This window comes from Kangiella sp. HZ709, assembly GCF_009674675.1.
Lineage (GTDB): Bacteria > Pseudomonadota > Gammaproteobacteria > Enterobacterales > Kangiellaceae > Kangiella.
Genome location: NZ_WKJC01000001.1, coordinates 866,373 through 981,715 on the forward strand (window position 1 = coordinate 866,373; position 115,343 = coordinate 981,715).

The 115,343-nt window shown below is 39.6% G+C and carries 104 protein-coding genes (2 of these 104 cut by a window edge); 33 read left to right on the forward strand and 71 right to left on the reverse strand.

Features of this window, described 5'->3' with window-relative positions; all coding sequences use genetic code 11:
• The 5 genes from GJS41_RS03910 to GJS41_RS03930 all read right to left on the reverse strand — a co-directional run.
• Positions 1-303, reverse strand: partial view of a tyrosine-type recombinase/integrase gene (locus GJS41_RS03910; RefSeq protein WP_154246003.1) — the start only. Its footprint begins 678 nt before the window's first position; the window shows 303 of its 981 coding nt (coding positions 1-303); it begins with the start codon at positions 301-303; its stop codon lies off the left edge, out of view.
• The gene (locus tag GJS41_RS03915; RefSeq protein ID WP_154246004.1) at positions 290-1,051 is read right to left on the reverse strand and encodes a hypothetical protein; all 762 of its coding nucleotides are present in this window, start codon (positions 1,049-1,051) and stop codon (positions 290-292) included. Before GJS41_RS03915 ends, GJS41_RS03910 begins: the two co-directional genes overlap by 14 nt.
• 17 nt (positions 1,052-1,068) lie before the next feature.
• Complete coding sequence (locus tag GJS41_RS03920) at positions 1,069-1,797, reverse strand: ATP-binding protein (protein ID WP_154246005.1); 729 nt, start codon at positions 1,795-1,797, stop codon at positions 1,069-1,071.
• Complete coding sequence (gene istA / locus GJS41_RS03925) at positions 1,794-3,335, reverse strand: IS21 family transposase (RefSeq protein WP_195758336.1); 1,542 nt, start codon at positions 3,333-3,335, stop codon at positions 1,794-1,796. The genes GJS41_RS03920 and istA overlap by 4 nt, the downstream gene beginning before the upstream one ends.
• A gap of 458 nt (positions 3,336-3,793) precedes the next feature.
• Entirely contained in the window at positions 3,794-4,063 is a 270-nt protein-coding gene (locus tag GJS41_RS03930) for a hypothetical protein (protein ID WP_154246007.1), read from the reverse strand.
• 96 nt (positions 4,064-4,159) lie between these two features.
• Here GJS41_RS03930 and GJS41_RS03935 point away from each other — a divergent pair, with 96 nt between their 5' ends.
• The 5 genes from GJS41_RS03935 to GJS41_RS03955 all read left to right on the forward strand — a co-directional run bounded on the left by GJS41_RS03935 (position 4,160) and on the right by GJS41_RS03955 (position 10,475).
• Entirely contained in the window at positions 4,160-4,996 is an 837-nt protein-coding gene (locus GJS41_RS03935; RefSeq protein ID WP_154246008.1) for a hypothetical protein, read from the forward strand.
• A 360-nt stretch (positions 4,997-5,356) separates the two neighbouring features.
• Positions 5,357-6,535 (forward strand): hypothetical protein, encoded by a 1,179-nt coding sequence (locus tag GJS41_RS03940; RefSeq protein ID WP_154246009.1) that lies wholly within the window; start codon positions 5,357-5,359, stop codon positions 6,533-6,535.
• On the forward strand, positions 6,511-8,742 hold the full coding sequence (locus GJS41_RS03945) for a ThiF family adenylyltransferase (RefSeq protein ID WP_154246010.1): 2,232 nt from the start codon (positions 6,511-6,513) through the stop codon (positions 8,740-8,742). Before GJS41_RS03940 ends, GJS41_RS03945 begins: the two co-directional genes overlap by 25 nt.
• Position 8,743: 1 nt before the next feature.
• Positions 8,744-9,817, forward strand: coding sequence for a patatin-like phospholipase family protein (locus GJS41_RS03950; protein ID WP_154246011.1), 1,074 nt, complete (start codon positions 8,744-8,746; stop codon positions 9,815-9,817).
• A gap of 313 nt (positions 9,818-10,130) precedes the next feature.
• Positions 10,131-10,475: a DUF6717 family protein gene (locus GJS41_RS03955; RefSeq protein WP_154246012.1), complete on the forward strand. Its 345-nt coding sequence runs from the start codon at positions 10,131-10,133 to the stop codon at positions 10,473-10,475.
• Here GJS41_RS03955 and GJS41_RS03960 read toward each other — a convergent pair whose 3' ends face one another.
• On the reverse strand, positions 10,476-10,913 hold the full coding sequence (locus GJS41_RS03960) for a hypothetical protein (RefSeq protein ID WP_154246013.1): 438 nt from the start codon (positions 10,911-10,913) through the stop codon (positions 10,476-10,478).
• The gene (locus GJS41_RS03965; RefSeq protein WP_154246014.1) at positions 10,910-18,727 is read right to left on the reverse strand and encodes an RHS repeat-associated core domain-containing protein; all 7,818 of its coding nucleotides are present in this window, start codon (positions 18,725-18,727) and stop codon (positions 10,910-10,912) included. Before GJS41_RS03965 ends, GJS41_RS03960 begins: the two co-directional genes overlap by 4 nt.
• A 230-nt stretch (positions 18,728-18,957) precedes the next feature.
• On the opposite strand from GJS41_RS03965, the gene GJS41_RS03970 reads away from it, so the two are divergent.
• Complete coding sequence (locus GJS41_RS03970; protein ID WP_154246015.1) at positions 18,958-19,287, forward strand: hypothetical protein; 330 nt, start codon at positions 18,958-18,960, stop codon at positions 19,285-19,287.
• Entirely contained in the window at positions 19,274-23,272 is a 3,999-nt protein-coding gene (locus GJS41_RS03975) for an ATP-binding protein (RefSeq protein WP_154246016.1), read from the forward strand. The genes GJS41_RS03970 and GJS41_RS03975 overlap by 14 nt, the downstream gene beginning before the upstream one ends.
• Positions 23,273-23,359: 87 nt before the next feature.
• On the opposite strand, the gene GJS41_RS03980 is transcribed toward GJS41_RS03975, so the two are convergent.
• On the reverse strand, positions 23,360-25,132 hold the full coding sequence (locus GJS41_RS03980; RefSeq protein WP_154246017.1) for a DUF885 family protein: 1,773 nt from the start codon (positions 25,130-25,132) through the stop codon (positions 23,360-23,362).
• Between the two features lie 183 nt (positions 25,133-25,315).
• Between GJS41_RS03980 and GJS41_RS03985 the strand changes: the two genes are divergently transcribed.
• Positions 25,316-25,795 (forward strand): RDD family protein, encoded by a 480-nt coding sequence (locus tag GJS41_RS03985; protein ID WP_154246018.1) that lies wholly within the window; start codon positions 25,316-25,318, stop codon positions 25,793-25,795.
• A gap of 10 nt (positions 25,796-25,805) precedes the next feature.
• Here GJS41_RS03985 and lptG read toward each other — a convergent pair whose 3' ends face one another.
• Both lptG and lptF read right to left on the reverse strand, forming a co-directional pair.
• A complete protein-coding gene (gene lptG / locus GJS41_RS03990) occupies positions 25,806-26,870 on the reverse strand; it encodes an LPS export ABC transporter permease LptG (RefSeq protein WP_154246019.1) in 1,065 nt (354 codons plus the stop codon).
• Positions 26,867-27,982: an LPS export ABC transporter permease LptF gene (lptF, locus tag GJS41_RS03995; protein WP_154246020.1), complete on the reverse strand. Its 1,116-nt coding sequence runs from the start codon at positions 27,980-27,982 to the stop codon at positions 26,867-26,869. Before lptF ends, lptG begins: the two co-directional genes overlap by 4 nt.
• 133 nt (positions 27,983-28,115) lie before the next feature.
• On the opposite strand from lptF, the gene GJS41_RS04000 reads away from it, so the two are divergent.
• From GJS41_RS04000 to GJS41_RS04020, 5 genes are all read left to right on the forward strand, one after another.
• Complete coding sequence (locus GJS41_RS04000; RefSeq protein WP_154246021.1) at positions 28,116-29,615, forward strand: leucyl aminopeptidase; 1,500 nt, start codon at positions 28,116-28,118, stop codon at positions 29,613-29,615.
• 5 nt (positions 29,616-29,620) lie between these two features.
• A complete protein-coding gene (locus tag GJS41_RS04005; RefSeq protein WP_154246022.1) occupies positions 29,621-30,049 on the forward strand; it encodes a DNA polymerase III subunit chi in 429 nt (142 codons plus the stop codon).
• 43 nt (positions 30,050-30,092) lie between these two features.
• Positions 30,093-30,632, forward strand: coding sequence for a class I SAM-dependent methyltransferase (locus tag GJS41_RS04010; protein ID WP_154246023.1), 540 nt, complete (start codon positions 30,093-30,095; stop codon positions 30,630-30,632).
• Between the two features lie 100 nt (positions 30,633-30,732).
• Positions 30,733-33,513, forward strand: a complete 2,781-nt coding sequence (locus tag GJS41_RS04015) for a valine--tRNA ligase (protein WP_154246024.1) — start codon at positions 30,733-30,735, stop codon at positions 33,511-33,513.
• Between the two features lie 15 nt (positions 33,514-33,528).
• Entirely contained in the window at positions 33,529-33,906 is a 378-nt protein-coding gene (locus tag GJS41_RS04020; protein WP_154246025.1) for a hypothetical protein, read from the forward strand.
• Positions 33,907-33,922: 16 nt separating this feature from the next.
• On the opposite strand, the gene GJS41_RS04025 is transcribed toward GJS41_RS04020, so the two are convergent.
• From GJS41_RS04025 to guaB, 5 genes are all read right to left on the reverse strand, one after another.
• Positions 33,923-36,481 (reverse strand): bifunctional aspartate kinase/diaminopimelate decarboxylase, encoded by a 2,559-nt coding sequence (locus tag GJS41_RS04025; protein ID WP_154246026.1) that lies wholly within the window; start codon positions 36,479-36,481, stop codon positions 33,923-33,925.
• A 262-nt stretch (positions 36,482-36,743) separates the two neighbouring features.
• Positions 36,744-37,283: a DUF805 domain-containing protein gene (locus GJS41_RS04030; RefSeq protein WP_154246027.1), complete on the reverse strand. Its 540-nt coding sequence runs from the start codon at positions 37,281-37,283 to the stop codon at positions 36,744-36,746.
• The gene (tadA, locus tag GJS41_RS04035; RefSeq protein WP_154246028.1) at positions 37,276-37,743 is read right to left on the reverse strand and encodes a tRNA adenosine(34) deaminase TadA; all 468 of its coding nucleotides are present in this window, start codon (positions 37,741-37,743) and stop codon (positions 37,276-37,278) included. The genes GJS41_RS04030 and tadA overlap by 8 nt, the downstream gene beginning before the upstream one ends.
• An 88-nt stretch (positions 37,744-37,831) precedes the next feature.
• Positions 37,832-39,403: a glutamine-hydrolyzing GMP synthase gene (guaA, locus tag GJS41_RS04040; protein ID WP_154246029.1), complete on the reverse strand. Its 1,572-nt coding sequence runs from the start codon at positions 39,401-39,403 to the stop codon at positions 37,832-37,834.
• A 228-nt stretch (positions 39,404-39,631) separates the two neighbouring features.
• Positions 39,632-41,092, reverse strand: a complete 1,461-nt coding sequence (gene guaB, locus GJS41_RS04045; RefSeq protein ID WP_154246031.1) for an IMP dehydrogenase — start codon at positions 41,090-41,092, stop codon at positions 39,632-39,634.
• Between the two features lie 178 nt (positions 41,093-41,270).
• On the opposite strand from guaB, the gene xseA reads away from it, so the two are divergent.
• The gene (gene xseA, locus GJS41_RS04050) at positions 41,271-42,632 is read left to right on the forward strand and encodes an exodeoxyribonuclease VII large subunit (protein WP_154246032.1); all 1,362 of its coding nucleotides are present in this window, start codon (positions 41,271-41,273) and stop codon (positions 42,630-42,632) included.
• Between the two features lie 88 nt (positions 42,633-42,720).
• Here xseA and der read toward each other — a convergent pair whose 3' ends face one another.
• From der to ndk, 10 genes are all read right to left on the reverse strand, one after another.
• On the reverse strand, positions 42,721-44,121 hold the full coding sequence (der, locus tag GJS41_RS04055; RefSeq protein WP_154246034.1) for a ribosome biogenesis GTPase Der: 1,401 nt from the start codon (positions 44,119-44,121) through the stop codon (positions 42,721-42,723).
• A gap of 41 nt (positions 44,122-44,162) precedes the next feature.
• On the reverse strand, positions 44,163-45,371 hold the full coding sequence (bamB, locus tag GJS41_RS04060; RefSeq protein WP_154246035.1) for an outer membrane protein assembly factor BamB: 1,209 nt from the start codon (positions 45,369-45,371) through the stop codon (positions 44,163-44,165).
• A gap of 32 nt (positions 45,372-45,403) precedes the next feature.
• Positions 45,404-46,030, reverse strand: a complete 627-nt coding sequence (locus GJS41_RS04065) for a tetratricopeptide repeat protein (RefSeq protein ID WP_154246037.1) — start codon at positions 46,028-46,030, stop codon at positions 45,404-45,406.
• Positions 46,031-46,058: 28 nt separating this feature from the next.
• Positions 46,059-47,333 (reverse strand): histidine--tRNA ligase, encoded by a 1,275-nt coding sequence (gene hisS, locus GJS41_RS04070; protein WP_154246039.1) that lies wholly within the window; start codon positions 47,331-47,333, stop codon positions 46,059-46,061.
• A 120-nt stretch (positions 47,334-47,453) separates the two neighbouring features.
• Positions 47,454-47,885 (reverse strand): DUF3224 domain-containing protein, encoded by a 432-nt coding sequence (locus GJS41_RS04075; protein ID WP_227551241.1) that lies wholly within the window; start codon positions 47,883-47,885, stop codon positions 47,454-47,456.
• A gap of 25 nt (positions 47,886-47,910) precedes the next feature.
• Positions 47,911-49,047: a flavodoxin-dependent (E)-4-hydroxy-3-methylbut-2-enyl-diphosphate synthase gene (ispG, locus tag GJS41_RS04080; protein ID WP_154246040.1), complete on the reverse strand. Its 1,137-nt coding sequence runs from the start codon at positions 49,045-49,047 to the stop codon at positions 47,911-47,913.
• Between the two features lie 55 nt (positions 49,048-49,102).
• Positions 49,103-50,041, reverse strand: a complete 939-nt coding sequence (locus GJS41_RS04085; RefSeq protein WP_154246041.1) for a RodZ domain-containing protein — start codon at positions 50,039-50,041, stop codon at positions 49,103-49,105.
• A 10-nt stretch (positions 50,042-50,051) separates the two neighbouring features.
• Positions 50,052-50,846, reverse strand: coding sequence for a type IV pilus biogenesis/stability protein PilW (pilW, locus tag GJS41_RS04090; protein WP_154246042.1), 795 nt, complete (start codon positions 50,844-50,846; stop codon positions 50,052-50,054).
• 17 nt (positions 50,847-50,863) lie between these two features.
• Positions 50,864-52,030: a 23S rRNA (adenine(2503)-C(2))-methyltransferase RlmN gene (gene rlmN / locus GJS41_RS04095; protein ID WP_154246044.1), complete on the reverse strand. Its 1,167-nt coding sequence runs from the start codon at positions 52,028-52,030 to the stop codon at positions 50,864-50,866.
• A 273-nt stretch (positions 52,031-52,303) separates the two neighbouring features.
• Positions 52,304-52,735 (reverse strand): nucleoside-diphosphate kinase, encoded by a 432-nt coding sequence (ndk, locus tag GJS41_RS04100; RefSeq protein WP_154246046.1) that lies wholly within the window; start codon positions 52,733-52,735, stop codon positions 52,304-52,306.
• Between the two features lie 139 nt (positions 52,736-52,874).
• Here ndk and GJS41_RS04105 point away from each other — a divergent pair, with 139 nt between their 5' ends.
• A complete protein-coding gene (locus GJS41_RS04105) occupies positions 52,875-54,113 on the forward strand; it encodes a S41 family peptidase (RefSeq protein ID WP_154246047.1) in 1,239 nt (412 codons plus the stop codon).
• Here GJS41_RS04105 and queC read toward each other — a convergent pair.
• From queC to ruvB, 10 genes are all read right to left on the reverse strand, one after another.
• The gene (queC, locus tag GJS41_RS04110) at positions 54,097-54,783 is read right to left on the reverse strand and encodes a 7-cyano-7-deazaguanine synthase QueC (RefSeq protein ID WP_154246049.1); all 687 of its coding nucleotides are present in this window, start codon (positions 54,781-54,783) and stop codon (positions 54,097-54,099) included. The genes GJS41_RS04105 and queC overlap by 17 nt on opposite strands.
• A complete protein-coding gene (gene queE, locus GJS41_RS04115; RefSeq protein ID WP_154246051.1) occupies positions 54,773-55,414 on the reverse strand; it encodes a 7-carboxy-7-deazaguanine synthase QueE in 642 nt (213 codons plus the stop codon). Before queE ends, queC begins: the two co-directional genes overlap by 11 nt.
• Before the next feature lie 114 nt (positions 55,415-55,528).
• A complete protein-coding gene (ybgF, locus tag GJS41_RS04120) occupies positions 55,529-56,263 on the reverse strand; it encodes a tol-pal system protein YbgF (RefSeq protein ID WP_154246052.1) in 735 nt (244 codons plus the stop codon).
• 37 nt (positions 56,264-56,300) lie between these two features.
• Positions 56,301-56,825 carry a peptidoglycan-associated lipoprotein Pal gene (gene pal / locus GJS41_RS04125; RefSeq protein WP_154246054.1) on the reverse strand — a complete coding sequence of 175 codons (525 nt, stop codon included), beginning with the start codon at positions 56,823-56,825 and terminating at the stop codon, positions 56,301-56,303.
• Between the two features lie 41 nt (positions 56,826-56,866).
• Positions 56,867-58,219: a Tol-Pal system beta propeller repeat protein TolB gene (gene tolB / locus GJS41_RS04130; protein WP_154246055.1), complete on the reverse strand. Its 1,353-nt coding sequence runs from the start codon at positions 58,217-58,219 to the stop codon at positions 56,867-56,869.
• Positions 58,220-58,231: 12 nt separating this feature from the next.
• On the reverse strand, positions 58,232-59,161 hold the full coding sequence (gene tolA / locus GJS41_RS04135; protein WP_227551242.1) for a cell envelope integrity protein TolA: 930 nt from the start codon (positions 59,159-59,161) through the stop codon (positions 58,232-58,234).
• 33 nt (positions 59,162-59,194) lie between these two features.
• Positions 59,195-59,617, reverse strand: a complete 423-nt coding sequence (locus tag GJS41_RS04140; RefSeq protein ID WP_227551243.1) for a biopolymer transporter ExbD — start codon at positions 59,615-59,617, stop codon at positions 59,195-59,197.
• 9 nt (positions 59,618-59,626) lie between these two features.
• Positions 59,627-60,298 (reverse strand): protein TolQ, encoded by a 672-nt coding sequence (gene tolQ / locus GJS41_RS04145; RefSeq protein ID WP_154246057.1) that lies wholly within the window; start codon positions 60,296-60,298, stop codon positions 59,627-59,629.
• Position 60,299: 1 nt separating this feature from the next.
• Entirely contained in the window at positions 60,300-60,734 is a 435-nt protein-coding gene (gene ybgC / locus GJS41_RS04150; RefSeq protein ID WP_154246059.1) for a tol-pal system-associated acyl-CoA thioesterase, read from the reverse strand.
• Between the two features lie 77 nt (positions 60,735-60,811).
• On the reverse strand, positions 60,812-61,831 hold the full coding sequence (gene ruvB / locus GJS41_RS04155; protein WP_154246061.1) for a Holliday junction branch migration DNA helicase RuvB: 1,020 nt from the start codon (positions 61,829-61,831) through the stop codon (positions 60,812-60,814).
• Positions 61,832-61,970: 139 nt separating this feature from the next.
• Here ruvB and GJS41_RS04160 point away from each other — a divergent pair, with 139 nt between their 5' ends.
• Both GJS41_RS04160 and GJS41_RS04165 read left to right on the forward strand, forming a co-directional pair.
• Positions 61,971-62,591: a hypothetical protein gene (locus GJS41_RS04160; protein WP_154246063.1), complete on the forward strand. Its 621-nt coding sequence runs from the start codon at positions 61,971-61,973 to the stop codon at positions 62,589-62,591.
• Between the two features lie 37 nt (positions 62,592-62,628).
• The gene (locus GJS41_RS04165; RefSeq protein ID WP_154246064.1) at positions 62,629-63,366 is read left to right on the forward strand and encodes an SGNH/GDSL hydrolase family protein; all 738 of its coding nucleotides are present in this window, start codon (positions 62,629-62,631) and stop codon (positions 63,364-63,366) included.
• Positions 63,367-63,379: 13 nt separating this feature from the next.
• Here the strand turns inward: GJS41_RS04165 and GJS41_RS04170 are convergent, their stop codons facing one another.
• The gene (locus GJS41_RS04170) at positions 63,380-65,299 is read right to left on the reverse strand and encodes an ATP-binding cassette domain-containing protein (RefSeq protein WP_154246065.1); all 1,920 of its coding nucleotides are present in this window, start codon (positions 65,297-65,299) and stop codon (positions 63,380-63,382) included.
• An 83-nt stretch (positions 65,300-65,382) separates the two neighbouring features.
• Between GJS41_RS04170 and GJS41_RS04175 the strand changes: the two genes are divergently transcribed.
• On the forward strand, positions 65,383-66,189 hold the full coding sequence (locus GJS41_RS04175; protein ID WP_154246066.1) for an MBL fold metallo-hydrolase: 807 nt from the start codon (positions 65,383-65,385) through the stop codon (positions 66,187-66,189).
• A 49-nt stretch (positions 66,190-66,238) separates the two neighbouring features.
• On the opposite strand, the gene GJS41_RS04180 is transcribed toward GJS41_RS04175, so the two are convergent.
• Positions 66,239-67,642, reverse strand: a complete 1,404-nt coding sequence (locus GJS41_RS04180) for a M20/M25/M40 family metallo-hydrolase (RefSeq protein ID WP_154246067.1) — start codon at positions 67,640-67,642, stop codon at positions 66,239-66,241.
• A 90-nt stretch (positions 67,643-67,732) separates the two neighbouring features.
• On the opposite strand from GJS41_RS04180, the gene GJS41_RS04185 reads away from it, so the two are divergent.
• Complete coding sequence (locus GJS41_RS04185) at positions 67,733-68,224, forward strand: glutathione peroxidase (RefSeq protein ID WP_154246068.1); 492 nt, start codon at positions 67,733-67,735, stop codon at positions 68,222-68,224.
• 4 nt (positions 68,225-68,228) lie between these two features.
• Positions 68,229-69,074, forward strand: coding sequence for an NAD(P)-dependent oxidoreductase (locus tag GJS41_RS04190; RefSeq protein ID WP_154246069.1), 846 nt, complete (start codon positions 68,229-68,231; stop codon positions 69,072-69,074).
• Positions 69,075-69,125: 51 nt separating this feature from the next.
• On the opposite strand, the gene acpS is transcribed toward GJS41_RS04190, so the two are convergent.
• The 12 genes from acpS to rpoE form a co-directional block, all read right to left on the reverse strand.
• Positions 69,126-69,518, reverse strand: coding sequence for a holo-ACP synthase (acpS, locus tag GJS41_RS04195; RefSeq protein ID WP_154246070.1), 393 nt, complete (start codon positions 69,516-69,518; stop codon positions 69,126-69,128).
• Between the two features lie 4 nt (positions 69,519-69,522).
• Positions 69,523-70,266 (reverse strand): pyridoxine 5'-phosphate synthase, encoded by a 744-nt coding sequence (gene pdxJ, locus GJS41_RS04200; RefSeq protein ID WP_370515672.1) that lies wholly within the window; start codon positions 70,264-70,266, stop codon positions 69,523-69,525.
• Between the two features lie 67 nt (positions 70,267-70,333).
• The gene (gene recO, locus GJS41_RS04205) at positions 70,334-71,050 is read right to left on the reverse strand and encodes a DNA repair protein RecO (RefSeq protein ID WP_154246072.1); all 717 of its coding nucleotides are present in this window, start codon (positions 71,048-71,050) and stop codon (positions 70,334-70,336) included.
• Between the two features lie 17 nt (positions 71,051-71,067).
• Positions 71,068-71,982: a GTPase Era gene (era, locus tag GJS41_RS04210; RefSeq protein ID WP_154246073.1), complete on the reverse strand. Its 915-nt coding sequence runs from the start codon at positions 71,980-71,982 to the stop codon at positions 71,068-71,070.
• A 10-nt stretch (positions 71,983-71,992) separates the two neighbouring features.
• The gene (rnc, locus tag GJS41_RS04215; protein WP_154246074.1) at positions 71,993-72,694 is read right to left on the reverse strand and encodes a ribonuclease III; all 702 of its coding nucleotides are present in this window, start codon (positions 72,692-72,694) and stop codon (positions 71,993-71,995) included.
• A gap of 24 nt (positions 72,695-72,718) precedes the next feature.
• A complete protein-coding gene (locus GJS41_RS04220; protein WP_154246075.1) occupies positions 72,719-73,090 on the reverse strand; it encodes a DUF4845 domain-containing protein in 372 nt (123 codons plus the stop codon).
• A gap of 36 nt (positions 73,091-73,126) precedes the next feature.
• Positions 73,127-74,050, reverse strand: coding sequence for a signal peptidase I (gene lepB / locus GJS41_RS04225; RefSeq protein ID WP_154246076.1), 924 nt, complete (start codon positions 74,048-74,050; stop codon positions 73,127-73,129).
• A 21-nt stretch (positions 74,051-74,071) separates the two neighbouring features.
• A complete protein-coding gene (lepA, locus tag GJS41_RS04230; RefSeq protein WP_154246077.1) occupies positions 74,072-75,877 on the reverse strand; it encodes a translation elongation factor 4 in 1,806 nt (601 codons plus the stop codon).
• Positions 75,878-76,067: 190 nt separating this feature from the next.
• Positions 76,068-77,357 (reverse strand): trypsin-like peptidase domain-containing protein, encoded by a 1,290-nt coding sequence (locus tag GJS41_RS04235; protein ID WP_195758337.1) that lies wholly within the window; start codon positions 77,355-77,357, stop codon positions 76,068-76,070.
• 99 nt (positions 77,358-77,456) lie between these two features.
• Positions 77,457-77,939, reverse strand: coding sequence for a SoxR reducing system RseC family protein (locus GJS41_RS04240; RefSeq protein WP_154246079.1), 483 nt, complete (start codon positions 77,937-77,939; stop codon positions 77,457-77,459).
• A gap of 186 nt (positions 77,940-78,125) precedes the next feature.
• The gene (locus tag GJS41_RS04245) at positions 78,126-78,803 is read right to left on the reverse strand and encodes a sigma-E factor negative regulatory protein (protein WP_154246080.1); all 678 of its coding nucleotides are present in this window, start codon (positions 78,801-78,803) and stop codon (positions 78,126-78,128) included.
• A 253-nt stretch (positions 78,804-79,056) separates the two neighbouring features.
• Positions 79,057-79,713, reverse strand: a complete 657-nt coding sequence (rpoE, locus tag GJS41_RS04250; protein WP_154246081.1) for an RNA polymerase sigma factor RpoE — start codon at positions 79,711-79,713, stop codon at positions 79,057-79,059.
• A gap of 211 nt (positions 79,714-79,924) precedes the next feature.
• On the opposite strand from rpoE, the gene nadB reads away from it, so the two are divergent.
• Positions 79,925-81,529 carry an L-aspartate oxidase gene (gene nadB, locus GJS41_RS04255; protein WP_154246082.1) on the forward strand — a complete coding sequence of 535 codons (1,605 nt, stop codon included), beginning with the start codon at positions 79,925-79,927 and terminating at the stop codon, positions 81,527-81,529.
• Positions 81,530-81,561: 32 nt separating this feature from the next.
• Here the strand turns inward: nadB and GJS41_RS04260 are convergent, their stop codons facing one another.
• Together GJS41_RS04260 and GJS41_RS04265 are read right to left on the reverse strand one after the other, a co-directional pair.
• Entirely contained in the window at positions 81,562-82,014 is a 453-nt protein-coding gene (locus GJS41_RS04260) for a protein YgfX (protein WP_154246083.1), read from the reverse strand.
• A gap of 32 nt (positions 82,015-82,046) precedes the next feature.
• Positions 82,047-82,310 (reverse strand): succinate dehydrogenase assembly factor 2, encoded by a 264-nt coding sequence (locus GJS41_RS04265; RefSeq protein WP_154246084.1) that lies wholly within the window; start codon positions 82,308-82,310, stop codon positions 82,047-82,049.
• Between the two features lie 145 nt (positions 82,311-82,455).
• Between GJS41_RS04265 and GJS41_RS04270 the strand changes: the two genes are divergently transcribed.
• Positions 82,456-83,340, forward strand: a complete 885-nt coding sequence (locus GJS41_RS04270) for a folate-binding protein YgfZ (RefSeq protein ID WP_154246085.1) — start codon at positions 82,456-82,458, stop codon at positions 83,338-83,340.
• A gap of 82 nt (positions 83,341-83,422) precedes the next feature.
• Here the strand turns inward: GJS41_RS04270 and GJS41_RS04275 are convergent, their stop codons facing one another.
• Positions 83,423-84,061 (reverse strand): peroxiredoxin-like family protein, encoded by a 639-nt coding sequence (locus GJS41_RS04275; protein WP_154246086.1) that lies wholly within the window; start codon positions 84,059-84,061, stop codon positions 83,423-83,425.
• A 204-nt stretch (positions 84,062-84,265) separates the two neighbouring features.
• On the opposite strand from GJS41_RS04275, the gene GJS41_RS04280 reads away from it, so the two are divergent.
• Positions 84,266-84,907 carry a TetR/AcrR family transcriptional regulator gene (locus GJS41_RS04280; RefSeq protein WP_154246087.1) on the forward strand — a complete coding sequence of 214 codons (642 nt, stop codon included), beginning with the start codon at positions 84,266-84,268 and terminating at the stop codon, positions 84,905-84,907.
• A gap of 42 nt (positions 84,908-84,949) precedes the next feature.
• Here the strand turns inward: GJS41_RS04280 and GJS41_RS04285 are convergent, their stop codons facing one another.
• On the reverse strand, positions 84,950-86,893 hold the full coding sequence (locus tag GJS41_RS04285) for a DUF885 family protein (protein WP_370515619.1): 1,944 nt from the start codon (positions 86,891-86,893) through the stop codon (positions 84,950-84,952).
• A gap of 196 nt (positions 86,894-87,089) precedes the next feature.
• On the opposite strand from GJS41_RS04285, the gene GJS41_RS04290 reads away from it, so the two are divergent.
• The 3 genes from GJS41_RS04290 (at position 87,090) to fabB (ending at position 89,921) form a co-directional block, all read left to right on the forward strand.
• Entirely contained in the window at positions 87,090-87,863 is a 774-nt protein-coding gene (locus tag GJS41_RS04290) for a DUF4097 family beta strand repeat protein (protein WP_154246088.1), read from the forward strand.
• A 235-nt stretch (positions 87,864-88,098) separates the two neighbouring features.
• Positions 88,099-88,638: a bifunctional 3-hydroxydecanoyl-ACP dehydratase/trans-2-decenoyl-ACP isomerase gene (gene fabA, locus GJS41_RS04295; protein WP_227551244.1), complete on the forward strand. Its 540-nt coding sequence runs from the start codon at positions 88,099-88,101 to the stop codon at positions 88,636-88,638.
• A gap of 65 nt (positions 88,639-88,703) precedes the next feature.
• Positions 88,704-89,921, forward strand: coding sequence for a beta-ketoacyl-ACP synthase I (gene fabB, locus GJS41_RS04300; protein WP_154246089.1), 1,218 nt, complete (start codon positions 88,704-88,706; stop codon positions 89,919-89,921).
• Between the two features lie 59 nt (positions 89,922-89,980).
• Here the strand turns inward: fabB and GJS41_RS04305 are convergent, their stop codons facing one another.
• From GJS41_RS04305 to prfB, 6 genes are all read right to left on the reverse strand, one after another.
• Positions 89,981-90,751, reverse strand: coding sequence for a class I SAM-dependent methyltransferase (locus GJS41_RS04305; protein ID WP_154246090.1), 771 nt, complete (start codon positions 90,749-90,751; stop codon positions 89,981-89,983).
• Between the two features lie 79 nt (positions 90,752-90,830).
• Positions 90,831-91,088 carry a DUF3081 family protein gene (locus GJS41_RS04310; protein ID WP_154246091.1) on the reverse strand — a complete coding sequence of 86 codons (258 nt, stop codon included), beginning with the start codon at positions 91,086-91,088 and terminating at the stop codon, positions 90,831-90,833.
• A gap of 137 nt (positions 91,089-91,225) precedes the next feature.
• Positions 91,226-91,648 carry a hypothetical protein gene (locus tag GJS41_RS04315; protein WP_154246092.1) on the reverse strand — a complete coding sequence of 141 codons (423 nt, stop codon included), beginning with the start codon at positions 91,646-91,648 and terminating at the stop codon, positions 91,226-91,228.
• Positions 91,645-92,088 (reverse strand): hypothetical protein, encoded by a 444-nt coding sequence (locus GJS41_RS04320; RefSeq protein WP_154246093.1) that lies wholly within the window; start codon positions 92,086-92,088, stop codon positions 91,645-91,647. Before GJS41_RS04320 ends, GJS41_RS04315 begins: the two co-directional genes overlap by 4 nt.
• 20 nt (positions 92,089-92,108) lie before the next feature.
• Positions 92,109-93,608, reverse strand: coding sequence for a lysine--tRNA ligase (lysS, locus tag GJS41_RS04325; RefSeq protein ID WP_154246094.1), 1,500 nt, complete (start codon positions 93,606-93,608; stop codon positions 92,109-92,111).
• Positions 93,609-93,802: 194 nt separating this feature from the next.
• Positions 93,803-94,901 (reverse strand): peptide chain release factor 2 gene (prfB, locus tag GJS41_RS04330; protein WP_154246095.1). Its coding sequence is split into 2 segments (ribosomal slippage): positions 93,803-94,825 and positions 94,827-94,901, totalling 1,098 coding nucleotides; the frame shifts between segments, so codons are not numbered across the junction.
• Between the two features lie 141 nt (positions 94,902-95,042).
• On the opposite strand from prfB, the gene GJS41_RS04335 reads away from it, so the two are divergent.
• The 4 genes from GJS41_RS04335 (at position 95,043) to GJS41_RS04350 (ending at position 97,463) form a co-directional block, all read left to right on the forward strand.
• Positions 95,043-95,678, forward strand: coding sequence for an FMN-binding negative transcriptional regulator (locus GJS41_RS04335; protein ID WP_154246096.1), 636 nt, complete (start codon positions 95,043-95,045; stop codon positions 95,676-95,678).
• A gap of 205 nt (positions 95,679-95,883) precedes the next feature.
• Positions 95,884-96,105, forward strand: a complete 222-nt coding sequence (locus GJS41_RS04340) for a hypothetical protein (RefSeq protein WP_227551245.1) — start codon at positions 95,884-95,886, stop codon at positions 96,103-96,105.
• Between the two features lie 3 nt (positions 96,106-96,108).
• Complete coding sequence (locus GJS41_RS04345) at positions 96,109-96,744, forward strand: hypothetical protein (RefSeq protein ID WP_195758338.1); 636 nt, start codon at positions 96,109-96,111, stop codon at positions 96,742-96,744.
• Between the two features lie 77 nt (positions 96,745-96,821).
• Positions 96,822-97,463, forward strand: coding sequence for a DUF4262 domain-containing protein (locus GJS41_RS04350; RefSeq protein ID WP_370515620.1), 642 nt, complete (start codon positions 96,822-96,824; stop codon positions 97,461-97,463).
• Positions 97,464-97,499: 36 nt separating this feature from the next.
• On the opposite strand, the gene GJS41_RS04355 is transcribed toward GJS41_RS04350, so the two are convergent.
• Positions 97,500-97,991 carry a DUF4442 domain-containing protein gene (locus GJS41_RS04355; RefSeq protein ID WP_154246098.1) on the reverse strand — a complete coding sequence of 164 codons (492 nt, stop codon included), beginning with the start codon at positions 97,989-97,991 and terminating at the stop codon, positions 97,500-97,502.
• Positions 97,992-98,175: 184 nt separating this feature from the next.
• On the opposite strand from GJS41_RS04355, the gene GJS41_RS04360 reads away from it, so the two are divergent.
• Both GJS41_RS04360 and GJS41_RS04365 read left to right on the forward strand, forming a co-directional pair.
• Positions 98,176-99,024, forward strand: coding sequence for a redoxin domain-containing protein (locus GJS41_RS04360; RefSeq protein WP_154246099.1), 849 nt, complete (start codon positions 98,176-98,178; stop codon positions 99,022-99,024).
• A gap of 94 nt (positions 99,025-99,118) precedes the next feature.
• Positions 99,119-100,996, forward strand: coding sequence for a DUF885 family protein (locus tag GJS41_RS04365; RefSeq protein ID WP_154246100.1), 1,878 nt, complete (start codon positions 99,119-99,121; stop codon positions 100,994-100,996).
• 99 nt (positions 100,997-101,095) lie between these two features.
• Here the strand turns inward: GJS41_RS04365 and GJS41_RS04370 are convergent, their stop codons facing one another.
• From GJS41_RS04370 to rlmM, 10 genes are all read right to left on the reverse strand, one after another.
• The gene (locus GJS41_RS04370; RefSeq protein WP_370515621.1) at positions 101,096-101,461 is read right to left on the reverse strand and encodes a cupin domain-containing protein; all 366 of its coding nucleotides are present in this window, start codon (positions 101,459-101,461) and stop codon (positions 101,096-101,098) included.
• Entirely contained in the window at positions 101,458-102,000 is a 543-nt protein-coding gene (locus GJS41_RS04375) for a GNAT family N-acetyltransferase (RefSeq protein ID WP_154246101.1), read from the reverse strand. Before GJS41_RS04375 ends, GJS41_RS04370 begins: the two co-directional genes overlap by 4 nt.
• On the reverse strand, positions 101,997-105,368 hold the full coding sequence (locus tag GJS41_RS04380) for an exodeoxyribonuclease V subunit beta (protein WP_195758339.1): 3,372 nt from the start codon (positions 105,366-105,368) through the stop codon (positions 101,997-101,999). Before GJS41_RS04380 ends, GJS41_RS04375 begins: the two co-directional genes overlap by 4 nt.
• Positions 105,361-108,060: a PD-(D/E)XK nuclease family protein gene (locus GJS41_RS04385; RefSeq protein WP_154246103.1), complete on the reverse strand. Its 2,700-nt coding sequence runs from the start codon at positions 108,058-108,060 to the stop codon at positions 105,361-105,363. Before GJS41_RS04385 ends, GJS41_RS04380 begins: the two co-directional genes overlap by 8 nt.
• Before the next feature lie 15 nt (positions 108,061-108,075).
• Positions 108,076-109,059, reverse strand: coding sequence for a YhdH/YhfP family quinone oxidoreductase (locus tag GJS41_RS04390; RefSeq protein ID WP_154246104.1), 984 nt, complete (start codon positions 109,057-109,059; stop codon positions 108,076-108,078).
• Positions 109,060-109,067: 8 nt separating this feature from the next.
• The gene (locus tag GJS41_RS04395) at positions 109,068-109,676 is read right to left on the reverse strand and encodes an alpha-ketoglutarate-dependent dioxygenase AlkB (protein WP_154246105.1); all 609 of its coding nucleotides are present in this window, start codon (positions 109,674-109,676) and stop codon (positions 109,068-109,070) included.
• Between the two features lie 81 nt (positions 109,677-109,757).
• Positions 109,758-111,266: a peptide MFS transporter gene (locus tag GJS41_RS04400; protein WP_154246106.1), complete on the reverse strand. Its 1,509-nt coding sequence runs from the start codon at positions 111,264-111,266 to the stop codon at positions 109,758-109,760.
• Between the two features lie 315 nt (positions 111,267-111,581).
• The gene (locus GJS41_RS04405) at positions 111,582-112,091 is read right to left on the reverse strand and encodes a nuclear transport factor 2 family protein (RefSeq protein WP_154246107.1); all 510 of its coding nucleotides are present in this window, start codon (positions 112,089-112,091) and stop codon (positions 111,582-111,584) included.
• A 101-nt stretch (positions 112,092-112,192) separates the two neighbouring features.
• Positions 112,193-113,014, reverse strand: a complete 822-nt coding sequence (gene queF, locus GJS41_RS04410; protein WP_154246108.1) for an NADPH-dependent 7-cyano-7-deazaguanine reductase QueF — start codon at positions 113,012-113,014, stop codon at positions 112,193-112,195.
• A gap of 50 nt (positions 113,015-113,064) precedes the next feature.
• Positions 113,065-114,162 (reverse strand): 23S rRNA (cytidine(2498)-2'-O)-methyltransferase RlmM, encoded by a 1,098-nt coding sequence (gene rlmM, locus GJS41_RS04415; RefSeq protein ID WP_154246109.1) that lies wholly within the window; start codon positions 114,160-114,162, stop codon positions 113,065-113,067.
• A 131-nt stretch (positions 114,163-114,293) separates the two neighbouring features.
• Between rlmM and GJS41_RS04420 the strand changes: the two genes are divergently transcribed.
• Entirely contained in the window at positions 114,294-114,890 is a 597-nt protein-coding gene (locus GJS41_RS04420) for a methyltransferase (RefSeq protein WP_154246110.1), read from the forward strand.
• A gap of 423 nt (positions 114,891-115,313) precedes the next feature.
• Here GJS41_RS04420 and GJS41_RS11615 read toward each other — a convergent pair whose 3' ends face one another.
• Positions 115,314-115,343 carry the final stretch of a nucleoside recognition domain-containing protein gene (locus GJS41_RS11615; RefSeq protein ID WP_154246111.1) on the reverse strand. 1,200 nt of this gene lie beyond the right edge of the window, so 30 of the gene's 1,230 nt are visible here — the last part of the coding sequence; its start codon lies beyond the right edge, outside the window; its stop codon occupies positions 115,314-115,316.

The following is a 115,343-nucleotide window of genomic DNA, read 5'->3' on the forward strand; positions in this document are numbered from 1 at the left end:
ATGATAGTAAAGCCTAGATACGAATATCTTTACCGCCGTGAGCTTATTGCGGAGCGTTCCTCTACTTAAAGGTTGTTTAGTATTAGGCTGCCTATAAGAACTTAAATAGCGCCGATACTTTTCTATCAGGTGGATATCCACATCATCTATATTTATTGCTCCTTCAGAAATACAGAACCTAATAAAACCACCTATATTTGATTCTTTACCTTCTACTGTGCGAGAAGACTCCCCGCGTGCGAGGCAGTCTTCTAAATAAAACTTCAAGCACGCAAGAAGTGATGTGATATCAATCTTCGTCATTCATATAGTCCTTGAATGAGATCCCTAATGATACACAGGCATATTCAAGCTGGCTCCTAAATAGCTCATCCTCATCTGAGCCATTAGAAATAACCGATACTTTCTTTGTCGGAAATTGATGTAACAAATCATAGTAGGTATCTTCAGTAGCACCATTGCTAACAATGGCTACCGTATTATCGTACCCAGCTTGAATCATCTTTAAAGCAGTTAATGCACAACTAGTAACGTTAATATGCTCATAGATATCGGCTGCTCGTTTATTAACCATAGCAATACCTTTCCTGCTCCATAAGATTGGGCGAGACCTTAATTTCTTAGTTTTATGATCAACCCAGTAGGTTACAACCCCATAAAAAAGAGAATTAATATCTAGCTCTACAGGGATAATAAATGCCTTTGAGAACGTAAACCGCCCTATGTCATTTAACAACCCCAGGCGCTGCATCGCACCACGTTCATATCCACCTTCAAATGAGTCTCGATGTGGCAAATGTTTCAGGTAAGAGCCATCGGTATATCCCATTGAGAATTGATCGACCAAATTAAAGTCATGGATCCCCAGCTCATCAAGTTTATCTATGGCATCCAAGCTTTCCCGGAGAGCTTGATGACTGAAACTGCAAAACCTTTGGCCGGAGCTCAAGTCCAAGCTATCAGGTTCGTATTGCTGTAGAAAAATATCCGTAGGGGGAAATTTCATTTGAGTTCGACGGATAGAACCATTAGCTTTTGAAATAATATTCATATCTTTACCTCCTAATATTAATCTGCGGTGCGGCGTGATTTACCTGAAAGTTTAACGATGTGAGCTCGACTTATAATGCGATCTACTAAGGCGTCACCTATAGTTTTATCGCCAATGTAATCACGCCATTTTTCGTGAGGTAGCTGGGAAGTAATAATCAAAGAACCTTTTTGAGAGCGGTCTTCAACTATTTCCAATAAGTCTTGTCGTGCACGAGCAGTAAGCGGTGTAAGACCGAAATCATCCAACACCAAGATGGGAATTTTAGATAAGTAGCTACGGTACTTAAGATGATTACCTTCGCTACGTTTGATTTCCAAAGTATCTAACAACTCAGGAACTCGCAGCCACAGTACTCGCTTTTTCATTTTAATAGCCAGAATTGCTAGTGCCGATGCTATCCAGCTCTTTCCAACACCTGTAGCCCCCTCTAAAATGATATGCTGTAAAAGTTCAATCCAGTTCCCTTGTGTGAGTAACTGCAACTGCTCCTTGTTCTCATATCTCTCTGCGTCAAAATGAATATCACTAATATCAGCTGTTATTTCTTTAATTTTTGAGCGGTTTATCGCGCTTTGAAATGCGACTTTTTCATTATGGGCTAGTTGGGCACTAAAGTAATAAATTAGCAGCTCTTCGAAGCTCATTTGATGCCTGTCCGTTCGCTTCATATCCTGTTGGTAGAGAGACTTGACTATATGTAGTTTTAACGCCTCTAATAGTTTGATTAGTTCGGAGCTATTCATAATTGTATTCCTCTGTTTGAGAAGTCAGAATCTGGACGAATGTTATGATGAGTTGGTAATTGATAATTCTCATCGATCTCGATAAGCCAAGGTTTGGTACGCATTAATGACTCAATATCCGTAGCAGAAATGCTTAATCGGCCTTGTGAAATAGCATAATTACAAGCTTTCAAAAATATTGGCTGCTCATTCGTATCATCAAAGAGCTTTCGGATATTGCTACACTTATCAGCTGCCACTTTATTGATAGGCTCTTTACCTACATAAGCCAACTCAACAATAGTGATAAGCGATGAAGAGATACCGGCTGCCCAATGTAAATAGTCGTTTTTGCACGCTCCCCAGCGCTTGTAGTTTTCTGGTAAATGACTATCAATATATGTAAAGCCTCCATCTTGATAACTGCGTTTATGTGTAATGAAAGCCTTTTCATCTTCGTTAATAAAGTATACGAAATCGCTGTTGTATTTAGTTTCGAGCTTCTTACCAAAAAAATCACGGGGAACAGAGTAATAATGCCCCTCAACTATTAAGTAACAATCTCGGCCAACAACTCTAGCCTTCATCCATTCAAAATATTGAAATGGTGTCTTTGGAAGCGGCTTTAATTTTGATTTATCATGCTGTTCAAATCGGATATTGCGTGAATCACCGCCTTTACTACTACGCTCATTGAGTTCGAAAACCTTTTGAGAAATGAAACTTTGCACTTCATCTAGACTAAAGAATTTCAACTTGCGCATATCAGTAAAAATTCGTTCGTTGAATATTCTTACCGCACGCTCCACGCGAGCTTTGTCTTGAGGCTTCCTGGGACGGGCATTCATGATGATACAACCGTAGTGTTTGGCCATTGCCTCATAAATGCGGTTGAGCTGTCGTCGCTTACCCGCTTTTATAACGGCAGCCTTAACATTGTCGCAAACGACTATCTCTGGAACGCCTCCATAGAAAATAAACATAGCCACATGAGCTTTAATCCACTCTCGCGTGGACTGATTACGGCACGCAAAGGCAAAGATTTTCCCACTATCATCTATAGTGGCAACAAAAATGGATAAGTGTACCTTTTCACCATTGGTGTCGATGTACCAAGGTTGAGAACCAGCAAAATCAACTTCAATAAGATAACCTGGATACCGACGTAGTTTAGAGGTCAAGTTACGTTTTAATCGCTCTTTCTTTACTAACTTAAAGAAACTAGAGCGTTTATAACCGTTTGGATAGATTTCTTGATACTTCTCAAATTCCTTTTGAATAGTGCCATATTTTTTCTCTGTTTCTTTTAGAATAAGATCCCAATCAGGTTCATATTCTTTCTTATATTGCTTAGTAGTTTCATAAAATATTTCTTTCCACTCTTCAGTTGTCTTTTTATCTAACTCAGCGACTGTTAATCCTGAGGATTTAAACTTATCGTAGTAATCGTACACTGTAGTAGGACTAACAGAGCAGAATTCAGCTATTTGATTACAACTAAAAGCCGATTTTTCAAAAAAATTAAACATCCTCAAGAGGATAGCCCGTTCTATTTTCATAGCACTTCCCTCCATTTCAAGTTGAACTAATTTGAATTTCTTTAGTGTCGCTAAAATCTCGTTTACGAACCTCATTTTTATACCTTTTGTAGAACTGAGATTTTGAGAAACCATTTGGATGTATTCGATGGTATTCACACCATATTTGGTAAAGGGTTACTTTTTTAGACTGCTGACCAAGCCTGTTAACACTTGGACAGCTAATGCTTTTAGTTGGATTTTCTAAATTGTTTGATTTCATTGGGCAATACCTCTTTTGTACTGTGTAAGACACAGTATTACTAAGCAAGACAACGCCTTACTTTGGTTACTAAAAAGAGGTGAGCGCGTGCTTGACAAGCCACGCATAGAACAGGAAAATGAATATGTCAGGGCTCTGAGCTATGACAAATTCGAAGGCCGCTTGATATTGCAGTATCAAAGCGGCTTTTCCTTTTCAGGACTCACCGTTAAAACATTTAAGATTCAAGATTTTCTTCGGCCTCAATTCTTTTCTTAGCAAGAAAATGAGCAACATCTTTTGTTAAAGCAAACTTCCCTTTTCTATGTTCTATAGAAAAAATATGAACAGGTAATTGTTTACGAGTCAATGCTTGATTAAGGGCATACATAGATTTATAGCCTATTGCTTTCATAAGTGCTTCGCCGCTTAGGAGCATTCCGTAGCGATCGAATAATTGTGATTCCAGCTCTTTTTCAAGCTCTACAAGTTTATTTTTCAAAGACATTAACCAAATCTAATTGAATCCACCGTTTAGTTTGTAACAGCTCGTCTTTGACATCAATAATTTGTCTGGTAAGTTTAATTAGACTTTTTCTACCCTATGAAAATTAAAATTGCTTTAAAAACAATGCCTTATCAAAGACTATGTTTTCAGTATAAAGATGAAACTAAGATTAGCCGAGTAAATGTACTCCAAAGTCGTACTTGGTCTGATCTTGTGATCCCAAAAGATCCTAAAGAAAGGAACAAATGGGACGCCATGTACATATCTCATAATGGCAAAACAACAGGAACAGCAAAACAGTGGAAAATCTATGCCCGAATTGCATCGAAAATGCTAGTAAACAGGATTAACAAAAGAAAACCTGGTACTGGAGACTTTTATTTTTTAATACTATTCCCGTTACTCAGAAACAAAGACTACTCACCTGGAGAAGTGCGAGGGTTAATAAGGCCTTTTCTATCAAGTGAGCCTACTTTGCATAATCATAAATATACTGCTTTCAGTTTCAAAAAATTTGAAAATGTCAAAAAACTTTGCTGTAGCGATAGATATATTTATATGTTCACCTGTAAGTTAGCAGAACTAAGAATGGCTGAAACTGATTGCTATTATAAATATCACTATCAACTAATGAATGAGATTTATTTTGAATATTGCTTCCTAGCCAGAACAAGATACTTTAAAAAACATTCAGCTTTACTCTATAAAATACTTAGGATTTTACAAAAAAGGCATACCACTACGCGCACCTACTTCGTACCCAATTTCAAAGTTATGCGAAAATATCTAAGAAAACAGCTCTATTATCCAAACTTCAATAATAACCTACCTCGCTTTAACCAATCGGAAGGACTTTGGATGCTTTCAAGGGATGCTGAGCGTGCATTGAGTTGTTCGCTAATACCTAGAGCAAATAATAAGTTCACAAGATAAAAGTTAAAGTGAAAGACTTAATTTCACTTGTCATTGGATTTTATCCATTACAAAATGGATTCAATATGTATTGAATGCTGGATTAGCAAATCAACTCAACTGGATTATACACTTGTAGAATCCACACTCTATCGAAAACCCGTCCACTTTGTACTGGATAATCAGTCCATTTATATAACAATAAAATCCACTCCAAAACTAAATAAATGGATGACATATTCCGTTATAGCCAATTATGCGATCACTACCTCCAATAAAACTTACAACGTTTTTATAAAGAAAAGACAAGACCTGTATTGAATAAAGAAAGATAGTCCCTATATAAATTAGAGAATTTTTATAAAAATTGAAGGAATAATGATGTCCACAAAACATATAGTTAAGTTTTATCCTGTTGGTAATGGCGATACAAGCCAAATCATCTTAGACAACGGCCGTAGAATTCTTATGGATTACCATCACCAAAAATCCAAAGAAGACGAGACATCTCCCGAAATAGACCTCAAAAAAAAGTTAAAACATGAATTAGATACTGCTGATAGAGATAACTTTGACGTTGTTGCTTTTACTCATGCGGACAAAGATCACATTTCTGGGAGCACTGACTTTTTTGAGCTCCAGCATGCAAAGAAGTATCAAGGTGGGGATAGAGTAAAGATTGACGAACTCTGGGTTCCAGCAGCTATGTTATTAGAAGAGGCTGACAACGATCATCAGTCAGACGAGTTTGTAATTTTACGCCAAGAGGCTAGACATAGATTACTTGAAGGTAAGGATATTTTAGTTTTTTCTAAGCCAAAAGCGTTAAAAGAGTGGCTAGAACCAATATTAGAAGAAAGAGGCGAGAGTATTGATTCTCGTGATCATCTTTTTGTTGATGCTGGAACTGTAGTCAACAGTTTTACTCTATCAAAAGATGGGGTTGAATTTTTCTGTCACTCCCCTTTCATTAAACATTGCGATGATGGTGATATTGTTCGAAACTCTGCGTCCTTAATATTCAATATAAGGTTTGATGCTGATGGAGAAAAGTATGATTACTTAGCTATTGGCGATACTGAATGGGAAGACTTAGAAGAAATCGTCACTATCACGAAAAGGCATAAAAATGAAGATAGGCTTGCTTGGAATCTATTTAATGTACCTCATCACTGCAGCTACTTAGCCCTCAGCGATGAAAAAGGAGAAAAAGAAACCATACCAAAGCCATTAATTCAAGAATTGTTACTAAAAGGGGCTAAAGATTCATACGAAGTTAGCTCAAGTCGCCCTATCGATGACTCAAAGGAAGGTCAAGAACAAACTCAACCACCACATATTCAAGCAAAAAAAGCTTATGAAAAATATTTAGAAGAAGTAAAAGGAAGAAGATTCTTAGTGACAATGGAAGAACCCAATGTAGATAAGCCTAAGCCTCTTGAGTTTGAGATTTCAAAAGGCGGAGTCATATGGAAAAGAAACACTAAAGCTGGAGCTGCAGCTATAGTTACCACTACACCTCCAAGGGCTGGCAAATGCAAAGCAAGTATTATGAATTAAAAAATGCAGTGCAGGTATCTGGAAGCCAAGGCCTTAAGATACCTTCAGCAAGAAATATTGCTACTGCCATACAATCTAATAGAGACTACCAAGTTATTGATTTATTAAGTCATTCAGAAGATGGCAGCTTAAAATATGAGTATATCGTGGTTGATGTCGAGTGTGATGAGGTTCTTCCAAATAACAGTCCAGGAATTGAATTTAAAGAGCGCTTAGCTTTACGTGTATCAAAAGATCCAAGAAAATTAGTAGAAGTTTTGGCTTTGCGCAAAGACTTCCCTATTTTAATGCATCAAAACCAAGTTCCTTATAACTCTCCTGCAAGCCTGTGTTTATATTTTGAACCTGCTGTTTCAGTTATGAGAACGTGGACACCTCATAAATTTCTACGAAGAATACAGTGGTGGTTGATAAATAGTGCTAATGAAGAGTTGCATGTAGCTGATCAACCTTTAGAGCAGTTATTTTTCCAGAGCATTTATGAATTAGTAATTCCCATTGATTTTAAAGACAAAAAAAGCAAAAACTTTATTGCGCATCGAAGTCATCAAAGATTAAACGGTGGCTTTAGTTTTATATTAACTGAGGATATGTCAACACAAAGCAATGTAAATCTGCTTTATATTGAGTTGCCAACAATTGTTCATGATCGTATTGAGGGTGAACCTCAAAATTTAGGTGAGTTACAACAAATATTAAGTAATAGACAAATTGACTTAATTGAACACATAAACTCGTCTGTTGCTCAATTAGTAGATGCGAATGGAATAGGAATAGACAAGGATAATAACCAAGCAATATTATTATTACGTATACCAATAAGCCGTGATCAAGATAATGGACCTGAACGAATAACATATCGAGCTTTTTTATTTCTCAAAGGAGTATATGAACTAGGATATAACACAGGTGCTCTGATACAACATGATGGAAAGTATTACCAGTATACGCCTATAGCTGATCAAGCTCCTTCAACTTTAGATTGGGAAAACTTACCATTACTACCGATGCAGGTTCTTTGGGAAAATAATCACGATTCAGCGAGACTACAATCAGGAATATCGGAAAAGGGGCCTAAATCAGCACTTATTGGAGTCGGGTCGTTAGGGAGTGCTTTGCTTAATCTGTGGCATAGAAGCGGCTGGGGACACTGGACTATCATTGATAATGATCATATCAAACCACATAACTTATCAAGACACACAGCATTCTTTTGTAACATAGGACAACCAAAAGTTGATGCTGTTTCAGAACTACAAGCTGCTTCAAGAAGAGACACAGAAGTTCAGCCTATATTAGCTGATGCAACTGACCTCGACACTACGATTTCTGAAAGACTCAGTGATCTTGACTTGGTTATTGATGCATCAACCACGTTAGAATACCCTCGAATTGCCAGTAATATAGATAAATATCCACGGCATGCATCTACATTTGTAACTCATAACGGATGCTCTTCAGTTCTTCTTTTTGAAGATGAGTCTAGAACAATTCGTCTTAGGACATTAGAAGCTCAATATTATAGAGCATTAATTCAAAATAAGTGGGGAAAAGATCATCTAGGAGGAGTAACCTCTACTTTTTGGAGTGGAGCAGGATGTCGTGATATTTCCTTAGTAATGCCTTACTCTAGTGTGCTTGTCCACGCAAGTAATTTGGCAGAACAGATCCAAATCAAAACTATCAATAAAGAAGCATCTATTTGCATTTGGGAACGCAATTCTAAAAGCGGAGAAATAGCTATTCATGATATTGAGCCCCATAAAGAGAACTGTATCCAGAAAGATGGATATAGTGTGTTTTATGACGACGGTATAGAGGAAACAATAAAGGAGTTGAGGCAACAACAACTGCCAGATGAAACTGGCGGTATACTCTTAGGATATTTTGATCTAAACATAAATACTATTGTAATTGTAGATGTGCTTCCTGCGCCACCTGATAGTAAAGGCTCAAAAAGTTCATTTGAAAGAGGTGTTTCGGGATTAGAGGAACAAGTTCAAGAGGCCTCCAAAAGAACGGCTGGGATTGTAACTTATATTGGAGAGTGGCATAGTCATCCCGACGACTGCTCTACAGCCCTTAGCAATGATGATATTGTTCAACTATCCTATCTTGCGGAAAAAATGAAAGAAGATGGGTTACCAGTCATTTCATTAATTGCAAATAAGGATGACTTAGGTATTTATATAGGAGAGCTTTATTAATATGTTGGTTAATAAACCTAAAGAGATTGCATTAGCTTTATCTGGCGGAGGAGTAAGAGCTATGGTTTTTCATTTAGGGGTTATTAAATTCTTAGCTGAAGAAAACTTATTAGAACGAGTATCCAATGTTTCCACCGTCTCCGGCGGTAGCTTATTAATTGGCTTATTACTACAAAATAATAAAATGAGCTGGCCTACTTCTCAAGATTTCATTCAAAGATCTTTACCTTATTTCCAAGAAAATCTATGCACCAGAAATATGATGACAGATATTCTCTTACAACTCCGGTATCCTAAAAATTGGAAATATCTTTTTTCAAGAGCAAATCTACTATCGAAAGCACTGAAAACAAATTGGGGAGTTAATGCGCAGTTATCCGAGCTTCCATCAAAGCCAGAGATATCCATAAATGGAACTACCGCTGAAACAGGTAAGAGATTTCGATTTAAAAAGGAAAACATTGGCGAGTACGTATTGGGGTATTCAGCATCTGAAAAATTCAGCTTGTCAGATGCTTTAGCTGTATCAGCTGCTTTTCCAGGAGGAATTGGACCTCTTGTAATAGAGGCGTCAAAAAAAAGCTGGTTTAAAAGAAAATGGGGAGAGCCCATAGAAAAAAATTCGGAGGTAGTCTTGCCGTATAAACGCCTCCACCTATATGATGGTGGCGTTTACGACAACTTAGGAATTGAGCCTTTCTTTGATAATGGTAATCTAGAAAAGAAGCCATTACTAAACGCTGAAACTAAAATTATTGTATCTGATGCAGGAGCTCCCCTAGTAGACGGCTTTTCATTATCTAAACTAAACCCAAAAAGATTGAAAAGAGTTGCAGACATTATGTCTGAACAATCAAGAGCACTACGAGTGAGATCTTTTATGAGCTACCTTAATAAAGGTAATAATGGAGCTTATTATTGTATTAAAGAGTCTATTAGTAATCTTGGTGATTGTGAATCAGCAAGTTTTGCCTCAAACTTTCCCACAACTCTAAGAAAGTTAAAAAACAAAGAATTTGAAACTTTACTTAACCACGGATATCAAGTTGCTAAGAAAATCAGCTCTCGAGATTAATATATTCACAACTTAATATTACAATAAGTCACACCGTAACTAATAAATAAAGCGGTTTAAATTAGTAATCTTAAGCAAAAAAAACCTGCGCATTGCAGGTTCTTAAATTATGAAACGTGACATTTCCACTCTAATTCCGTGGTGTGAGAGGTTCCATATGCAAATGATATAGATCTTTCCCTGATTATTCAACGCTACCGATATTAACTCTACTTTTAAAAAACTTGTTGCACATATTAAAACTTCCTATATGAAAATAGTTTTGAGATAATAAGATCAAGAAAAACACCTGATTTTTATTATCTATAACAAAATGAAAAACTCATTGATAGCAATTTTTCCATATAAGTATGAAGGTACATGGGTCTTTGATGACGAGCACTTCGACCTCGTTAAAGAGCCTTTTGTATTTGGAATTCCTGAAATGATAGAGGAACTAGTTACTGAAGTTGAAAATGCAGAAAAAGGTTTTAAGCTTATTTTCTCACAAAAACCTTTCCCTGGTTTTCAAATGAAGATTAATTGGTTGAGAGAGGAATGCGAAGGAAACTGGTATGAATTGGAAGGTACTAATGAAGAAGGCTGGTTATGTCCAGCCTTAATGCATTACTTTGAAAGCCCGCCAATTCATATTTATGCTAAGGCAGAAACTAAATAGTTATTTAGTACCTAATGGAAACATTCTCAAAATACTCATAAGACCAAACATTTCTGCGCCTGACGGAGCCCATACCAAAACATCTTCATTTATTAAATGTAAGAAATTTGAATGTCTTTTGATCTCTTCTTGAGTAGCATTTTGGGGATGAAATACTTCTATGTCTTTAGCAATTAAATCTAAACTAGCAGAGTGTATCTCATCGTTAAAAAATGAATAAATATTTTCGACACCTAATACTGTCCAAGTATATTTATTATTAACAAAAGCCAAAACAAGCTCTTCATCCTCAATCCTTAATTTCTCTAAAATTAAGGATTTGATAGTTGGAGACAAACTTGAAAACAGTTCAGCAGACTTATCAAATAAGTCATGCTTACCAGCTTTCCATAAAATCCGTTCTTTATACCTTTCGTATTTATCTATTACTTTCGTCATAAGTCATAATCCAATATATAATCAGAGCCCTTAACATCACTCAATCTAACTTTACCGCCAACAAAAGTCCTTCCAGCACTAGCTTTTTTAAATAAAACTCTATCAAGTCCCGTATTCGCTATGAAGCCTGTTTGTACTTGAATACTTTTAGCTCCACTAGCTCTTAACGCATCCTTCATTGCTAACAAATCATTAGGGTTTAAACTATCCGTCAAATTTATTTTGATATGGGCTACACCATCTATTATCTTAACAGAGCCCAAATCAACACCCAGTCGTTTCGCTGCACCTCGTAAGTTTTCTAAACCTTTTGTTCCTTTTAATCCAGCAGATGCTGCATCACCTACAAAAGGCAAAATTCCTAATACTGCTCCACCTATATTAACAGCTGAAGGATCATTAGCAGCATCATAAATTGCTTTTATATCTCCTACTATCGGGGTTATATCGACCAAAAACTCCGGCGAGGCACCACTACCTACAGGCATTCCTCCTGCATCTTTTTGCTTACTGCTATAATTACAGCCAGAACGGTTTGCCCTACCACAGCCACCTTTTTTAGATGTACCACCAGAAACATATGTGTACGATCTAGTCCTTCCATCTTTAGTTACATCTATATAGCCTCTTTTATTTTTTTCAATAGTGGTTTCACTACCGTCCTTGCCTTTAATTATAATTTTCTCACCTTTTTGAGCTCTTTTAAGTAGCTCTTCAATAGTAACTTTTTTCTTCTCTTTTTCACCTTTACCATTGTCATCTTCGGGATCTGGTTTCTCTGGCTGTTCAGGGCCTCCAGTCCCACATTCCATAACTGTACCGCCACAATTTGCGGTATAGCCGGTAGGGTCTGTCCCCGCCAAAGGATTATTCATAATATATGAATATGGATTCATAGATTGTGAGTTACCAGGTGCTTGAATCACAGGGTCGACTGAGAGGAATCGTCCTAAGTTATAGTCATATGCTCTGCCATTCATATGAATGAGTTCATGGTCATCCAAATGCTCATGGTCAGTGAAGCCGCGCTCAGTGGTTCGGTTCATTTGCGTTAAGCCAGTGATACTGGTGAAGGTATTTTGGCTTGGCTCAACAAAGTCACCTTTACGCGGTTTACCAAATGGGTCAAAACTGCGGTGCTCTTTTAAGTTACCCATATGGTCAGTTATGGTCACCACTGAGCCTAAGCGGTCACGATGGGTAAAACCAATCTCCCAAGTGGAGTTCTTCTTAGTTTGAATGGCCACATCACCAATATAGTGCTTGTACTTGGTAGTACTGCCCTGCACTTCTTTTTCTAAAAGCTTATCAATGTAGTAAGTGGTGATAGTGCCACCAGCTGCTCCAGTCTTGACCTGCTTATAACGCATCAAATCAACACCGTAAGAGAAGCCCGAAGTGATGTTACCCTTCTTAATGGTTAACGGCTTGTTGAACTCGTTATAAGTGATGATTTTTTCTTGCGCCGTTTGTCTAACACCTGAAGCGTTATACACCAATTGATTTTTTAAATTGCCATTATTGTCGTAATAATACGTCATTGAACCTAAGTTATTAGGACGGACGATTCGACTCACCGCATTAGGCCCAGCCTTACGAACATCTTTACCTAAAACGCCATAGGTATAAGTATTGGCGTAATCCGACTTCTTAGTGAAGTTACCCACTGCATCGTAGTTGTAAGTGATGGTGTTGTACTGACCAGTAGTATTTAAAGTACGGTCACTTTGAATCAAACGGTGTAAGCTATCGTATTGATAGTCTTCACTGTTGGAAACGCCATTCGAAGCAATCATCACCTGCATGTTGAGGTTACTGAAATCATCGTACGAATAAGTCAACTCATGCAAGCGAGTAGCACCTGAAGTCTTCTGCGACTTAATCATGGTCATCTGAGCAGTCGCTGGGTCGTAACTCGCCGTTTGAGTCATAACGCCATGCCCCATCCACTGACTGGTGACTTTACCGTGATTATCCAAGTCTTTAATCTCTTGGTATACATAACCACCGTTAGCATTCTTAACCCTAGACATGTAACCCTGAGGGTTGTAGTCATAAGCGAGGGTTAAGCCCGTGGTGTTGTATTTCATGCCCTTAGGGCGGCCAAAGTTGTTATCGACGTAGTGAATAATGTCGTAATCGGTGAAGCTGCCACTTTCGTTATGACGATACTTGGTTTGAGTTTCGTAGAGCTTACCGCCAGTAGTTTTGCCGTAATAATGATACTTCACGCGAGCATTGGCGGTAGAAGGTCCATCATAAGACCAGCGCAACAAGCCTTGGTAATTTGCAACATTCCCATTATCCCAATACCAGTAGCCTGAGCGTGTTCCATTGGTCCAGCGCTGGGTCATTCTGCCTAAGGTATCGTAGGAATAAGTTAACTCAGTTAAGTTTGCGTCCTTCTCTTTTTCCACTTCACCAAAGGTGTTGTACCAGAAGAATTTCTTACCCATGTTCGGGTCATCAACGTACTCCTTCTGACCTAAGGCGTTGTACTTGGCGTAGATAGGATTGCCGTTAGCATCTTGCAAGGTAATCGGATTACCGGTGCCATCGTAGGCATAGCGTGTGTAGTTGTTATGCGCATCTTTAGTCCAGACCAATTGACCCAAGCCGTTGTACTTACGAGCCATCAATAAACCGCCAGCATTGATGTTGGTTACAAAGCCATCGTATTGGTAAGTCGTAGGTAAATGACCGCCATCCGACTGTGGTGTTTGCTTCTTGGTTAAACGACCTAAGGCATCGTAAGAATTAAAGTAAGTATACTGCCAAGTCGTAACACCACCGTTTAAAGTGGCTTCATGAGTTTTCTGACCTTTGTTATTAAACTTATTCCAAGTGTAATACCAATGGTCATCTTCAAAATTACGCGTAATTGAATAGTTTTCTCTATTAAATCCATCGAAATATTTTAAGTTTCTTGGTGTGCCATTTTTTATAGTGTAAACACGATATTTCTTTTCTGGAAAACTAAAGCACCAAGCACTACCACCGTTCACCCCGCTACACCAATCATAGGCAACCCACTGAGTCGGCTCACCTGGAAGCTTAGTCGAACGGACTCGACCAAAGGCATCGTAGGTCATAGTTGTGACTTGACCATTAGGGTCAATCACTTTAGTTGCTTGACCATGAATTGGATCAACTTCAGTTGCCGTTACGTGTCCTTTTGAGTTGGTCACGCTATTAACGAAATAACCATCTGCTGTGTAAGTGGTCGACACATTACGGTCAGCCATATCGGCGCCCGTATAGTGCTCACCATCACTGATTACTGAGATAGGCAAACCATGAGAGTTGTAGGCAGTGTGCACTACCGAATCTAAACCAGCTGCCGTACCCTGACCTTGTGTCGCTATGGTTGTGATTTGTTTCGGCTTGCGGTGTGAATTATCAAATACGTACGTTGTCTTCACTTGTTTCTGGAAATCCGTACCCGATTGAATAGCTGCATAGTCAGTTGCTCGACCTGAAACAGCTTTAGTGGTGGTTAATGAATAATTCGGCTTACACAACCACCAACTAGAGGTGTTCGGAGTATGATAATAATTATTACTCACTGCCTCTGAACGATTAACATTACCTGGTTCATGACTGAACTTTCTTTCGTAGGTTTGACAACCATTAGTATCAAAAACAAAGTTTTGATAAGTATGATTAATCCAATCACTAACTGTCATTGCTTGGTTATGACCTGACTTGGTTAGGTAATCATAAGAAAACTGGTTATAAGGACTCACCCAATAACGGTTGACACTTGTTTGGCCATCGAAAACTTGAGCAGAGAAGTCTTCAGCAGCATTATCGACCGTTTGCTTTTTAACTCCATCACGCCACAAATCCCATTTGTAATAGGCTTTATTAATCAACCCAGAATTACAGGCCTCGCTACCTGAGCTGACTAAACATGTACGAGTCTGCTCCAGCTTACCCGCCAACGGGAACTTCTGATGGAAGTCTGATACCGAACGAATGTGCTTGTTGGAATCTACATCCGATAAATCATCTACGATTACCGAACGGAAACCTTGGAAGCCTCGACCTTGGCGGTTGTATACCGCTTCTCGATAACCGTATTGAGTTTTGTTAAAGCCACCTATACCATCACTTTTATCCATAGCACTAACCACATGCATCGAAGAACCAAAGTAGAAGTATTTACTATTAGGTTGCCCGCCAACATAACGTTGATTGTCCGCAGTTGGGACTTTGTATAATTGTAGATCTGAAGCACTACGACCTGCATTATGCGCAATAGGTGAGTATTGCCATTTAACGGTATTATCTAAACCATTGGTAATCGACTGAATACTATCCACTGCGCTATAAGTATTTGCGGTTGTTTTAGACGTAGTGTTGTATTTAATGACCAACTTTCCGGCATTAGGAGGAACTGGAGAAAAAGCGCCTACTGTAAAGTCATCGGATAAACCGCCACACCAATTTTTGTTACGGTTATCTATGCAGTAGCCCTTAGCCATTTTAATCACAAAGTCTACTAGACCATCACCATTAACATCTTTCACTTTAAATGATGCATGCTCGGCAGTATTTAAGGGGGCATTAACTACATCAGGAGTAACCGTTGATGAGAAACTTCCGTTAGAGTTTTGATCAAACTTCAGAACACTCCATTTAAATCGACGAACGTCTTTTGTAGCATAAAAGCCTTTGTCCGCTCGAACTTTCGGATCTGCGCTGACTTTATTAATAGTTCGATGCAGATTGTCATTACAAATCGGGGCTTCTGACACGTCTGGAATAACATGGGTGTAACAGAACCCATCTATAGCTTCAGTCGGCACTAAAATTTCATCTTTACCATCAGCATCATAATCAGCCACAATTGCTCCACCAAAATATGGTTGAGCTTTTGAGTACTGGCTTTGGTAAGTTAGAGGCTTTGCAGTTAGGTCTGTGTGGTTCCAAGTTTTTACAACAGCATAACCATCCCAATAGTGGGTTCCAACGGCTGTGCCTAAACTTTTTACCGCATCAAAGGTTCCATTACCTTTATTAATTCTGACTGCCCAATAAGGAGATGATGTACCTTCTACAGAAACATAATCTTGTAAGCCATCACCATTAATATCAGCCCAAGTAAAATAGTTATAAAACGTATTCGCAGGGAGGCCGAAGTTAGATGCGGACTGTTTTGGGCCGAAGCTTAAAACGCCAGAATTAGAAATAGAACCTAAGACGTATTTATTCACTTCCGCTTTAGACAATTCCGTTCGAAGCGACAAAACGATATCGCTAATTCCATCACCGTTAATATCTTGTATTGAATAACGCTCCCAAACCGTTGGTTCATAAGCGCCAGCAAAGAAACTACCGGTATCTAAATTGGTAACAATACCCCAATAGTTAAAGTTAGGGCTTGTGGCATTACCATTGTGTAAATAAAGGGCTAATTTTCTTTGCGAACCTTGAACGGTTTCAACCAACACATCTTGAAAACCGTCATTATTTACATCTGAGAATGTTGCTTCTGGACGCGGAGAAGTTGGATGTTTAGTCACTGTTATAGCACTAGGAAATGCTACTTCTACTCCCTTTATTTGACTACCATCTATCCAGTCATAAGTAATTCCGGTCGCTAAAAAAGTTTTATAGTTAGCATCTGAAATTTTTTGCCATTTAAGCTTAGCTCTTTCACTTTTACCGTTTAGATCTAAATCAACCGTTTGTCCTTCATAGACATAAGGATTATTGATTTGAATAGTATTTTGAGCATTACCGCTTTCGTCTTTGACAATCACAGTACTATAAGCTGGCAAGCCAAATAAATAAGAAAGAATACTTCTTTTTAATTTAATAAATTCTGGAATACCGTCGCCATTTAGATCCGCAGCATCCAAGTCGTCGTATGGCTCAAAATCGCCTAAATAAGTGGGGATGTTTTCACTAGAATGAGTAACAGAATCATCGTACCAATCAAATGTGGTTTCTGGTAAACAGTAAGTCCCGCCAGTTAGGCCACATTCAGTTACACCTTGAATTAAACTTCTTTGGCTGGTTCCACTGGCTGCGTAACGTAAACGGTACTCTCTAATATAACTAGATTGATATTGTGTTTGAACTTTTAATAAACGTTTACTGCTTTGAGTTAAACCTCCGGCTAAGTAGGAGCGGCTCACATCAGGTCGGTTGTCATAAATCATTCGAACGTGACGATCACCATCAGAACCATTAGAACCAGTATAGTGGATAGCTGTTAGAAGATGTTCACCATTTCCATAATTATTGTAATCGTAGGTGATCGTATTTTTTGATGGATCTTGTACTTCTGCAATTGCCCAAGTCAAAATTTGAGATTTGCCGCCAGCTTTATGTTGCGAATTACTGCTTAAGCCATATTTAGAAATTCGACCGTCTTTATGGTAAACGGTAAAATTGGATGATGAGTTAATATTACCTGACTGAACAACTTTAGCGAAATTATCTAACTCGGTTCGGTATACTGCTCCTGAAACTCCGTAGGTTCCAGAGGTTCTGATTAACCTCTGTCCATCTAAGCAAAGTTTATCTGACGCTGAATAATTAACACCTCGACTATAACCATCTTGAGCAAATGTCGCGCCACAACGATGAATGGATGAGCCCCCAGATAGTGACCAACCCACACCAGCTACGCCGTTGCTTGAGCGAGACGAGTAACCTAACGATACTGACGGCTGCATACCAGCACGTCCCGGCGGAATGACGATTGGGATATTGTAAGTCGCTGCACCGCCGGATACACCGCCAGAGCCCTCAAGCGCTCCAACATTAGTATTACCACTTAATACCGGCGTATCTCCCGACCATGCCGCATCAGGAACTGTGCCGCCGGTATTTTGCCAATTAATATTACCTTGAGGAATGCTTACCACGACATTCGAAGAGCCTTTGGCGCTGCCACATCCAGCTGAATTACAACCTCTGGCTTGATAGGCATAAGTACCGTTGATTTTACCTGAGATAGACTTAGTACGAGAAGCACCGTTACTTATCCAAGCACCCCAAGTACCATTAGTGGCTTCTCGGTATTGATAGGAAGCGGGGCTATTCGATGAAGCTCCCCAAGACACTGTATAAGCTCCATCAGTACTTGAAGAACCATCGCTAATTGTTATTGATGAGGGCGGCCCAGGAACAACGGGAATATTGACTACAACATTTGAGGAAGTCTTAGCACTGCCACAACCAGCGGAGTTACAACCTCTAGCTTGATAAGCATAAGTTCCGTTAGCTTTACCCGTTATAGATTTAATGCGAGAAGTGCCGTTACCAACCCAAGAACCCCATGTGCCATTGGTGGACTCTCGATACTGATAAGATGTTGGACTATTTGATGAAGCGCCCCAAGATACTGTGTAAGCGCCATCTGCGCTTGAAGAATCATCGCTTATTGATATCGAAGAAGGCGTCCCTGGAATTAAAACTACCGATACAGCTATTGAACCACTGGTTGTGGCATCACTGCATTGAGGGCTGGCTAAAGCGTGGCAGCCTTTCACTTGATATCGATAGGTACCCGTTGAGCGACCACTGATACTAACACTGGTGCCAATAACGGTATTCCAGCTTGGTGACCAAACGCCATTAACTTCCTCTCGCCATTGGTAGTTCGCGGCATGATTGGAAGTCGTCCAGCTAACAGTATAGTTTCCTGTAGAAGATGAGCTAGGAACTGTTACTGAACTAATTGGCCAAGGTTGCGGCTGACTGGGAATACCTCCTCCACCAGGAAAAGCATGAGTGAATTGAGTTAGTGACACTAGAAGCAGCGTCATCGAGTAGATAATACGTTTGGAATTCAACATCTTAATACCTTTATAACTAATTAAAGCAAAGCAATTTCAATTGGCGGTATTATCCGTTGTATATAACAAAGTCAGATATCAAGAGAGGGACATAAAATATAGAAATGTCCATAAAAAGTTACGAATTTAGGACTAAAAGTATCGATTTATGTAAGTCATATTTGACTTTGATAAAAGATATAACTATTCTCGGCTGGAATTTAAAACAAGTACCGATTAGAGGAATTCATATGACTAAATTCTATAAATTATTTTTTATAGTTGCCGTTTTTTTATTAAGTGTTAATGCTAAAGCTAGCTTTTTTGATAATCCGCCACCTTTTTACCAGTTTCAACAATGCACTCATAATGGAATTGCATATAAGGTTGTGGCGTTTGGTGCAAAGTGCCCTTCTTTTAGCCACTCAAACCCTGCAATTCGAACAGTTATTGATGACCCAGAAGGGTTGATTAATCAACATCACGACCAAGATCATGTTATGGGAGTCTCAATAAATAAGGATGAAGACATTCATGATCCTAGTTGTGCACTAGGAAAAGAACCTATTGAAACTGTTTAGTTCGATACTTGTTACAACAGCCATACCAAATTTTGTAAAACAGGTATGGCTGTTTTTTATTGTTCTATTTACCTTCCCTTTCAGCGCTCAATCCAAACAGTTCAGTAACTTTTCGGTTAATGAAGGCCTGCCAGATAGACTAGTAAGAACCATCGCTCAAGACGAACTAGGCTTTATCTGGATTGGAACGCCTCAAGGCTTAGTAAGATTTGATGGTTATAACTTTAAATACTTTAAAACATCTAACAATGACCCTTATATACAATCAATACATAAAGATAACTTTAGTAATTTTTATCTGGGCCATAGAGCAAAGGGGCTGTCATTAAAAGAAAAAGCACTTTTCCGCTCTAGTTCGATAATTCACAATAACCTCAGTGTTTACAACATAACAAGTAACAAAACAAACTTATTCTTATCTACGACCGAAGGACTGTTTATCTACCCTTATACAGATGGTCAAGTTAACCTCGAAAAAAACACAACATTATTAGAAAAGAACGAAGCTGTAATAACCGCTTTAGAGTCAAATGATTTTTTATTGGTGGGAAAAAGAAAAGGATTAAGTATTTATAAGAAAGCTCCCAATCAACAATATCGATTAGCGAAAACAAAATTTAAAAGCCACAAGATTAACGCCATTGAAAGATTCGAAGATAAAATTTACGTCGGAACAAATAAAGGCCTTTATTTATTAAAAAAAGGCCTTGGAGTTGACTCACCAGAACAACCCATCATTAGAGAAACTGTGTCTAGATTAACAGTTATCCATGATGAATTATGGGTGGCTACTCAATTAAATGGGGTATATAAGCTAAAAAACACTTCACTTTCTCATATGTCACATAAGCCATTCGTTAAAAATTCGCTACCAGATAATACGATCAATACGAGTTTCCTAGATTATTCTAATAACATTTGGTTAGGCACTTTCGAAAAAGGAGTGATAGCGACTAATAATCAAAAGCTTGCGTTTAATAATATCGAATATGAGCAAAGCTGTATTTCCCAAAGAGTCATCAAAGCTTTTTTAAAAATTGATAACAGTTTATTAGTTGGTACTGATTCAGGTTCTTATTTACTAACAAAAGCTAGCTGCACACCTATCCAGAATATCGAGAAACCAAGTGAGAAACTTGCCATTTACTCATTCAGTGAACAATCTGACTCTGTAATATTGATGGGAACAAATTTGGGGTTAGCAAAAATAAATCTTGAAGAAACACCATCTTATTCATTACTAAACACACATAGAAAGCCCAATTACTTTATTTTTCCTTTTGAGAAAAACAACTACCTCGTAGGTAGTTATGATGGCCTATACTCTTATAACTCTGATAATCATCATTTTTCAAAAGTAACTGGTAGCAAAGCTATTGCTAATGCAGCCTTTTATCAAGCTGCAATATATTCAGGCTCAGTAATATTTGCCACATCTAACGGCATAGCTGAGTTAAATTCTGAACAGAAAATATCAAAATTTGCCGTCACCTCTGATATCAAGGAAAAGATTTTTGGGCTTTTAAATCATAGTGATGAACTGTTATTTTTTGGTGAGCTAGGGAAACTATACAAATACACTAAGCATAATAAAAAATTGGAAACCTTCTCATTACCATTAGCGGCTACCAATATTAAAGTTCTTTCTGCCAGCCAAGCTAATAATAAACTATGGCTTGGAACTTCCAATGGTTTATACACATTCACACTCTCTGATAGTACCTTTAAAAGATACACTATTGATGACGGTCTCATTGATAATAGCCTTGTACTAGCTAGTTCCTACCAAAGCCCTGATGGAAAACTTTATTTCGGTGGCCGTAATGGCTTTAATGCCTTCTATCCTGAGGATATCAAAGATAACTTGGTGCCACCGAAGGTGGCTTTAACCAAACTGACTCGCTTTAATGAAGAAGTCGTTGTTGGTGAAGATTACGAGGGCTTTTCGATTGAATCGCCCATTGAGTATTTGGATGAGCTGGAGATAGCCCATCGTGATTACGTGATGGGCTTTGAGTTTGCTGGCTTACACTTTGCCGACCCTATGCGCAATCAGTATCAATACAAACTCGAAGGCTTCCATGAAGACTGGGTGTCCACCGATGCCAAGAATAGAACGGCGACCTTTACCAATCTTTCTCCTGGCGATTACACCTTTAGAGTCCGCGCCGCCAATAAGGATGGTATCTGGTCATTAGAAGAAGACAACGTCGCTTTGAAGATTAAAGTCCACCCTGCTCCGTGGCTATCTTGGTGGGCTTTTACTTTGTATGGCTTAATAGTTTTAGGCTCCATTCTTTGGTTTATCCGCTATCGCACTCAAGCAGCCATTGCCCGCTCTCGGGAGTTAGAGCTTGAAGTCGCTTCACGCACCAAAGAGATAGCCACCCAGAAGAATGTGATTGAGTCACTGCTGGAGCGTAAGAATGAGCTGTTTGCGAATATCTCCCACGAGTTCAGAACGCCATTGACTCTAATCTTAGGACCACTGGAGAAAGAGCTCAAAGCCTTGGATTCCCCGAAGAATCCTAAACACCTGCAAATGATTCAACGTAATGCCACTCGATTGTTAGGCATGGTGGAGCAAATCTTAAAGCTGACTGAGCTGAAAAAAGAAGACACGGTCAATAAGGTGCCGCATGCGGTGAATCCTGCCCTTGAAGCCATTGTGGAATCCTTTGCCTCATTAGCGGAGTCCAAGCAGATAGCGTTATCGCTAAGCTTGGATACAGACGCTAACGTCATGGCCGCTAACGATGCCTTAGAGGTAATGGTGGGTAATCTCGTCTCTAACGCCATTAAGTACACCCCAGAAGGTGGGCAAGTCTTTGTTCAATCCAAGCTATTGGATAATACTATCCAAATACAAGTCACCGATACGGGTGTGGGCATGACCAAAGCCCAGCAAGACGAGGTGTTTGAGCGCTTTGTTCGTTTGGATAAAACCAGTGACATTGCCGGAACCGGCATTGGCCTTTCCATCGTCAAAGAGCTTATCCTTGCTCATGACGGACAAGTGCAGGTCGAGTCAGTCGATGGTCAAGGCTCAACCTTTACCATAACCTTGCCGACAACCGAGCAGGCAGCGCTCTCCGATACGCATTCGATTAAGTCCATTGAGCATTTAACCCAAGGCGACACTGCTGCTTCTGAGGTAACTCAAACTAGCGAAGAGAGTCTAACCGATACTCAACAAGAGCTGGTCCTTATCATTGATGATAATCCTGACATGAGGGATTACATCCAAGAAGTCTTAAGTTCAAACTATCATTGCATCACCGCCGATAGAGGCGAAGCTGGGATTGAGCTTGCCAAAGCACAAGTTCCTGACCTGATTATCTGTGACATTATGATGCCGGGTATTGATGGCTATGAAGTGGCTAAGCGATTACGAGACGATATCATCACCTCACACATACCACTGGTACTCCTCACCGCTAAAGGCGACAAAGAATCCCGTATTCAAGGCTGGAATGAAAACATCGATGACTACATGACCAAGCCTTTTGATGAGGAGGAGTTAAGAGCACGTGTCGGCAACATTATCGACATCCGAAATATCTTAAGCCGTAAAGCAGGACAAGAAGTTACATCGACTGAAAGCAAGCTTGATAAAGCAAGTCAGCCAGAAACACAAAAACCACCTGCTAAAACACTTAACAAAAAAGAGCAGGCCTTTGTCGATAAGCTCATGACTGTCATTGAAGACAACTACCAAAATCCCGAGCTAAAGCGACAAGATATAGCTTCTTTAATGGCCATCAGTGAGCGGCAATTGCAGCGTAAACTTAAGTCGCTTATTGATCAGAGCTCAATTGAAATTTTAAGAGAGTTGAGACTTGAAAAAGCTGCAGCTAAATTACAAGATGGCCTTCAAGTAAATTTGGTTGCGGATTCATGTGGCTTTGGCTCTCCATCTCATTTTATCTATAGTTTTAAAGCAAAATTTGGCAAGACCCCCAAGCAGTTTCAAACGCAACATTGAAATAAAAAACTTCTACAGTTAGTCGATAAAAAAAGCCTCATCGTGTTAGATGAGGCTTCTACTTTTAGACTAGAACTAAAGTAAGGTTTACTTTTTTATTTCTTCCTTCTGAGCTTTGATAAAGTCGTCAATCTGCTCCTCTAGGACAGATAAAGGCACTGAGCCTTGGCCTAATACAGCATCATGAAATTTACGAATGTCGAAGTTGCCTGCTAATGCCTTTTCAGCTTTTGCTCTTAATTCACGGATTTTAATTTCGCCCAATTTGTAAGATAAAGCCTGACCCGGCCAGGAAATATAACGATCAATTTCTGTTCTAACATTGTGCTTTGAAAGGGCTGTGTTTTCCTCCATCAATTTAATGGCTTCATCACGACTCATGCCCATCGCATGCATTCCTGTGTCCACGACTAAACGCATTGCTCGCCACATTTCATAAGTCAGGCGACCAAAATTTGAATAGGGATCTTGGTAAAAACCAGCCTCTAAGCCTAAACGTTCAGAATACAAACCCCAACCTTCACCAAAAGCAGAAATGTAGGTGTTTTGGCGAAAACTAGGCAACTCTGTTAATTCTTTTGATAAAGCAATTTGTAAGTGATGCCCAGGAACCGCTTCATGAAGGGATAGCGCCTCTAAATTATACAATGGGCGCGTTTTCAAATCATAGGTATTAACCCAGTACTCACCAGCTCGGTCACTATCAAGTGGAGCACCAGAATAACGACCAGTGGTATATTTGGGCGCAATTTCAGGTGCCACTGGCACAACCCCGTATGGTTGCCTTGGTAACTTTCCAAAAAACTTTGGCAGCTTGTGATCCATTTTTTTAGAAATATAGGCAGCTTCTTTTAACAACTCTTCAGGAGTTTTGGCATAAAACTGCGGATCAGTACGTAAGAAAGCTAGAAAGTCCGAGAAACTTCCTTCAAAGCCGGTATCAGCAATTACCTGCTCCATCTCAGCCCGAATTCGTTTAACTTCTTTCCGACCTATTTCATGAATTTCCTCTGGTGTTAAATCCAGAGTAGTATAACGCTTTATTTGCGCTAAATAGAATGCTTTGCCATCTGGGTAATCAGTTGCAGCAATAGTCTTTTTAGCACTTGGGTAATACTCTGTTTCAAAGAATTTCTTGTAGTCTTTAAATTCTTTAATAACTTTGTTGTTAATAACCATCTTGGCTTTACTAGACAATTTTTCAGCATCTTTTTTACTAATAGAGTCCGGGAAAGTTTTAAACGGTTGATACCAAACACTTTTTACTGGGTCTTCTTGAATATAGGCACTAATGCTATCGGTATAGCCTTCTAGGACTGCCTGCGGAACAGTGAAATTTCGAACTATACCCGCTTTCATATTATCAATATTTTGTTTAAAGAAATTTGGCGTTTGCTCAAGTAGAGTTAAATAATTTTGATAATCATCTAAATTCTTAAAAGGTAATTGAGTAGCGATAGATGCAGATTGAGCATGGAAACCATACTCAGCTGTTAGTGGCATTTCATAGGTTTTATAAGAAATATCTGAAATACCTATTTCAAGGTTTCTCATCATCATTTGATAACTGACTTTATCGGTTTTTGATAAATCAGTAGGCTCAATGTTAGCAAGTTGATTTTTGAAACTGGTAAGTTGATTGAGCTGAGCGCTATAAGCTTTTGGTCCTAAATCTGCAATTTTTCCTTTAGCACTTTCATCCCCTCGATTTGCAGCCGCAATTGGATTAAGCGACAATTGATAAGCCGAAACTTCATCGAAAAGTTTGTGCAAGGCTTCGCTCTTAGAAACTTCTTTTGCAGTAAGGCTGTAGATCATTGTCAGTGCTGACAAAGCTATAAGGGTTTGTTTAATGCGCATAGTGGTGTCCGAATGATTTGCATGCCTTTTTATAACAGGAATGCGTATTTGACGAAAGATGTTAATTGTAATTCAGGGAAACGCTTCGTCTAAACTAACTCCCTAAACTCTCCATCTAAACTCTAGTGGCATTACTAAGGTTTTGTTAAACTAGCGCCAACTCACTATTTATCTGCTAACTTTATGAGTAATACTCCGGTCACCACCCCTGCCCCACTTGGCAAAAAGCTAGGCGCATGGCTTTATGATGCTTTAATATCGGTAGCTATTTATTTTTTGTGGGTGACCTTTACATCACCGCTAATACGCTGGATTATTGGCGGAAATAAAGACTGGCTAGCTGATACCAGCTGGAAAGATACCACTATTTATCAGTACTACATGATAACGCCTTGGTTATTTGTGCTGCTTTATTTTGTCTATAACCACGTTAAGTCGGGGCAAACCGTTGGGATGAGTGCTTGGAAACTACGTTTAGTAAAACTCGATGGAACTCGCGTAACTTGGCTGCAAGCGACCGCAAGATCGATACTTTCAATATTAGGTGCAGGAATGATTTCCAGTGTTTTTAATGCACAAAAACGTGGCTGGCACGATCTAATGACTAGAACACGAGTAGTGCTAATGCCGGATCCAAAACCTGACCCAAAAAAAGATGCTTAGCGATTTGTTACTAGCCAGCTTTCCTTAAAAGATACCAAGCCAGCCCAGCAAATAATAATGGCGGTAACAAAGCTCCGAAGAATGAAGGCAATCCGAAAACCAGGCTAACTGGACCAAAAGCTCTGACCACGAAGAAGTAAATTAATCCTGTCACTACACCAACTAAAACTCTAGCCCCCATAGAGACACTTCGCATGGGTCCAAAGATAAACGAAGCTGCCAATAAGATCATGACCGCAGTGCTTAAAGGTTGGAATATTTTTCGCCAAAAGGCTAAATCATAACTGGTGGAATCTTGACCATTTGATTCAAGGTAGTTTGAGTATTCGTATAAGCTATAGGCATTAAAGTTTTCAGGCTTTAATTTCAGAACTGAAATATGCTCCAAAGAAATCTCAGTATCCCAAATTTTCTTATCGAAAGGCTGGCTAGTAATTTGCTCTTTAGAAACAAAAGACTCTTTACCGTCAAAAAGCTCCCATGCGCCTTCAACCAAATTAGCGGACTTAGCTTCGGTAATTTGAGAAATAGCTTGCTCGCCATTAAGAGTATAAATATTAATCCCTTTAAGTTGTTGCTCACCAATAATTTCTTCCAGATGAATCATTTGATTAGCATCTTTTAGCCAAATTCCTTTACCCGATTTAATAAAGGAATCACCATGGATAGCCCGATTCCTTAGACTCTCCGCTGCTTGGGAGGACTTCGGCGCCACATACTCACCAATAAAAATAGCTATCGCGATTAATATCAAACCGTAACTTAAAGCCGCACCAACAATTTGCCCAGTAGTTTTACCTACAGCTCGCATCACCGTTAATTCCGACTTGGAAGCCAATAGACCAAGGCCTGCAATGGAGCCAATTAAAACCGCCATTGGAAAGAAGTCATAAATATATTGTGGCGCCAACATTAAGGAATAAACCAGCCCGTCGGTAAAGTCATAATTGCCTTTACCTAAATCATTCATCTCGTCGATTAAAGTAAATAAAATACGAATAGCGGCAAGCGCAAACAAAGTCATCAACGAGGTTAATAAAATGGTTTTGCCTATATAAAAGCGAAGGATATTCATGAGGCCACCTCGCTTTTCTTTTTGGATTTATTGTCATGAGTATTGGCGCGGCTATGCAAATACAAAAGTCTCACCGCCAACAAAGCCATCGTTAGGTAAATAGGTATATAACCAACCCAACCAGGAATTTGGCCATCTTCAATCCACCGCCTAAAGACTACGATTGCAATGATGTAGCCAATATAAACAAATATAGCCGGTAATATTTTGGCAAACTTACCCTCTCTTGGCCGCACTCGACTTAGAGGGATCGCCAATAACAATAAAAATGGAACTGACATCGGAACGGCCAGCCGCCAATTAAGTTCAGCTAAGCTTAAAGCATCTTGGTCTTGCCAAAGTTCAATGGTTGGCTTTGCGGTAATTTTACGTCTAGAAGTAATACTTTGCTCGGCATCAAGTCGAGCATAGTAATGTTCAAACTTGGTGATTTTTCTAACTTGCTTATTTTCATCTAACTGGTAAACGTAGCCATCATTCAACTGCAAAAAGTTTTTATCTTGCTCTTCATCATAAAAGCGTTCAGCACTTTTTGCTGAAACTAACCGACTTTCGCCCTGTTCATCCTCTGGCAATTCAGCTAAGAAGAAATTACCTAATGCACTTTGTGAGTCTTCACTAGCTTCATCTACATAGACAACGCCCTTAGCTTTTTGGAAAGTTTGAAACTGGCCTGGGGATAACATACTCAGCTCTAACTTACTGGCCTGCTCATCTCTTAACTCATAGGTGGTTTCACTCGCCCAAGGAGCAACCCATAAGGTCACAATTCCGCCAATTATCGAAACGATAAAAGCAATCGGTAACAACATTTTTATCAGGCGATACTCGCTAACCCCTGAGGAGCGCAAAACCGCCATTTCGCTGTCCACATATAAACGACTGAAAGCGAGCAAGCAGCCAAGGAAGAAAGCCAGAGGCAATAAGAACCCAATTAAGACCGGCGAGAATAGCCCCACCATTTGCCAAACCATAGTGCCTGAAATATCGCCATTAGCTGCTTGGCCCAAATGTTTGACAATTCTTTGGCTGATAAAAATCGCAAACAAAACCCCCAGGATAGCGGTTGTGCTGGTAAAAACTTCACGATTTAAGTAACGACTGATAATCAAATTTGGGCCTAGAAACTTCTACTTTTTATCTAATTGAATTGGACAATAGAGGCTGGATTAAATCCCAATATCGGTTAAACTAATCCAACTTTTTCAACATTATAACGAAAAATCAATAATTTGCAGGTGTAGTATGGAATTCTTTGTTAAAAGCGGTAGTTCAGATAAGCAAAAGGCAGGTTGTTTAATTTTAGGGATTTTCGATTCAAGAAAATTAAGCCCGCAAGCACAGCTAGTCGATGAGCTCACTGACGGTTATTTAAGCGGCATTTTGCGTAGTGGTGATATGGAAGGCAAACTAGGTCAAACCTTATTATTGCACTCAATTCCAAATTCAAATTGTGACCGTATTTTATTAGTGGGTTGTGGTAAAGAGCGCGAGTTTAATGTTGCGAATTACCAAAAAGTTTCAAAGAAAATCATCAAAATACTACACGAAACAGGAACCACTGATGCCTTAAACTGTTTAACTATGTTAAATGTTAAAGGCCAAGACTTATATTGGAAGATCCGCTTTGCGATTGAAGCTGCGAATGATGCTTTATACAGTTTTGATCAATTGAAAAGTAAGAAGTCAGAAACTCGTAAGCCGCTACGTAAAGTAACCTACTTAATCGACTCTCGTGCAGATTTGCCGCAATCAGAATTGGCGATTAATCACGCAGAAGCGATTTCTAAAGGTCAAAGCTTCACCAAAGATTTAGCCAATTTACCTGGTAATATCTGCCATCCAAGTTACCTAGCAGAGCAAGCTACTAAATTAGCCGAAGACTACGCTGCAATGAGCGTCGATGTTTTAGATGAATCTGAATTAAAAGAAATGGGCGCTGGCGCTTTTGTTTCTGTTTCCCAAGGTTCTGCTCAACCCGGCAAAATGATCGCCATGGAGTATATGGGCGGAGAAAAAGATGCCAAGCCGCTAGTGTTTGTTGGTAAAGGTATTACCTTTGATACCGGCGGTATTTCGTTGAAGCCTGGTGCTGGCATGGATGAAATGAAATACGATATGGGTGGCGCAGCTTCAGTATTCGGCTTGATGAAATCCATCGCTGAAATGGACCTGCCAATCAATGTTATCGGTTTTGTGGCTGCGGCTGAAAATATGCCTGCCAGTAACGCTTCTCGTCCGGGCGACATCGTTACCACTCTTTCTGGACAAACGGTTGAGATTTTAAATACTGATGCCGAAGGTCGTTTGGTACTTTGTGACGCCTTAACTTACATTGAAAAATATGACCCAGAAATCGTTATAGATATCGCAACACTCACAGGCGCAGTGATTATTGCTTTAGGTCACCATGCAACTGGCTTAATGAGCAATAACAATCCTTTAGCGCATGAAATTGAAAATGCTAGCGACATGACTCAAGATAGAGTTTGGCGCTTACCCATTTGGGACGATTACCATAGCCAATTAAAGTCTAATTTTGCTGACTTTAGCAATTTAGGCGGACGCCCTGCTGGCTCTATTACAGCTGGTTGCTTCTTAGCTAAATTCACTAAAAAGTACCGTTGGGCGCATCTTGATATTGCGGGTACTGCATGGCGTAGTGGCGCACAAAAAGGCGCCACAGGTCGACCGGTCCCATTATTAAGCCAGATCGTGCTTAACCGCGTAAGTAAGGCTTCTTAAACTGCATGACACAGGTTGAATTTCACATATGTGAACAAGTCACTGGCGATAAGGCCTATCTAGAATTGATAGGCCAACAAGTTCAACAGCTTTATCGCCAGTCACGCAAGATCTATATTCACGCAGCTTCTGAAGAGCAAGCTAAAGAGCTTGATGAGTGGTTATGGACGCAAGGTTTAGAAGATTTTATCCCACACAATCTTGTTGGCGAAGGGCCTAATAAGCCACCACCAGTGCAAATTGGTTTTCAACAACCTCCAGAAAATCAGCATGACTGTTTAATCAATCTCAGCAATGAAGTGCAAAAGTTTTTTAGTTACTTCTTACAGTGTTTTGAAATTGTACCGAACCAAGACGATGCTAAAGAAAGTGCTCGCGAACGCTATAAATTTTATCGCAGTCATGGCTATCCTTTGAAACATCATAAGCATTAAGTCGTCTAAGGCCAACTTAACGCAATTACTACTAAGAATAAAAATGAGCCCTAAATTTACCAGAAATGCTATTAGTAATATAAAAAGCACAGGAACCTTTTTCCCAAGCTCTCGCTTTTTAGCCAACAAAATCAGTCGCCTAATTCCAGATAACGTAACTAATGTGGTTGAATTAGGCGCTGGTAATGGTGCGGTAACCAAAAGTTTACTCGCCCATATGTCTGCTGATGCAAGCTTAGATTGCTATGAAATCAATGCCGAATTTATTAAGCTGCTAAAAAATAACGTGTCTGACGAACGCTTGACCATTCTTGAGCGTTCAGCGTTGGAAATCGCCAATGACTTTGGTAATGACGCGATTGACGTCGTAGTTTCTTGTTTACCTTTAGCCTTATTTAACGACTCAATGAAAGAAGAGTTAATGGCTGAGATCCATAAATCCTTGAAGCCTGGAGGTCTATTTATCCAGTATCAATATTCACTAAAAGACCGTAAATTCATCAATAAGTATTTTGCCAAGAACACTCTAAAATTCGTTTTGCGTAACGCGCCACCGGCATTTATTTACCTTTGTGAAAAATAGTTTAGGTTTGAACCACTTCAAACCTAGATAAATCCCCTGCAAACGCTATAATTCAAGGTTTTACGCAAAACTGCAGCATAACATTCAGGCCAGTATAACCATGGATAAAGCATACGATCCCAAAGCCATAGAGCAAACCATATATCAGCAGTGGGAAGATAAGAACTACTTTGCGTCGAACCCGACTAATGAAGCCGGCCAAGATAGTTACAGCATTATGATCCCGCCACCCAACGTCACGGGCAGTTTGCATATGGGACATGCGTTCCAACATACCATCATGGACGCCTTGACTCGCTATCACCGTATGAAGGGTGATAATACGTTGTGGCAGCCAGGTACTGATCATGCAGGTATCGCAACCCAGATGGTAGTTGAACGTTTGCTTGGCGCGGAAGGCATCAGTCGCCATGACTTAGGACGCGAGAAGTTCATCGACAAAGTTTGGGCATGGAAAGACCAATCGGGTGGAACCATTACTAGCCAAATGCGTCGCTTAGGCGACTCATGTGATTGGCAACGCGAAGCCTTTACTATGGATGAAGAGCTTTCTGCTGCTGTGTTAGAAGTCTTCGTTCAACTGCATGAAGAAGGTTTAATCTATCGCGGGCAACGTTTAGTTAACTGGGATCCTAAACTCTTAACTGCGGTTTCTGATCTCGAAGTAGAGTCAGAAGAAGAGGATGGCCACTTATGGCATCTACGTTACCCGCTTGCTGATGGCTCTGGTTATCTAGTAGTAGCGACAACGCGCCCAGAAACTATGCTGGGTGACTCGGCAGTAGCAGTACATCCAGAAGATGAGCGTTATGCGCATTTAGTGGGTAAGACCATTAAGCTGCCCTTAGCCGATCGTGAAATCCCCATTATTGCTGATGACTATGTTGATAAAGATTTTGGAACCGGTTGCGTAAAAATAACGCCTGCACACGATTTCAATGATTATGAGATGGGTAAGCGTCATGATTTACCCTTAATAAACATTCTTACCGAAACCGCGCATATCAATAACAATGCTCCAGAAGCGTTTCAAGGGTTAGAACGTTTCGAAGCGCGTAAAAAAGTAATCGCTGATTTCGAAGCTCTTGGCTTACTAGAAAAAATTGACCCGCATAAATTAAAAGTTCCCAGAGGCGACCGCTCTGGCGTGGTCATCGAGCCATACCTGACCGATCAATGGTATGTAAAAATTGCACCTTTAGCAGAACCTGCTTTGAAAGCGGTTAAAGATGGCGATATTAAATTTGTCCCAGAAAACTGGGCTAATACTTACTACCATTGGATGGAAAACATTCAAGACTGGTGTATTTCACGTCAGCTTTGGTGGGGGCATCAAATTCCAGCTTGGTACGACAACAATGGCGAAGTGTATGTTGGCCGCTCTGAAGAAGAAGTACGCCAAAAATATGACTTAGCTGGTATCGAATTAAAGCGGGATCAAGATGTACTTGATACCTGGTTCTCCTCAGCGCTTTGGCCATTTGCTACTTTAGGTTGGCCGGAGAAGAAGCCTGAATTAGAAACTTTTTTACCGACTAATGTTTTGGTTACTGGTTTCGATATTATTTTCTTCTGGGTAGCCCGTATGATCATGATGGGCTTGAAGTTTACAGGTAAAGTTCCTTTCAAAGAAATTTACATCACTGGCCTTATTAAAGATGAGCAAGGCCAAAAGATGTCTAAATCTAAAGGTAATGTGCTTGACCCAATCGACTTAATAGATGGCATTGGTTTAGATGATTTAGTAGCAAAGCGTACCCATGGTATGCAGCAAGACAGAGAATCAGACAAAGCTAAAATCACTAAACGCACGCGCAAGCAATTCCCAGATGGTATTGAATCGTACGGTACTGATGCTATGCGCTTTACTTTCTGCGCCATGGCATCGACCTCTCGCGATATTAATTTCGATTTAAATCGCGTCGAAGGATATCGTAATTTCTGTAATAAGATTTGGAATGCCACTCGCTATGTCTTGATGAATACTGCAGATCAAGATACCGGTCTTGGCGATGACGAGAAAGTTTTAAGTGTTGCCGATCGTTGGATCATCAGTAAACTACAAAGCACTATTTCAGAATATGAAACAGCTATTGAGCAATACCGTTTTGATCTAGCCGCTAATGCTCTTTACGAATTTACATGGAATACTTATTGTGACTGGTATCTAGAATTATCCAAGCCGATTTTATATGGCGATAATTACAGCGATGCAGAAAAACGCGGTACTCGACATACCTTGGTAACTATTCTAGAAGAATTACTACGTTTGCTACATCCTTTCATGCCGTTTATCACTGAAGAGATTTGGCAAAAAGTGGCTCCACTTGCTGGAGTTCAAGGCGAGAGCATCATGTTCCAAGCATTTCCAGAAGCGAATTCAAGCTTACAAGATGCCAAAGCAGATCAAGATATCGACTGGCTAAAAACCATTATCGTCGGCATCCGCAATATTCGCGGTGAAATGAATATAGCTCCTGGCAAGCCATTAAATGCCCTGTTTAAAAATGGTTCAGAGCAAGATCAGCAACGGTTAAATAACTACTCAAATTTCTTAAGTAAGCTAGCCAAGTTAGAAACGACTCAATGGCTAAATGAAGGTGACTCAGCTCCAATGTCCGCAACGGCATTGGCTGGCAATATGGAAATTTTAATCCCAATGGCCGGTTTAATCGATGTAGAGCAGGAAATGTTGAGGTTGGCGAAAGAGTCTGAAAAACTCAATAAAGAACAAGCTAGGATTTCTGGGAAGTTATCAAACGCTAACTTTACTGACAAAGCACCTGCAGCTGTTGTAGAAAAAGAGAAAGCAAAACTAGAAGATATTGAAACTGCCTTGACTAAAGTCAAAGAGCAAATTGAAAGCTTAAAAGAGTTATAATTTACGAGACTTATTATGAAGCTTAGCTTTCTTTTTGCCTTATTAATTTCCTTAGCATCTTGTCAAGCTGCTAAGGATAAGTCTTTTGAAAAAGGACCTGAAAAGAAACTAGCGCATCATGGCATTATTAAGGGCAACAAAGGGCAGATTGTTGAGATCTGCCCTGAGTTAACTAAAGGGCAATCCATTAGCTTTACCTTCAATAGTAACTTGCCAGTTACGTTTAACTTTCATTACCATCTCGATAATGAAACTGTTTATCCAGTTACCGAACGCAACCTCTCAGAGTTCAATTACCGATACAAAGCTGAACAAGATAACGTTTATTGCTTTATGTGGGAGTCCCTATTGGACAATACCAAAACAAAATACCAGTACAGCCTGATCAATTAACTATTCGCAACATCAGTTAAATACAAAATTCTTCAGCAGGCTCTCGCAAGTTGTAACGATTACTCATAACGTGGCCATAAGCGCCCACCTTATCGATCAAAACAATATCCCCCTCTTCCGTTGTAGGAAATGGAATTTCTATTCCGAGTTTATCTGTGCTTTCACAAATTGGGCCGACGATAGTAGCTAATTTATCTTTCTCCGAATTCATTCGCGTAAGATTTTCTATCGGATGATATGAGCCATATAGAGCAGGCCTCATAAGCGAATTCATACCCGTATTAATACCCACATAATAATAGTTTTGCTTTTGTTTAACTTGCGTTACTTTGGATATCAAAACCCCAGCATCCGCAACTAGATACCTTCCTGGTTCTATCCAAAAAGTAAGATCTGGATAATCAGACTTAACCTCATTCAAAGCCAAATTCACCTCGATAAAGTTAAGCGATTCTTGTTCCGATTTTTCTTTGATACCAAAGCCACCACCTAAATTAAGATATTTTACTGTTGGTAATTCTGTGGCTAGTCCTGCCAATAATCGCGCATGTTCCGCCCAATGCTTCGGCGTTAAAATACCACTACCCGCATGGGCATGCAGGCCTACAATAGAAATATTATGCTCTTTAATTACATCTTTAATCAGATCTAACTCGTAAATGGGGATACCAAATTTAGAAGTAGCTCCAGCAGTCCTAACGTTTTCATGATGTCCTTTTCCTATATTCGGGTCAATTCTAAGAAACACCGACTGTCCTGAAAATATATCAGCCCACTGGGTTAGCGGATAAGTACTGTCTAAGGATAAATTAATACCTAATGATAAAGCTTGTTGATATTCTGCTTTATTAGCAAAGTTTGGAGTGAAAAATACTTTTTTTCTATCTATGTCAGGAAATAAATCTAAGATTAATTGTATTTCATTTAAAGATACCGTTTCAAAACCTAAATCTTGGTGATAAATATTTTCTAATATCTGTTTATTGTTATTCGCTTTTACCGCAAAGAAAACTTGCTCAATAGCTTCCAATGAAGATAGTTGCTCTACTTTTTCGTTTACCGTGTTTTTATGATACACATAGGCCTGATCTGTAGAACTCAAAATTTCCTCTAATCTATCAACTTGTTCTTGCCACCACCTGACTTCTTTTAGTTGAATATTTTGCTTTAATTCTGAAATTGTAGGTCCTAAGATCGAGCTATTAGGGTTATTGCTAATCAATAACTCATGTAAAGAAGCAATCACCTTTTCTGTAAATTCATCATCTATCACAAAGGTAAGATTTAGGTCTGATGCTGCTTGCGATAAAAGGTAGACGGGATAAGTTTCAAAGATGCTTAAGGCCGGTGATATTTTGTGTAGGATTGCTCTAACATTTTGACCTACAATAGATACCGCTGTGCAATTTGTCATTAATTCAACATCAGCAACCTCTTCTAAATCACGCATCAAGCGCGATAGTTCCTTTGTTTTTATCACCTGAGTCAAGCTGTCTAAGGTGACTGTTATGTTGGTTTCAGAAGTAGAAACTAGATCAATCGAAAAGTTGTGCTTTTTGAATATCGCAAAAATATCCGCTAAATAACCCGCTTGTTGCCACATACCCTGGCTTTCCATTGAAATCAAAGTAACTTTTTCTTTAGCGGTCACCGCCTTAACCATGCCTTTAGTCGTTTCAGCAGAGTAAATTTTAGTTCCTTTAATTTCAGGTGCCAAAGTCGAGCGAATATAAATTGGGATTTGAAATTCTTTGGTAGGTTGAATCGCTCTTGGATGCAAAACTTTTGCACCTGCCGAGGCCATTTCCTGAGCTTCAGTATAATCTAGTTGCTTTAATAACCGAGCATTTTGCACTTGATTAGGGTTGGCAGTAAAAATACCTTCAACATCAGTCCAAATTTCTAATCTTTCAGCTGTAATCTTACTGGCAAAGTAAGCTGCTGAAGTATCAGAACCTCCACGACCGGTTAATACGGTTTCCTGTTCTCCATTCGCGGCAATAAAGCCTTGTGTTACAACCAAAGATGATTGATTGATAAAGGAGATTAATTTTTTGTCAGGATCGTAATTACAATTAACCGTTAAATATTGAGAGTCCTCTGAAGTGCTGAGTAGATATCGCCTTGCATCAAGCCAAGTTGCGTTATTATTTAAAGTGCGATTTAAATACTCAGCGCCTATTGTAGTTGACCATAGCTCTCCTTGGGCTAAAACTTCTGCTCTAATTCGATCAGATACTTCGCCCAATAACAAAATACCATCCAACATTTTTTTTAGGTAAGACTGCTGCTCAGTTAACAGCTCCTGAGGTAACTCTAACTCCGAAACTAATTCTTTATGAGCATAAACAACCTCATTAAATAAGCTCAGAGTTTTTTTATCTTCACCATTAATAGCGAACTCTATGATTCGCTCTAAAGTATTAGAAATACCGCTTAAAGCGGAATGAACAATCATTACTCTTTTATTAGCAACTAGTTTTTTTTTGATAATCTTGACGATATTTTGCCAATTCCTTACCGAAGAAACGCTGGTTCCTCCAAACTTTAACACCTGCCACTGTTGTTGATTCATTACTTCACCTTTTACCAGCCATAAAAAAACCCGCCGAAGCGGGTTTTAAATTTAAACTATCTTTTTTACCCGCAATACGATGCCATAGCTTTATGTTTCAAAGCTTTTTTAGCGAACGATTTATTGCAGATGTTTATATTCATGGCCTTATACTTATATAAAATTCTGTAGATGTCAATCTACTCATTACTTATAGATTAGGAAACTGATAAGAAGTTACAATAAAACTCTTTATAGTTGCTAGTCTTTCTTAGTTAGTGCATCAAATAAACCTTTCAAGCCATAAGAGCCCAAGCACCAAAAGCAATAAGTAATAAAGCCCTACTCCTACAATTCCAAGCCAACCGGTTATATTAACTAAAGCACTATTTTCAACTGGTTCATCACCATAGGCATTTTTATGCTGTTCACCTGGCATGATTATTAATGCCAAGCCTATCAAGGGAATTAAGCTTGTGAGTGCAACGAAACCTCTATGCCCCATATCATGAGCTCTTTGTATAGAAAGCCAAACACCGTTAATAACGGCCGATATCAGAATCACTAACATACCAATCCAAAGCACAACATCTAAGCCATAGGATGTACGATCTGCAAAAGGGTCTCGATAATCTAAATAAAGTATCAGATATATTACAAAAACATAGCCAAAGAAAATGATGCTCGGCAGAAAGTAAGCCAACTGCAAATACTTCAGTCGATTCATTCGCCCTCTAAAATTGAAATATTTAAAGTGTTGCTTCTGCCCTATTTCCGCAACCTGTATATCTGCTTTCGGTGCTTGATATACAGAATCATCCATTTTTTCTTTTCCGCTTAAAAAACTGCTTTAGCTGCTCGCTAGCTTCTGCTTGCAACAAGCCCGACTCTAAATCACACTGATGATTAAAACTGTTATCTTGCAGAATGTTGAGCACAGAGCCCGCCGCACCGGTTCGAGGGTCATGAGTTGCAAAAACAACTCTAGCCACGCGCGCATGTACCAAAGCCATAGCGCACATAGCGCAAGGCTCCAAGGTAACATATAAGGTGGTATCTATAAGGCGATAATTATCTAGCTTCTGACCTGCTTGTCTTAAAGCCATAATTTCGGCATGAGCCGAAGGGTCATGATTTTTAATAGGCTGGTTATAGCCCTCTGCTAGAATCTCATTATTCTTAACTAGCACTGCGCCTACTGGAACTTCGCCTTTCTCTTCAGCGACTGCAGCAAGCTGTAAAGCCCGCTGCATAAAGATTAAATCTTGCTTAGAAAAATCCATTCGGCTAGTCATTAAGCATAAGGCTGAAAATAATTTCAGTTGCAGCCTTTAAGTTTCCTTGATGATAGACGGCAAAAAAAGACAAATATTATTCCCACTCGATAGTTGCTGGTGGTTTAGATGAAATATCATAGGTAACTCTCGAAATCCCATCAACCTCATTAATAATTCTTCCAGAAACATGCTCTAAAAAATCATAAGGCAGGTGCGCCCAACGAGCAGTCATAAAATCAATCGTTTCAACCGCACGTAATGCCACTACATAATCGTATTTACGACCATCACCCATAACGCCCACTGAGCGTACTGGCAAGAAGACCGTAAAGGATTGGCTGGTTTTATGGTAAAGATCCCACTTATATAATTCTTCGATAAAGATAGCATCAGCTTTACGTAGTAAATCTGCGTATTCTTTTTTTACTTCGCCAAGAATACGAACTCCCAAGCCTGGTCCTGGGAATGGGTGACGGTAAAGCATGTCGTAAGGTAAACCTAGCTCTAAACCAATTTTCCGCACTTCATCTTTAAATAGCTCTCGTAAAGGCTCAACTAGTTTCAATTCCATATCTTCAGGTAAGCCGCCAACATTGTGATGAGATTTAATCACGTGCGCTTTACCGGTTTTAGCTCCTGCTGACTCAATAACGTCAGGATAAATAGTTCCTTGCGCTAACCACTTCGCATTAACTAACTTTTTAGACTCTTCATCGAAGATATCTACAAATACCTTACCAATAATTTTACGTTTGGCTTCTGGTTCATCTTCGCCTTTTAATTCGCCTAAGAAGCGGTCTTCAGCATCAACACGAATAATGCTTAAGCCAAATTTCCCAGCGAACATATCCATCACTTGATCGCCTTCATTCAAGCGCAGCAAACCATTATCAACAAAGACACAAGTCAACTTATCACCAATGGCTTTGTGTAAAAGCATAGCGGTTACTGAAGAATCAACGCCGCCTGACAAACCTAAAACAACTTCCTCATCGCCAACTTGCTGTTTAATTTGAACAATCGCATCTTCGATAATATTGGCTGAAGTCCAAAGCTTTTCACAACCACAAATATCTGCAACAAAACGCTCTAAAATTCTTCCGCCTTGTTTAGTGTGAGTAACTTCTGCGTGAAATTGAATGCCATAGAAAGGTTTTTCTTTATGTGCCATCGCCGCAATTGGAGCATTGTCACTGGATGCAATAACTTCAAACGTTTCAGGCGTTTCGACAACCTTATCGCCATGACTCATCCAAACATCTAAAATAGCCTTACCATCAATAATGCGGTCTTCAATACCATTAAATAAATCATTATCGACTGCGCTAACTTCTGCATAACCAAATTCTTTCTTATCAGAAGTTCCAACTTTACCACCTAACTGATGGGCCATGGTTTGCATGCCATAGCAAATTCCTAACACAGGAATACCTAGCTCAAAAACTAATTCAGGTGCACGAGGAGTATTTTCTAGAGTAACAGACTCAGGGCCACCTGAAAGAATAATTCCTTTAGGGTTAAATTCACGAATAAAGTCATCGCTCACATCAAACGGTACTAGCTCACAATAAACTCCTATCTCACGCACTCGACGTGCAATTAATTGAGTATATTGAGAACCAAAATCTAAAATTAGAACTCGATGATCATGAATATTCGCTTGCATCAGCTTTACCTTCTTAGGTTAGATAGAACAGTCTAATTAAAATCTTAAATCAAAAAACCGCAGACTATCTACATTTTTAGTCCACGGTTTTCTTACAACTTTATAGCAACGAGAAACAATTAAATTGAGTGAGTTCGAGGCAAAGTTTAATGAGACTGCGCAATGTACATCAGTACATGAGCATGATCGATTTAAACTTTAACGAAGAAATCGCTAAATTTAAGCAGTTTATCGTCTGTAGTTGGGTGCTTCTTTTGTGATAGTCACATCATGCACATGGCTCTCGCTCATGCCTGCGTTAGTGACTCTCACAAACTCTGCTTTATTACGCATATCGTCAATAGTGCCACAACCTGTTAAGCCCATGCTTGAACGTAAGCCACCCATCATTTGATGAATAATTTGGTTCATTGCTCCTTTGTATGGAACACGACCTTCAATACCTTCTGGTACCAACTTATCTGCCGCATTTGAGCTTTGGAAGTAACGGTCAGCAGAACTATTCTTTTGGTTCATTGCGCCCAATGAACCCATGCCACGGTACGATTTGTAAGAGCGACCTTGATAAAGTTCAACTTCACCTGGAGCTTCTTCAGTCCCTGCTAACATTGAACCAACCATCACACAATAAGCTCCAGCTGCTAATGCTTTGCATATATCACCAGAAAAGCGAATGCCGCCATCTGCGATAAATGGAACGCCAGAACCTTTAAGTTCTTTAGCAACGTTAGAAATTGCAGAAATTTGCGGAACCCCAACACCTGTTACAATACGGGTAGTACATATAGAACCAGGGCCGATACCAACTTTTACAGCGTCAGCACCTGCATCCACTAAAGCGCGTGCACCTGCCGCGGTAGCAATATTGCCGCCAATCACTTGTACGTCTGGGAATTTTTGTTTTACCCATTTAACTTTATCTAGAACGCCTTGTGAGTGACCATGGGAAGTATCCACCAAAATAATATCCAAACCTGCATCAACTAGTGCAGTTACCCGATCTTCGGTATCAGCACCAGTTCCAACTGCCGCACCCACTCGAAGATGACCATAACGGTCTTTACAAGCATTGGGTTTATTCTCAGCATGACGGATGTCTTTAACGGTAATCAACCCTTTTAAGTTAAAGTCATCATCGATCACTAGTACTTTTTCAATACGGTGTTGATGCAATTTCTCTAACACTTCTTGGCTGGAAGCATTTTCTTTTACTGTGACTAAATCGCCTTTAGGCGTCATCACATTAGAAACTGGTTGATCTAGATTAGTTTCAAAACGAATATCGCGATTGGTTACGATCCCAACTAATTGATCACCATCGACCACCGGCATACCTGAAATACCATGACGTTCGGTCATAGCTTTCACTTCTCCAATGGTAGTGTTGGGTGGAATGGTAATAGGATCTTTTACGATACCGCTTTCGAATTTTTTAACACGACGAACATTCTCAGCTTGTTGTTGAATAGTCATATTTTTATGAATAAAGCCAACACCACCTTCTTGTGCTAAAGCAATGGCAAGACGTGCTTCAGTTACGGTATCCATAGCCGCAGAAACCAAAGGGATATTCAAAGAAAAGTCGCGCGTAATTTGGGTGCGTAAATCCGCATCCGCAGGTAGTACCGTCGAGTGAGCCGGAACTAATAAAACGTCGTCAAAGGTAAGAGCTTCCTCTATAATGCGCATATCGTTTACCACGTATTATGTGCCAGTAAATGGGCTGAAAACTATTATTCAATCCGCTACTCTGGCTTGATGAAGCGCGTTATTATACCTTTTAATGGAACCTTAGGTAAACAATTAAATAACGCCCTTAGTAACTATCTTTAGTTAGCCTATTTCAACCATAAATAATGACAGAAACATGATTCAGCCAATTTTACAGCCACAACAAGCAACGAATTCGCCAGGCGAGCAGCGGAAAGTCTTTTCAGTATCCGAAATGGCGCTGACCATTCGGAGGCAGTTAGAAAGAGAAATTGGCCAAATCTGGATCACGGGTGAAATCTCAAACTTCATGCAACCTGCTTCGGGCCACTGGTATTTCACACTTAAAGATGCCAATGCTCAGTTGAAATGTGCGATTTTCAAAAACCGTAATCGCTCTGCTCGTTTCACTCCTGAAGATGGACAACAGGTTCTGATTCGCGCAAAACTTAGCTTGTACGAGCCGCGAGGGGATCTACAGTTAATTGGCGAGTATATCGAACCGGCAGGTGAAGGCGCATTACAAGTTGCTTTTAATCGCCTTAAAGAAAAGTTAAAAGCCAAAGGCTTATTTGACGCTGCTCATAAGAAAACCATACCGAAAGTCCCTAATAAAATTGGTATTATCACTTCCGCCAGTGGCGCGGCCATCAGAGATGTTTTAACAGTATTGAAACGTCGCATGCCACAAGTACCCATAGTGATTTACCCCAGCCTAGTTCAAGGCGATAACGCTGCACAAAGTTTAATTCAACAAATCCAGCAAGCAAATCTAGATAAAGCTTGTGATGTATTATTGTTAACTCGTGGCGGCGGCTCGCTTGAAGATATGTGGTGCTTTAATGACGAAGCTTTAGCAGAAGCTATTTTTGCCAGCGAATTACCTCTGGTTTCAGCCGTTGGCCATGAAGTAGATATTACTATTAGCGATATGGTGGCTGACTTACGCGCTCCTACACCATCGGCTGCCGCAGAATTATTAGTGCCCGACCAAACTGAGTATCGTCAAAAACTAAATCAATTCAAAAGACGATTAGTTAATGAAACAGAACATAAGTTAGAAGTAGCTCAAGCACTGCTGGATAGGTTAACCGCGCAAATTGTTCACCCTAAAGAAAAGCTTATTGAATCCCGTTCCGATCTTAGAGAGCTAACACAAAATCTTTTAGTGGCTTTTAGAGATACTATTTCTGACCGCTCAACAAATTTAGTTGACTTGCAGTATCGGTTAAAAAGTTTCGACCCACAGTTTGAGCTAGAACATAAAACAGATGAATTGTTAATAGCCAAAGATAATCTTGTTAAAACATTTAATGATTTACTTAAAAGCAAACAGCAACAAATGGCATTATCAATGCAAAAACTGAATGACTTTAGTCCATTAGCCACTTTAAAACGGGGCTATACCATTACTGAAGATGAAAGTGGTAACACATTAACCTCAGTAAAACAGGCTAAAAAAGCTAAAAAATTAACAACTAAGTTTGTGGATGGGGAAATACACAGCAAACTGAACTAAACACTATTATTCCCTCGAAAGTCGGAATCGATTCGTTAGATATCACAGTCGTTCATTGATTCCAGATTTCGCAGGGATGGCAAAAGTCTTACTTTTTACCAAATCTTTTAATAGCTCTTTTACGCTTAAGCCTTTGACGGCGAGTTATCTCGTTTTTACGACCCTTAAATGGGTTATCCCCTTCCTTCAGCTCTAAACGAATAGGTGTGCCGATTAACTTGAGTTTATTTCTAAAGAAGTTAATCAAATAACGCTTATAACTATCACCTAGCTTAGAGCAAGCGGTTCCATGAATAACGATAATAGGCGGGTTATGGCCACCTGGATGCGCATAGCGTAGTTTTACCCGACGGCCTTTGATTAAAGGTGGTTGATGTTTTTCGTAGGCTTCTTCTAATAAAGAAGTGAGTTGAGAAGCAGACATTTCAACTTGCGCTGATTCCCAAGCTTCGTCAACCGATTCCCACAAGTTACCCACGTTTGAGCCATGCAAAGCAGAAATAAAGTGTATCTTAGCAAAATCGATAAAGCCCAAACGACGATCGATTTCATTTTTAACTTCATCGCGCTCTTCTTCGGTCATGCCATCCCATTTGTTAATGGCAATGACCATTGAACGACCTGCATCCACAATATAACTAATCAAGCTCAAATCTTGATCCGTAATCGGCTCGCGAGCATCCATCACCATAATGGCAACATTAGAATCATTAATTGCTTGAAGGGTTTTTAATACTGAGAATTTTTCAACTGCTTCTTTAACTTTACCGCGACGACGAACACCTGCCGTATCAATCAAGGTATAGTTTTTGTCACGGCGTTCCATTTCAATGTAAATGGAATCACGAGTCGTGCCAGGCATGTCATAAACCACCACTCGGTCCTCGCCTAAAAAGCGATTAACAAGCGTTGACTTACCAACGTTTGGACGGCCAACAATCGAAAGCTTAACGCCTTTAGCGGTTTCTTGTGGTTCTGCATCCGCATCCACTTCTTCAAGCTCGAGCTGCTCAAAAATATTATCGACAACGTTATTAACGCCACGACCATGTGCCGCAGCCATCGGTAAAACATACTCATAACCAAGGCTGTAATATTCAGCCATAGCCGCTTCTTCGTGTACACCATCAACTTTATTGACTAGCATTAATACAGGCTTATTTTTACGACGAAGATGTTCTGATACAAACTCGTCAGCACCTGTCATGCCAGTTCTTGCGTCCACTAAAAATAAAACAATATCGGCTTCTTCGATGGCCTGTAACGATTGCTCAGCCATTAAGCCATCAATGCCTTCTTCATCCCCTGCTATACCGCCGGTATCTACCACGATAAATTTCTGGCCTTTGAGTTTTGCTTGCCCATACTGACGATCACGTGTCAGCCCTGGTAAATTTGCAACCAAAGCATCTCGAGATTTTGTTAATCGATTAAAAAGCGTCGATTTACCAACGTTAGGACGGCCAACTAAGGCTATAACAGGTAACATACAAGAGTACCGAAATTAAAAAATATTCTATTCTAAAAAATCTATTCAGAATCCAAAACAGGTCTGGTATCTATAGATTGAAAATTAGGATTTTTAAATGCATACAAATAACCATAGCGACTAGTCGCATAGATCATTTCAGAAGTGACGATTGGAGCCCCTGCGACACCGTAATCATCAAGGTGTATTCGAGCAACGATTTCACCCGTAGATTTATCTAACCAGTGCAAATAACCTTCGAAATCACCTACGATAATGCTATTACCATTATCAGCAGCGCCGGTTAAGTTACGATACTTCAAGCCTTCAGCTTTCCATACTAACTCACCTGAAAGTCTATCTAACGCTTCAACTTCACCATCAGTATTGACTAAGTAAACACGATTGGTATCTACTAACGGCGCGCGTAATACTGAAGTAGAATGGCGCCATAAGAAGCGACCATTTTGTAAGTCTAAGGCAATCGCATAGCCATCATAACCAGCTGCATAGAGATTCGCGCCATAAATAACTGGGTTAGCATCAACGTCTACAATACGCGAAATATCAGAACTACCACGAGGAGTTGATAAACGCTGTTCCCACAAAAGGTCGCCATTTTGAATGTTAAAGGCCGCAATTTTACCGTTAGCAAAACCAGAAACTGCCAAACCGCCAGTGGCGATTGGTGCTGAGGTACCACGCAAAGTTAACTTTGGTAACACACGATCGTAGAACCAATCCTGCTTACCCGTTTGCAAATCTAAACCAAAGATTTGACCATCCGCAGTTCTAACCACAAGCTTACCACCATCAATGGCTGGTGGAGCCAATACTTCACTAGTCACTTCCGAGCGCCACTGTTCGGAACCATCTTTGACATCCAACAAAATAACTTCAGCATCTTTGGTACCAAGGGCTACCACACCAGCATCAGCTGTCACACCACCAGAAAGCGCTAATTCAAGGTTCTTTTCCCAAATCACATCGCCAGTCATTTTATTAAAGGCAGTGACTAAACCAGTAGGATCAGCGGTGATAATTTTATCTTCCCAAATCGCAGGAACTAAACTATTAAATTGTTCGTCGTCACTATTACCAATAACTTCACGCCACTCACGATCGAGTTCAAATTTTTCTTGAATGTCGGCTAACTCAGTTGGCTCATTCAATGGCGCTTCGGCACAAGCGGCTAATAAAGCAATGGAACTAATCATTGCCAACTTTGATATAGTGACTTTAGCCGTTGATAATTGATTTTTAAGTGACATAAGTATTCCTAATAAGGGCTTAAATTGTTTAGTTATTTGATGCCAAATTCAGTTAAACGCATAGAAAGCAAAGGCTCTACGGCGCCATCCGACGCTTCTTTTGCTTGCTTATACATAGCAATAGCTTCGTCTTTTTTATCTTGTCCAAGCAGCGCTTCGCCTTGCAGTAATAAACTGGTAGCTTTATTAGCATCAAACTCTACAGCTGCAGCAACGGTTTGCGCTTCAGCATATTTTTCTTGTTGTAATAAAACTTTAGCTAAACGAACTTGTGCTAAAGATTTAAAGGTTTCATTACCTTTGTCAGCAACCCAAGCCAATTGTTCCTCAGCTTCTGCATATTTATCTTGTTCAACGTATTGTTGGGCAAGCTTTAACGCAGCCATAGTGGCATAGCTAGTATCTGGGTAAGCTTTAATTAGTTCGCTGGCTTTTGCTACAAACTCAGGATTTTCAGCCTGACCTGCAGTAATTGCCGCAATTGCTTGGTTATAACTTTCTGAAGCCATTTCAGCCTGTTCTTTTTGGACACTCTGATAATACTTCCAGCCGAACAAACCGCCAAATCCGATGATTGCACCTAAAATAATGGCATTACCATTTTCTTTCCAAAAACTCTTTATCGCTTCCACTTGTTGTTCTTCAGTTTCATAAGCCATGAATGGCCTCCTGCATCTTTCTAATATTCTATAAATTTAAAATTTGTTTAATGGTTTCAATCAAGTCAGACTGCGAAACCATTAATTGTTCTTTATGCTCACGCAAAAACTTTACGCCAACTTGTTTATCTTTAACTTCTTGTTCACCAATAACCAAGGCTAGCTGAGCACCACTTTTATCGGCACGTTTAAATTGTTTTTTAAAATTACCACCGCCAAAATTATTTCTCACTCTTAATTGCGGCAACTCAGTTCTTAACTGCTCAGCAACTTGAATCGCGCTAATTTCAGCGTCTTCACCAATCGCAACCAAATACAAGTCTGCATCGCTAATTTCAATTGGCGCTATTTCTTCCATTAAAGCTACAATTCGCTCAATACCCATAGCAAAGCCGCTGGCACAAGTTGCATGACCACCAAGTTGCTCGGTCAATCCATCGTAACGGCCGCCGGCACAAATAGTACCTTGCGCGCCTAGTTTATCGGTCACCCACTCAAACACGGTTCGATTGTAATAATCCAAACCACGGACCAACTTTTGATTCACTTTATAAACTATGCCATTAGCATCCAAAATCTGGCGCAAACGAGCAAAATGCTCAACCGATTCAGTATCCAAATAATCTGCTAACTTTGGCGCATCAGCGACTAACTGTTGAACTTCTGGATTTTTGGAATCCAAAATTCGCAATGGATTCGTTTGCAAACGCTTCTGACTATCTTCATCCAATTGTTCTTTGAGTGGAGATAAAAACTCCACTAGGGCATCGCGGTAGTTTGCACGCGCTTCATTCGAACCTAACGAGTTCAACTCCAGCACCACCGAATCGTCGATTCCTAAAGCTTTCCATAATCGCGCGGTCAGCAATATTAATTCTGCATCTACATCTGGGGTAGCAATACCAAAAGTTTCTACCCCTAACTGGTGAAACTGGCGATAACGACCTTTTTGCGGGCGCTCGTGGCGAAACATAGGTCCCATATACCAAAGACGTTGTTCTTGGTTGTATAACAGTCCATGCTCAATACCAGCACGTACACAAGAAGCCGTTCCTTCTGGACGCAGACTTAAGCTGTCACCATTACGGTCGTCAAAAGTATACATTTCCTTTTCAACGATATCGGTGACTTCACCAACTGCACGCTTAAACAACTGAGTCTTTTCAACGATTGGCATGCGAATTTCGTTATAGCCATAGGCCGCCATTAGCTGACGCAAAATAGCTTCCAACTTATGCCAATAAGGAGTTTGCTGCGGCAAAATATCGTTCATGCCGCGAATTGCTTGAATTTTCTGACCCAAAGCCTGTGTTCGCTCGAATATTCTATTTTTTAGATAAGAGCGAGATTATAGCGGATTTCTAGGAAAACAGTAGGTTTTTAAAGCGATAAAAGGATAATTTTAACTCGAGACTAATACAAATTAATCGAATTGATAATTTAAAACATAAAAGTGCTTACCATCTTCAATTTTAATCTCCATATTGCCGGAAATACCTAGAAGCTCTTTAGTGCCAGAATCAGCAACGATATTCACTTGGAGTGAGCTTACGCCTTTATCCATTAAACCTTTATGCACCAAGGAAAAGCTTCCTTTTTTACCCTTTAATTCACCCTCAAAGTGCTCTAAGGCCACGTAAGCTGCTGAACCTTGAACTTCGGTTCGATGGCTGAGCATTTGCCCTTTAGCCTTTCCTGATAAAGCGCCAGAATAACTTTTGTCTAAAATCATTCTGCCAACACTAGTTTCATCTTCGGCTGGGCTAATCTTAACGTCAAAACTTCCAGTGACACTGTGCATAATATTTCCTGACTCTTTAGCGAATGCTTGTGGAAGCAGTAGTTGTAAGCACATCAACGCCAAACCTATTGAGAATAAACTAAATCTGCTTAATCGCAACTTCTGCTTCGCCCTTGGTTTTAGTTTCTTTTTGCGCCTGTTTGACCGCAATCTTATCGCGAATTTGTTTTTCTAACTCGTCCACTAGATCTTCGTTTGCCACCTTATGACTCTTCTCGCCATTGGTATAAAGCATCGATTTCTTATGGCCACCAGTTAAACCCACTTCAACTTCTTTCGCTTCACCAGGACCGTTCACTACACAACCAATCACTGCAACATCCACGTGCTCATTCACATCTTCCAAGCGCTCTTCAAGAGCATTCACGGTTTTGATCACATCAAACTGTTGACGCGAACAAGATGGACAAGCGATTAAGTTTATTCCACGCTGACGTAAACCAAGGCTTTTTAATATATCAAAGCCCACTTTTACTTCTTGTACCGGATCTGCTGCCAGCGAAATACGAATGGTATCACCAATCCCTTCAGCCAATAACATACCTAAGCCTACTGAAGATTTAACGGTTCCTGAACGGAAAGAGCCAGCTTCGGTAATGCCCAAATGTAAGGGGTTATCTATCTCTTTGGCCAAGATTCGATAGGCAGAAACGGTCATAAATACATCGGAAGCTTTCAGACTAATTTTATAATCTTTAAAATTATGTTTCTCTAAGTATTCAATATGACGATAAGCAGACTCTACTAGTGCTTCTGGTGTTGGCTCACCATATTTCTCTTGCAAATCTTTTTCTAAAGAACCGGCATTTACGCCAATTCTGATAGGTATATTACGCGCTTTAGCAGCATCGACCACTGCTTTAACGCGAGCTTCTGAACCAATATTTCCTGGGTTAATCCGTAAGCAATCCACACCGTATTCAGCAACTTGCAATGCAATCCGGTAATCAAAGTGAATATCGGCAACCAAAGGAACTGGCGATTGCGCTTTAATTAACTTAAAAGCCTCAGCAGCCTTCATCGTTGGTACCGAAACTCGTACAATATCTGCACCGGTATCTGCCAAGGCATTGATTTGAGCTAAGGTAGCGTCAACATCGCACGTTTCAGTGTTAGTCATGCTTTGCACTGCAATTGGTGCATCCCCACCAACTGGTACATTGCCGACCATAATCTGACGAGATTGCCGCCTTTTAATCCAAGAATTGTTGTTCATAAAAAACTATTAATTAAGTACTAATGGTAAAATTGCGAAGCTATTCTAATCGATTTTAGTCGCCAATGGTGAATTTTGCTACCTTAGCAGCTGAATAAGACGAAAGATCATATGGTTGACCATCTAAATTCATGGAAACTACGGAAGGATCACCTAAGGTTATTTGATAAGGCAGTTGGCCGGCCACATTAGAAATATGGCCTGAAGATTTAACGCCAGAAACTAGAATACGGCCAGTCCCATCTGAAATCTCAACCCAACAATCACCACTAAAAAACAAACTTAAACCGGATAAGCTATCTGAACTAACGACTGAACTATTTATATTATTAGCGTCACTAGTTACTGAGGTTTGTGAAGCTTCATTCTCCAATGGTAATTCATTAGTAATACTTAGTTCATTAGCTTGATTATTCGTTGATATGGCTGATTGTTCCAATAATGGAAGTGAGCCAGACATTGAAGCTTCAGGAATTAACTCACCTTTATTTGATCCTTCAGTATCATTTGAATCAATAGGTAATTCCTGCTGAGCTTCTGGTTTGTCAAAACTATTAATAAATTTATTCCAGTAGCCTTTTTCAACCAGTAAGTAATAAATCGAATACACAAATGCCAAAACTAACAAGAAAGAAATTAGCTTCATAAAAATACGAACGGCTTGCATATTTCTTTTTCGTTTGGCAGATTCGTCACGATAAGTTGGAGTTATTAGAGTTTTAGACGCTAAACCATGTTTTTTTGCATACTCATCGAAGCTTTGGCAGGCTTTTTCTGGATCAAGAGACAGTAACTGGGCGTAATTTTTAATGTAGCCTTTATAGAAGGTGAGAGGTATATCTTTGTAATCATCAGCTTCTATATTACGAACCGATTGCTCCATCAGTTTAAGCCGATCGGCAACCTCTGTAACACTCAATCCTTGTTGTTCACGTACTTCCTGTAATAAAGAGCCTGGACCTTGTTCTACTGGTTTAGATTCTTCGTCACTCATAAGAATACCGTTAACCGTTCATCCTGCGATAAATCAAAGCTTGTTCAGAATTTGGGAAAAGCTGAGTTAATTTTTCGCCATAAGATTCCATAGAAAAGCGATCATTTAAGCGTCGACCAATTTTATAACCCAACAATAAGCTGTCAGCATTGGGTTTAGATTTTGCTTCAAATTTTAATAAATAATTTTCAGCTTTATTGTATTGGGTTTGTTCAAATGACATTAACGCTAAACCATATAATGGACGCGTCAAACGAGGATTAAAGGTCATGGCTTTTTGGAAATAAATAGCTGCCATATCAAAATCTCCAGCTTCCAAAGTACAAAAGCCTGCGTTTTCATAGCTTTCACCCACTGAAGTGTATTCAGGCTTATCAACCGCTTTTAGGAAATAGGTTACCGCTTTTTCGTACTCTTTTTTTGAAGTACATAAAAAAGCGCCATAAGCATTGAGGTAATCTGGGTTTTTGGGATCAAGTCTTATCACTTTTTTGTAATAAGACTCTGCTTTTTCAACTTCTAATACACGTTGATAGTAATAAGCCAAACCGAATTGAACATCCGCAGAGTCTGGCGCATACTCTTCTGCTTTGAGTAGATTTTTTTTGGCTCTTTCAAATAAACCACGGTTGATATAGCCTAAACCTAAAGCAAGTCTTTTCTCTGCCGCAGCATCAAGATCTTGAGTTCTACCACTCGTCTGAATTTGATCATTGGTGGCATTTTGAGTAGTAGTCTTTTGCGTGGTCTCACAACCCATTAAAAGTGTTATAGCTAATAATGATGGCACTAGGACTAACTTCATTTATGGACTTCCTTTAATTAATTGCTGAGCTCCACCGGAATTTGTTTTTTGTACTTTTTATTTGAAACAGTTTCCGCAGAGCTACTCTGTTCTCTTCTTGTTTGACGCTTAGTTTTGTCATTAATTTTGCCCGCTAACTGACCACAGGCAGCATCGATGTCATCACCACGCGTTCTTCTAGTAACAACAACATACCCTTTCTTGATTAAAAAATCACTAAAAGAATCAATGCTTTGTCGAGTCGATGTCGCATAATCCGATTGCGGGAAAGGGTTGAACGGAATAAGGTTTATTTTACAAGGTGTATTTTTCAATAATGTTGCAAGTTCTTTAGCATGTTGTAACGAATCATTGACCCCTTTTAACATCACATACTCAATAGTAACTTTACGCGCAGCATTCGAGTTATCTAAATAATGATGAATGGCCGGCATGAGCTCTGCAATCGGATATTTTTTATTAATAGGCACTAAGATATCTCGAAGCGCATCGTTCGGCGCGTGCAAAGAAATGGCTAGAGCTACGTCAATATCATCAATTAAACGCTTAAGCTGTGGCACCATTCCTGAAGTACTTAAAGTCACACGACGCTTGGATAAGCCGTAAGCATTATCATCCATCATCAATTCCATTGAATTAACCACTGGCTGATAATTTGCCAATGGTTCGCCCATGCCCATCATCACAACATTAGTCACTGCCCGATTATCAGACTTGTGCAAACCATTTAAATGACGGGCAGCTAGCCAAACTTGGCCAATGATTTCTGCGGTTGATAAATTTCGATTAAAACCTTGATAGCCAGTCGAGCAGAATGTGCACTCAAGGGCGCAGCCAACTTGCGAAGAAACACACAAGGTCCCACGATGACGCTCAGGAATAAATACGGTTTCAATGGCTTGACCGCCTGGGATATGCAAAGCCCATTTAATAGTGCCGTCTGCTGACTCTTGCACGCTGACGATTTCTGGACCTTTGATTTCAGCAACTTCTTTTAGCTTAGCGCGACAAGCTTTACTGATGTTAGTCATCTCGTCGAAATCTTCAACACCGAACTGATGGATCCATTTCAAAACCTGAGTGGCACGAAATGGTTTTTCACCAAGTTCACTAAAGAACTCGACCATTCCATCGCGTGTCAGGTTGAGTAGGTTTACTTTTTCTTTAACCTCTGGAGTACTCATTATTGATACCTTTTTGCGATAATTTCTTCTTGGGACCTAAAACTTTTCTACAGTTTAGCTCGCCAATTCCGTTACCTATAAATAATTGTATGTATTTTACACTAAAAAAGGCTTTCCATCGAAATGAAAAGCCTCTTTCACATTAAATCTTTTAAGAATTAGATGATTTGCTTTAGTTCGCGGCAAAGCCTTTTGTGAGACTTGGAGTTAAGTGCTCGTTAATGAAACTCGAACAAAAGGCTTTAACAAAGAAATAAAGTAAAGCAGCAATTCTTAACGAGTTCTTGGGCAAATTTCATCCGCACTAAAGAAATAGCTAATTTCGCGCTCAGCAGACTCAGGGCTATCAGAACCGTGAGCGGCATTCTCATCTACTGATACCGCGTAATCTGCACGGATAGTACCACGTAAAGCTTCTGCCGGGTTAGTAGCCCCCATGATTTCACGGTTAGCTTTGATAGCATTTTCGCCTTCTAAAACTTGAACCATAACTGGGCCAGAAGTCATGAAGTCAACTAAAGCGCCAAAGAAAGGGCGTTCAGCGTGCTCTGCGTAAAAGCCTTCAGCTTTTTCACGAGATAAGTGCATCATTTTAGATGCAACAATGCGTAAACCAGCGCGTTCGAAACGGCTGTAGATTTCGCCAATTACGTTTTTCGCAACTGCATCAGGTTTTACGATAGAAAAAGTACGTTCGATAGCCATTTCGGACTCCGTTAAATTCATTAAAAATCAATAGGTTAAAATAAAAGCTCATAGGTTAACGCTAGCTAACCTTGAAATTGCGCGGTATTATACGAAAAGGATATAAATTGAGCAATGAAATAAACACAGATAATAAATCATGAAAAAAATAACTGTAAATATACTCATATTACTTTCGTCTTATTTATCACAGGCCAATGCGGAACTCAGTCCAGAAACAGCTACAAAATACAAACAAGATTTAGAATTTTACTTGTCTACAGTAAAAAACAATTATGCGTACTTTGATAAAAAAAAAACTGATTGGGGCAAAGTAACTGATTTTGCTTGGCAAAATTTTGACCAAGTCACCAATTACGCAGACTTTCTCACCTTGATAGAGCGCTTGCAATTAGAGCTCTATGATAATCATGTACAATTGCTCAACAGTACTCCCTACTCACCTAAACTTCTACCTTCTTCAGCTGACATATATGCCGAATATAAAAATAACAAAGCCAGTGTAATTAATTTGCTACGAGGTTCAGCTGCACATCAACAGTTAGAGCTTGGTGATGAAATTATTGCCATTAACCAAAAACCTACTTTAAAAGCGATAGACAGATATATTGGCACCAGTTTTGATTCAATCGATGACGAAATACGAACTTGGGCACTCAATGTCACTTTAGCGGGCGATAGAGGTAAACCTCGAAGTATTACTGTAAAACGATCCGGTAAGAAACTGACATTATCTCTTGCAGAAACACAATTTATGTCTTTCGATACTTCACTATTTTCTGAACAGATTGACTCCATTGGTTATATCAAATTCAATAATTCATTAGGTAATAACTCTATACTAGAAGAATTTCCAACCTTATTAGAGTCTTTTAAAGAGACAGAAGGCCTGATTTTAGATCTAAGATTTACTTCCGGTGGAGGAAACAGTTTAGTAGCTCGTTCGATTTTAGGTCACTTTGTTGATAAAGATAGTTTCTATCAAAAGCATGAGTACCCTAATGACCTAAAAGAGTATGGTATTAAAAGAAGCTGGGCAGAAATCGTTAGCCCTCTAAAGCCATACTATTCGAAGCCTGTGGTCGTTCTGGTAAATCAATGGACTGGCAGTATGGGGGAAGGCACCGCTTTAGGTTTTGACCATATAGGTGCTACCGTAATAGGTACTAAAATGGGGCAGCTACTTGGTTCAATGTGGGATTATAGGATGCCAAATAGTAATATTGGTTTTAAGATATCAACTCAAAAGATGTACCATGTAAATGGCACTCCACGGGAAGACTATCGTCCTAAAATTCAAGTGAAAATTTCTGATAAGAAAGGTGATGAAATTCTGAAAAGGGCATTAAAATATTTAAAGACTATAAATACAAAGTAGGATCTTTTATCCCCTGCACCTCAAAACCCTGCGCACGCAAGATACAAGAGTCACACTCACTGCAGGCTAAACCGTCATCTGTAGCTTTATAGCAAGATACGGTTTGGCTGTAATCAACACCTAACCTGATACCAGTAGCTATAATCTCTTCCTTAGTCATATTTATTAACGGAGCTGCAACAGTTAATTTATTTCCTTCTACTCCAGCTTTAGTTGCTAAATTCGCCATAGCTTCAAAGGCCTGTACAAATTCAGGACGACAGTCAGGATAACCTGAATAATCCACCGCATTAACGCCGACATAAATATGACTGGCTTCAAGAACTTCTGCCCATCCAAGAGCAATAGATAAAAATACCGTATTTCGAGCAGGTACATACGTTACTGGAATAGCTTCTTGCTCAGCAATTTGCTCATTAACCGGAACATCAATTGAGTGATCGGTTAATGCAGAACCACCAATTTCTGTCATGTCCAGATTTACTTCTATATGCTTAGTAGCATTAAAGGTCTTAGAAATGTTTTTAGCTGCATTTAATTCAGCCAAACTGCGCTGACCGTAATTAAAGCTCATCGTATAGCACTCAAAACCTTGCTCGACTGCCATGGCCAAAGCCGTAGTGGAATCTAAACCACCTGATAGTAGAACTACGGCTATTTTAGACACCAGTTTTCTCTCCCCAAATAATTTTATGGAGCTGCACCTGCATTCTCACTTTTAACTTATCTCTTAAAATCCACTCTGCTAATTCTTGATATTCTACTTGCCCATAGCTCGGTGAAAATAACACTTCACACTTATTAGCAATGGCATGCTGCTCAATAGCCATTTTTGCCCAGTCGAAATCTTTACGGCTACAAATAACAAACTTAACCTGATCGCCAATTTTTAAATGATCGATATTTGAATAAAGATTTTTATCCATCTCACCAGAATCAGGGGTTTTTAAATCCATCACCGTCATTACTCGTGGATCTAGCGGCGATATATCATTGGCACCACCGGTTTCAGTTGAAACCTTAAAGCCCTTATCACAAAGCAGAGTAAAGAAGTCGAAAACTCTCTTTTGGGCTAATGGCTCACCACCGGTAATACAAACATTGTCACAACCATATTGAGCAATTTGCTGGAGAATTTCATCATAAGTCATCCATTCACCTCCGCCAAAAGCATAATCCGTATCGCAATAGACACAGCGTAACGGGCAGCCTGTCAGACGGACAAAAACCGTGGGCAGGCCAACAGTTAAGCTTTCACCTTGCAGGGAGTGGAATATCTCGGTAATCCTAAGCTTGCTCAAAATTCATTACTCATAACAACAATTGCGCGAATTATAGTCGATTAATGCCACGAATGAAAAACAAAAGGTAAAGAAAAAGGCGCAGAAAGCGCCTTTATTCATGAGCATTTAACACTAAAGAGCTTCTAGTTTAGCAGAGGCTAATTTGCCAGCGGTGGTATCAGGAAACTCCTTTGCTACTCTCTGGTAGTATTGCTTTGCAGCTTTCTTATTACCACGAGCTTCTTCCAGTTGTCCCAATTTTAAAATGGCAACATCCGTTTTATTAGCACCTGGGAAAGTCTCGAATACAGCCTTAAACTGAATTTCAGCTTGCTGATATTCTTCATCTTTCATGTGAAGCTGACCTAACCAAAAGTGCGCGTTAGAAGCTAATGCTTCTTTAGGGTAAGTTTCTAAGAAACCTTTAAAAGAACTTTTGGCAAAAGCAAACTCTTTGTCTCGATATTGAGTAAAGGCTTTGTTATATGCAGCTTGTACATCAGAGTCTGCAGCCGGTGAGCCTTCGGTGCCAGAATCTGAAGACTCACTTCCGCCTTCAGTCTGAACCACCCCACCCGCTTGAATACGCTGATCTAAATCAATATAGAGATCACGCTGCTGCTTAGCCAATTGATTCATTCGGTAATCTTGCTCTTCAAGTTGTCCTCTTAATTGACGAACTTCTTGTTGCAACTGATTAATTTGTAAAACTAACTCTGCAATTAACTGACTTTGCTGATTGGCACGAGCCTGTTGTTTTGCTCGTGCATCTTGCGCATCAACTACAGGAGCAGCCGCTTGTAAGTTATTTGAAAATAACACCAGTGATAAAGGCGCTACTAACAAGGTCATTAGTTTAAATCTCATAATGCTACCGTTTGAATCCTATTAACTATTACACGGGTTACTTATAGTTAAGTTCTACACGTCTATTTTTAGCCCATGAAGACTCGCTATGACCAGACATTGCCGGTGACTCTTCACCAAAACTTACTACTTGTATTTGGCTATCCGATACACCAAAGGTTTTTAATAATTGTGCAACTGCTTTGGCACGACGCTCACCCAAAGCCAAGTTATATTCTGGCGTACCGCGCTCATCAGCATGACCTTCTAAGGTTACACTACGATTTTCTGCAACCATACGCTCTGCATGTAAACGCAACATTTCTGTATACTCAGAATCAATTAAATCTTGGTCATAACCAAAGTAAATGGTAGTGCTATCTAATAAAGCTTGAATACGCGCAGCTTCAGCAGCGGCAGCACGACGAGCTTCTTCTGCTGCACGTTGTGCAGCTAATTGCTCAGCCGTAGGGCCTGATTGAGTAGTACCCGTGTCAGTCGTGTCCGTTGGCTTAGTAGTCGTACAAGCAGAGATTACTAAAGCAAAAACTGCTAGCGCGGCCAATTTCGTTAAATGTTTCATTGTTTTCTCCAGTTAGGTTACTGTTTTATTTTAGTAAAAAATTAATTTAAAAAAGGTGACCAAGCAGGCGCTTTCACTTCACCAGTAGTGCTTGGTATCGGCATCCCAAAGCGCCCATCCATCGAGATAGTACTTAATACTTTCTGTCTACCGCTCACTGTCGAGTAAATTATCATACTTCCATTTGGTGCGATAGATAAGGACTCATCTAAGTTGGTCCTAGTTAGAATATTTATTGCTCCTGAACTTAAATCTTGAGTCGCCAGATGAAACCCTTTGCTAGATTGGTGCACCATAACAATAGAGTTACCGTCAGGAGAGAACTCAGCTCCAGCATTATAACGACCCTCAAAGGTCACTCGTTTGGTTTCTCCAGAGCCTAAAAACACACGATAAATCTGTGGACGACCACCGCGATCAGAAGTGAAGACAATACTTTTTCCATCAGGACTCCACGACGGTTCGGTATCAATCGCATAGTGACGCGTTAAACGAGTTAATTGTTCAGTCGCTAAGTCCATTAAATAAATTTCAGGATTTCCATCTTTGGATAATACCATGGCCATTTTAGAACCATCTGGCGACCAAGTTGGCGCACTATTAAAACCTTTAAAGCTAGCTAGTACATCTCGTTGTGCTTTAGCTAAATCTTGCCTAACAATTTCAGAACGGCCATTTTCAAAAGTAACATAGGCTAACTGTTGACCATTGGGCGACCAAGCTGGCGACATAATAGGCATTCTAGAAGAAAAGATTCTCTGGGCACCAAAGCCGTCACTATCCGAGACAAATAATTGATACGGGTTTTGCTGGCTTCTATCCACTTCCACATAAGCTATTTGCGTTGCGAAAGCCCCGCGCTCGCCGGTTAGTGCTTCATATATCTCATCCGCGGCAATATGCGCATTCCAACGATAGTTATCTTGTCCAACGATTTTATCTTTAAGTAACATTAGGTGTTGAGACTGAGTTACTAATGCATAACTACCCTCTTCAATTTGTGAATCAAAAATGGCTTTATCGTTATAAGGATCTAGCAAGTCGTAAGAAACCTGATATACGCCAGGACTTTTTTCTTTGACCAAGCCATAGACCACAGCATCTACACCCAGAGTTTTCCAAAGATTTAAATCAACCTGCTCAACAGAAGAAGGATTTTGCGGCAAATCTGCTATTGCAGTTGGTTTAAATTTGCCAGAACGCGCTAAGTCATCAGCGATGATTTTTGCAAAGTCAAAAGGCGGTGCTGCAATTACTCCAGCGGCCTCAAAAGCAAACGGCACTATGGCAATGGGACGAGCATCATCACGACCTTCGGTAATTAAAATCTCAATCTCGGCCTTCACTGGTGATATCACCAATACCATCATTAATACTGCTAAAAACTTTTTCATAGTTTTCCTATTCTAATTCTCTTTTTGACTGGGATCGAAAGTCATTCTTAAACTTTTTAACTCTGCCATGACTTGTGGGTCATCTGACGAAGGCAACGGTGCCGAACGACTGATCGCAGTTTCAGCTGACTCACAATAATCAAGCCCACCATCTATTGCTTCAATATTTAAAACAATTCCACCAGGCCCCATGGTAATTCTCATAATGCAACTACCTTCAAAGACTGGCTCATCCCAGTTTCGAATGATTTTAGCCCTAATAGCTCGTTGAATCTTAGACACCTCACTCATTATTTGAGTTTGTCTCACTTCGCCTTTTGCTGCCTCAAACAACTCATCATCCAAAGATTCTTCTAAGGCTTCCAATTCTTTTCGCTTCCGCTCAGCTTCTTTTCGTTTTCGTTCGGCTTCAGCTTTTTTCTTTCTCTCAGCTTCTGCTTTACGTTTTTTTTCGACGTCCGCCTTACGCTTTTTCTCGGCCTCTTCAGCTAACCGTTTCTTTTCAGCTTCTGCTTTTTTTTGCTGCTCTAACTTTTTTTGCTCCGCAGCTTTGCGCTCATCTTCTAGTTTCTTTTGTTGTAGTTTCTTTTCTTCAGCCAGTTTTTTATCTTGCTGCAGCTTTTTTTCTGCTTCTGATTGTTGTTGCTCTATTTCTTTTTGCTTCTGCTCTTCCAGCTTTTTTTGTTCTAACAATTTCCTTTGTTCTAACAGCTTTTTAGCTTCTTCTAGCTCTTTTTGCTTCTGTTGACGTTTCTTTAAACTGGAAGCATCTTTCTTCGGTGTTTCAGGCGCTGTCACTAAACGAGCTTTTACAGGTGAGTCAACAAACTGCTTGTCTTGCTCATCAGGTTTGAAAGCGAAATTCCAAAGCAATAAAGCAATCAACACCAAATGCAGTAATACTGCTAAGGTCATTGGAATAATATTTTTTTTATATGACAACTAGATTACCTTACTCTGTTTCTTTATCACTGCTTATTTCACCGGATTCGTCATAAGACTAACCTTATCGACACCCGCCACCTGATTCATCATGCTTAAAAGCTCAACGACTTTGCCATAGTCTGCGCCTTTATCACCGCCAACTAAAACAAGCAGCTCAGGTTTTTGTTCTAACCTCGCTCTCACTAAATCCACCATATCATCAAGGTTATAGGTCACTTCATCATCGGCAAATTTGTATTCGCCTAAAGGCGTTACTTGTAAAATAATAGAGTTCTCATAAGTTGCTTCCGATGGAGGCGCTGCAGCATTAGGAAGATCAACTTCCACGCCTGCAGTAATGGCGGTGGCAGTTATCATTAAGATGACCATCAATACCAACATCACATCAATGTAAGGAACTACATTAATTTCAGCTTTAGGTCGGCGCCTTTCTCGGCGTACTAAATAAGCCAAAGTAACACCCTAGCCTTTTTTGCTATGTGCTTTACGATGCAAAACGCCCGAGAACTCTTCTAAGAAATTCTCATATTGAGTTTCAATGCGTTGCAAGCGGTTAGTGAAGCGGTTGTAAGCAATCACTGCAGGTATAGCAGCAAATAAACCCATGGCTGTAGCAATCAATGCCTCAGCAATACCCGGTGCAACCATCGCTAATGTAGCCTGCTTTACTGAACCAAGCGCGATAAAAGAATTCATAATGCCCCAGACGGTTCCGAATAAACCTATATAAGGCGTTACCGAGCCGACAGTAGCTAAAAATGATAAATTTCGCTCTAACTTCTCAATCTCTCGGCTATGTGAAACACGCATCGCTCGATGAGTACCGTCCATGACGGCGTCTGGGGAAGTGCCTTGTTGACTACTCAAACGCATAAATTCACGATAACCTGATTGGAACAGGGACTCTAAACCCGTGGCAGCTTTCGCTCTTTGGTTAAGGTCTGAGAATAGTTTACTTAGATCGATACCTGACCAAAATTGATCCTCGAATTTGCGGCCGCTTCTTGCCGCTAAATTTAACACGGCACTGCGTTGAAAAATCATAGCCCAAGACACAACGGATATTAATAACAACAATGCCATAATGGCTTGCACGACCACACTGGCTTTAAGAATTAAATCTGCTATCGACATTTCAGCACCAGTCACTGGCTATCTCCTCTACTAGATAATTTGGTATGGACTTAGGTTTCATAGTCTTAAGATCCACACAGGCAACTTTAATCGTTGCTTCATTTAATAATTTTTCTTTACCGTTATCATCCAAAACTGTCTCTGAAACAATTTTTTGATGAAATACCATACTCGCTTTGCGCGATTTAGTAATTTTCGTGATGACTTTTAATTGGTCATTAAATCGCGCTGGCGCAAAGTACTTTGCATCAACATGTGCAACCGCAAATGCCAAACCCTGCTTTATCAAAACGTCCTGATCATAACCGAGGCTTCTAAGCCATTCTGTGCGAGCACGCTCATAAAATTTTAAATAGTTAGCGTAATAAACCACTCCTGCAACATCGGTATCTTCATAGTAGACTCGGACTGGTAAAATAAATTCTGCTTGACTCATATTTAAACGCAAAGATTCAGTAAAAAGTGTTAATAGTTATGTATATTCTTATCTTATCAAGAGATTTCTTTGCCAACTCAGCCAAATAAACCATCATCACTTGGGATAATATCAAAGTGTTGATAAGCCAATTTAGTAGCAATTCGCCCTCTTGGTGTTCTTTGAATAAAACCCTGCTGAATCAAAAATGGTTCTAAAACGTCATCAATCGTATCTCGCTCTTCGCCAATCGCGGCAGCGAGCGTATCTAAACCGACCGGGCCGCCACTAAACTTTTCAATAATTGTCAGTAATAATTTTCTATCCATCATGTCGAAGCCGCGATCATCAACATCTAGCATGTCTAAAGCAAGACTCGCCGTCTCGTGATTAATTACGCCATTCGCTTTAATTTCTGCATAATCTCTCACTCGTCTTAAAAGTCGGTTAGCAATCCGGGGGGTTCCGCGTGAACGTCTTGCAACTTCACGAGCGCCAGCTTCTTCTATCTCTAAACCTAAAATGGTGCCAGAACGCATGACAATAACAGTAAGATCTTCAATATTATAGAACTCTAGACGCTGAACGATACCAAAGCGGTCTCTCAATGGCGAGGTCAATAAGCCTGCTCGAGTAGTGGCGCCAACAAGAGTAAAAGGTGGCAAATCCAGTTTTATAGAGCGTGCAGCCGGCCCTTCACCGATCATGATATCCAATTGATAGTCTTCCATCGCAGGATATAAGACCTCTTCAACATGCGGGCTCAAGCGATGAATTTCATCAATAAATAACACATCATTCGCTTCTAGGTTAGTGAGCATGGCCGCTAGATCGCCTGCTTTTTCCAATACTGGACCTGAGGTATGCTTTATCCCAACATTCATTTCATTGGCAATGATGTTTGCCAGAGTCGTTTTACCTAAACCAGGAGGACCAAAGATTAATACATGATCAAGCGCATCTTTTCGCTTTTGTGCTGCTGATAAAAAGATCTCCATCTGCTGGCGTACTTTTTCTTGTCCAACGTAATCTTGAAGCGCAGTTGGTCGTATCGCGCGGTCGAAGTGATCTTCTTCAGCAATCTCAGTAGGATTTATTATTCTATCGTGCTCAATCATCGGGTTTTGCTATAAATTATATGGAGTTAAGTCTAACAAGGCTGCGAGCGATAAGAAATGCCAATTGTTTAATATTTTTATATTTCCATAATTCGTCAGTTTTGGCTATTCTAAGCAAAATTACTATAAAACTAACTTAATGCGCATCATTCCAAAAAATCCTTTTTTGCGAGTTCTATTATCAGGCACACTAGCCTTCTTAAGTTATGGCGCATGGGGATATATAGCGAATAGCGACGCTGGCCACGATATTGCTTTACGCTCAGGATTAGTCCAAGGCGGAATGAGCTTTTTACTGACTTTTGTAGGTAGCGCCATTATGGAATTTATGGTGCGTTTATCAAAAGATAATTTAAAGCGCTTTTTAATGGCGGTTATTACCAATCTAACTGCTGTCTACAGCTTTATAATTATTGGCCACCTACTCAATGGCACCCCTAATATTTTCCTGAGTATTTTGCCCGGTCTAATCATTACCTGTATTTATTGCTTTAGTTACTCTTGGTTTTTAACCTTCGGTCATGCCGCTGGTGGCGATTATAAGATGGTGCAGTTAGTCAAAGTAATGGATAGCCCTAAATTATTGGATGCACAAAATCTAATCGCGGAAACCACCACTGCCGATCCCATTCAAGCAAAACGCGTTATTGATGATATAGAAATGGGCCGAAAATCATCGCTCTATGTTAATAATTTTGAGCAGCAAACCAGTTTAATAGAGTCGTTACATAAACTTGGTATCAAATCAAAACCCCTTTAACCAAAACCCTTTTAATCAATCCGAAAAGTGATCACTTATGTTGAAAAGAATTCTGTTTTGGCTTTTGATGCCGTTCGCCATTCCACAAGGAATTCGTCTTAAAAACAATGCTCCAAGGTTTGAAGAAGCTACAGGCATACCTGAAGGTGTAGTGAAGAGAGAATCGACTGACTCTAACCTGGCTGACATTAGTATTTTAGGTTTTGGCGACTCAATCATAAGTGGCGTAGGTATCGATATTACTGAAAATACCTTGATTGGCCAAACCGCTAAGCTGTTATCCAGCAATCTTCATCAATCTGTCACTTGGCAACTCGTGGGTAAAACCGGCTATAACTCAGGTCAAATGGTCAAAAAACTCCTCCCTCATTTACCCGATACTGAGATAGACTTTGTTATCACTTCGGTAGGTGTAAATGACGTCACGAGTTTTACTCGAACTAATGCTTGGCAAAGAAACTTACAAACATTATTTGAATCTATCCATACTCAATATCCCAAAGCGCAAATAGTTTTCAACGGTATGCCTCCATTAGGTGGTTTTCCACTATTACCAAAGTTTTTACAGTTTCTATTTGGGCTAAGAGCCAAAGGTTTTGATAAGCTTTCTAAAGAGCTTTGTCAGGGCTATAATTATGTTCATTACTTAGAGTCTGATTTTGACCCGCGTCCTGAAAGATTTGCAGGCGATGGCTATCATCCGAATAAAGACAGTTGCACCGAATGGGCTGAAGAAATTAATCAGTTAATCTTACAATTAGTAACCAAGAGCTAGTAAAGCTGTTTAATCAGTCGCTTGATAAGGTTTCTAGCTCCTCATTCAACAAGAACCACTCTTCTTCTTGCAATTCAATTGCTTCCTTAACAGATTGAGACTGGAGAGTAATGATGAGCATTTTTTCTTTATTCGTTTCTTCGTACAAACTTGGTTCAGCCATAGCTTGATCGAGCTCATCCTTTTCAGTTTGCAATAACTCCATTTGTTTTTCGATTTTTTTGAGTTTGTTCTTCAATGGTTGTAGACGTTTACGTTTTTCTGCGTCTTGCTTTCTTTGTTCTTTCTTTGAAAGCGCTCCAGCAGAAGGTTCATCCATTAAATCTTCCCTGCTTGTCTCAGCAAACAACTTAGCCTGCTCAAGAGTCCACTTTGCATAATCATCGAGATCACCTTTAAACTGCTTGACAGAACCATCAGCGACCAAGTACAAATCATCGCAAACCGTTTTAAGCATATGACGATCGTGTGAAACCAATAGAATCGCACCTTCAAAGTTTTGAAATGCTATAGTCATAGCATGGCGCATCTCCAAATCTAAATGGTTAGTCGGCTCATCCAATAACAACACATTAGGTTTAGAGTAAACAAGTAATGCTAAAACTAAGCGTGCTTTTTCACCACCAGAAAATGGTGCTACAGGTTCCAAGGCTTTATCACCATTAAAGTCAAATCCACCTAAAAAGTTTCTCAGTTCTTGTTCAGTAGCATCCGGATAGTCACGTTGTAAGTGTTGAATCGGCGACATGTCAGGATGCAATTGATCCAACTGATGTTGAGCGAAATAACCTATATTAATCGTTTTGGCTGCAACTCTTTCGCCTGCTAATAAAGGGATATCTTCTACTAATGATTTGATTAAAGTCGACTTGCCAGCCCCATTTTTACCTAGTAAACCAATACGATCGCCAGGCACTAATGAAAAACCAATCGAATCCAAGATAGTCACTTGACCATCGTTTGTCGAGTAACCTGCCGTTGCCATTTTTAATTGCAACAATGGTGCTGGCACATGACCTGATTCAGGAAAGGCAAAATTAAAAGGTGAGTCCACATGAGCAGGAGCAATGAGTTCCATCCGCTCTAAAGCTTTAACTCGACTTTGCGCTTGCTTGGCTTTACTCGCTTTAGCTTTAAAGCGAGTGACAAAAGATTGCATATGTGCAATTTCTTTTTGCTGTCGCTCAAACTGACTTTGTTGTTGTGCTAAATGCTCAGCCCGTTGAATTTCAAAATCAGAATAATTACCCGTATAAAGTTTGACGCCCTGCTGCTCAATATGTGCAATGCGATTAACAACTCGATCAAGAAAATCTCTATCATGGGAAATTAGCATCACCGCACCTTGATAAGCCTTGAGCCATTTTTCTAACCAAATCACGGCTTCGAGGTCCAAGTGGTTTGTAGGCTCATCCAGTAATAAGAGATCTGAACGACACATAAGTGCCTGCGCCAAATTCAAGCGCATACGCCAACCACCAGAAAAACTATTTACTACTAGATTTTCTTGCTCTGCGGAGAAGCCTAAACCATGCATCAAAGCGCCAGCACGAGAATGTGCGGTATAGGCATCGATATCGGCTAGTTTTTGATGTAGTTCACCAATCGCTTCGCCGTTGTTGTTATTTTCAGCTGATACTAACTGGCTTTGTAATTGAATTAACTCCTCATCTCCCTGCAACACATAATCAATCGCAGGAATCGCAACACTAGGAGTTTCTTGTCGAACACTGGAAATAACAATACCATTAGACTTTGAGAAATTACCCTCATCCTCTTCCAGTTCATCACGCACCAATGCAAATAATGACGACTTACCGGTTCCATTAGCACCAGTAACGCCAACTTTATCTTGCGGATTGACAATAAAAGACGCCTGTTCGAACAGCACCTTTTTACCACGCCTTAAGGAGGTATTCTCGAAGAAAAGCATATAGTTTAGATTTTGTTAAATGCCGCTATTATAGTAGGATTTCAAAGGTATGAAACTTGAATCTTTATAAATTGGAATGATTAATGAAAACAAAAATATTAGCTGCTTTACTTTTATCGATAGCTTTAAAAGGTCATTCTCATGAGCAACAGAAAGTCACCTACTTGGGAAACGAAGCATTATTAGTAGAATATGGTGCTTCAAAAGCTTTGTTCGATCCTTTCTTCCATAGCCATTTTGATACCTACTCTTTAGTGCCCTCTGAAATTAGGGAGAAGATTTTTTCTAAAGAACAGCCTTTCGATAAGATAAATGCTATTTTCGTTAGTCATGCTCACGGCGATCATTTTTCTGATACAGATACATTAAAATATTTATCAGCCAACCCTAGTATTGCCTTAATCGCACCGCAACAAGCCATTGACATGATGAAAAAGCATGCTGAGTTTTCACAATTGAAAAACCCAATGATCGCTTTAAAACTAGCATTTAAAGATCCTGCGAAAAACTTTAAAGTTTTAGGTTTTGAAGTTGACGCCATAAGAATCCCACATGCTGGTTGGCCAGCAAGAGCTGATATACATAATATGGTCTATCGAGTATCCGCTGATAATGCCACTGTGATGCATATGGGTGATGCCGATCCTAATAAAGATCATTACCTTAAACATCAAAAAGTTTGGAGTGAAAAAACAACTCATCTTGCTTTTCCGCCTTATTGGTTTTATTTCTCGAAGGAAGGTAATGACATTCTTGATAAGATCCTAAACATTGAAAAAAGCATTGGCATTCATGTGCCGGTAAAAGTACCAACAGGACTTAATGGTACCGGTAAAGATTATTTTCGTATTCCTGGTGAAGCAAGAATTATAAAAACTTCAGTGAAATAAAAAAGGCCAGTAAAAACCAGCCTTTTTTATTTATATTTTTTATATCCTTTTATTCTACTTTTTGACCAAAGTCGCCATTCATTTGAGCTGCTAAGTAAGCTAAAACTACATAAGCAGCAGTATTTTGGTCAAGCGCCTCTTTTTCAATTTTATCTAAAGTATCATCTGGCGTGTGGTGATAATCAAAATAATCGGTTCCGTCCTGACGTAACGAAAATACTGAAACACCTAGTTGACGCAACGGAATCAAATCAGGCCCACCGCCAGCGCGGTTATTACCGTATTTAATTCCTAATGGCTCCATCACCTTGGCTATATCTTTTGCCACTGATAAAGCTTCCGGTTTTACACGGGAATCAATGCGCCAAATTCTATCTGCCCCAAAATCTGACTCTGCTCCCGTAATAAGATTGGCTAACTTGTCTTTATGCATTTCTGCATAAGCTCTTGCGCCAACCAAACCTTGCTCTTCATTAGCCCACATAATCACACGAATCGAACGTTTAGGACGCTCTGGCAAACGTGAAATCAGTTCTGCTGCCGCCGTAGTAATGGCAATACCTGCACCATCATCTAAAGCCCCAGTTCCAAGATCCCAAGAGTCTAGATGGCCACCAATAAGGACATACTCTTCAGGCTTTTCTGAGCCAGTGATTTCTCCAATGACATTATATGACGTGTACTCAGGGCCATCGTAAGAGCCTAAAGTCAATTTTACTGTGACTGGCTTACCGCGAGTTAACATATTCTCTAGAAGATCAGCATCAGGCGATGATAAAGCCGCCGCTGGAATTTTATTCACATCTTTTGCGTAACGCATCATGCCGGTATGCGCCATTCGATGTGATTGAGTACCAATCGATCGGATCAAAATACCAACCGCGCCTTTTTTGGCAGCCTCTACTGCACCAGAACCACGGGCAGAAACGGCAGGTCCATAGCCAGAGCCATCGCGCGCTTTTTTCATACGATATTTAATAAAAACAATTTTCCCTTTGGCATCATTTTCAGGCGCATCTTTTAAATCTTGAAGCGTTTCATATGCTTTGATTTCAGCCGATAAACCGCCTTTAGGTGTGCCCACACTAAAGCCTAGCGCGGTGATCACTAAAGGTTGTGGAAACGGAGAAACAACTTCAGCAGTTTCAACACCACGTTTCCAGGTTGGGAATGTCACAGGTTCCTTCCAAACTTTATCAAAACCTAGCTCTTTTAATTTAGCTTCACCCCAAGCAACAGCTGCAGCATCACCTGCTGTACCTGCCATACGAGGACCAACTTCGGTGGTTAATGACTCAACAATGGCATAGCCTTTTGAGGATTTAAGTGCTTCATCCCGCAATTGCTCAGCAATCTTAATATCTTTAGCCTCAAGGCTTGGAGTTTCAGCAGTTAATAGCGCAGATTGGCTAGCTAAAAGCAAACTGGATATGAATAAGGATTTAAATTTCATAAGCGCTCTCAATGATTGTTATTGGATTGGCTTGACAGCGATAGGTTGTAAAGGTTGAATACCATTATCACATCTAACGGAGTCAATTCGATGTCTACCATATACGATTATTCAGCAGTTTTAAATAATGGCAAAGAGATTTCATTAAAAGAATACCAAGGAAAAGTGTTACTGGTTGTTAATACGGCTAGTGCCTGCGGTTTAACCCCACAATACGAAGGATTGCAACAGCTTTATAAAAAGTATCAAGAGCAAGGTTTTGAAATCCTGGCTTTCCCTTGCAATCAGTTTAAGAATCAAGAGAAAGGATCTGCAGAAGATATTAAAAACTTTTGTGATTTAAATTTTAATATCTCTTTTCCTCTGTTCGATAAAATTGAGGTAAATGGCAACAATACCCACCCAGCTTTCGCTTACCTTAAAGATAATGCTCGTGGATTTTTTGGCAGTACTAACATCAAATGGAACTTCAATAAATTCTTAGTCGGTAAAGATGGGAAAGTCATCAAGCGCTTCGCACCGGTGACCAAACCACATAAACTTGCCAGTGCCATTGAAAAAGAGTTAGCTAAGAAATCATAAGCTTATGCCAAATATAAATAACACCACTTTAAAAGATAAGGTCATAATCATCACCGGTGCTAGTCGAGGTATAGGTAGAGAAATTGCCATTAGTTGCGCCAAAGAAGGTGCCATCGTAATTATTGCCGCTAAATCAGCTGAACCGCATCCAAAACTACCCGGTACCATTCATACCGTAGCTCAAGAAATTGAAGATGCCGGCGGTCGAGCAGTTCCAATTCAATTGGACGTACGTGATGAAAAAGCCATAAAAAAATTATGCAAGTCAGTTGCTGAAGAGTTTGGAGGTATTGATGTAGTGGTCAATAATGCTGGCGCTATCAGCCTAACCAAAGTCGAGGATACCTCACCGGTACGCTACGACTTGATGCAACAAATCAATTCTCGTGCAGTGTATGCCTTTGCCCATTACGCACTTCCTTATCTGAAACAATCCGATAATCCGCATATCTTGAGCTTATCGCCGCCAATCAATATGAATATAAAATGGCTTAAGGGTTACTCACCTTACACCTTATCCAAATATGGTATGAGTTTATTATCCAAAGGGATGGCTGAAGAATTTAAGGAGTATGGCATTGCTGTTAACACCCTTTGGCCTCAAACTTATATCGCCACAGCAGCCATTGAATTCGCTGTTGGTAATAAAGACATGCTCAACTATGCTCGTAAACCCGCAATTATGGCTGACGCGACAAAAGTAATACTGTCACACCCCAGTCAGAACTATACAGGTTTATGGTTGATTGATGAGGAAGTGTTAAAAGCTGCAGGCGAAAAAGATTTTACTAAATATGCTTACAACCCTGAGTATGCACATCAAATAAAAAAGGATTTGTTTTTAGATTAATCTAAACTTATTTTTAATCTTGAAAATTGCTCTTTTATTCCTGCTTTTGCATTAGCACTCTGCTAATGCAAAAGCCAGTGCATAACTTTTTTCATCTGAAATTGTAACTTGCACTTTTTGGATATGATTCTGTTTAGCCCAAAACTCTGCTTTACCCGACAGTGCAACGAGAGGCTTACCTAGCGCATCATGAACAATGGATAGTTGCACAAAATCAATCCCTTTCCTCATTCCTGTTCCTAAGGCTTTAGAAATTGCCTCTTTTGCGGCGAAGCGCTTAGCTAAAAAAGCTACCTTATTATTTGGATGCTGTTCAGAAAGCTGGCGGTATTCTTCTAGTTCTGTTTCAGTAAGAATTCTCTCAGCAAACTTTTCACCATTCCTTTCTAAGGACTTTTCTATTCGCTCTAAAGAAATAATGTCTGTGCCGATACCAAAAATCATTGCATTAATCTCTTGCAGCTCGACGAGCTTCAATCATCAATTGTTTCATATCATAAACCGCTTTGTCTAAACCTGACAAAACAGCTCTGCCGATAATTGCATGACCAATATTAAGCTCAATAATGTCTTTAATAGCTGCGATTGGTTGTACATTATGATAGTGCAAACCATGACCTGCATTGACTAACAAACCTTCTCCTACTGCACGAGAGACTCCATCTTGAATGCGCAGTAATTCTTGCTGTTGTAGTTTCTCGCTGGTTGCATCAGCATATTCACCCGTGTGCAATTCAATATATTCCGCGCCGGTTCTAGCTGCCGCCGAAATTTGCTCATCGTTGGCATCAATAAAAAGAGAAACTTTAACACCTACAGCCGACATACGCTGACAAGCTTCTGTAATTTTAGTTTCCTGTCCTTTTACATCTAATCCGCCCTCGGTAGTCAACTCTTCTCTTTTTTCTGGAACTAAGCAAACGTACGCAGGTTTGATTCTCTCAGCAATGGTAAGCATTTCATCTGTAACAGCCATTTCAAGATTCATTCTAGTTTGAATGGTATTGGCTAACAGTTCGACATCGCGATCCGTTATATGACGGCGGTCCTCTCTAAGGTGAATTGTGATACCATCAGCGCCATTTTGTTCAGCAATAAATGCCGCTTGCACCGGATCGGGATAAACCGTGCCTCGAGCATTTCTCAAAGTGGCAATATGATCTATATTCACACCCAAGAGTATTGGGTTAATGTTAGTTGTAATGAGCACTACTAGCTCCAAAAAAGTAAATATAAACGTTAGTAATAGGCTAGTGGGCTTAGGCTTTAAGTGCAAGAGTTTGTTGTAAAAGTTTACGGCTATTCAGCTCTTTTCCGTCCAACAAATGGTCAATCAAAGATTTTGATACTTTTCTAGCAAGCCCAACTGCTCCTTTGGTTTGCCAATCATACTGCGCAACCGAGTGAATCAGCTTTCCGCTAATAACTAAAACGCCTTGCTTGAACTGCTGCAAAACAAAGCCCTGTTGCGGTATGAAAGCATAATCTTGATTGATATCAATTAAATCACCATCGATGTCACAATTCCAATCAATCGAATAGCCCAATTCATCCAATAAATAGAGTTCAAACTCTCGCAATATAATTTGCGGTGTTTGATTAGCGGCTAACCACTCCAATGCTTTTTGATAACTTTTGAAAATCTCAGGGTGGGGATCCCACTGAGTCAAAAGCTTTAATAATAACTCATTAAGATATAAACCGCATATACTCGGGGTAGAGTGTAATTTAAAAGGCAGGCCTTTGGCTTCTATTTGATTTAGATTTTTTAAATTACTTTTGCCAGACCAACTTATTTCTAGAGGAGTAAAAGGTTGTAATAGAGCTCGCTTTTGATTTTTTTTAGAGGCGGAGCGCGCGCCTTTTGCAACTAAGCTAACTCGTCCTTCCGCATGAGTAAAAGCCTCGACTAACAGGCTGGTTTCCTTAAATGGTCTAGTATGCAGAATAAAAGCTTGGGTAGAGGTTTTTTGCATTGTAGTTAAGAAACGAGTTACAGGTGATCTTCAAAACCTAACGATCTCAAAGCACGCTCATCATCTGCCCAACCATCTTTCACTTTAACCCAAACCTCTAAAAATACCTTTTGCCCAAATTGTTCCTCCATGTCTAAACGAGCGTCACGACCAATTTGTTTCAAACGAGAACCTTGCTTGCCAATAATAATGGATTTTTGACTGTTACGTTCCACTAGGATCAATGCGTTAACGTGCAAAACTCCATTATCCTGTTGTTTGAACTGCTCAATTTCAACAGTAGAAGAATATGGGATTTCATCCCCTAAAGTACGCATCAATTTCTCTCGAACTAACTCTGCCGCCATAAAACGAGAACTGCGATCGGTAATATAATCTTCTGGATAAAATAAATCACCTTGCGGTAACCATTGTTTTAATGTTTTCAATAACGAATCTAAGTTATCACCTTTTAACGCTGAGCCAGGATAGACAATATCAAAGTTATGCTTCTGTCCGACTTCTTCTAAAAATGGTAGTAATTCTTCTTTGTTCTTTATCTTATCGACTTTATTGACAAACAAAATGCTTTTGCAGTTTGCCTCTTTGAGCTTAGTCAGCGCATGCTCATCATCTTCCGACCAAATGGTTCCATCGACTACAAACACAACAATATCAACATAATCAATCGAACTGGTTGCAGCTCGGTTCATATAGCGATTGATGGTTCTGGCTTCTTTCTTATGGATTCCGGGAGTATCAACAAACAAAATCTGCGCATCATCATCAGTATAGATACCCAGAACGCGATGACGGGTAGTCTGTGGTTTACGCGAAGTGATACTGACTTTTTGGCCAAGAATATGATTCATCAAGGTGGACTTACCCACGTTTGGCCGGCCTAAAACAGCCACATATCCGCAACGAAAATCAGGATTGGAATCTTGTCCCATAAGTAAATCCTTATTGACTCTTTTGCAAGTCGAGCAATAAATTTAGCATAGTTTCTGCTGCTATTTGTTCAGCACTACGACGACTTGCACCAGCTCCAACAGTAAGTTTTTTCCCCGAATACTCTACTTCACACTTTACCTCGAAATGTTGCTCATGAGCTTCACCAGTAACATTCGTAAGTTGATACTCTGGTAACTCCAGCTTTCTTGACTGTAGCCACTCTTGCAGGCGAGTTTTAGGATCTTTTACTAAGGTATCTATCGATAGTTGCTTCAACCTATCTTCATATAAACCTAACGTGATGTCTTTTACTGATTCAAAACCAGAATCTTGATAAATAGCGCCTATTAGCGCTTCAAACGCATCGGCTAAGATAGAGCCTCTGCGATAACCGCCAGTTTTGAGCTCTCCATCACCTAAAAACAAGCAATCTCCAAGTTCTATTTCTTGAGCAATAACCGATAAGGTTTTTCCTTTGACTAAGCTAGCCCTCAGACGGCTGAGCTTTCCTTCATCTACTTTAGGAAATTTTTCAAACAAGGCTTCGGCAATAACCATCCCCAAAATAGCATCACCCAGAAACTCTAATCGTTCATTATGCTGACTGGAAGCGCTTCTGTGAGTTAAAGCTCGTTTAAAAAATGAAGTGTTTCTGAATTGATAACCAAGACGCCTTAATAAACGTTCTTGCAGATTTTTTTTTGCTGGCATTTATAGCATCTTAGTTATTAAAATTTAGAGTTTTTGTTTATGTTCGAATTCTATTAATACCGAAATATTACCAAACATAGATAGTTTTTTATCATAATCAACAATCAGATATTTCCCTGTCGCTTCCTGTTCAATTCTATAATTATCCTTGTTTAATAGTTTTGTCATTCTTGCAAAGCCAATTTTAGTCTGAAATTTCTTCAAAATTTCTTTGTTACTCTCTTGTGAAATACCGAGATCTGCAGTTGACTTCATCAAACTAACAACATTTCCATTCTCAACGTACGCAGGAATAATCTTAATTGCTAAATAACTAAAAAATAAAACGACCGCAATAATAATCATCCATCCAGCAGCCGTCATACCTGCAACTTTTCTTATATTTAATTCCTTCATTTATCTCCCCTTTGATCAGTAATAGTATCGATTTCCTTAATTGATAGTGCCTACTCTATCAAAACTTATGCCTCGAGGTAAATACACGGGCTTATCAAACAATGGTATTGTGAAATCAGGTGTATCTTTAAAAGTCATGTATAACCACTTGCCCGCAGCACGGCCAATAATGGCCTCTCTATCAATAAAGGCATTAGGATTGCGTTGATACCATGCTCTTGCATCAGTGCTATTGTCACGATGATCGCCCATAGCAAAGTATTTGTCTTTAGGGATTGTTATACTCCATTCGTTACCCAGTGCGCCTAAATAAGGTTTAGCCACAAAAAGTAGTTCATGATTTTTCTCGCCAATAGATTGCTCAAATAAGTTAAAATCATAGTTATCTTCCCTAACTAACTCAGGAGCTTCTAATGATTTCAACTTTGCTTGTACTACAATTGGAGCGCAGCTTTCACCTGTTCCGCACTTGGGTGTAATAGTCAATACACCCTTATTCCAACTTAGCGTATCTCCCGGCAAACCATACAACCTTTTAATGTAAGCATCTTGAATAGCTTTCGTTGGGTCTTGCAAATTAGGCGGATGAAACACGATAACATCACCACGCTGTGGTTCGCCTACTGGAATAATCTGAGTATTGGTAATAGGTAGACGTATACCGTATGCATATTTATTGACGGTAATAAAATCTCCCGCATACAAACCCGGATTCATACTGGCCGATGGAATTCTATAAGGTTCATAAATAAACGAACGAAGGATTAAAATTACAAAAATAATTGGAAAAATGGAACGTGAAATATCCACATGAAAAGGCATCACTTCATTGCCTTTTTCATCATACTTTAAACCTTTTTCGACTCGCTGCGGACGCCACTTGTACTTATCAATAAGCGTTATAACGCCGGTTACTAAAGTTCCAATGGTTAAGTAAAATCCAAAATCGTAATAAATCATTTATCGCCTTTTATATTGATATTATTTATCTTTACCCACATGCAGCACTGCTAAAAATGCTTCTTGTGGGATTTCCACTTTGCCGACTTGCTTCATACGTTTTTTACCGGCTTTTTGTTTTTCTAGTAGTTTACGCTTACGCGAAACGTCACCACCGTAACATTTTGCCAATACATTTTTACGTAGAGCTTTAACTGTTGAGCGAGCAATTACGTGGTTACCAATCGCCGCCTGAATAGCCACTTCAAACATTTGACGTGGAATAATCTCTTTCATCTTTTCAACCAATTCACGACCTTTGTATTGCGCTTGCTCGGTATGCAAAATCAACGCCAGCGCATCCACTCGCTCGCCATTAATTAAAATATCAGTTCTAACTAACTTATCTTCCTGGAAACGTTTGAAGCTATAATCCAGTGAAGCATAACCTCGACTAACTGACTTTAATCGATCAAAGAAATCTAGTACGGCCTCATTCATTGGTAAGTCATAACTTAAGGCAACTTGATTGCCTGCATATTGCATTTTAGTTTGTACGCCACGCTTTTCTACACACAAGGTAATCACTGCACCAAGATGTTCTTGCGGCACTAAAATGTTCGCTTCGCAAATAGGTTCTCGAATAGCCTTAATATTTGAAACTGGCGGCAACTTAGATGGGTTGTCGACATATAAAGTTTCGCCGTCTGTGGTTTCCACTTCATAAATTACCGTTGGAGCAGTGGTGATTAAGTCCAAGTTATATTCACGTTCTAAACGCTCTTGGATAATTTCCATATGCAGCATTCCTAGGAAGCCGCAACGAAAACCAAAACCTAGTGCAGTCGAGTTTTCTGGCTCATAGAAAAGAGAGGCATCATTGAGGCTTAACTTTGCTAAAGCATCACGGAAATTTTCATACTCGTCTGAATTTACCGGGAATAAACCGGCATACACCTGAGGTTTAACTTGTTTAAAACCAGGTAGCGCTTCTTCAGCAGGTTCTTTTAATAAAGTAATGGTATCACCAACCGGAGCACCTTGGATTTCTTTGATGCCAGCGATAACAAAACCCACTTCTCCAGCTTTAAGCGTATTAGTATCATGACGCTTTGGAGTAAAAATGCCTACATGATCAACCACATGGCTTTTCCCTGTCGACATTACTTGCATCTTGTCATTTTTATTAATGGTTCCTTGCATCACTCTCACTAGCGACACAACACCCAAATAATTATCAAACCAAGAGTCAATAATTAAAGCCTGTAAAGGTGCGTCAGGATCGCCATATGCAGGCGGAACATCCCGCACTATCGATTCTAATAGCTCTTCGATACCAATGCCTGTTTTTGCAGAGCATTGCACTGCTTCCATCGCTTCAATGCCAACAATATCCTCAATCTCTTGAATCACTCTATCAGGATCTGCAGATGGTAAATCAATCTTGTTCAAAACTGGCACTACTTCGAGCTCTTGCTCAATCGCAGTGTAACAATTGGCCAAAGTTTGAGCTTCAACCCCTTGCGCCGCATCCACCACCAGTAAAGCACCTTCACAAGCAGCTAACGAACGTGAAACTTCATAAGAGAAGTCAACATGCCCTGGCGTATCAATAAAATTCAACTGATAAGTATTACCATCTTGAGCTTTATAATCCAAGGTCACGCTTTGCGCTTTAATGGTAATACCTCGCTCTCTCTCCAAATCCATCGAATCTAGCACCTGTGCTTCCATTTCGCGCTCAGATAAGCCACCACAATATTGGATCAAACGATCAGACAAAGTCGACTTACCGTGATCGATATGAGCAATAATGGAAAAATTTCGAATAAAATCTGTATAAGCCATGTTTGGGGCGGTTTCTCTTTTAGAAAAATTCAGTTTTAGCTGATATTAAAGCGCCGTATTGTAGCTGAATTAACCTACAATAAGAAGCATCAATGCAACGCTATATCACCTCATAAAATCTTTGTGCGCACTGAACAGTAAGCTATAAAAAAGCCAGTCGTTAGTGACTGGCTTTGCTCAATTTACCCGATTAATTCAAGTAAACAATTCGATAATCACTGCCTGATGCATCCGTGATTAAAATTAATAGCTTATTAGCTCGGCGGAAGTCTTCAAGTGCCTTATTAAAATCATTAGTATCTTCGATCTGGCGCTGGTTCAGCTCACTAATAATATCACCTTGTTTAATACCTGCTCTTTGCGCTGGGCTCCCTGGCTCAACTTGAGTAACAACAACCCCACTTTCAACACCTAATTGCTGACGAATGCCATTGCCAATATTATTCACTTCAATCCCAAGACGATTTTCCTCGCTAGCGGCTGGTAACTGCTGGCCTGTTGCTTCTCGCGCAACCAGTTCAGCGAAAAAGTTTTTCGATTTACCATTTCGATAACCTTTTAATTTCACTTTGCTTCCAGGCTCTATTTGCGCAATGAAATAAGGTAAGTCTTGGTGACTTTTAATACGATTACCGTCCACTTCAGTGATAATATCACCGCGCTCAATACCTGCTTTTTTCGCTGGCGAATCGGCTTGTACATTATTAATTAATGCACCACCAACAGTAGGCAGTTCAAAGTAATCAACCACTCCTTGATCAACTTCCTCATAGCCTACGCCTAAATAACCACGGATAACTTGACCATTCGCCGCCAACTGGTCACTGACCGAATCGGCTAAATCAATTGGGATTGAGAATGACAAGCCCGTAGAAATCATGGGGTTATAAATCATCGAGTTAATACCCACTACTTCGCCATCAAGGTTAATTAGAGGTCCCCCAGAATTACCACTATTAATCGCAACATCCGTTTGAATAAAGGGCACAAACGGTGAGCCAACTTCACCACGGCCTTTAGCGCTAACAATTCCTGCTGTAACCGTTTGCTCAAGATTGAAAGGAGCACCAAATGCTAATACCCATTCGCCAACTTTAAGCGTACGCGAACTACCGATTTTGACAGGTTGTAAATTTAATCCCTTTGGATCGATTTTAATTAGCGCCACATCACTAAATTGGTCGCTTCCAATAATCTTAGCTTGATACTCGCGACCGCTATTAAGTTTGACCGCCACTTTATCCGAATTAGCGACCACATGGTGATTGGTCAAAATATGTCCATCTTTATCAATAATAAATCCTGAACCGCCCGCCTGACCAATTCTACCGCGCTGTCTGACATCGACCTTGATGCTAACCACACTTGGTTGGATTTCTTCTACTAACTTCGTGAAATCGGGGAAGCGCTCTGCTTTGACGTTTCCGGTTAGGGCAAAAAGCCCGACTAACATGACCAGTAGTAAGGAAATTTTTTTCATTGGTAATATACTCTCTTTCTTAGTTATCCAATAGAACATCTATAAGGTTTGAGTTTATAAAATTCAATGGGTTCCAGCGTGAAACCAGTTAAAAATTGCTTAAGGTGTATCGATATGTTTCACATCAATCACTCTCTTGACAGTTCTTAACAAAACTGGTTCTAACGGTTTGTTTTTGTTCATTTTTTCGCCAAACTTGCGGACTAAATAAAAACTCAAACCCAAACTGATAATGGCCGCTAATATAAGAAACGGCTCAGCCAAAAGATAATTCACTTGAGCGCTTATAAATTGCAATAACAATAGCATCACTAACATGAAAATTATGGGAAATAGATACACTAACAATGAAGTTTTGACAATTAAGTCTTCAGGGATCCCAACTTCAACTTGATCTCCGATTTTTGCCTTAATGTTATTCGTCATTGGGGTAATAAAAGAGCGCTCACCAAAGGCTTTGCTGATAATGCCAGTGCCACAAGAACTATTAACCTTGCAACTGTTGCAAGAAGCTTTGCTTACGGTTTGCACCATGGCCATGGAGCCACTCAGCTCCACTACTAAACCTTGTTCTTTTATCATAATACGGGCTCTTTGATCACAACGCTTCTATCTCATCGTCTTTTATCACAACCATAGGAATCTAGTTTCTGAATATAATGAACGACTAATAATTCTGGGCAAAAAAAACCCATCAATCACTTCATTGATGGGCATTATAGCTTGTTGAGCACTTATGAGGGCAATCGATAAGCGCTCAAAACTCGATTATTTTTTTATATCCATAGATTTGGTTTTATCTGCTTCAGCTTTATCTTTAGTCTGTTTTTGAGTAAGAGGCTCATTCGTTGAAACCTTAACCGGTACTTTAATAGCTACTGCTTGCTGGTTAGAAACGGTTTGAATTACGGGCAAAGCAGTATTCGAATTAGCGATTTCGGTAAAGAGGCTATGAGCTTGTTGCAACTGCTCTCTATCCACAGCAGGAGCAGAAGCTTGAGTTAAAACTACTCCGCCGTTCGCAGTATTGGTTACGTCAAGGGCTGGATTACCTAAATTGATCAGTGCCACTAAGGCTACAGATGCAGCTATTGCCATACCACCTAAGGGCTTTAAGAAGCGATTTGGCAAGGAAACAACATCAGCTGACTGCTTTGCTTTTGGGCTTGAAAGCTTTGTTTCTGTTGAAGACTCTCTCTCTGTTGAAGACTCTGTTTCGAATTGAGGTGATAATACGGTTGCCTCATGACTTAAAGCCGACATCACCGAGTCAGCAATACACACATCCGGCGTTACCGCGTTATTATGCATAAAGCTACGAATCATTTGATAACGGCTAAAAGTTTGCTTTGTTTTTTTATCCGCTATCAGTTGAGTGACGTCACTGTTCGACATCAAATCACCATCAAGAAATTTGCTGGCCATTTGTTTCGAATCAAAAACCATAATTAATCCTCTAAAAATCCAAATACTTGAATAAACACTAAGAAAATCAAATATTTAAAATAAAATAAATACTTCAAAAGGTGATTTACGGTGCATAAATTCAGCATAAATACCTAAAATAGTTAACCAATTGACTTAAGCTTTAGTAAAAAGTTCACAAAAAATGTAAATAATTTTGTCATTTCCCTATATTAAGCATTTATCGGCGCTGCTAGTTACTCTTGATAAATACGACACTAGGTATACAAACTACTTAAGAGCGCCAGCCTTGCTCTAGTAAAGGCGCAATCTTTTGGTCTATCGCATCTCGAGCTCTAAAAATTCTGGAACGAACGGTTCCAACAGGACAATCCATGACTTCTGAGATTTCTTCGTAGCTTAACCCTTCCATCTCACGAAGCGTGATGGCGGTTTTTAAATCTTCAGGTAATTCATCAATGGTCCCAAAAATCAGATCTCGAATCTCGTCTCGAAACATTAATCGCTCTGGACTGCCTGTATCACGAAGAGCGTCACCGCCATCATATTGCTCCGCATCGATAGCATCGATATCTGAACCGGGCGGCCTCCGCCCTCGAGATACTAGGTGATTTTTAGCGGTATTAATGGCAATACGATAAAGCCAGGTATAAAAAGCACTGTCACCTCGAAAGCTAGGTAATGCTCGGTAGGCTTTAATAAAAGCCTCTTGCGAAACATCCAAGACTTCGTCTGAATCCTTAACGAAACGTGAAATTAAGTTGATAATTTTATGCTGGTACTTACGCACCAATAGATCGAACGCAGCCTTTTCACCCGCTTGAACACGAGCCACCAATTCTGAATCTTGATTAGGTTCCGGGCGTTTGGCCTTAACCTGATTATTATCAATATCTGTTCTTTTAATAATTGTTCTCTTGCCGCTTAGCATAATGCACCGCTGATTGATTTATTGTATAGGCTTACCGCGATAAATGAAAATCTGCTTGTTTCAATGGGATTGCTTGATGCCTTATGATAGAGTCCCCAATAATTAGCGATAGACCGTGATTTAGTCACATATAACTAATGACTGAAATAACTTATCAAAAGTTCCGCAGAAAATTTTTCTTTACACTAATTTACTAAGAAAAGGTTAAGTTTTGCACTCTAACAAATCGCAAATACAAACAGACGTATTAGTTATAGGCTCTGGCGCGGCGGGTTTATCGGCAGCACTAAGATTATCTCATTTAGGCAAAGTCACTGTGCTAAGTAAAGCTGAAATTACAGAAGGCTCTACTTTCTATGCCCAAGGCGGCATTGCAGCAGTATTACACAAAAACGATAGCGTAGACTCGCATGTAGCTGACACTTTAATTGCTGGCGGTGGTTTGTGCGATGAAAAAGCCGTTCGTTTTACCGTAGAACACTCGACCGACGCGATTCATTGGCTAATTGATCGGGGAGTTGCTTTTAGTAAGCAGGATCAAGAGTACCACTTAACTCGCGAAGGCGGTCACAGTCAAAGGCGTATTATTCATTCTGATGATGCTACAGGCAAAGCCGTTTCAACCACATTAGTCGCAGCCGTTAAAAATGAAACTAGTATTGAAATTTTAGAACATTACATCGCCGTGGATTTAATTACCGAGCATAAGCTTGGTAATGATGACAGAGAAAATCGCTGTATCGGTGCATACGTTTTAAATTTAGCACAAGATCGAGTTGAAACCATCAGTGCACGCTTTGTGATTTTAGCTACAGGCGGTGCCAGTAAAGTGTACCTATATACTTCAAACCCTGATGTTGCCAGTGGTGATGGTATCGCTATGGCCTGGCGCGCCGGTTGCAGTGTCACTAATCTAGAATTCAATCAATTTCACCCAACTTGTCTGTATCACCCTGAAGCCCGCAGCTTCTTAATTACCGAAGCACTCCGTGGTGAAGGCGCACTTCTACGACGTCCTAATGGCGAGCGCTTTATGCCTGATTATGATGACCGTGCCGAATTAGCTTCTCGCGATATTGTCGCCCAAGCTATTGACCATGAGATCAAGAAACTAGGTATCGATTGTGTTTATTTAGACATTAGTCATAAAGATCCTGAATTTATAAAAAGCCACTTCCCGACTATTTATAAAAAATTGCTGAATTACGGCATCGATATAACGGTAGATGCGATTCCTGTGGTTCCAGCAGCGCATTACACCTGCGGTGGGGTAACCGTTGATCTCAATAGTCAAACAGATATCGCAGGGCTCTACGCGATTGGTGAGGTCGCTTACACTGGTTTGCACGGAGCCAACCGTATGGCCAGTAATTCTTTATTAGAATGCTTGGTATTTGCACAGTCGGCTGCTAATAATATTGAACAGCATTGGCAAGCCAATCAAGGACAAAGGATCCTTCCTTGCTGGGATGAAAGCCAGGTTACCAACTCTGATGAAGAGGTGATTTTAAATCATAACTGGCATGAACTGAGGCAATTAATGTGGAACTATGTTGGTATTGTCAGAAGCGACAAGCGACTTGAAAGAGCATTGCGTCGAATTGAATTACTGCAGCAAGAAATTCATGACTACTATGCCAATTTTAAAGTTTCAAATGACTTGATTGAGTTACGTAACTTAGTAGTGGTGGCAGAGTTAATTGTTCGCTGCGCGCTAGAGCGCAAAGAAAGCCGGGGGCTGCACTTCACTTTGGATTACCCTTTAGTGCTTGATAACGCTGTGGAAACAGTTTTGAAGCCCAACAGCCTAATTTAAAAGCTTATCAATTACCTTAAATTAGCGAATTGCTATTGAATTTGATCATTGTCAGTTGGTAGGTATCGTAGAGTTCGACAGAGATCGCGGTAGTTTTTATCACCGAGCGTATGTTTCGACAAAAGTAGCTGATGATTGACTAGTTTCATCGATTCATTAAATCGAAAGCTTAGTAACACCCAGCCCATTAACACTCGCGTGCCAGACAAAAGGTAAATGGCTATTTTCTGCTCTTCCACTAGCATATACCAGTTATCTCCATCCCAATAAATCCTCTGGAATTGACTTAGCTGTCGTCGGTGCAGCCATAGATGCAATAAACCTAACGAGAAGATCAAGACAATAATTAACAACTTCAGCAATATACTCAGTTCTAAATCAAGAAATAACAAAAAGGCTGATAAGATCAGTAACAGCAATAACCAAACACTAGCGATAAAATAGTAATCGCTAGTAGAAGTTTGAATAGGTAACGATAGTTTCAAGCAAATTCCTTTTGCTATTGAGCGTATTTATTTTAGCCTTTTGTTAACTTTTCTTTCAAGTAAGCTTGTATCTTATGCACTAAACTTGAAAATTCGGCAGTAGGGCTCTCATAACCCATAAGCCAAGCATATAAATCTGGATCGTCATTGGTTAGGAAATGCTTAAAATGATCCACTTCGGCGTCTTCCATCTTGGAAAAACTCACCTCTAGGTATGGCGCCAAAATTACATCAAGTTCGAGCATTCCTCGACGCGAAGCCCATAGCAATGCTTTTAATTCTTCCTTTCGATCCATATATTTTAGTAAAGTTAACTTTAAATGCGTTATTCTTACCCCATTATAACTTCATTGGTGTAAAAGCACTAAGTTTCAAAGGAAAAATTATTTCCGCTGAACTAGTGTAAATGTCACTCTAATAACTAAATACAGTATCTTTGCGATGAATAATTCCAATCAATACCAAATCTTATCCGATTACCGAGTGATCCGAATTAGCGGTGATGACAGCGAAAAATTTTTACAGGGTCAATTAACCTGCGACCTCAAGGATGCCAATGGCGAAAAAGTCGTTATAGGCGGCTATTGCAATGTGCAAGGTCGATTACATGCAACATTCTATTTGGCAAAAATTAATTCTGGCTACTTATTAGTTTGCCCTACGGTTGTTGCTGAGCACTTAACTGCAACCCTCGCAAAATATGCAGTCTTTTTCCAAACCTCGATTAACCTTGAAGAGTCACTTGCGCTTATAGCCTATACGAATAATCATCAACAAGAGGATTTAATGCAAATGAACCTGACGAAGGATATTGCATCTAAAGTCAAGGTGACCTTTGCCTTAGGTGAGTTGGCTGTTGCCATACTGGAAACCAACCACCTTAATGACTTGTTACAAACAAAATTAGCTGCTTATGAAACGACTTCGACTGATATTTTTGCTTTACAGCAAATCCGTAAGCAAATCCCTATGGTTCAAGTTTCGACTATTGAAACGTTACTACCGCATTATATCGGTTTACCACAAGTAGGCGGCGTTAATTTTGAAAAAGGTTGTTATACCGGACAAGAGGTAGTAGCGAGAATGCATTACCGCGGTTCTTTAAAAACTCACCCATCTATAGCTGAAATTGAAAGCCAAGCAAACCTCGAAGCTGGTACACCTATAGTAAATCATCTGGATAAAAAAGTTGGGGAGTTGATCAACAGCGCTGTTCAGAAAGGCTCAAAAAATAAGCTAGTCGCTTTGATAAGTCTTGCTGATAAAGCTTTACAAGATGAGCTGTCAGTTGCTGGACACCCTTTGCAGCTATTAAGTGCAGACTAAAGCCTGCACTTAATTTTAATCCTTAATTGTCAAGTTTAACTTGATAAGGCAACCTTTAAATTATAAGAAGGAACTTAAATTCTCATTCTTCCAACGCATAACGAGCCGCGTCTAATAACAACTCAGGCTTGATTCTCACGCGGAAATTTGGATTAACGTATTCAAACTGAATAACACCTTTTTGATCCAAAATAAATACCGCCGGAACCGGTAAAATGCTTCGCTCATCACCTTCTATCGATTGAGTTTTACCGCCAACCGATGCCACTCTATCTGAATAACTTTTAGGGATATAGAAACCTAAACCAAACTGACGAATAGCATCTAAAGCAAAATCTGATGCCAATTGATAATCCAAATCCTTGTCAGACATAGCCTTTTTTAATGCATCTGGTGTATCTGGGCTAATGGCAATCAATTGATAACCTAAGTCGCGAATTTGCTTTTCTACTTTCTGGATTTGGCTTAATTGAGCATTACAAAACGGGCACCAACCACCACGATAAAATAAGAGAATGGTAGGTTTTTCAGCCGCTTTTTCCAATAAGTTAAAAGGCGTTCCTTTCGCATCGAATAAAGTCACCGCAGGAATCGTCTCGCCAATCAAAATTGGTGAAACTTGCGCAGCATTTTCAACGATTTCAGTTCTATCTCTAGCCTTCAAATCTGACACTAATGCAAAAGAAAAAACCAAAGAAAGGAAATAAGTCATTGTTTTCATTAATTGTACCCTAGTTAAAGTATTGATTTACCGTCTTTAGATAAAGAAACAGCTTGATTATTACATTTTGGACTAGTTTTTATAAATGTAAAAGAAGGTTAAACCGAGCCGAATGAGTTTCATAACTGACCAGCGGTCAGTTACAATAACAATCAAATCTTGCAGCTGGTCATACCAGCTTGCTTTGGTATAAATGAGGTCTTTATGGTTGCTACTCGAGCTTATACAAAAGTTGATAAATTAGAGCGTAAACAAGAAATTTTGATGTCTGCTGAAGATTTGTTTATCAAGCAAGATGGTCAGTTTCCTACGGTTAGTGCTATTTGCACATACAATTCTATGGCTAAAGGCACTGTTTATCTATACTTTTCGAATAAAGACGAAATCATTTTGGCCTTGTTGGAGAAATACTTTAATCAATGGTTAGATCCAAAAAATGTTAATGATTTTGATCTAAACATAGAAAAAGTGGTGGATTCTTTGCTTGGTTTCATCACGCGAAATCCTTATAAATTTCGATTAATAAATACCAATAACTTTTTAGAGAATAATGCAGGATCAGAAAAAGTTATTAACTTCTATCAAACGGTTATGGAATCTGTCGAGAAGTTAAGCAAGTACATTTCTAGAAATCTTGATCAACCAATTGAAGTTTGCCAACAATGGTTACAAGATTGCTATTATTATTTGCAAGGACTATGGAAAATCGCTAACCCTAGTTATCAAAATAAGGTCGCTTTAAAAACAATTAATGAGGGAGTGAACTTTCAATCATTAGTTCCAGAATTTGAAACTGAAGCTAAACGCTTTATGACAAGACTTTGGCGACAAATGGCGCAATCATAAACTGCAGATTAAAAAAGCCCTAGTAACTAGGGCTTTTTTAATCTATTGAGAACTCTCAATCCATTTTAGAATTTTAGTTTCTAAGATATTTAAAGGAAGGGAGCCATCTTTCAAAATTTGGTAATGAAACTCTCGTACATCGAACTTATCGCCTAACGTATTTTCAGCAATATTCCTTAGCTCACGAATTTTTAACTGACCGATTTTATAAGCCAACGCCTGGCTTGGAATGGCCATAAATCGCTCAGCTTCAGACACTCGTCTTGCTTCAGCAACTGGTGAGTTTTTTTCCATATAATCCAACACTTGTTGTCTGGTCCACCCTTTTGCATGAAAACCTGTGTCCACTACTAAACGAATGGCACGCCACAACTCAGCAGCAAGAGCACCAAAGTATTGATAAGGGTCTGTGTAGACACCCATCTCTTTACCTAATGACTCTGAATATAATCCCCAGCCTTCTATATAAGCAGTTGTACCCCCAAAACGTCTAAATTTAGGTAAGTCTTCTAATTCCTGCTGCGTGGAAATTTGAAAATGATGTCCAGGCACTGCTTCATGCAAATACAGTGATTCAACTGCCCAGCTAGGCCGTGCGGATAAATCATAGGTATTCACATAAAATATTCCAGGGCGGGCACCATCAGGAGAAGCACTCTGATATGAAGCACCAGATGCTGATTGCTCTCTAAATGGCTCCACCGCGCGAATTTCAAACTCAGCTTTAGGAATCACTTTAAAAAAGTTAGGCGCTGCGGTATCAAGCTGTTCTCTTAAACTCTCATAGGCATTCAGCATGTCCTGTTTTGACTCAAAATGAAATTGCTTAGAGCTTTTGGTGAACTCAAAAAACTCCTGTAAAGTGCCAGTAAACTCGACTTCTTTCATCACCTGGTTCATCTCAGCATGAATTCGCTTTACCTCATCAAGACCAATTTGATGAATTTGTTCTGGCGATAAATTGGTACTGGTGGTTTGCTTCACCTTAAATGCATACCAAGCTTTACCATTAGGCAAATCTACCATGCCATGAGTATCACGTGCTGCAGGCAGGTATTCATTTGCTATAAACTGATGCATCTTGTTATAACTTGGAACTACAATTGCCTTAATGGCCTTAACATAAGCTGAAGATAAACGCTTTTTATCCTCATTCGAAAAACTGTCAGGCATATTTTTAACTGGTCCATAAAATAGGCTCTTCTCAACATCATCAACAATATGAGCTTTAAGTTGCGGCAATACTTTTTGCATCAGAACTTTTGGCCGAATGATGCCTTTTTTCATGCCTTGTTTCATATTAGCAATAGTGACATCGACTGCCTGAGGAACTTCAGACAAGCGACCTAACCAGTTTTCATAATCTTCAACAGTCTTAAAGGGTTGCGCTGACTGGCCAGAGCCAAGCATTGCGATAAAATTGAAGGGGTTACGGAATTGCTGTATTGGTTGTAGATGGTCCAAATACTGTTCAGAGGTTTTTTCAGCCAAACGTTCGTCTCTAAAAATTTGATAACTCAATAAGTCTTGTCCAGTCAATTTTGACGAATCAACTTGATTGATTTTGTTCAAATACTCTTGATTAAAAGCTCTTTGGGCAGCCAATCCTTCTGCGGAACCAAAATCTCCTAACTTATCATTGTATCGCTTGTCACCTCGGAAAGTTGCCATTATTGGGTTTAACTCCAGTGAACGCTCCCAATAATCACTATATATTTTTGCTGCTTTATCAGCTTCTGAAGTGGCTTTTGAAGCCGCTAAAGTGTGAGTTATTGAATCAGGTTCTAGAGTGTCTTTATTGGCATCTGCAACTGTGCTTTTTATAGCCTTTGCTTCCGCTTTTACAGCTTCGGCACTGCTTTCTAATAACTGCGTTTTAGTGGTTTGAGTATTCTCATCCCCAGATTTCGGGGCTTCTGAGCTACAAGCTGCTAATAGGGATAAAGAAATGACAATGCTTAAGCCATGACCAACTAATCGATTCACCTTCAAACTCCATATTATTTATATTCTATCCAATCATACCCAACAGTGCTCGAATGGCAATAAACTATTTCACGATAAGCTAAAAGAATTTTCTTAAGAAACAATTTGTTACATGCTAATTCGGTCTGGCTATAAACCTTTTAATACACCTCTACATCTAAAGAGTAACTCAACAACAAATGAATAGAGGGATCCCATGCGAAATTTAATCAGTTCAATAGCGTTAATCTCAACTCTTGGCTTTTCAAGTAACTTGTTTGCGTTACAAGATACCAAAGAATTAAACCTTGCAGCTAGTAGCCTAAAGTCTTTTTTTATCGATTCTGGTGCCGGTAGTTTAGAAGTAGTCGGTAAGCCTAATCTTAACCAGATCCAAGTTACTGCCGATATCTACGTAGAAGGACTTGATGAAGACGATGCGCAAGAATGGTTTGAAGACAATATGAAACTCACGTTACAAGAGTCGCGTGGTCGCGCCACGCTTAAAGCTACTTTTAAATCTAACTCAAGTTTTTTTGGTTGGAATAAAGAAAAGAAAATCGACTTAACGGTTTATATGCCAGAAAATTTGGAATTAGAAGTCGATGACGGCTCTGGCTGGGCAAAAATAAGTGATATTAAAGCCAATGTAATGGTTGATGATGGCTCAGGCTCATTAGATATTGCCAATATTCAAGGCAGTCTAAAGGTTGAAGATGGCTCTGGTAGCTTATCTATTGAAAATGTCGATGGCGATCTCTGGGTTGATGATGGATCAGGCAAACTGGTTATAGACCAAGTTACTGGCAAAGCTGATATTGATGACGGTTCTGGCAGCTTAAAAATCAGCAATATCGGCAAAAACGTATATATTGTCGATGGTTCAGGGTCCATCGAGGCTTGCAACATCGATAACAAGCTCACCATTGATGATGGATCTGGCAGCGTTAAAACCTGCTCAGACTTTAAAGGCGAATTAGTACTGAAATAATAGTAAGCCGCAAATAATGCTTCCCTAGCAAGTCAAAGCGGTCTTTATCCTTCAACAGTACAACCAACTGTGGCTGCTTTGATCTTCGCCCTAGCTTTGGCTAGGGCTTTTTTTTGCAAAATAACCTCATTTTGTTTGAATTCCATCTGATCCAACCAGATTAAGCCTATTATTTGTGCATAATAGCCATCCATTTAAATTAGGCAGCGTTTGAATCTGCCCTATGAGTGTTATTATGAAGCTTGAACAACCAGAAGCTAAGCAGCGCCCTGCTATGCTTAGTAAAGAAGATTTACTCGATTGCGGTCATGGCAAAATGTTTGGTGATGGCAATGCTAAATTGCCCCTTGGCAACATGTTAATGATGGATCGCATTACCAATATTCAAGACGATGGTGGAGAGTTTGGCAAAGGTCAAATCGTCGCTGAGCTTGATATTAACCCTCAGCAATGGTTCTTTGGTTGTCACTTCGAAGGTGATCCAGTTATGCCTGGCTGCTTAGGTGTTGATGCTTTATGGCAACTGTCAGGCTTCTTCCTTCCTTGGCTTGGTCACCCGGGTAAAGGGCGTGCTTTAGGCGCTGGCGAAATAAAATTTACGGGACAAGTACTTCCAACTTCAAAGCTAGTCACTTATATTATCGATATTAAAAGAGTGATTACTCGCAAGTTGAAAATGGTTATTGCCGACGGCCGTATGCTAGTCGATGGTAAGCAGATATACACCGCTAAAGATTTACGTGTTGGGTTATTCCAATCCACTGAAAATTTTTAAGCAAGCCATTTAAGTAGAATACTGGTAATCACAAATACCATAAAAACAAACAGCTAGGTTTTTTCATGAAAAGAGTTGTAATTACAGGCATGGGCATAGTGTCTTGCCTTGGTAATAATGTTCAGCAAATAACTGATTCATTAAAAGCAGGTCGTTCCGGCATTAAAAAAATAGATGCATACGAAGAGTATGGCTTACGTAGTCACTTAGCAGGCAGGCCAGATATCGATATCAGCGAACATATCGATCGTAAAAAACTACGCTTTATGGGTGATGCCGCAGCCTACTCTTACATTGCCATGCAGCAAGCCATTGATGACGCAGGTTTAACTGAAGACATGGTATCTAATCCACGTAGTGGGTTGATCATGGGCTCTGGTGGTGGTTCGCAAGGAACACAAGTAGAAGCCATTGATATTGCCAAAACGCGTGGTCCAAAACGTATTGGCCCTTATGCTGTTCCTAAAACTATGGGCTCCACAACTTCCGCTTGTCTTGCCACCCCTTTTAAAATACTTGGAATCAACTACAGCATTACCTCTGCTTGTGCCACTAGTGCCCATTGTATCGGTAATGCCTATGAGCAAATTCAGTTAGGCAAACAAGATATTATGTTTGCCGGTGGTGGTGAAGAAGAAGATTGGCGTTTAACGGTTTTATTTGATGCTATGGGCGCCCTTTCGAGCAAATACAATGATTCACCAGAGACTGCTTCTAGACCTTACGATTCGACACGTGATGGCTTTGTTATTTCTTCTGGCGGCGGCTGTTTAGTGTTAGAAGAGTATGAGCATGCCAAGGCTCGCGGCGCAAAAATTTATGCAGAGATCACTGGCTATGGCGCTACTTCAGATGGTTACGACATGGTAGCACCTTCTGGCGAAGGTGCTGCTCGCTGTATGCGGATGGCATTAGCAACAGCCAATCAAGATATCGATTATATTAATACTCACGGTACTAGCACCCCAGTTGGTGACACTGCCGAATTGGGAGCCATTCAAGAAGTATTTGCTGGTAAAGAAAAACTTCCTTATATAGGTTCGACTAAATCCCTAGCAGGTCATTCGCTTGGTGCAACCGGTGTGCATGAAGCTATTTACTCGCTAGTCATGATGCAAGATAGCTTTATTGCCGCTTCTGCCAACATCACTGAATTAGATGAAAAGGCCGAAGGTTTACCTATTGTGAGAGAGCGCGTAGATAATGCTAATATTCAAAGTTTCTTATCCAACAGTTTTGGTTTTGGCGGTACTAACTGCTCGTTAGTGTTTGAAAAACTATAATTCTAGTTCTAAAAATAAAAAAAGGCGCTTAAAGCGCCTTTTTTTATAGAAAGTGGAAATTAAGGTTTCCTAAATTTTAGAGTCCAGCGATCCGTTTTACCTGTCACTGTTTCGTGCCCTACTTCTTTAGTTAAATCGTCCGCTTCTTTGTAGTGGAGCATTGAGTAGTCAACTAATACAAAGCCAGCATCTTGAATTTCTTTAATCGCTAAAACTGGATCAATTCGGCGACGCATATCAGCACTAAAAGGCGTCATATGACGACGAGTGTGATCAATAACGCCATAGATACCGCCTGATTTAAGTGCTTTAAAAGCAGCTTTATTCATACTCATGCGGCCAGTTTTATCAAAGTTATGATAGTTACGGAATGTTAGCACCATATCCACAGGCTCAACATCAAACTCGAACTCTTCTACACTGCTTAAACGAAGCTCTTCATTACGACTCGCTTTAATTTCAGCGTCCAAAATCTCCATTTTTTCGAAGCCCGGTTTATCGGCTAAGCTTTTACCCATACGTCCAGCAAACATACCGGCATAATATTTACCCTTTTCGGCCAAAGTTGGCGCTAGTAATTTTGAATACCAACCGCCACCAGGGATCAGCTCAATGACCGACATATCATCACGGAAATCAAAAAATTCTAGCGTTTCAATAGGCTTACGATTCGTATCGCGCTTAATATCGGCTTCACCACGAACTTCAGCTTTCATCGCCTTAGTCATAGTCACTTTCCAAGAAGCCATTTTCTCTTTTGCTATAAGGTTAGAACTAGTCAATGCTAAACCAAGCCCTAAAGCCACAGCTGCTGTAATCATTTTTTTCATTGGGATCCCCATTCATTAAAAGTCGACATATTAAACATTAAAGATGAATAAGCTGTCAAAACGCTACAATTAGTATTAATTATTTTAACTGGTCTATTTTTAAAATTTTTTGATAGAAGTCTTCTTTTTCAAAAGCATTTTTGGCTTCAAGCTTATATTTATTGTGAAAGAACACCGATAAATGCACCTTATCATCGGTCAACTCAATGGTGTAACCGTCGTAACTAGCCACCGCAAACAAGCCTTTATAGAAAGTACGAGCCCCTTGCTTCTCCCCTCTTTCCAAAACCTTCTGATAGACGCTTAAAATAGTTTTAATGTCATGTTCTATGCTCAATAGTTACACCTCTGCTTTGATAATGATATGAAATTAACGGTAAATAGGGTGTGAAAGCTATCGGCCTGAATAGAAAAAAAGAAATAATAATCAAATTAACGATAGGCACAAAAAAACTCGCTTAAAGCGAGTTTTTTTTATTTAGAATGACAACTTACTCCACCTAAAGAATCCTCAAAATCTACTCCAGTTACTTTATTATCATTTTTCTTAACGACTTCAATAAAGCAACCTCCTTGAAGCAACTCAAGGTTGACTATGTACTTTTGATTTTCCAAAGGAATAAAAGATGCTTTAGGGCCACACGAATAACTCATGTAGCCATGATCCATATAGACCCATTTCATTATAGTAATTCTTTCATTAGCAGGCACTTTTAATAAACCTGACTTTTTATCTAATGGTACATCATAAAAAGTTGAGTCTTTACATATACTAACAGAACCTAAACCCATGTTTTCTACATAGGCAATTTTTTCACCGTCTTGGAACTTATACTTCTCCATACAACCGGTAAATAATAAACTGGCAAAAACAATGATAGTCAGCTTAATTTTCATGATTTACCTCTCTTATTTTTTTCTTTTTTTGGCGGATTGACTATGTGATTATACTTTTCAATCACTTCATCAGCATTTAGAGAGTTTTCATTTGGGTTTTCTAACAACAAAACGTATGCAAATGCAGTTGGTTTGCCTCCCACAGAGCCAAGCATAACTGTATCACTTGTTATATCCTTTGAAGCATTTATCAAACTAGTATACATTTGGAAAAAGCTCTTCCCTTGTTCTTTTGTATATTCTGCTGAGCGATAAAGCGCATAAATTTTAGCTGTTTCATGCTCAATAAAACCATTACCTGAAAAGTATACTTTTGTGAGTTTTCCTGGGCCTGGGGTTTCATCGAAGCCTCCAGACCAAGAAAATAAACCCGAGCTTTGATAAGGTGTTGCACATCCATTAAGCAATAAGAATATAAATATAATAATTATTTTTTTCATTTTCCCTCCTAAGTTAGTATTTATTCTGGTCTCATGTGAGGGAATAGTAACACGTCACGAATACTTGGCGAATCCGTCAACAACATTACCAAACGATCAATACCAATACCTTCGCCTGCAGTTGGTGGTAAGCCATATTCTAAAGCGCGTATATAGTCCGCATCAAAATGCATCGCTTCATCATCACCGGCATCCTTTGCTTCCACTTGCGCTTTGAAACGCTCAGCTTGATCTTCCGCGTCATTCAGCTCCGAGAAACCATTGGCTAACTCGCGACCGCCAGCAAAAAACTCAAAACGATCAGTAATGAACGGATTATCATCATTGCGTCTTGCTAAAGGCGATACTTCCGCTGGATATTCTGTAATAAAGGTCGGTTGAATTAATTTGTCTTCTGCTAGTTCTTCGAAGATTTCGATTTGAACTTTGCCTAAGCCCCAAGAGTCTTCAAGTTTTACATGGAATTTTTTAGCCACTTCACGCGCCGAATCTATATCATTTAATTGCTCAAGGCTGATTTCTGGCTGATGTTTTATAATGGCTTCTAAAACCGACATACGTTCGAAAGGTTTACCGAAATCGTATGTAGCCCCAGCAGATTCAAATACCGTTTTTCCTAACACTTGTTCAACAGTGTAACGCAGCATATCTTCGGTGAGGTTCATCAAATCTTGATAGTCTGCATAGCCCCAATAAAATTCCAACATAGTGAATTCAGGGTTATGACGAGTAGATAAGCCTTCATTACGGAAGTTACGGTTGATTTCATACACTTTCTCTAAACCGCCAACGACCAATCGCTTTAAATACAGCTCAGGAGCAACACGCAAGAATAAAGGCATATCCAGTGCATTATGATGGGTTTCAAATGGACGCGCAGTGGCGCCACCTGGAATCACGTGCATCATTGGAGTTTCTACTTCTAAAAAGTCACGTGCTTCTAAGAAATCACGAATCGCTTTAACCACTTTTGAGCGCGCCACAAAAGTTGCTCGCGAATCTTCATTCACGATCAAATCCACATAACGCTGACGGTAGCGAGTTTCTTGATCCGCAAGACCGCCCCATTTATCTGGTAATGGACGTAACGATTTTGTTAATAGTTGAATCGATGAGGCTTTGACTGAAAGCTCACCTTTATTGGTTTTAAAAACAGTTCCTTCGATACCGACAATGTCACCGATATCCCAAGTTTTAAAATCATCATAAACTTCATCGCCAACTTGATCTTTACGCACGTAAGACTGGATACGTCCTGACATATCTTGAATGGTGATAAAAGAAGCTTTACCCATATTACGGAATAACATGATACGGCCAGCAACCTTCACCTTCTTACCGATTTCTTCTAATTCTGGTTTTTCAATTTCACCAAATTCAGCAATAACATCAGCCGCAACCGTGTCACGTCTAAAATCATTCGGGAAGGCAATCCCCTGTTTTCGTTTTGCCGCTAACTTCTCTTTACGTAAAGTAATTTGCTCGTTAACGTCAACTACTGGGGTTTCTTGATTGCTCATGTTTTTTGTTTCACCTCTTTCATCATTATGATGATAGTTTTTAAATTATCTCTCTAAATTTGTACCAATATCTAAGCGTTATGAGCGCAGCAAAGGCAAGGCTTTCATGAATTATAACGCGGAGATTACCTATAAGGTAATTGAGCATTTAGAATTCATGTATAACGCAGCACTTGCAAGCGCAATAGCTTAGATTAAACGCCGGCTTTAAGGCTGGCCTCTATAAAGCTATCCAAGTCACCATCTAATACCGCTTGAGTATTACTCGACTCGTGACCTGTTCGTAAATCTTTAATTCTTGATTGATCTAATACATAAGATCGGATCTGACTACCCCAACCGATATCCGATTTACCATCTTCCATAGCTTGTTGTTCGGCTTGTTGCTTTTGGATTTCTAATTCGTACAACTTAGCTTTTAACATCTTCATCGCTTCAGCGCGATTTTTATGCTGCGAACGGTCATTCTGACATTGCACTACCGTATTGGTTGGAATGTGAGTAATGCGTATAGCTGAATCGGTTTTATTGACGTGCTGACCACCTGCGCCTGAAGCCCTAAAAGTATCAGTTCTTAAATCCGCAGGATTAATCTCAATATCAATATCATCATCCACTTCTGGATAAACAAAAACTGAAGCAAATGAAGTATGACGCTTACTGTTTGAATCAAAAGGCGATTTGCGCACTAAACGGTGAACACCTGTCTCAGTTCGCATCCAACCGTAAGCGTATTCACCGGAAACTTTAATGGTCGCATTTTTAAGACCAGCCACCTCGCCTGCTGACTCTTCAGTAATCTCAACTTTAAAACCACGACTCTCAGCCCAGCGTAAATACATACGGAAAATCATACTGGCCCAATCTTGGGCTTCGGTACCACCAGAGCCTGACTGAATATCAAGGTAACAATTGTTCTCGTCCATCTCACCAGAGAACATGCGACGAAACTCTAGCTTGGCTAATCTCTTTTCGAAGTCACCGGCTTCTTCTTCAATCATCTCTACCGAATCAGCATCGTTTTCTTCAACTGACATTTCCAATAAATCTTGATTATCCGCGATACCTTCTTCTAGCTTAAGAATGGTTTCGACAACCTCTTCTAATTTAGCGCGTTCTTGGCCTAATGCTTGAGCTCGCTCCTGATCATTCCATACATCAGGCTGCTCTAATTCGCGGGAAACTTCTTCTAAACGTTCTTGCTTAATATCGAAGTCAAAGGTACCCCCTCAGCGTTATCAAACGCTCAGCCATACCTTTTAAATGTTCTCTTATAGGATTTACTTCTAACATTGTTATGATTCTTCTATATTACCGCCGGCAGAGCCACTATAGTCAATGCCATAAAAGTCGTGTATTTTATCGGATATAGTGAAAGGTGCCTAGCCAAATTCTGCTTGGAAAGTCACTAAATTCAATAAAATAGCAAACTTTATGCCAAATCAAACTTACCCGCCGTCAATCCACCTTGAAAATGACTTAGATAAACTGCTACCGCTCATCCAGCAGTTTCCTTTCGCCACCCTGATTTCTAGTCATAATGATGAAATTGAAGTCACTCAAGCACCGCTAGTGATTGAACAATCGGCTGGCAAAATCTATCTGCATGGTCATCTGGCAGGCGATAACCCTCATGGCGACCTTTTAAATAACAGCAAAGTCACCGTTATTTTTCACGGCCCAAACTGTTATATCTCTCCTAACGATTATGCCAGCAAGCAACTGCCTACTTGGAATAGCGTATCGGTGCATATCAAAGGGAATTGCCAAACCACCAAAGAGCCCGACGAGCTTTATCGAATACTCAAAATAATGGCCGAGCAATTTGAACAAGATAGTCCATCCGCTCAACCTAATTATCAGATACAGCGCAGCGAAGAAAAAACCGCCCGCCTCATCCACCATATTACCGGCTTTAAAATTGAAGTCGCCGAAATAATTGGGCGCTATAAATTATCAAAAGATAAGTCCGAAGAGGATATGAAGTTAGCGGCCGAAAAATTAAAAGCCAATGCAAATCAAAGGGTAGATGAATTATTAAGCAAAGTCCTTCTACTACATGAAACATAAAGCTATCTTATTAAACAAAATAACCTCCCCTTTTCTTTTATTAAGCCCTTGATTTTGTTATGGTTTGTAAAACACTACGGGAACCAAATTGTCCGCTTTCAAGGGGTAATTAAGAGCAAAAGGGATCTGAGAAATAAATGTTTTATAAATCAATCAATTATGTGCGATGTCGCATATACACCTGTTATGTGTCAAAGGAGGACTAATGTCTGAGCCGAAAGATAGGGTGGTTGTTGCTAGTGATGTTAACCCTCGTGACGGCATTGGCGTTGAAATTTATCGAGATGACGAACTTGTAGTTGAGATATTTCGAGATGATACAAATAGAACTCGTACCGTTACTGTTTTCAAAGAATCTATCTCTTTAGAACTAATGGAAGAGTGTATTCAAACTTTTAAAAAAAAGAAATTCCGTGGGATTTCATAGATTATGACGAGTAAACACATAACAAGAAAAGGCAGGATGCACGCGCTACCGCGCGTCGCTGCTTTAAGCGTTATGCGTCAAGAGGTTTTTATGCGTAATTTAAGTATTGTTTTAATTTTTATTAGTTACCTCCCACTCGTTTCACTTGCTGATCAACAAAGTGTTGTTCCGTTGAAAGTTGGAAATGAATGGAACTATGTCGTTAATAACAGCGAAGACAACATTCGTAAATCTGAAATCCTCAAGAAAGAAACAATTGATGGTGTAGATTGGTATCTATCGCAAGAGTTTGGAGACTTGTTTTGGGTTTCAAACCAAGAAGCGGGGCAGTTTGAAGCGATAAATAGTTTTGGTGAGATGAAACTTCAAAGTGATCCTCTTGAACAAGAGCTTATACTCAAATTCCATGATGGTAAGAAGTTTTCATATAGCACCAGTGGTGGAGATATACAAGTTGAGCCATGTGAGGAAAAATTGGTAGTTCCCGCCGGCGAGTTTGAATGTGTAAAATACACGTTTGATCTTGGCGGAGGTGATTATTCAGTGAGTTACTATTCAGTTGGAGTTGGCCTAATTAAGAACGAGTTTAAAACCAATGAATCAGTTGAAGTTTCTGAGCTCAGCTCATTTAAGCTCTAGACGCATAACAATGCAATGAAGTACGCTCCAGTACCTGACGATGCTTCCGCCGGACATTTCACTGCGGGTAGCAATTTGTGCGTTATTTCATTCTCGCACAAATTACGTCCCTCCGTAAAATGCCGCTTATTGCGACGTTAGGGCGCAAAATGATCAAGAATCTAATTATATTTGGCCTTTTATTTCTTTCGGTTCAATCTTATGGAGCAGACTCGATGTTCATGAAATCTATTCCGGAGAACTTTAAGGCTCCAGATCCTGAAAGTGAATATGATATCCAGCTTCTAAAAAATATTGACGAGCTCGGTTGGTACAATTTGCATGTTTCTGAGGAGGGTGGGAGGCCAGCCTTTGCCTTCTCGTTGGGCCACTTTCATAAGAAAAATCATCCAGAAATAATAGTGATTGGCCTTCCTGCAGAAGTTGCTCATCAACTGCTAAATATTGCGGTGGTTAAGATTGTTGGGGCACAAGAAAAAATTGAGCCCTACAAAAAATATACGGACTTTACAGAAGGTCTGTCCGTTGCATTTGTGCCCGTTGGTCTCGAGCATTATGGTGAATACTTAGGCTATGCAAACTGGTACTATGGGGCATTGGAAAAACCGTTTCCTGCCATACAGATGGTATGGCCTGATCGCGAAGGCAAGTACCCGTGGGAGAGTGGCTATGACAAACGCTATCTTTCAATTCAGCAAATCTTGGGGCCAATGCCCTAACAAGGCGCCCCAATATTTCCCTAGGTTACCGCGGCGTTAACGACGTTTAGGAACCCAAGCCCAAATCATTTCTGCTTCAATCGGTTCTTTTCCCTCTTCATCGGTAACTGTCACAGCAACCGTGACCTCGCCTTTTTCGGTAGTTAGAATCGCATCAATTTGCTCTTGAGTAAGATGCGCTTTTGCGGTCAAAGCACCAACGGCTCTTTTAACGTAATTAATATTCATGCTTTTTATCACAGGAATTTTATCATCTGGCACATGCATACCAACTACCATGCCTGTGGCTGTTTCCGCCAATAGCGCCATCGCTGCAGCATGTACTGAACCTATATGGTTTTGTACTTTAGTGCGGTTCTCAATTTTAAAAATAGATTCTTCTGCGGTTAGTTTAATGGCGTCGACCTTAGCTGTGCCGACTAATTTGACCGTCTTTCTTAAAGCATAATTCAATGCTGGTCTTTGTAGAAACTTAGGTAACTTTTTAGTTTTGGCAATGGCGCGAACGAGTCGATTGGGCTTAGTCATCTATCTTTTACAGGTAATGTGAATTGAATTTAGATTACCCTTTCAGAGCATTCCTGTAAAGTGGTCATACCATTGAGGTTCGGGTATGACTGTCTATTGAATAATAGCGATTTAACTATAACCTATTTGTAACATTTAGGGTTTGTGCTAGTTTGATCATTCATTGTTACTAATAAAAAATACCATGAGCAATTTACTAAAATCTTTATTCATTAGCCTCGCTTCTGTTTTTGCATTTGTGGTTTCTATTCTGGCTATCCAGCAGCTTTTCTTGGGATTTAATTTAACTTGGTTAGGCACTTTAGTTGCGGCGGCGCCCTTTGCCCTATTGTTATCTTGGTTATTCTTGATTGGAACTGCGAGAACCAGCGCTAATTTAATGATGATGTTAGAGGTTTCAATTATCGGACTTATTGTTAGTGTGGTTGGTTTTATCTTGCACGATTTAAACGATTATTGGGCGCTCGTATTATCGATTACCGCGACATTAAGTGCTTTGGCTTACATCTTTTGGTACTCAAAATTTAACCAGCGAGATTGTTCAAAATTAGCTGTGGGTAAACAGTTACCCAATGTGGAACTGGCCGATATTAATGGCCAACCAATTAACACCGACAGTTTTAAAGGCAAGAAAACGCTAATGATCTTTTATCGAGGTAATTGGTGCCCTTTATGTATGGTGCAAATTAAAGAATTGGCGAGCAGTTATCAAAAGCTTGCTGAGTCGGGCGTCAGAATTGCTCTCGTTAGTCCTCAATCACCGAAGCACACACAATCTTTAGCAAAAAAATTTGAAGTCCCTTTCGAATACTATATTGATAGAAATAATCAGGCTGCCAAAAAGTTAGGGATATTTGCTAAGAATGGTTTGCCCTTTGGGCTACAGATTTTCGGTTATGAAAGCGACACTGTGATGCCAACGGTTGTGATCACCGATAGTAACAATCAAATTCATTTCGCTGATCTGACTGATAACTATCGAGTCCGGCCTGAACCTGAAACATTTACTGAGGTTTTAGCCCAAATAAGTTAATTATATTTACTGTAAAAATCTGTTTCAAAGCGCTTTTTTAGCGCTTTTTTTATGCTAGTCTAACTGCTTATTCATTATTAACTGATTGATTACTATGAAAATAAAATTAACCTTAACCGCGTTAGCTGTGTCATTGGCTTTAGTCGGATGTAATGACTCAAACGAGCAAGAAAGAAGCATTCCTGAGCAAACAGCTACTCAAACATCTACCCAAGAATCAGCCAAGCAAGAAGCCGCTCAAAAAGCTGCTGCAAAACCAAGCATGACCGCCGAGCAAGCCTCAGCAAAACTGAACCAATTATTTGAAGAGAATTTCCAAGCGGGACTAAAACTAAATCCTATCCAAGCCACGGCAATTGGGATTCCCGGTTACAACGATAAATTACCCAATTTTCTATCGCCTGAGTTTCAAGAACAATCTCGTCAGTTTGGCGATGAATGGTTAGCTAAAATTAAACAGATCGATCGTAATCTACTTTCGGGGCAAGACCGTTTAAGTTATGACATTTATCTTTATAACGCCGAGTTAGGCAAACAAGGTGAAGAATTTCCTGGTGAGTTAATTCCAATCAATCAATCTTCTAATATTGCCAACTTCTTTGCCCAATTAGGTTCAGGACAATCTTTCCAACCTTTTAAAACCGTTGAAGACTATGACAATTGGCTTAAACGTATTGATGGTGGCGTTGCCATCATGCAACAAGCTAAAACTAACATGCAACTTGGTATCGAAAAAGGGGTGACTCAACCTCAAGCATTGATGGAAAAGGTATTACCACAATTTAAAGCGCATATTGTGGATGATGTGACTAAAAGTGTTTTCTATCAGCCGATCACAAATTTTCCAGAAGACTTTTCTGAGGAAGATAAGAAGCGTCTAACGGAAGCTTACCGTTTAGCTATTAGCGAAAAATTGGTTCCAACTTATAAAGAGTTGCATCGTTTTGTTGAACAAGATTATTTACCTAAAGCTCGAACAAGCTTTGGTTTAAGCGAACATCCTAATGGTGAGGCTTGGTATAATTATCAGTTAAAAACCTTTACCACAACGGATCTAACCGCGGAACAAATTCATCAATTTGGCTTAAATGAAGTAGCGCGCATTCGTAGCGAGATGGAAGGCGTGATGAAAGAAGTCGAGTTTGAAGGTACTTTGGCTGACTGGTTTAAATATGTGCAGACTAATCCAGAGTTCTATTATGACAATGAAGAAGACTTGCTGCAGGGTTATCGCGATCTGCAAGACAAGGTTAATAAACTCTTGCCGTCGATGTTTGATATCCAGCCGAAAGCAGACTATGAAGTCAGAGCGGTTGAAGCTTTCCGCGCAGAATCTGCTGCTGGCGCTTCTTATATGTCAGGAACACCTGACGGTTCACGCCCAGGCATTTTCTACGTCAATACTTTTAATCTAAAAGGTCAGCCTAAGTTTGGTATGGAAACTTTATCCATCCACGAAGCTGCGCCAGGTCACCATTTCCAAATCTCGCTTCAGCAAGAAGTGGAAGGTTTACCGATGTTCCGCCGTTTTGGTGGTTTGAGTGTGTTCTCCGAAGGCTGGGCACTCTATGCAGAATCTATTGGTAAAGAGATGGGTATGTTTACCGATCCTATGCAGTATTACGGTCGCTTAAGTGATGAAATGTTACGCGCCATGCGCCTAGTGGTGGATACCGGTTTACACGCCAAAGGATGGTCACGTCAAAAAGCTATCGACTATATGATGGAAAATTCATCCATGGCCGATACTGACGTAGTGTCTGAAGTTGAGCGTTATATCGCTTGGCCGGGACAAGCGGTGTCCTATAAAGTTGGACAGCGTGAAATATCCAATATGCGGGCAGATGCTGAGAAACGCTTGGGCGATAAGTTTGATATTCGCGAATTCCATCGCCAGGTATTAATCGATGGTTCACTTCCAATGCCCGTACTTAAGACTAAAATTAACGAATGGGTTGAATCTAAGCTTTAATTTAGATTACCGTCATCTCCGCGAAAGCGGAGATCTTGTTTAGATTTAGCAATCAACTAAATTTGATTCCCGCTTACGCGGGAATGACATAATATTAGTCTATATCCAATCTAAGTCTTCAGCTTCTAGCCTTCGTTCATCAGAACTCTCGCCAGTGTTGATCACTGATTTAGGCTCAATCATTAAAAAGTGTGTTTCTTCCTCAGCATAAGGACAATGCTGAACTCCTTTGGGAACAATAAACATTTCTCCGACATTTAAGACAATATCCTGTGACTCTAGCTTTAAAGTTAATTGCCCTTTGAAAACAATAAACAGTTCATCAGCATCATCATGCTGATGCCAAACGAGTTCACCCTGACCTTTAGCTATTTTAACTAGCTGTTCATTTGATTCTGCCAGCACTTTGGGAGTCCAATGCTCATCAAACAAACTGAATTTTTCTGCTAAGTTGATTTTTTTCACTTTATAATTAAATCTCTTTTTAAGACCCCATATGCCAGTTCATCTTGCCATGTGTCACCAAACTTAAAATGCTCTTTAAAATGACCTTCTTGCTGCATTCCATGGCGTTGCATCAATTTATAAGAAGCCGTGTTTCTAGGATCGCAATAAGCAACTAATTTATGAAAATCCCAATGCTCATTGATATGCTTAACCATTGCATCAACGGCCTCGGTACCAAAGCCTTTACCATGGAAATCTTTATTAAACTTATATCCTAGTTCGATTTGCAAATGCTCTTTATTAGAATATCGAAACCCGACATCGCCAATTAAAGCTCCACCATCAATTAATTCAACCGCTAACGCCATCCATTGTCCCTGTTCGCCTTGCCAATCTTTTTGAAAACCTTTAAAGGCTTCGTGAGTTTCTGCTTTTGAACCCACCGGCCGAATGAACTTCATCACTTCTGGATCTAAACCGTATTTGCAATAGTCCTCAAAGTCGGACTCCAGCATTGGTCGTAAAATTAATCGTTCAGTTGTAATCGTTGGTATCATATCACTTCCACAAATTTTTGATGCATAGGATAATAAAGTGCTTTTTTGATTTCACGGTTTTCTAGTTGTTGCAAAGCTGCTTGATACTTATCTAACTGCGGCTTGTAACGCTTCATTTCCGACTGTATAAAACCCTCTAAATCCGAGCCCAAATGTTCACCTGATTTATAATCTATAATCCATCGTATATTATCTGCATCAACAAAGGTCCTATCAATGATCATATTTTGAATTTCTTGTTCGCCCTCTGCGTTAATCACACAATGAGATAAAGACCACTCACAAAATGCTTGCTGATGTGGCTGTAGAATCCAAGACATTTTTGGATCAGTAGTCATCAACTCAATCGCTTTTAGAATTTTCTTAAAGGCCTGTTGCTGCTCTTGCTTATCCGCCAATTGCTCAGCTAGGGCTGTTTTCACTAATGAATATTCGCTATTAACTAAATCAGCCCACTGGAGTTGACCGTTACCAATCGATTCCAATAGCTGATGTATTACTAACCCAGCCACTCGAGCGACATCACTCGCCCAATCAAAATCAATGTCTGTTTCAACCGGCTTCACCTTTTCAATCTTACCCAAAATTGAATCAACTTGCGGCAAGGAAGTATTAGCTTTAACTCTATACCACTCATAACTTTCATTTTGATTAGTCGCATCATTCTCAACTTCAAAGCTTAAATCATTGAAAGTCTCCTCAATCGAACTATTATAAAAAGGAGTCAAATAATGTAGTAAGGATTGTTTAGACACTGGATTAAATGTCCATTCATCTTTTCTATCGTCATATTTAGTTTTTAACTCGCAACTCAGATACAAACGCTTTTTAGCACGAGTAGCAGCCACATATAAAACCCGAGCATCTTCATACTGAGATTTCTTGTTCTGAATATCACGTGCCAATTGATAAATAGGTTCTTTGGTTTCTTGCGCTTGGATGGGTGCTAATAGATAGTGTTGCTCATACCCTGAGGTAAACTCTTCCCAAATTAATAATTGATGATCATCCGCTCGTTTACGCTTTTCTAACGAAGGCAAGAAGACGGTATCAAACTCTAAGCCCTTGGATTTATGCATGGTCATAATTTCCACATCATCATCCAACTTTTTCTGCTGTGCATAAAGTTGCGCTAAGGCTGATTCGATAACATCTATGGTCACGATTTTTTGCGCTTGCTCTTGCTTGAGCAGCACTGTAAAGAAAGATTCAGCTTCAATTAACGCAACTTTATTAAGAAGAGCACTGGGGCCTCCCACTGACAGCCATAGAGTTTCGAGTACTTGTGACAAAGGTTTACGGCCGGTTTGATCTAGCGCATCTACTAGATACTGGGCTTTGCTTGCCAATATCTTATAAGCTAATTCACTAAGTCCTGTAACTTTATCAAATTGAGTTAAAAAACTTAAATAATGAGAGCCGAATCTTTGTTGCAGTTGGCTGATGTCTGCTAAAGGTAATCCAAAATATGGAGATTTTAATGCCGCAACAAAAGCAATCGCATCAAACGGTTGTAGTAAAAACCTTGCCATACTGATCAAGTCAGTAATGACGGCTTTATGCTTTAGAAGCTGCATATCCTTGGCATAAAAACCAACTCCAGCTTCATTCAAAGCTTTCGCAATCGGCTCTGCATGACTGCGACCACGAACTAAAATAGCAATAGACTGCTCGGGGTTTTGTTCCTTTAGTTGTGTAATTTGCTGAGCGATATTTTCTGCTTCTGAAACCTCTGACTCATCAAAACTGCTGATAAAGTTAACCGAATCATTAGTAACCATTGGCTTCATAGCTATTGCCGGTGAATAACTCACGGCGCCTAACAAGGCATCATTAAATTCTGGGAAAATTTTCGAGAACTTATCATTCACCCAATCGATAACCACTTGTGACGATCTAAAATTAGCCGTAAGTGTTAACGGCACTATATCTATATCGCCAATGCCATCTTGCTGCGTTTTAATAAACAAACCGACGTTAGCTTCTCTAAATCGGTATATCGATTGCATCGGATCGCCGACTAAAAAAAGCGTTCGCCCGTCATGTCTTTGCCAACCGGCAATCAGCTTATTCAATAATCGATATTGGGTAAAAGAAGTGTCTTGAAACTCATCCACTAATATGTGAGAAATCTGGTAATCCAGCTTTAAGGCCAAATCACTGGGCTCATCAAAATAGCCAAGTGCTCTATCAGCTGCTAAAGAAACCTCAATAAAATCAGCTTCCGAGCGAGACTGAAAATCTATATTGAGTTCAATCGTTGCTAGTCGCAAGAGTTTCAACAATGAACTCAATAACTGTTGTTGATTATCACTATAGATGGCTAAAGGAAAATTATTAATATCCGATATTGCTTCAGCAAAACCCTTAACTTCTGACCAAGTTTCAAATTGCGCTTTTAAGTCCGCTTTAATTTGTTTACCAACGACTTTATCCTCGCCTTCAAGATCTTTATCTGCCAACAGACCTTGGTTTTTATTCAGGCTCTTTCTAAAAGTCCCAGATGCAGTTAAACAAAAATCAGCAATGGCTTTCCATTGAAGGAGATGATCTGCATTAAACTCAGGCAAGGTTTGAATTTGCTTTAGTTCTGCTGACGGATGTGATTTATCGATAAAACCTGCTGCAAATTGAATCGCTGTAATTAATGAAGATGCTTCAAAACTGGTTTTAAATTGAGACAGCTGCTGTAAGCGTAAGTTAGCAATTTCGGTAATACCTTGCTGAAGTATACTGATATCTAAATCGCCAGCACCTAATAAGCGCAACCATTGATCACGCTTTGCTAACATCTTTGCCAAGAGACCAATCAAGCGCTCTACTTGATTATCCAGATGGCTTAATAGCAAAACTAAATCTTCAGAGTAATCATCATCGTTTAAGTAACTCAACACCGCTTGAGCAGCATCTTGATAGGATTCTTGTGGAAATTCAGTAATCCCTAACGAACCTCCAAGGTTACTAATCAATGGCATTTGATTAGCGATCAAACTAGACAAGGAATCTATCGTCAAAATTCTTAATCGGTGCGAGTTCTTTAATAAATTCCATTGCAATTGTGCATCGCGTTTTAAAACTTGATTGGCGAGTTGCCAACTTCTTTTTTCATGCTCCAACTCTGGTTCTGGGCCTGATGCCTGATGTAAAGAGTCAATCAAGCGATGACGCATCTCTGCAGCGGCTTTTCGAGTAAAAGTTACGGCAACAATTTCTTCTGGATTATCGACAATGGTTAAAAGATTTAAAATCCTTTGCGTTAAAAGGCTGGTTTTACCTGCTCCCGCTGGGGCTTGCACAATAAAGGATTGCTTTACATCAATCGCCATATCACGAACCATTTGATCAGGCGCTAAAACTGCATTACTCATGACCATGATCCTCAGCAAATGCTTGTACTGCCTTTTGATACTCATCATCTCTTTCTAACCAGCGACTAACAGGATAATGGTCAGCGAAGTTACCACTGTAATCCGTAAGTTTAGCCTCGCCCTTTTTAAAAGATTCAGCAATTTCATTGAGCATTTTACGCCATTGCTTTATTGCTAATTCGAATTCCTCAGCGTAGGGGTTACTAGCTAAATCTTGTAACGCTTTCACACCAGGTATCATTTCAGAGGCTTCAGTAAAACCAATATATTTACTACCTTTCAAATGCGCTTGATAAAATAAAACGCCTGCTACAGGTTGAGATTCTTTATGCTCGCTAATGGCATATAATAAAAGCTGAGGCTCACCAATAGGATCATTCATTAAATCAATTAAACGTGGCACACCGGTTTTATAATCAATAATGATCAAGCTGCCATCGTCTAGCTGATCAATCCTATCGATGCTTATATTCAATAATAAACCACCTACTTCGACTTGTCGTTTTGCTTCAGTGGCAATCACTTCAAAAGCCACTCGCTTTTTATCAAGCTCTAATGCCGACAAAACTAAACTTTTCAATCTGGATTGTTCAGATTCAAAAAAGCCTTGATGATTAAGCAGGTATAAATGCTTAGATTCAATATTCAATGTCGTGGTTATAGTTCTATCCACTAAGGAATGAAGCTCAGTATCCGAAAGGTTTAGTAAAGCCTGCTGAGTTTTTAGGTGCTGCCAAATGATTTGCATCACTTTATGAAAAATATTTCCTCTATCCATAAAAGAAACACCCAAGTCATCGGTTTGCAAAGGGTATAAGTTCAATCGATAGCGAAGGTAAGCATCAAAAGGCGAAGCAGCTTGTGCTTTTAATAGGCCTGTACCACCAGCGGTATAACCATCATTTGATAAGGGCAAACCATTATCATCACTATAAGTTTCCACCTCTGATAAAGGCCAATCACTGATATATGCTGGTAACTCTGTTGCTAAAGATAAAGGCGATATTCCTACTTCATCGACCAAAGGATTCAGTAGTGGACTTAACAATTGTTCTTGTTCTTCATCATGTAGAGCGTAACTGAAAATTAACTCGTCCTGAGCTTGTAAAGAAGCTAACACCGCTTCAGCATACTCAAGTTCACGTTGATGTGATGAACCCGGTAAATTGTATTTCAGCTGTAATGCTTTTGATAAAAAAGGATTAATGGTAGCTTTGGCAGGCAATAACTTATCGGTCGCTCCAACCATCCAAATAGCATCAAAACCAATCGTCATGGCCTCTAGCATACCCATAACTTTTATCGCCGCTTGTGGCGTTTCTTGATGAAAATTCTGCTCTTGAATAAAATTCTGCAATAGATTTAATGCTTGCGACCAATTAAGTTTCGAATTACTGACAAGCGCTAAACTAACCGCAGCTTTGATAAACTCCATCAGTTTTTGTTGCAGTTGAAACTCTCGACTTGACAAGGATTGATAACCGCTCCAATGCAAAGCCTCTAAATTCGATAATACTGACTGAATAAATTCTTTGAAACTGATCGACTTGAGTTCATCACTGCTTTGCATTCGCGCATTTATCAGGCTAAGCCAATTAAATTCCAACTCGCGCTTTTGACACAAAAGATTAATCGCTTCTAATGAGTAAAACTCTTTATTGGATTTTCTGATTTCAAGCTCTAATTGGCGAGCTTGCCATGACTGTTCTTGTGTTGAATAAAGATAAGGCGTTAGTAATAAGGTTTGTAATTGAGGTTTATTTAAACTGTTATCAAATAATTTTAGCCATAAAAACACCACCTCTATCATAGGTTGCTGCTCTATATTTTCAGCCACCGAAATATCGTGCCAATGATGTGTGGTTTTTCCTGCTAAAGATTCATCTGGGTACAACTCTCTTTGAATCATTCGCTCTATTTTAGAGCGCTGCTGCTCAAGATCAGGAACTAGAATAGCGATGCTTTGTTCACGATTAGTTTCTAACCGCCCTATTGCCCAGCGAACAGCACTGAGGATTTCTTGATCTTGGGTGTCGGCTGAGAATACTCTTTGTTTACAAAGATTAGTTGCTTCCTGCTTTAATTCTAGCTTCCCTTTTTTGAAATGAATGGCATCAATAATGATCTTTTGTTGAGGCGTTATTTGTTGAAAGCCATAAAAGGCGATGTTTGTCGGTAACTGATTAATATAGTTGCCAATCTTGTCAGCCAATACTGAGCCTATTTGGTAGCTATCGAGCCATCGGTTTTCTGATAATTGCTTTTTATATTCAAAGTACCACTCTGCAAAAGCTTCTTGATCAGTATCCCCATGAATAAAACTAAAATCTTTGATTTGCCACTGATTCAACATTCTCCAAGCGTCAAAAGACAACTTAATGGTTTGCTTAACATTCAGTAAGTCATTGGTATGTTTGGAGCTTGTAACTATGGTCTGCCATAAGTGCTGGCTTTGCGCTTTATTCAGTCTTATCGGTAAAGTATCTTTAGCTGTTAGGCTATAAAGTCCCCAACACTTATCCAAAAACGCATTCCAAGGCATAATCGTCAATGCCTGCCAAGCGTTTTTACCTTGAGCGATTTGCTGCTGCTGATATAGCTCCCTAAGATAGCGAGCTTGCCGATTACTAGCCGTGACAATAAGACTCTGATTGGCTTCTAAAGTGCTAGATTCGAATGAGCTAAAATCCATTAATAGCAGTCCTTATTACTGACAATTAACGATCAATCTTCCATGATGTTTTTTATCAATCAGCTGATCAAAATAAGGAGAGACATCTGCTAACTTTATCTCTTCGGAAACAATTTTTTCAAAATCTGGCAGCGGCAATTCATTACCAAATTGTTGCCAAATTTTAGTCCGCAAATCCATTGGACAGTTGGTTGAACTTATTCCCAGTAGACTGACGCCTCTTAAAATAAAGGGAAACACCATCGCGTTTAATTTAGGACTATCGGCTAAACCAATACTGGCAACATTTCCCCATAAGTTGGTATGAGCAATAATTTTAGATAAGGTTTCACCACCAATGTTATCAATGGCCCCGCCATAGACAGCCTTAGCCAAAGGCTTATCCGACAAATCGAGCTTATCCAGTTCTGTAATTTGGCCTGCTCCTAAACCTTGTAAATAATCGCGCATTGATTGGCGGCTGGTTAGAGCAATGGTTTCATAGCCCATTTTACTTAATAAGTTAACCGCGAAGCTGCCAACTCCGCCACTCGCACCAGTTACTACGATAGGGCCTTTATCTGGCGTTTGACCATTTTGCTGCATACGATAAATCGCCAACGCCGCGGTAAAACCAGCCGTTCCTATAATCATCGCTTGGCGTGTGTCATAAGCTTCTGGTAATGCAATCAACCATTCACTTTTGACTCGGGCATATTCGGCTAAGCCACCATCATGATTTTCGCCAATACCACAGCCATTAACTAAAATTTTCTGCCCGGCTTTAAAGTTAGGATTGGAAGTTTGTTCAATTGTGCCTGCCAAATCGATTCCTGCATTTAGCGGAAATGATTTCATGATCTTGCCACGACCTGAAGCAGCTAAGGCATCTTTGTAATTAATACTGGAGTAATCCACCTTGATGACGGTGTCGCCATCAGATAAGTCATTCAGCTCTAACTGAACGAGTTGATGGTTAACTTCTGGGGAATCAAAAACACGACACGCTAAAAACGGCATATAAAATCCTAATGATTAATAATATTTCTAAAAGTTAGGTTTATTCTTGGCTCTAAGATCTTAGGTTCTTTTGGGATTTGATGAACCCAATGAGTCTGAGTCTGACCTTTCATGATTAATAGACTACCAGATGTTAAAGAAATTTTATGCCTTAATTTAGGCTTAACCCTATGTTTTAAATGAAAATTGCGAGTTGCACCATAACTGATTGAGGCAATAACTGGATTTACCCCAAGCTCTTTTTCATTATCACTATGCCAGCCCATACTATCTTGGCCATTTCGATATAAATTACACAAACAACTATTAAATTGCTCGCCTGTTATTTGCTCTAGTTGAGTTTTAATCTTTAAAAGCGATTGGTTCCAAGGAGTGGTTATATGATCCACCCCTGAATAGCGATAGTGCACTCCTTCATCGCCATACCAAGCAACTAATCTAGGTACTACCCTTTCAACGCCATAAATCTTGAGGGTTTCTTCTTGCCAGCTAATTGAATCCATCAACTCTTTGAAACTTGGCTTACCATTAAATAAGTTTGGCCAATATAAAAGCTCTCCACCTTCTAAAACAATGGATTCCCCTTTATCAGAATTGATTAAATCGAATTGCTGCATAAACCTTAAATTCAATACCTTCAAAAAAAATGGCCAAGCATTAATGCTTGGCCATTTAATTTATAACAAAGAATTAAGAGTTTATGAAGCCTCTTCTTTTTCCTTGTACTCAACCACTTCTTGCTCCCACTTTTTACTAAACATACCTATTAGTAAAACTACAGCGCCGATACCGATACTGAAGGTCGCGATGAATTGGAATAAGCTAGGTAACTCTTTTACATTATTAGGATCGAAGTTACCTGCCATTAAGCCAGCAATGATGTTACCTATAGAGTAGGTAAATACAAATAAGCCCATCATCTGCCCCATATAACGTCTTGGAGACAACTTACTTACCGCACTTAAAGCGATTGGGCTTAAGCATAACTCACCAACTGTATGTAAGAAGTAAGTTAAGATTAAATAGAAGGCTGCAGATTTACCGCCGCCAGCCGCTACTTGTGCTGCAAATACCATAACCACAAAGCCACTACCCATGATAATCAAACCAACGGCCATCTTTAAACCATAGCCAGGTGTTACCATACGTTTGCCTAATCTAATCCAGAAAGCGGCAAAGAATGGCGTTAATAGGATAATGAAAGCTGAATTGATAGATTGGAACCAAGTGGTAGGAATTTCAAAAGTCCCAATAAATCTATCAGTATAATCACGAGTGAATAAATTCAGTGAAGAGCCAGCTTGCTCAAAGCCTGACCAGAAACAGGCCGAAGCTACACAGATGAGCAGTAAAGCCCACATGCCTTTCTTTTCGACTTGATTTAAGTTTCCGCGGAAATAAATGACGGCAAAAAAGATAAAGAAAGTAGCGGTCAATACGATAGCTGTTTGTTTAGCAAGACTGACTGCGTTAATTGAAATAGTGCCTGCCAAAGTTAAGGCTGTAACTACCGCAACGGCAAATAAGAATATACCAATACCTGCCCAGCTTTTCTTACGAGCGCTTTCAGTTATCTCAACAGAAGGCTTAGCACTCACTTCTGGTAAATTACTATTGGTTAAATAGAATTGAATTAAGCCTAATGCCATACCTACTGCTGCTGCACCGAAAGCCCAGTGCCAGCCAACATTTTCCATCAAGTAACCACAAACAAAATAACCAATCAGTGAACCGATATTGATGCCCATATAATAAATGGAATAACCCGCATCACGGCGTTCATCTTCACTGCTATAGAGCTGGCCAACCACTGCGGTAATATTAGGCTTTAATAAACCGGTACCCAAAGCAACTAAAATCAGGCCGACAAAGAAACTACCCTCATTAGGAATCGCTAATACTATGTGGCCACACATAATAATAATACCGCCATACCAAATGGCTTTCTGTCCACCAATTAAGCGATCAGCGATCCAGCCGCCTGGTAAGCCCATGAAATATACCGAGCTGGTATATAAACCATAGATTGCAGTAGCGATTGCAGCTGTCATTCCTAAACCGCCTTCTTGAATTGCAGCGGTCATGAATAGAACTAAGATTCCTCGCATGCCGTAGTAACTCATGCGTTCCCACATCTCGGTCATAAATAAGGTCTGCAGACCTTTAGGATGCCCAAAGAAGGACTTGTCTTTTGTTTGATTTGTCATTGATATACCCTTAAATACTCAAAACTTACTGCTGATATCTTGATACCCATTCAGTAAGTGGAGGTGATTTAGTGCTTTTTATCTAATTGAATTCTTATCGTTGAACTGAATACTAAATAAATCGCTAATTATTTTAATATTTATTTGAAGGCCTTAGATTAGGCTCAAATAAAGCAATCCATTGTTATATAACGACTAGAGTTCGTCCAGTCCTTTTTAGTAGCAAAACACTAGTCGAACCAGATTAGCCTTATAAAACACTGATTTTTAATTGCAAGTGATGACTTAAAGGGATTGATTCTAGAGGTAATGCCTCTAGTTGTTCGACGTGGCTTCATGCTCAAAACTCAAAGATTCTTTAAGTAGCCATTGTCCATCGACGAAAATCCAGACATGGGTAAACTTTGCTTTTCCCGTTTTATACAGTGGCTTCCCTGCTTCTTTTCTATAAAACTCATGATCCGCTCTTTGTATAATCCCATAAAGCTTGCCATCTTTTTTAAGCTTAAATACTTCAATGGTTCCATCAACTAATTTGCGAATAGGCTTGGCGCCGGTTTTCGGACAGATGTTTTTGGCCATCGCCTCCATAAATTCGGACTTATTCTGAGTGCCGCCAATATCATGATAAAAATCTAAATCTTGATGCAAGAGTTCCGCTAACTGTTCTAGCTGACACTGATTAAAGCCCAATTCAAACAATTGATAATCCAGCTTTTGTACTATCGCTTTTGCGTCATTTTTATTTTGGATTGGAGATTCTGCAAAACTTGTTGAGCTGATAAGAACGCTTACCACTAAAGCTATATAGGAAAATAATTTCATCGAGGTGCCTGTTTGTTATTATTGACACTTTCATTTTGCAAAATCATTGATCTTACAGCAATAACAAAGATGTATGATTTATCTTAAATATGTAACAAAGCCTATTGTCGACTTAAACGAAGATTCTTTACGGTTTGCTTTTTATTAGTTCTAAAAGGGTTAATGTCTAAACCACCGCGACGAGTATAACGTGCATAAACGGTTAATTCTTGCGGCTGGCAGCGCTGCATAATGTCGTTGAAGACTCGTTCAACGCACTGCTCATGAAATTCATTATGAGTCCGAAAAGATATCAAATACCTTAGTAATGCAGCACGATCGATCCTAGAACCTTTGTATTCAACGCTTACGCTTGCCCAATCTGGTTGATTGGTTATAAGGCAGTTACTTTTGAGCAAGTGACTAACTAATGTTTCTTCTACTATTTCTTGGTCCGACTCTAAACACAAGAGTCCTTTATCGTAGTCATAGTCTTTTACTTCAATATCCAACTCATCAATACATAAACCATCAAAATCTACGATCGGAAACTGCTGCTGATAATCTTTTAAGGTTAATAATGTTACTTGAACTTGCCCAACTGTGACTGAACTTAAATCATTAATTAAAACCTTCTCGACGGCTTGCCAAGTTTGGAATTTCGATTGATTAAACGAATTCAAATAGAGTTTAAACGACTTAGACTCCACAATATTGACGGTATTGAAATCAAACTCAAAAATGCCAATTGCTACTTGCGGCTTACCTTTTGCATTCAACCAAGACATTTCATAAGCATTCCAAATATCGCTGCCTTTAAATGGTAATTCACCACTAAGTGCTAGTTCATCACGCTTAATCTGACGCGCAACTGGGAACAGCAGTGAAGCATCATAAGTTTGCGGATATTCAGTCTCTTTGCCTAATGGAATTTCGTTATTCATATTATGTCTATCTAAATGGTTTATCTAAATGATCTAGCTCATTTGTCTAACTAGTTTAATTTTGGCATCTTACGTCTAAAATAAACGGTTATTTCTTCGCGGTCATGATATAGATGTTTTGCTTGCCAATAATAATTTATCTCATGCTCATCAAGCTGATCGCACATATCACCAATACAATCAGAAACTTCTTGGAAGCGCTTTTTCATCGGTAATTTTAAATTAAAAATAGCTTGTTCAGTTTTAGCTTGAATAAGCCATTTGGTCATAAGTTGTGCTACTAATGACGGTTTTTCTACCATATCACACACTAGCATTTGTACCGGTTTTTGTGGCAACCAAGTTAAAGCGTTTTCCTTTAAATGGATCACATGTTCAGTCGCCATCAACTTCTTATCCATAGGGCCATTATCAACCGCCGTTACTTGCATCCCACGTTGAACCAGTTGGTAAGTCCAACCACCCGGTGCAGCCCCCAAATCAACGGCAGTATGCCCTAGTCGAAATATAGCCTGACTTTGTTTCTTAGACATTAATACTTGAATCGCTTCATCTAATTTCAGACTCGAACGACTAGGCGCATCTTTCGGCGATTTTAAGCGCAAGATCCCGCCTTTCAAATTAGAGGCTTTGCCCACTAGTGAACAGCCTAAATAACAATGGTCATTAGCCATAAACAATATATGCAGCTGTAATTCAGCTTGCAGCTCAGATTCTTTCAGTTTTTTTGCTTTTTGAACAATCCCCTGTTTTTCACAAGCAATGGTTAAAGGTGTGCTTATTTTTTTGCAAAACTTGGATAATTCGCGCCCCGAGTCGTTATCAAGATGTTCTACCAAAAGGTTCTGACACAACCCAAATTGGCCTGCAGCCTCAAGAATTGGTGTCACCCGGTCAGCAGGATCTAAGTTTGTTAATTCTGCTTTTGCCCAGAACCATTGACGTGCAAAGATCAGCTCAGACAAATCCAATTCTTTGAAGAATATTTCTTCGCTGGTTTGATCCAGAACGTAAAAACGTACGTAGCCATCGTTCAGTTTAGTATTAGCATAACCGGGAAGATTATACTCATTGGCAAATGCCTGAACTTCTGCAGCGCAGTCATTTTCAAAACCAGGACGACAAAAGAACAGAAAAGGCCTTTGCATGAATAAACCGAAATTGGATAAGGATAATAATTAGCGCGCATTCTATCACAAGACTTTTAGCGATGAGATAAATTAGGGTTTATTGTTAGCTGGTGATAAAATCAGCTCAGTTTTTATCATATTCAAATACCATGGCGCACTATACTAAAGAACAAATTGCTGATCTTAAAAACGATCTGTTAATTAAAGATTCCATTTGCGGATTTCCAATGAGCTTTAAAACCACATGGGGTCTCTTTTCTCCTAAAGCCATTGATGATGGTTCAGTGATGCTGTTGAAATACCTCGATATAAAACCTGAAGATAAATGTATCGATTTAGGTTGTGGTTACGGGGTACTGGGCCTTGCAATGGCCAAACAAGCCAATCAAGGCCAAGTGATTATGGTCGATAAAGATTATTTGGCTGTCGATTATGCCAACACCAATGCTAAATTGAATAATCTTGCTCACGCGTCTGCTCGTTTGAGCAATGGTTTCAGTGATATCCCCGAAAAAGAGTTTGATGTTATTGTTTCGAATATACCTGCAAAAGTCGGCAACGAGTTGTTATATATCTTTTTGAATGATGCTTATGAGCGCTTAAAACCCGGTGGAACCTTTTATGTCGTCACCATTACTGGCCTTAGAAACTTTATGAAAACTGGCTTTAAAGAAGTCTTTGGTAACTATAAAAAGCACAAACAAGGCCCTGCTTATACCGTCGCCAGTGCCACAAAACCAACCTAAGCTTACTTGCAGAGTCATAAACTTATATTAATCAAGAAGCTGAGTGTCATCTGACCACTTAGCTACTTTTGTCTTGTAATAATTTCTTCACAAATTCTGTGGATAACTTTGGGGAAAAATTCTCTAAAAAGGCTCAAAAGCAATAAAATCAAGGGTTCTAATTCAAACTGCTCATTTTTTAAGCTATATTTTAAATAACCATTAATATCAATAACTTAACTCTTAAAATAAAGCTTTTTTATTCACTGCTTAAATTATAATCGGCTTGAAACCCTTGTTTTTACTACCTTTGCTGTTACTTGTGGACTTCTTGCATCTGCGTCAGAATTTTTTTCAGGATTTCTATGTATTTTTCTTGACAATTACAAAGTCATATTTGACTTAGGTTAAGTTGTAAGTGTCCACTTTTTTAACATCTACAGCTCAAGCGAAGAACCAATAGCTCAATAGTAT

Excerpts from the sequence above, each read along its gene's own strand:
- pilW (WP_154246042.1), bottom strand. The coding sequence starts at position 50,846 with ATGAAGTTAGTCCTAGTGCCATCATTATTAGCTATAACACTTTTAATG.
- GJS41_RS04005 (WP_154246022.1), top strand. The coding sequence starts at position 29,621 with ATGACACAGGTTGAATTTCACATATGTGAACAAGTCACTGGCGATAAG.
- pal (WP_154246054.1), bottom strand. The coding sequence starts at position 56,825 with ATGAAACATTTAACGAAATTGGCCGCGCTAGCAGTTTTTGCTTTAGTA.
- GJS41_RS03965 (WP_154246014.1), bottom strand. The coding sequence starts at position 18,727 with ATGTTGAATTCCAAACGTATTATCTACTCGATGACGCTGCTTCTAGTG.
- rnc (WP_154246074.1), bottom strand. The coding sequence starts at position 72,694 with ATGCCAGCAAAAAAAAATCTGCAAGAACGTTTATTAAGGCGTCTTGGT.
- GJS41_RS04355 (WP_154246098.1), bottom strand. The coding sequence starts at position 97,991 with ATGACTAAGCCCAATCGACTCGTTCGCGCCATTGCCAAAACTAAAAAG.
- GJS41_RS03945 (WP_154246010.1), top strand. The coding sequence starts at position 6,511 with ATGCAAAGCAAGTATTATGAATTAAAAAATGCAGTGCAGGTATCTGGA.
- rlmN (WP_154246044.1), bottom strand. The coding sequence starts at position 52,030 with ATGAGTACTCCAGAGGTTAAAGAAAAAGTAAACCTACTCAACCTGACA.
- GJS41_RS03935 (WP_154246008.1), top strand. The coding sequence starts at position 4,160 with ATGAAAATTAAAATTGCTTTAAAAACAATGCCTTATCAAAGACTATGT.
- fabB (WP_154246089.1), top strand. The coding sequence starts at position 88,704 with ATGAAAAGAGTTGTAATTACAGGCATGGGCATAGTGTCTTGCCTTGGT.
- GJS41_RS04360 (WP_154246099.1), top strand. The coding sequence starts at position 98,176 with ATGAGCAATTTACTAAAATCTTTATTCATTAGCCTCGCTTCTGTTTTT.
- xseA (WP_154246032.1), top strand. The coding sequence starts at position 41,271 with ATGATTCAGCCAATTTTACAGCCACAACAAGCAACGAATTCGCCAGGC.
- lptG (WP_154246019.1), bottom strand. The coding sequence starts at position 26,870 with ATGAATATCCTTCGCTTTTATATAGGCAAAACCATTTTATTAACCTCG.
- rlmM (WP_154246109.1), bottom strand. The coding sequence starts at position 114,162 with ATGCAAAGGCCTTTTCTGTTCTTTTGTCGTCCTGGTTTTGAAAATGAC.
- GJS41_RS04390 (WP_154246104.1), bottom strand. The coding sequence starts at position 109,059 with ATGCCGTTTTTAGCGTGTCGTGTTTTTGATTCCCCAGAAGTTAACCAT.
- GJS41_RS04420 (WP_154246110.1), top strand. The coding sequence starts at position 114,294 with ATGGCGCACTATACTAAAGAACAAATTGCTGATCTTAAAAACGATCTG.
- GJS41_RS04165 (WP_154246064.1), top strand. The coding sequence starts at position 62,629 with ATGTTGAAAAGAATTCTGTTTTGGCTTTTGATGCCGTTCGCCATTCCA.
- GJS41_RS04375 (WP_154246101.1), bottom strand. The coding sequence starts at position 102,000 with ATGATACCAACGATTACAACTGAACGATTAATTTTACGACCAATGCTG.
- ybgC (WP_154246059.1), bottom strand. The coding sequence starts at position 60,734 with ATGAGTCAAGCAGAATTTATTTTACCAGTCCGAGTCTACTATGAAGAT.
- GJS41_RS04185 (WP_154246068.1), top strand. The coding sequence starts at position 67,733 with ATGTCTACCATATACGATTATTCAGCAGTTTTAAATAATGGCAAAGAG.
- GJS41_RS03915 (WP_154246004.1), bottom strand. The coding sequence starts at position 1,051 with ATGAATATTATTTCAAAAGCTAATGGTTCTATCCGTCGAACTCAAATG.
- GJS41_RS04290 (WP_154246088.1), top strand. The coding sequence starts at position 87,090 with ATGCGAAATTTAATCAGTTCAATAGCGTTAATCTCAACTCTTGGCTTT.
- fabA (WP_227551244.1), top strand. The coding sequence starts at position 88,099 with ATGAAGCTTGAACAACCAGAAGCTAAGCAGCGCCCTGCTATGCTTAGT.
- GJS41_RS04305 (WP_154246090.1), bottom strand. The coding sequence starts at position 90,751 with ATGAAAAAAATGATTACAGCAGCTGTGGCTTTAGGGCTTGGTTTAGCA.
- acpS (WP_154246070.1), bottom strand. The coding sequence starts at position 69,518 with ATGATTTTTGGTATCGGCACAGACATTATTTCTTTAGAGCGAATAGAA.
- GJS41_RS04405 (WP_154246107.1), bottom strand. The coding sequence starts at position 112,091 with ATGAAATTATTTTCCTATATAGCTTTAGTGGTAAGCGTTCTTATCAGC.
- istA (WP_195758336.1), bottom strand. The coding sequence starts at position 3,335 with ATGAAAATAGAACGGGCTATCCTCTTGAGGATGTTTAATTTTTTTGAA.
- GJS41_RS04160 (WP_154246063.1), top strand. The coding sequence starts at position 61,971 with ATGCGCATCATTCCAAAAAATCCTTTTTTGCGAGTTCTATTATCAGGC.
- GJS41_RS04220 (WP_154246075.1), bottom strand. The coding sequence starts at position 73,090 with ATGAAGGAATTAAATATAAGAAAAGTTGCAGGTATGACGGCTGCTGGA.
- ruvB (WP_154246061.1), bottom strand. The coding sequence starts at position 61,831 with ATGATTGAGCACGATAGAATAATAAATCCTACTGAGATTGCTGAAGAA.
- GJS41_RS04065 (WP_154246037.1), bottom strand. The coding sequence starts at position 46,030 with ATGGCTTATGAAACTGAAGAACAACAAGTGGAAGCGATAAAGAGTTTT.
- lepB (WP_154246076.1), bottom strand. The coding sequence starts at position 74,050 with ATGATTTATTACGATTTTGGATTTTACTTAACCATTGGAACTTTAGTA.
- ndk (WP_154246046.1), bottom strand. The coding sequence starts at position 52,735 with ATGGCTATCGAACGTACTTTTTCTATCGTAAAACCTGATGCAGTTGCG.
- GJS41_RS03950 (WP_154246011.1), top strand. The coding sequence starts at position 8,744 with ATGTTGGTTAATAAACCTAAAGAGATTGCATTAGCTTTATCTGGCGGA.
- GJS41_RS04365 (WP_154246100.1), top strand. The coding sequence starts at position 99,119 with ATGAAAATAAAATTAACCTTAACCGCGTTAGCTGTGTCATTGGCTTTA.
- tadA (WP_154246028.1), bottom strand. The coding sequence starts at position 37,743 with ATGGATTTTTCTAAGCAAGATTTAATCTTTATGCAGCGGGCTTTACAG.
- GJS41_RS04345 (WP_195758338.1), top strand. The coding sequence starts at position 96,109 with ATGACGAGTAAACACATAACAAGAAAAGGCAGGATGCACGCGCTACCG.
- GJS41_RS03980 (WP_154246017.1), bottom strand. The coding sequence starts at position 25,132 with ATGCGCATTAAACAAACCCTTATAGCTTTGTCAGCACTGACAATGATC.
- GJS41_RS04280 (WP_154246087.1), top strand. The coding sequence starts at position 84,266 with ATGGTTGCTACTCGAGCTTATACAAAAGTTGATAAATTAGAGCGTAAA.
- GJS41_RS04380 (WP_195758339.1), bottom strand. The coding sequence starts at position 105,368 with ATGAGTAATGCAGTTTTAGCGCCTGATCAAATGGTTCGTGATATGGCG.
- rpoE (WP_154246081.1), bottom strand. The coding sequence starts at position 79,713 with ATGCTAAGCGGCAAGAGAACAATTATTAAAAGAACAGATATTGATAAT.
- der (WP_154246034.1), bottom strand. The coding sequence starts at position 44,121 with ATGTTACCTGTTATAGCCTTAGTTGGCCGTCCTAACGTTGGTAAATCG.
- GJS41_RS04030 (WP_154246027.1), bottom strand. The coding sequence starts at position 37,283 with ATGGATGATTCTGTATATCAAGCACCGAAAGCAGATATACAGGTTGCG.
- guaB (WP_154246031.1), bottom strand. The coding sequence starts at position 41,092 with ATGCGCATTATAGAGGAAGCTCTTACCTTTGACGACGTTTTATTAGTT.
- GJS41_RS04400 (WP_154246106.1), bottom strand. The coding sequence starts at position 111,266 with ATGACAAATCAAACAAAAGACAAGTCCTTCTTTGGGCATCCTAAAGGT.
- GJS41_RS03955 (WP_154246012.1), top strand. The coding sequence starts at position 10,131 with ATGAAAAACTCATTGATAGCAATTTTTCCATATAAGTATGAAGGTACA.
- GJS41_RS04240 (WP_154246079.1), bottom strand. The coding sequence starts at position 77,939 with ATGATAAAAGAACAAGGTTTAGTAGTGGAGCTGAGTGGCTCCATGGCC.
- lysS (WP_154246094.1), bottom strand. The coding sequence starts at position 93,608 with ATGAGCAATCAAGAAACCCCAGTAGTTGACGTTAACGAGCAAATTACT.
- GJS41_RS04020 (WP_154246025.1), top strand. The coding sequence starts at position 33,529 with ATGAAGCTTAGCTTTCTTTTTGCCTTATTAATTTCCTTAGCATCTTGT.
- GJS41_RS04180 (WP_154246067.1), bottom strand. The coding sequence starts at position 67,642 with ATGAAATTTAAATCCTTATTCATATCCAGTTTGCTTTTAGCTAGCCAA.
- GJS41_RS04175 (WP_154246066.1), top strand. The coding sequence starts at position 65,383 with ATGAAAACAAAAATATTAGCTGCTTTACTTTTATCGATAGCTTTAAAA.
- GJS41_RS04170 (WP_154246065.1), bottom strand. The coding sequence starts at position 65,299 with ATGCTTTTCTTCGAGAATACCTCCTTAAGGCGTGGTAAAAAGGTGCTG.
- GJS41_RS04075 (WP_227551241.1), bottom strand. The coding sequence starts at position 47,885 with ATGTGCTTACAACTACTGCTTCCACAAGCATTCGCTAAAGAGTCAGGA.
- GJS41_RS04105 (WP_154246047.1), top strand. The coding sequence starts at position 52,875 with ATGAAAAAAATAACTGTAAATATACTCATATTACTTTCGTCTTATTTA.
- GJS41_RS04385 (WP_154246103.1), bottom strand. The coding sequence starts at position 108,060 with ATGGATTTTAGCTCATTCGAATCTAGCACTTTAGAAGCCAATCAGAGT.
- tolQ (WP_154246057.1), bottom strand. The coding sequence starts at position 60,298 with ATGTCGATAGCAGATTTAATTCTTAAAGCCAGTGTGGTCGTGCAAGCC.
- tolB (WP_154246055.1), bottom strand. The coding sequence starts at position 58,219 with ATGAAAAAGTTTTTAGCAGTATTAATGATGGTATTGGTGATATCACCA.
- GJS41_RS04275 (WP_154246086.1), bottom strand. The coding sequence starts at position 84,061 with ATGAAAACAATGACTTATTTCCTTTCTTTGGTTTTTTCTTTTGCATTA.
- GJS41_RS04085 (WP_154246041.1), bottom strand. The coding sequence starts at position 50,041 with ATGAGTGACGAAGAATCTAAACCAGTAGAACAAGGTCCAGGCTCTTTA.
- GJS41_RS04265 (WP_154246084.1), bottom strand. The coding sequence starts at position 82,310 with ATGGATCGAAAGGAAGAATTAAAAGCATTGCTATGGGCTTCGCGTCGA.
- GJS41_RS03960 (WP_154246013.1), bottom strand. The coding sequence starts at position 10,913 with ATGACGAAAGTAATAGATAAATACGAAAGGTATAAAGAACGGATTTTA.
- guaA (WP_154246029.1), bottom strand. The coding sequence starts at position 39,403 with ATGCAAGCGAATATTCATGATCATCGAGTTCTAATTTTAGATTTTGGT.
- recO (WP_154246072.1), bottom strand. The coding sequence starts at position 71,050 with ATGCAAAAAACCTCTACCCAAGCTTTTATTCTGCATACTAGACCATTT.
- GJS41_RS04025 (WP_154246026.1), bottom strand. The coding sequence starts at position 36,481 with ATGAATCAACAACAGTGGCAGGTGTTAAAGTTTGGAGGAACCAGCGTT.
- GJS41_RS04395 (WP_154246105.1), bottom strand. The coding sequence starts at position 109,676 with ATGCAGCAATTCGATTTAATCAATTCTGATAAAGGGGAATCCATTGTT.
- GJS41_RS04000 (WP_154246021.1), top strand. The coding sequence starts at position 28,116 with ATGGAATTCTTTGTTAAAAGCGGTAGTTCAGATAAGCAAAAGGCAGGT.
- GJS41_RS04340 (WP_227551245.1), top strand. The coding sequence starts at position 95,884 with ATGTCTGAGCCGAAAGATAGGGTGGTTGTTGCTAGTGATGTTAACCCT.
- GJS41_RS04245 (WP_154246080.1), bottom strand. The coding sequence starts at position 78,803 with ATGGTTTTTGATTCGAAACAAATGGCCAGCAAATTTCTTGATGGTGAT.
- GJS41_RS03920 (WP_154246005.1), bottom strand. The coding sequence starts at position 1,797 with ATGAATAGCTCCGAACTAATCAAACTATTAGAGGCGTTAAAACTACAT.
- bamB (WP_154246035.1), bottom strand. The coding sequence starts at position 45,371 with ATGTCACTTAAAAATCAATTATCAACGGCTAAAGTCACTATATCAAAG.
- ybgF (WP_154246052.1), bottom strand. The coding sequence starts at position 56,263 with ATGAGATTTAAACTAATGACCTTGTTAGTAGCGCCTTTATCACTGGTG.
- GJS41_RS04190 (WP_154246069.1), top strand. The coding sequence starts at position 68,229 with ATGCCAAATATAAATAACACCACTTTAAAAGATAAGGTCATAATCATC.
- GJS41_RS04010 (WP_154246023.1), top strand. The coding sequence starts at position 30,093 with ATGAGCCCTAAATTTACCAGAAATGCTATTAGTAATATAAAAAGCACA.
- lepA (WP_154246077.1), bottom strand. The coding sequence starts at position 75,877 with ATGGCTTATACAGATTTTATTCGAAATTTTTCCATTATTGCTCATATC.
- ispG (WP_154246040.1), bottom strand. The coding sequence starts at position 49,047 with ATGAACAACAATTCTTGGATTAAAAGGCGGCAATCTCGTCAGATTATG.
- GJS41_RS04335 (WP_154246096.1), top strand. The coding sequence starts at position 95,043 with ATGCCAAATCAAACTTACCCGCCGTCAATCCACCTTGAAAATGACTTA.
- GJS41_RS03970 (WP_154246015.1), top strand. The coding sequence starts at position 18,958 with ATGACTAAATTCTATAAATTATTTTTTATAGTTGCCGTTTTTTTATTA.
- GJS41_RS03940 (WP_154246009.1), top strand. The coding sequence starts at position 5,357 with ATGTCCACAAAACATATAGTTAAGTTTTATCCTGTTGGTAATGGCGAT.
- GJS41_RS04235 (WP_195758337.1), bottom strand. The coding sequence starts at position 77,357 with ATGAAAAAAATTTCCTTACTACTGGTCATGTTAGTCGGGCTTTTTGCC.
- era (WP_154246073.1), bottom strand. The coding sequence starts at position 71,982 with ATGGGACAAGATTCCAATCCTGATTTTCGTTGCGGATATGTGGCTGTT.
- queF (WP_154246108.1), bottom strand. The coding sequence starts at position 113,014 with ATGAATAACGAAATTCCATTAGGCAAAGAGACTGAATATCCGCAAACT.
- GJS41_RS03985 (WP_154246018.1), top strand. The coding sequence starts at position 25,316 with ATGAGTAATACTCCGGTCACCACCCCTGCCCCACTTGGCAAAAAGCTA.
- GJS41_RS04015 (WP_154246024.1), top strand. The coding sequence starts at position 30,733 with ATGGATAAAGCATACGATCCCAAAGCCATAGAGCAAACCATATATCAG.
- GJS41_RS04320 (WP_154246093.1), bottom strand. The coding sequence starts at position 92,088 with ATGAAAAAAATAATTATTATATTTATATTCTTATTGCTTAATGGATGT.
- GJS41_RS04270 (WP_154246085.1), top strand. The coding sequence starts at position 82,456 with ATGAATAATTCCAATCAATACCAAATCTTATCCGATTACCGAGTGATC.
- GJS41_RS03930 (WP_154246007.1), bottom strand. The coding sequence starts at position 4,063 with ATGTCTTTGAAAAATAAACTTGTAGAGCTTGAAAAAGAGCTGGAATCA.
- GJS41_RS04315 (WP_154246092.1), bottom strand. The coding sequence starts at position 91,648 with ATGAAAATTAAGCTGACTATCATTGTTTTTGCCAGTTTATTATTTACC.